This window comes from Stenotrophomonas rhizophila (assembly GCF_007667275.1).
Lineage (GTDB): Bacteria > Pseudomonadota > Gammaproteobacteria > Xanthomonadales > Xanthomonadaceae > Stenotrophomonas > Stenotrophomonas maltophilia_AE.
Genome location: NZ_VDQT01000004.1, coordinates 1 through 114,432, shown reverse-complemented (window position 1 = coordinate 114,432; position 114,432 = coordinate 1). Strand labels below are relative to the sequence as shown.

95 protein-coding genes and 1 pseudogene (1 of these 96 only partly in view) are annotated in these 114,432 nt (G+C 67.4%); 45 read left to right on the top strand and 51 right to left on the bottom strand.

Annotated elements, in window-relative coordinates; all coding sequences use genetic code 11:
- The 4 genes in view from FSZ13_RS13515 to FSZ13_RS13500 are tightly spaced (at most 37 nt apart) and all read right to left on the bottom strand, a layout consistent with a single transcriptional unit that may run on beyond the window.
- Positions 1 to 608, bottom strand: the 5' portion of a protein-coding gene (locus FSZ13_RS13515) for a TRAP transporter large permease (RefSeq protein WP_145480557.1). It extends 676 nt beyond the left edge of the window; only the first 608 of its 1,284 coding nucleotides appear in the window; the start codon lies at positions 606 to 608; its stop codon lies off the left edge, out of view.
- Positions 609 to 611: 3 nt separating this feature from the next.
- Positions 612 to 1,145 carry a TRAP transporter small permease gene (locus FSZ13_RS13510; protein WP_145480554.1) on the bottom strand — a complete coding sequence of 178 codons (534 nt, stop codon included), beginning with the start codon at positions 1,143 to 1,145 and terminating at the stop codon, positions 612 to 614.
- A gap of 11 nt (positions 1,146 to 1,156) precedes the next feature.
- A complete protein-coding gene (locus FSZ13_RS13505) occupies positions 1,157 to 2,164 on the bottom strand; it encodes a TRAP transporter substrate-binding protein (protein ID WP_145480552.1) in 1,008 nt (335 codons plus the stop codon).
- 37 nt (positions 2,165 to 2,201) lie between these two features.
- Positions 2,202 to 3,023: a 2-keto-4-pentenoate hydratase gene (locus tag FSZ13_RS13500; RefSeq protein ID WP_145480550.1), complete on the bottom strand. Its 822-nt coding sequence runs from the start codon at positions 3,021 to 3,023 to the stop codon at positions 2,202 to 2,204.
- A gap of 148 nt (positions 3,024 to 3,171) precedes the next feature.
- Between FSZ13_RS13500 and FSZ13_RS13495 the strand changes: the two genes are divergently transcribed.
- The 4 genes from FSZ13_RS13495 (at position 3,172) to FSZ13_RS13480 (ending at position 7,125) form a co-directional block, all read left to right on the top strand.
- Positions 3,172 to 4,167 carry an alpha/beta hydrolase gene (locus FSZ13_RS13495; RefSeq protein WP_186308946.1) on the top strand — a complete coding sequence of 332 codons (996 nt, stop codon included), beginning with the start codon at positions 3,172 to 3,174 and terminating at the stop codon, positions 4,165 to 4,167.
- Entirely contained in the window at positions 4,164 to 5,774 is a 1,611-nt protein-coding gene (locus tag FSZ13_RS13490) for a carboxylesterase/lipase family protein (RefSeq protein WP_145480548.1), read from the top strand. Before FSZ13_RS13495 ends, FSZ13_RS13490 begins: the two co-directional genes overlap by 4 nt.
- Positions 5,775 to 5,922: 148 nt before the next feature.
- Positions 5,923 to 6,513, top strand: a complete 591-nt coding sequence (locus tag FSZ13_RS13485; RefSeq protein WP_145480546.1) for a cysteine dioxygenase family protein — start codon at positions 5,923 to 5,925, stop codon at positions 6,511 to 6,513.
- A 189-nt stretch (positions 6,514 to 6,702) separates the two neighbouring features.
- Entirely contained in the window at positions 6,703 to 7,125 is a 423-nt protein-coding gene (locus tag FSZ13_RS13480; RefSeq protein WP_145480544.1) for a hypothetical protein, read from the top strand.
- 8 nt (positions 7,126 to 7,133) lie between these two features.
- Here the strand turns inward: FSZ13_RS13480 and FSZ13_RS13475 are convergent, their stop codons facing one another.
- Entirely contained in the window at positions 7,134 to 8,507 is a 1,374-nt protein-coding gene (locus FSZ13_RS13475; protein ID WP_145480542.1) for a hypothetical protein, read from the bottom strand.
- Positions 8,508 to 9,038: 531 nt separating this feature from the next.
- Here FSZ13_RS13475 and FSZ13_RS13470 point away from each other — a divergent pair.
- Entirely contained in the window at positions 9,039 to 9,878 is an 840-nt protein-coding gene (locus FSZ13_RS13470) for a PhzF family phenazine biosynthesis protein (RefSeq protein ID WP_145480540.1), read from the top strand.
- Between the two features lie 22 nt (positions 9,879 to 9,900).
- Here FSZ13_RS13470 and FSZ13_RS13465 read toward each other — a convergent pair whose 3' ends face one another.
- Positions 9,901 to 13,707 (bottom strand): LamG-like jellyroll fold domain-containing protein, encoded by a 3,807-nt coding sequence (locus tag FSZ13_RS13465; protein ID WP_145480538.1) that lies wholly within the window; start codon positions 13,705 to 13,707, stop codon positions 9,901 to 9,903.
- A 184-nt stretch (positions 13,708 to 13,891) separates the two neighbouring features.
- Positions 13,892 to 16,651 (bottom strand): TonB-dependent receptor, encoded by a 2,760-nt coding sequence (locus tag FSZ13_RS13460; RefSeq protein WP_145480536.1) that lies wholly within the window; start codon positions 16,649 to 16,651, stop codon positions 13,892 to 13,894.
- Positions 16,652 to 16,923: 272 nt separating this feature from the next.
- Between FSZ13_RS13460 and FSZ13_RS13455 the strand changes: the two genes are divergently transcribed.
- Genes FSZ13_RS13455 through FSZ13_RS13445 form a run of 3 tightly spaced genes read left to right on the top strand, consistent with a single transcriptional unit; the run spans position 16,924 to position 18,961 of the window.
- Entirely contained in the window at positions 16,924 to 17,940 is a 1,017-nt protein-coding gene (locus FSZ13_RS13455) for a sugar kinase (protein WP_145480534.1), read from the top strand.
- The gene (gene eda, locus FSZ13_RS13450; protein WP_145480532.1) at positions 17,927 to 18,565 is read left to right on the top strand and encodes a bifunctional 4-hydroxy-2-oxoglutarate aldolase/2-dehydro-3-deoxy-phosphogluconate aldolase; all 639 of its coding nucleotides are present in this window, start codon (positions 17,927 to 17,929) and stop codon (positions 18,563 to 18,565) included. The genes FSZ13_RS13455 and eda overlap by 14 nt, the downstream gene beginning before the upstream one ends.
- Positions 18,566 to 18,571: 6 nt before the next feature.
- The gene (locus FSZ13_RS13445; RefSeq protein WP_145480529.1) at positions 18,572 to 18,961 is read left to right on the top strand and encodes a hypothetical protein; all 390 of its coding nucleotides are present in this window, start codon (positions 18,572 to 18,574) and stop codon (positions 18,959 to 18,961) included.
- A 76-nt stretch (positions 18,962 to 19,037) separates the two neighbouring features.
- Here the strand turns inward: FSZ13_RS13445 and ligD are convergent, their stop codons facing one another.
- The 3 genes from ligD to FSZ13_RS13430 form a co-directional block, all read right to left on the bottom strand.
- Positions 19,038 to 21,665 carry a DNA ligase D gene (gene ligD / locus FSZ13_RS13440; protein WP_145480527.1) on the bottom strand — a complete coding sequence of 876 codons (2,628 nt, stop codon included), beginning with the start codon at positions 21,663 to 21,665 and terminating at the stop codon, positions 19,038 to 19,040.
- 6 nt (positions 21,666 to 21,671) lie between these two features.
- Entirely contained in the window at positions 21,672 to 22,643 is a 972-nt protein-coding gene (locus tag FSZ13_RS13435) for a Ku protein (RefSeq protein WP_145480525.1), read from the bottom strand.
- A 98-nt stretch (positions 22,644 to 22,741) separates the two neighbouring features.
- Positions 22,742 to 23,140, bottom strand: a complete 399-nt coding sequence (locus FSZ13_RS13430; RefSeq protein ID WP_145480523.1) for a hypothetical protein — start codon at positions 23,138 to 23,140, stop codon at positions 22,742 to 22,744.
- A gap of 182 nt (positions 23,141 to 23,322) precedes the next feature.
- Here FSZ13_RS13430 and FSZ13_RS13425 point away from each other — a divergent pair, with 182 nt between their 5' ends.
- On the top strand, positions 23,323 to 23,649 hold the full coding sequence (locus FSZ13_RS13425; protein WP_145480521.1) for a hypothetical protein: 327 nt from the start codon (positions 23,323 to 23,325) through the stop codon (positions 23,647 to 23,649).
- 28 nt (positions 23,650 to 23,677) lie between these two features.
- Here FSZ13_RS13425 and FSZ13_RS13420 read toward each other — a convergent pair whose 3' ends face one another.
- Positions 23,678 to 25,813 (bottom strand): TonB-dependent receptor, encoded by a 2,136-nt coding sequence (locus FSZ13_RS13420; RefSeq protein ID WP_145481172.1) that lies wholly within the window; start codon positions 25,811 to 25,813, stop codon positions 23,678 to 23,680.
- A gap of 133 nt (positions 25,814 to 25,946) precedes the next feature.
- Between FSZ13_RS13420 and FSZ13_RS13415 the strand changes: the two genes are divergently transcribed.
- The 3 genes from FSZ13_RS13415 to FSZ13_RS13405 all read left to right on the top strand — a co-directional run bounded on the left by FSZ13_RS13415 (position 25,947) and on the right by FSZ13_RS13405 (position 29,269).
- Complete coding sequence (locus FSZ13_RS13415; protein ID WP_145480519.1) at positions 25,947 to 27,149, top strand: aromatic amino acid transaminase; 1,203 nt, start codon at positions 25,947 to 25,949, stop codon at positions 27,147 to 27,149.
- A 303-nt stretch (positions 27,150 to 27,452) separates the two neighbouring features.
- On the top strand, positions 27,453 to 28,463 hold the full coding sequence (locus tag FSZ13_RS13410; protein ID WP_145480517.1) for a class 1 fructose-bisphosphatase: 1,011 nt from the start codon (positions 27,453 to 27,455) through the stop codon (positions 28,461 to 28,463).
- A gap of 95 nt (positions 28,464 to 28,558) precedes the next feature.
- Positions 28,559 to 29,269, top strand: a complete 711-nt coding sequence (locus FSZ13_RS13405) for a 2OG-Fe(II) oxygenase (RefSeq protein WP_145480514.1) — start codon at positions 28,559 to 28,561, stop codon at positions 29,267 to 29,269.
- Between the two features lie 10 nt (positions 29,270 to 29,279).
- On the opposite strand, the gene FSZ13_RS13400 is transcribed toward FSZ13_RS13405, so the two are convergent.
- Complete coding sequence (locus FSZ13_RS13400; RefSeq protein ID WP_186308945.1) at positions 29,280 to 29,660, bottom strand: YfeK family protein; 381 nt, start codon at positions 29,658 to 29,660, stop codon at positions 29,280 to 29,282.
- Positions 29,661 to 29,836: 176 nt separating this feature from the next.
- Here FSZ13_RS13400 and FSZ13_RS13395 point away from each other — a divergent pair, with 176 nt between their 5' ends.
- Positions 29,837 to 30,820, top strand: coding sequence for an aldo/keto reductase (locus FSZ13_RS13395; RefSeq protein ID WP_145480512.1), 984 nt, complete (start codon positions 29,837 to 29,839; stop codon positions 30,818 to 30,820).
- Between the two features lie 43 nt (positions 30,821 to 30,863).
- On the opposite strand, the gene FSZ13_RS13390 is transcribed toward FSZ13_RS13395, so the two are convergent.
- Positions 30,864 to 31,598 (bottom strand): hypothetical protein, encoded by a 735-nt coding sequence (locus tag FSZ13_RS13390; RefSeq protein WP_145480510.1) that lies wholly within the window; start codon positions 31,596 to 31,598, stop codon positions 30,864 to 30,866.
- A 53-nt stretch (positions 31,599 to 31,651) separates the two neighbouring features.
- Between FSZ13_RS13390 and FSZ13_RS13385 the strand changes: the two genes are divergently transcribed.
- The 6 genes from FSZ13_RS13385 to FSZ13_RS13360 all read left to right on the top strand — a co-directional run bounded on the left by FSZ13_RS13385 (position 31,652) and on the right by FSZ13_RS13360 (position 35,606).
- Entirely contained in the window at positions 31,652 to 32,392 is a 741-nt protein-coding gene (locus tag FSZ13_RS13385; RefSeq protein WP_260844184.1) for a DUF6622 family protein, read from the top strand.
- A gap of 71 nt (positions 32,393 to 32,463) precedes the next feature.
- A complete protein-coding gene (locus FSZ13_RS13380; RefSeq protein WP_145480508.1) occupies positions 32,464 to 32,871 on the top strand; it encodes a GFA family protein in 408 nt (135 codons plus the stop codon).
- 245 nt (positions 32,872 to 33,116) lie between these two features.
- Positions 33,117 to 33,416, top strand: coding sequence for a hypothetical protein (locus tag FSZ13_RS13375; RefSeq protein WP_145480506.1), 300 nt, complete (start codon positions 33,117 to 33,119; stop codon positions 33,414 to 33,416).
- A 102-nt stretch (positions 33,417 to 33,518) separates the two neighbouring features.
- Entirely contained in the window at positions 33,519 to 34,982 is a 1,464-nt protein-coding gene (locus FSZ13_RS13370; protein ID WP_186308944.1) for a T6SS phospholipase effector Tle1-like catalytic domain-containing protein, read from the top strand.
- Between the two features lie 56 nt (positions 34,983 to 35,038).
- Positions 35,039 to 35,311 (top strand): hypothetical protein, encoded by a 273-nt coding sequence (locus tag FSZ13_RS13365; RefSeq protein WP_145480502.1) that lies wholly within the window; start codon positions 35,039 to 35,041, stop codon positions 35,309 to 35,311.
- 64 nt (positions 35,312 to 35,375) lie between these two features.
- Positions 35,376 to 35,606 (top strand): hypothetical protein, encoded by a 231-nt coding sequence (locus tag FSZ13_RS13360; protein WP_145480500.1) that lies wholly within the window; start codon positions 35,376 to 35,378, stop codon positions 35,604 to 35,606.
- Between the two features lie 41 nt (positions 35,607 to 35,647).
- Here the strand turns inward: FSZ13_RS13360 and FSZ13_RS13355 are convergent, their stop codons facing one another.
- Together FSZ13_RS13355 and FSZ13_RS13350 are read right to left on the bottom strand one after the other, a co-directional pair.
- Complete coding sequence (locus tag FSZ13_RS13355) at positions 35,648 to 39,082, bottom strand: response regulator (protein WP_222116618.1); 3,435 nt, start codon at positions 39,080 to 39,082, stop codon at positions 35,648 to 35,650.
- A gap of 64 nt (positions 39,083 to 39,146) precedes the next feature.
- On the bottom strand, positions 39,147 to 40,352 hold the full coding sequence (locus FSZ13_RS13350; RefSeq protein WP_145480499.1) for an acyltransferase family protein: 1,206 nt from the start codon (positions 40,350 to 40,352) through the stop codon (positions 39,147 to 39,149).
- A gap of 155 nt (positions 40,353 to 40,507) precedes the next feature.
- Here FSZ13_RS13350 and FSZ13_RS13345 point away from each other — a divergent pair, with 155 nt between their 5' ends.
- Complete coding sequence (locus tag FSZ13_RS13345) at positions 40,508 to 41,380, top strand: LytTR family DNA-binding domain-containing protein (RefSeq protein ID WP_145480497.1); 873 nt, start codon at positions 40,508 to 40,510, stop codon at positions 41,378 to 41,380.
- A gap of 6 nt (positions 41,381 to 41,386) precedes the next feature.
- Here FSZ13_RS13345 and FSZ13_RS13340 read toward each other — a convergent pair whose 3' ends face one another.
- On the bottom strand, positions 41,387 to 41,737 hold the full coding sequence (locus FSZ13_RS13340) for a hypothetical protein (RefSeq protein WP_145480495.1): 351 nt from the start codon (positions 41,735 to 41,737) through the stop codon (positions 41,387 to 41,389).
- Positions 41,738 to 41,774: 37 nt separating this feature from the next.
- Positions 41,775 to 43,229 (bottom strand): PLP-dependent aminotransferase family protein, encoded by a 1,455-nt coding sequence (locus FSZ13_RS13335; RefSeq protein WP_145480493.1) that lies wholly within the window; start codon positions 43,227 to 43,229, stop codon positions 41,775 to 41,777.
- Positions 43,230 to 43,289: 60 nt separating this feature from the next.
- On the opposite strand from FSZ13_RS13335, the gene FSZ13_RS18490 reads away from it, so the two are divergent.
- Entirely contained in the window at positions 43,290 to 43,961 is a 672-nt protein-coding gene (locus FSZ13_RS18490) for a YczE/YyaS/YitT family protein (RefSeq protein WP_186308943.1), read from the top strand.
- A 93-nt stretch (positions 43,962 to 44,054) separates the two neighbouring features.
- Positions 44,055 to 44,876, top strand: coding sequence for an urease accessory protein UreD (locus FSZ13_RS13320; RefSeq protein WP_145480489.1), 822 nt, complete (start codon positions 44,055 to 44,057; stop codon positions 44,874 to 44,876).
- Here FSZ13_RS13320 and FSZ13_RS13315 read toward each other — a convergent pair.
- From FSZ13_RS13315 to dnaA, 15 genes are all read right to left on the bottom strand, one after another.
- The gene (locus tag FSZ13_RS13315; protein ID WP_145480487.1) at positions 44,873 to 45,964 is read right to left on the bottom strand and encodes a PA0069 family radical SAM protein; all 1,092 of its coding nucleotides are present in this window, start codon (positions 45,962 to 45,964) and stop codon (positions 44,873 to 44,875) included. The genes FSZ13_RS13320 and FSZ13_RS13315 overlap by 4 nt on opposite strands.
- A 324-nt stretch (positions 45,965 to 46,288) precedes the next feature.
- Positions 46,289 to 47,032 (bottom strand): pyridoxine 5'-phosphate synthase, encoded by a 744-nt coding sequence (locus FSZ13_RS13310; RefSeq protein ID WP_145480485.1) that lies wholly within the window; start codon positions 47,030 to 47,032, stop codon positions 46,289 to 46,291.
- On the bottom strand, positions 47,029 to 47,313 hold the full coding sequence (locus FSZ13_RS13305; RefSeq protein ID WP_145480483.1) for a hypothetical protein: 285 nt from the start codon (positions 47,311 to 47,313) through the stop codon (positions 47,029 to 47,031). The genes FSZ13_RS13310 and FSZ13_RS13305 overlap by 4 nt, the downstream gene beginning before the upstream one ends.
- A gap of 66 nt (positions 47,314 to 47,379) precedes the next feature.
- On the bottom strand, positions 47,380 to 48,849 hold the full coding sequence (gene cls, locus FSZ13_RS13300) for a cardiolipin synthase (protein ID WP_145480482.1): 1,470 nt from the start codon (positions 48,847 to 48,849) through the stop codon (positions 47,380 to 47,382).
- Positions 48,850 to 48,952: 103 nt separating this feature from the next.
- Positions 48,953 to 49,369, bottom strand: coding sequence for an ExbD/TolR family protein (locus FSZ13_RS13295; protein ID WP_145480480.1), 417 nt, complete (start codon positions 49,367 to 49,369; stop codon positions 48,953 to 48,955).
- Positions 49,370 to 49,372: 3 nt separating this feature from the next.
- Positions 49,373 to 49,798, bottom strand: coding sequence for an ExbD/TolR family protein (locus tag FSZ13_RS13290; RefSeq protein WP_145480478.1), 426 nt, complete (start codon positions 49,796 to 49,798; stop codon positions 49,373 to 49,375).
- A gap of 57 nt (positions 49,799 to 49,855) precedes the next feature.
- Positions 49,856 to 50,617: a TonB-system energizer ExbB gene (gene exbB / locus FSZ13_RS13285; protein ID WP_068848033.1), complete on the bottom strand. Its 762-nt coding sequence runs from the start codon at positions 50,615 to 50,617 to the stop codon at positions 49,856 to 49,858.
- An 83-nt stretch (positions 50,618 to 50,700) separates the two neighbouring features.
- Positions 50,701 to 51,369, bottom strand: a complete 669-nt coding sequence (locus FSZ13_RS13280) for an energy transducer TonB (protein ID WP_145480476.1) — start codon at positions 51,367 to 51,369, stop codon at positions 50,701 to 50,703.
- 144 nt (positions 51,370 to 51,513) lie between these two features.
- Positions 51,514 to 52,722 (bottom strand): tetratricopeptide repeat protein, encoded by a 1,209-nt coding sequence (locus FSZ13_RS13275; protein ID WP_145480474.1) that lies wholly within the window; start codon positions 52,720 to 52,722, stop codon positions 51,514 to 51,516.
- A gap of 132 nt (positions 52,723 to 52,854) precedes the next feature.
- The gene (locus FSZ13_RS13270) at positions 52,855 to 53,661 is read right to left on the bottom strand and encodes a M48 family metallopeptidase (RefSeq protein ID WP_429000001.1); all 807 of its coding nucleotides are present in this window, start codon (positions 53,659 to 53,661) and stop codon (positions 52,855 to 52,857) included.
- Positions 53,662 to 53,732: 71 nt separating this feature from the next.
- On the bottom strand, positions 53,733 to 54,572 hold the full coding sequence (locus tag FSZ13_RS13265) for a CPBP family intramembrane glutamic endopeptidase (protein ID WP_145480472.1): 840 nt from the start codon (positions 54,570 to 54,572) through the stop codon (positions 53,733 to 53,735).
- Between the two features lie 73 nt (positions 54,573 to 54,645).
- Positions 54,646 to 57,105 carry a DNA topoisomerase (ATP-hydrolyzing) subunit B gene (gene gyrB / locus FSZ13_RS13260; RefSeq protein ID WP_145480470.1) on the bottom strand — a complete coding sequence of 820 codons (2,460 nt, stop codon included), beginning with the start codon at positions 57,103 to 57,105 and terminating at the stop codon, positions 54,646 to 54,648.
- A 111-nt stretch (positions 57,106 to 57,216) separates the two neighbouring features.
- Positions 57,217 to 58,314, bottom strand: a complete 1,098-nt coding sequence (gene recF / locus FSZ13_RS13255; RefSeq protein WP_145480468.1) for a DNA replication/repair protein RecF — start codon at positions 58,312 to 58,314, stop codon at positions 57,217 to 57,219.
- A gap of 821 nt (positions 58,315 to 59,135) precedes the next feature.
- Entirely contained in the window at positions 59,136 to 60,236 is a 1,101-nt protein-coding gene (gene dnaN / locus FSZ13_RS13250) for a DNA polymerase III subunit beta (protein WP_070208036.1), read from the bottom strand.
- Positions 60,237 to 60,512: 276 nt separating this feature from the next.
- On the bottom strand, positions 60,513 to 61,847 hold the full coding sequence (dnaA, locus tag FSZ13_RS13245) for a chromosomal replication initiator protein DnaA (RefSeq protein WP_145480466.1): 1,335 nt from the start codon (positions 61,845 to 61,847) through the stop codon (positions 60,513 to 60,515).
- Positions 61,848 to 62,099: 252 nt separating this feature from the next.
- Here dnaA and rpmH point away from each other — a divergent pair, with 252 nt between their 5' ends.
- From rpmH to FSZ13_RS13215, 6 genes are all read left to right on the top strand, one after another.
- On the top strand, positions 62,100 to 62,240 hold the full coding sequence (gene rpmH / locus FSZ13_RS13240) for a 50S ribosomal protein L34 (RefSeq protein WP_006404565.1): 141 nt from the start codon (positions 62,100 to 62,102) through the stop codon (positions 62,238 to 62,240).
- Between the two features lie 5 nt (positions 62,241 to 62,245).
- Positions 62,246 to 62,725: a ribonuclease P protein component gene (gene rnpA, locus FSZ13_RS13235; RefSeq protein ID WP_145480464.1), complete on the top strand. Its 480-nt coding sequence runs from the start codon at positions 62,246 to 62,248 to the stop codon at positions 62,723 to 62,725.
- Positions 62,725 to 64,416, top strand: coding sequence for a membrane protein insertase YidC (yidC, locus tag FSZ13_RS13230; RefSeq protein WP_145480462.1), 1,692 nt, complete (start codon positions 62,725 to 62,727; stop codon positions 64,414 to 64,416). The genes rnpA and yidC overlap by 1 nt, the downstream gene beginning before the upstream one ends.
- A 143-nt stretch (positions 64,417 to 64,559) precedes the next feature.
- Positions 64,560 to 67,241, top strand: a complete 2,682-nt coding sequence (locus tag FSZ13_RS13225) for a polysaccharide deacetylase family protein (protein WP_145480461.1) — start codon at positions 64,560 to 64,562, stop codon at positions 67,239 to 67,241.
- A gap of 3 nt (positions 67,242 to 67,244) precedes the next feature.
- Positions 67,245 to 68,588: a tRNA uridine-5-carboxymethylaminomethyl(34) synthesis GTPase MnmE gene (gene mnmE, locus FSZ13_RS13220; protein WP_145480459.1), complete on the top strand. Its 1,344-nt coding sequence runs from the start codon at positions 67,245 to 67,247 to the stop codon at positions 68,586 to 68,588.
- A gap of 175 nt (positions 68,589 to 68,763) precedes the next feature.
- On the top strand, positions 68,764 to 69,798 hold the full coding sequence (locus tag FSZ13_RS13215) for a glycerophosphodiester phosphodiesterase (RefSeq protein ID WP_145480457.1): 1,035 nt from the start codon (positions 68,764 to 68,766) through the stop codon (positions 69,796 to 69,798).
- Between the two features lie 150 nt (positions 69,799 to 69,948).
- Here FSZ13_RS13215 and FSZ13_RS13210 read toward each other — a convergent pair whose 3' ends face one another.
- On the bottom strand, positions 69,949 to 70,728 hold the full coding sequence (locus FSZ13_RS13210) for a rhomboid family intramembrane serine protease (protein ID WP_145480455.1): 780 nt from the start codon (positions 70,726 to 70,728) through the stop codon (positions 69,949 to 69,951).
- Between the two features lie 97 nt (positions 70,729 to 70,825).
- On the bottom strand, positions 70,826 to 71,782 hold the full coding sequence (locus FSZ13_RS13205; RefSeq protein WP_145480453.1) for a TerC family protein: 957 nt from the start codon (positions 71,780 to 71,782) through the stop codon (positions 70,826 to 70,828).
- 277 nt (positions 71,783 to 72,059) lie between these two features.
- Between FSZ13_RS13205 and FSZ13_RS13200 the strand changes: the two genes are divergently transcribed.
- Both FSZ13_RS13200 and FSZ13_RS13195 read left to right on the top strand, forming a co-directional pair.
- Positions 72,060 to 73,232 carry a class I SAM-dependent rRNA methyltransferase gene (locus FSZ13_RS13200; protein WP_145480451.1) on the top strand — a complete coding sequence of 391 codons (1,173 nt, stop codon included), beginning with the start codon at positions 72,060 to 72,062 and terminating at the stop codon, positions 73,230 to 73,232.
- Positions 73,233 to 73,367: 135 nt separating this feature from the next.
- Positions 73,368 to 74,633, top strand: a complete 1,266-nt coding sequence (locus FSZ13_RS13195; protein ID WP_145480449.1) for a dipeptidase — start codon at positions 73,368 to 73,370, stop codon at positions 74,631 to 74,633.
- A 32-nt stretch (positions 74,634 to 74,665) separates the two neighbouring features.
- Here the strand turns inward: FSZ13_RS13195 and FSZ13_RS13190 are convergent, their stop codons facing one another.
- The 3 genes and pseudogenes from FSZ13_RS13190 to FSZ13_RS13180 all read right to left on the bottom strand — a co-directional run.
- On the bottom strand, positions 74,666 to 76,096 hold the full coding sequence (locus tag FSZ13_RS13190; protein WP_145480447.1) for an amino acid permease: 1,431 nt from the start codon (positions 76,094 to 76,096) through the stop codon (positions 74,666 to 74,668).
- Between the two features lie 199 nt (positions 76,097 to 76,295).
- Positions 76,296 to 76,931 carry a leucine efflux protein LeuE gene (gene leuE, locus FSZ13_RS13185; RefSeq protein ID WP_145480445.1) on the bottom strand — a complete coding sequence of 212 codons (636 nt, stop codon included), beginning with the start codon at positions 76,929 to 76,931 and terminating at the stop codon, positions 76,296 to 76,298.
- 21 nt (positions 76,932 to 76,952) lie between these two features.
- Positions 76,953 to 77,917: pseudogene (locus FSZ13_RS13180) on the bottom strand (LysR family transcriptional regulator); the annotation flags it as partial.
- A gap of 88 nt (positions 77,918 to 78,005) precedes the next feature.
- On the opposite strand from FSZ13_RS13180, the gene FSZ13_RS13175 reads away from it, so the two are divergent.
- From FSZ13_RS13175 to FSZ13_RS13160, 4 genes are all read left to right on the top strand, one after another.
- Positions 78,006 to 79,013: a zinc-binding alcohol dehydrogenase family protein gene (locus FSZ13_RS13175; RefSeq protein ID WP_145480441.1), complete on the top strand. Its 1,008-nt coding sequence runs from the start codon at positions 78,006 to 78,008 to the stop codon at positions 79,011 to 79,013.
- Positions 79,014 to 79,079: 66 nt separating this feature from the next.
- A complete protein-coding gene (gene rmuC, locus FSZ13_RS13170) occupies positions 79,080 to 80,543 on the top strand; it encodes a DNA recombination protein RmuC (protein WP_145480439.1) in 1,464 nt (487 codons plus the stop codon).
- Between the two features lie 92 nt (positions 80,544 to 80,635).
- Positions 80,636 to 81,010, top strand: coding sequence for a hypothetical protein (locus FSZ13_RS13165; RefSeq protein ID WP_145480437.1), 375 nt, complete (start codon positions 80,636 to 80,638; stop codon positions 81,008 to 81,010).
- A gap of 57 nt (positions 81,011 to 81,067) precedes the next feature.
- The gene (locus FSZ13_RS13160; protein WP_145480435.1) at positions 81,068 to 81,628 is read left to right on the top strand and encodes a glutathione peroxidase; all 561 of its coding nucleotides are present in this window, start codon (positions 81,068 to 81,070) and stop codon (positions 81,626 to 81,628) included.
- Between the two features lie 104 nt (positions 81,629 to 81,732).
- On the opposite strand, the gene FSZ13_RS13155 is transcribed toward FSZ13_RS13160, so the two are convergent.
- Genes FSZ13_RS13155 through FSZ13_RS13130 form a run of 6 tightly spaced genes read right to left on the bottom strand, consistent with a single transcriptional unit; the run spans position 81,733 to position 85,810 of the window.
- Positions 81,733 to 82,752 (bottom strand): MlaA family lipoprotein, encoded by a 1,020-nt coding sequence (locus tag FSZ13_RS13155; RefSeq protein WP_145480433.1) that lies wholly within the window; start codon positions 82,750 to 82,752, stop codon positions 81,733 to 81,735.
- Between the two features lies 1 nt (position 82,753).
- Positions 82,754 to 83,065, bottom strand: a complete 312-nt coding sequence (locus FSZ13_RS13150; RefSeq protein ID WP_145480431.1) for an STAS domain-containing protein — start codon at positions 83,063 to 83,065, stop codon at positions 82,754 to 82,756.
- Positions 83,055 to 83,717: an MlaC/ttg2D family ABC transporter substrate-binding protein gene (locus tag FSZ13_RS13145; RefSeq protein ID WP_145480429.1), complete on the bottom strand. Its 663-nt coding sequence runs from the start codon at positions 83,715 to 83,717 to the stop codon at positions 83,055 to 83,057. The genes FSZ13_RS13150 and FSZ13_RS13145 overlap by 11 nt, the downstream gene beginning before the upstream one ends.
- The gene (gene mlaD, locus FSZ13_RS13140) at positions 83,714 to 84,238 is read right to left on the bottom strand and encodes an outer membrane lipid asymmetry maintenance protein MlaD (RefSeq protein ID WP_145480426.1); all 525 of its coding nucleotides are present in this window, start codon (positions 84,236 to 84,238) and stop codon (positions 83,714 to 83,716) included. The genes FSZ13_RS13145 and mlaD overlap by 4 nt, the downstream gene beginning before the upstream one ends.
- A 34-nt stretch (positions 84,239 to 84,272) precedes the next feature.
- Positions 84,273 to 85,022 carry an MlaE family lipid ABC transporter permease subunit gene (locus FSZ13_RS13135; RefSeq protein ID WP_145480424.1) on the bottom strand — a complete coding sequence of 250 codons (750 nt, stop codon included), beginning with the start codon at positions 85,020 to 85,022 and terminating at the stop codon, positions 84,273 to 84,275.
- Complete coding sequence (locus FSZ13_RS13130) at positions 85,022 to 85,810, bottom strand: ABC transporter ATP-binding protein (protein WP_145480422.1); 789 nt, start codon at positions 85,808 to 85,810, stop codon at positions 85,022 to 85,024. Before FSZ13_RS13130 ends, FSZ13_RS13135 begins: the two co-directional genes overlap by 1 nt.
- 232 nt (positions 85,811 to 86,042) lie before the next feature.
- Here FSZ13_RS13130 and recC point away from each other — a divergent pair, with 232 nt between their 5' ends.
- The 3 genes from recC to recD are packed head-to-tail and all read left to right on the top strand — an operon-like array spanning position 86,043 to position 94,917.
- Positions 86,043 to 89,387 (top strand): exodeoxyribonuclease V subunit gamma, encoded by a 3,345-nt coding sequence (gene recC, locus FSZ13_RS13125; RefSeq protein WP_145480420.1) that lies wholly within the window; start codon positions 86,043 to 86,045, stop codon positions 89,385 to 89,387.
- Positions 89,384 to 93,031 carry an exodeoxyribonuclease V subunit beta gene (recB, locus tag FSZ13_RS13120; RefSeq protein ID WP_145480418.1) on the top strand — a complete coding sequence of 1,216 codons (3,648 nt, stop codon included), beginning with the start codon at positions 89,384 to 89,386 and terminating at the stop codon, positions 93,029 to 93,031. The genes recC and recB overlap by 4 nt, the downstream gene beginning before the upstream one ends.
- Complete coding sequence (recD, locus tag FSZ13_RS13115; RefSeq protein ID WP_145480415.1) at positions 93,028 to 94,917, top strand: exodeoxyribonuclease V subunit alpha; 1,890 nt, start codon at positions 93,028 to 93,030, stop codon at positions 94,915 to 94,917. The genes recB and recD overlap by 4 nt, the downstream gene beginning before the upstream one ends.
- Before the next feature lie 27 nt (positions 94,918 to 94,944).
- Here recD and FSZ13_RS13110 read toward each other — a convergent pair whose 3' ends face one another.
- The 6 genes from FSZ13_RS13110 to FSZ13_RS13085 all read right to left on the bottom strand — a co-directional run bounded on the left by FSZ13_RS13110 (position 94,945) and on the right by FSZ13_RS13085 (position 100,573).
- The gene (locus FSZ13_RS13110; protein ID WP_145480413.1) at positions 94,945 to 95,361 is read right to left on the bottom strand and encodes a hypothetical protein; all 417 of its coding nucleotides are present in this window, start codon (positions 95,359 to 95,361) and stop codon (positions 94,945 to 94,947) included.
- A gap of 36 nt (positions 95,362 to 95,397) precedes the next feature.
- Complete coding sequence (locus FSZ13_RS13105; RefSeq protein ID WP_145481162.1) at positions 95,398 to 97,422, bottom strand: FUSC family protein; 2,025 nt, start codon at positions 97,420 to 97,422, stop codon at positions 95,398 to 95,400.
- A gap of 16 nt (positions 97,423 to 97,438) precedes the next feature.
- Positions 97,439 to 98,923, bottom strand: coding sequence for an efflux transporter outer membrane subunit (locus FSZ13_RS13100; RefSeq protein WP_145480411.1), 1,485 nt, complete (start codon positions 98,921 to 98,923; stop codon positions 97,439 to 97,441).
- Positions 98,920 to 99,828 (bottom strand): efflux RND transporter periplasmic adaptor subunit, encoded by a 909-nt coding sequence (locus tag FSZ13_RS13095; RefSeq protein ID WP_186308942.1) that lies wholly within the window; start codon positions 99,826 to 99,828, stop codon positions 98,920 to 98,922. Before FSZ13_RS13095 ends, FSZ13_RS13100 begins: the two co-directional genes overlap by 4 nt.
- Positions 99,825 to 100,034 carry a DUF1656 domain-containing protein gene (locus FSZ13_RS13090; protein WP_019183984.1) on the bottom strand — a complete coding sequence of 70 codons (210 nt, stop codon included), beginning with the start codon at positions 100,032 to 100,034 and terminating at the stop codon, positions 99,825 to 99,827. The genes FSZ13_RS13095 and FSZ13_RS13090 overlap by 4 nt, the downstream gene beginning before the upstream one ends.
- 83 nt (positions 100,035 to 100,117) lie before the next feature.
- Entirely contained in the window at positions 100,118 to 100,573 is a 456-nt protein-coding gene (locus tag FSZ13_RS13085; RefSeq protein ID WP_145480407.1) for a MarR family winged helix-turn-helix transcriptional regulator, read from the bottom strand.
- 156 nt (positions 100,574 to 100,729) lie between these two features.
- Here FSZ13_RS13085 and folE point away from each other — a divergent pair, with 156 nt between their 5' ends.
- The 4 genes from folE to FSZ13_RS13065 all read left to right on the top strand — a co-directional run bounded on the left by folE (position 100,730) and on the right by FSZ13_RS13065 (position 106,975).
- Positions 100,730 to 101,332 carry a GTP cyclohydrolase I FolE gene (gene folE / locus FSZ13_RS13080; protein WP_145480405.1) on the top strand — a complete coding sequence of 201 codons (603 nt, stop codon included), beginning with the start codon at positions 100,730 to 100,732 and terminating at the stop codon, positions 101,330 to 101,332.
- A 94-nt stretch (positions 101,333 to 101,426) separates the two neighbouring features.
- The gene (locus FSZ13_RS13075; RefSeq protein ID WP_145480402.1) at positions 101,427 to 102,896 is read left to right on the top strand and encodes a DUF3375 domain-containing protein; all 1,470 of its coding nucleotides are present in this window, start codon (positions 101,427 to 101,429) and stop codon (positions 102,894 to 102,896) included.
- Positions 102,883 to 103,584 carry a DUF4194 domain-containing protein gene (locus tag FSZ13_RS13070; protein ID WP_145480400.1) on the top strand — a complete coding sequence of 234 codons (702 nt, stop codon included), beginning with the start codon at positions 102,883 to 102,885 and terminating at the stop codon, positions 103,582 to 103,584. Before FSZ13_RS13075 ends, FSZ13_RS13070 begins: the two co-directional genes overlap by 14 nt.
- Positions 103,585 to 103,603: 19 nt before the next feature.
- Positions 103,604 to 106,975: an ATP-binding protein gene (locus FSZ13_RS13065; RefSeq protein WP_145480398.1), complete on the top strand. Its 3,372-nt coding sequence runs from the start codon at positions 103,604 to 103,606 to the stop codon at positions 106,973 to 106,975.
- A gap of 5 nt (positions 106,976 to 106,980) precedes the next feature.
- On the opposite strand, the gene FSZ13_RS13060 is transcribed toward FSZ13_RS13065, so the two are convergent.
- On the bottom strand, positions 106,981 to 107,757 hold the full coding sequence (locus tag FSZ13_RS13060; protein WP_145480396.1) for a sulfite exporter TauE/SafE family protein: 777 nt from the start codon (positions 107,755 to 107,757) through the stop codon (positions 106,981 to 106,983).
- A gap of 136 nt (positions 107,758 to 107,893) precedes the next feature.
- On the opposite strand from FSZ13_RS13060, the gene FSZ13_RS13055 reads away from it, so the two are divergent.
- The 4 genes from FSZ13_RS13055 to FSZ13_RS13040 all read left to right on the top strand — a co-directional run bounded on the left by FSZ13_RS13055 (position 107,894) and on the right by FSZ13_RS13040 (position 112,882).
- Complete coding sequence (locus FSZ13_RS13055; protein WP_145480394.1) at positions 107,894 to 108,283, top strand: YchJ family metal-binding protein; 390 nt, start codon at positions 107,894 to 107,896, stop codon at positions 108,281 to 108,283.
- A gap of 105 nt (positions 108,284 to 108,388) precedes the next feature.
- Entirely contained in the window at positions 108,389 to 109,678 is a 1,290-nt protein-coding gene (gene egtB, locus FSZ13_RS13050) for an ergothioneine biosynthesis protein EgtB (RefSeq protein ID WP_145480392.1), read from the top strand.
- Positions 109,675 to 110,649 carry an L-histidine N(alpha)-methyltransferase gene (egtD, locus tag FSZ13_RS13045; RefSeq protein WP_145480390.1) on the top strand — a complete coding sequence of 325 codons (975 nt, stop codon included), beginning with the start codon at positions 109,675 to 109,677 and terminating at the stop codon, positions 110,647 to 110,649. Before egtB ends, egtD begins: the two co-directional genes overlap by 4 nt.
- Positions 110,650 to 110,704: 55 nt before the next feature.
- Positions 110,705 to 112,882 (top strand): lytic murein transglycosylase, encoded by a 2,178-nt coding sequence (locus tag FSZ13_RS13040; protein ID WP_145480388.1) that lies wholly within the window; start codon positions 110,705 to 110,707, stop codon positions 112,880 to 112,882.
- 54 nt (positions 112,883 to 112,936) lie between these two features.
- Here FSZ13_RS13040 and FSZ13_RS13035 read toward each other — a convergent pair whose 3' ends face one another.
- Complete coding sequence (locus FSZ13_RS13035) at positions 112,937 to 114,124, bottom strand: benzoate/H(+) symporter BenE family transporter (RefSeq protein WP_145480386.1); 1,188 nt, start codon at positions 114,122 to 114,124, stop codon at positions 112,937 to 112,939.
- Positions 114,125 to 114,432: the final 308 nt, after the last annotated feature.

Genomic DNA, 114,432 nt, shown 5'->3' with positions numbered 1-114,432 from the left:
ACTTCCACCCCGTACCCGCGGCGGCGCGCCACCACATAGCCGGTGACCATCAGCGCCAGCGTCATCAACAACGCCGGCACGATGCCCGCCGCGAACAGATCGGCGATGGACAGGCCACCGCCGGCCGCGGCCGAGAACAGGATCAGGTTGTGCGATGGCGGCACCAGCAGCGCCACCAGCGCCGCGGTGATGCTCACGTTCACCGCGAAGTCGCGGTCGTAACCGCGCTTGACCATCTGCGGGATCATCGTGCCGCCCACCGCCGACACGTCGGCGATCGCCGAACCGGACACACCGCCGAAGAACAGCGAGGACAGGATGGACACCTGGCCGAGGCCGCCGCGCATGCGCCCGACCAGCGACGACGCCAACGCGATGAGGCGTTCGGAGATGCCGCCGCGCATCATGATTTCACCGGCGAAGATGAACAATGGAATGGCGATCAGCGACGCCGAACCGGTACCGGCGGAGATCTGCTGCACCAGCACCAGCGTCGGCAGGTCCAGGTACCACAAGGTGGCCAGCGCCGCCGCGGCCAGCGCGTAGGCCACCGGCACGCCAAGGAGCAGCAGCACCGCGAATACAGTGAAAAGAATCGTAATACCCATGACTCAGCGGTCTCCCTCTGCTTCAGCGACGGCCGGTTGCACGGCCTGCACCATCTGGTTCACGGCGAACACCGCCATCAGCGCACCACCAATGCTCAACGGCAGGTAGTTGATGCTCTGCGGCAGGTTGGCGCCGGCGGTCTTGATGTCCAGCCCGTCCAGCAGCAGCACCGCTGCCCACCAGGCGATCACCACGCCAAGCAGTGCCACCACGAACGAGGCGAACACGTCCACGGCACGACGCAGGCCGGGGCCCATGTGCGCGGCCAGCAGGAAGAAGCCAAAGTGGCGTCGGGTGTGCACGCCGGTGGCCGCGCCCAGGCTCATGGCGGTAGCCAGCAGCAGCAGGGTCACCGGCTCGGTCCAGCTGGGCGAGTCGTTGATGACATAGCGGGCGAACACCTGCCAGCCCTGCACCACCACCAGTCCGAGCAGGGCAAGTACCGCAATGTAAATGGTGACGTCGGCGATGCGGTCGAGTGCGCGTTGCGGCAACGTGCGCAGGTCGACGGAGGTTTCGGAGGTCGGGTCGGACATCGCGGCAGGCCTCAGGCGAAGTCGCGGATGCGACGGGTGAGGGCAGCCAGCTCCGGCTGCTGCAGGTACTGCTGCAGCAACGGGTCGGCGGCCTTGCGGAAGGCCGGCATGTCGACCTCGTTAAACTGGATGCCGAAGTCGGCCACCGCCTGGCGGGCGGTGCTTTCCGAGGCGTCCCACTGCTGGCGCATCACCCCTACCGATTCGCGCGCGGTCTGCAGCAGCAGCTGGCGGTCTTCCGGGCTGAGCGATTCAAAGCTGCGGCGCGACATCAGCAGCACGTCCGGCGCATACGAATGGTCGCTCTGCGACCAGTAGCGCGCGGCCTCGAAGTGGCGGCTGGAGTGGAAGCTGCGCATGTTGTTTTCCGCACCGTCGATCATGTGCGTTTCCATGCCCGAGAAGGTGTCGCCCAGCGACATCGGGGTCGGGTTGGCGCCCAGCAGGCGCATCAGCTGGATGAAGATGTCCGAGGACGCCACGCGCAGCTTCAGGCCGTGCAGGTCCTTCGGTTCCACGATCGGGTGCTTGGTGTTGTAGAAGCAGCGCGCGCCGGAATCGTAGATCGCCAGCCCTACCAGATCGCGGGTTTCAAAGCCGCGCAGCACGGTATCGGCCACGCCGCCGTCGAGCGCGCGGCGCATGTGCGCCACCGAATCGAACACGTAGGGCAGGCACAGCGCCTGGGTGAGCGGGAAGGCGTTGTTGAGCGCGCCGGAATACACGCGGGTGATGTCGATGACCCCGAAGCGGGCCATGTCGATCGCTTCCGATTCGCGGCCGAGCTGGCCCGAATGGTACTGGCGCAGCCGCAGGCGGCCGCCGGTCTTCGCTTCCAGCTGCTGGCCGATCCACTTCACCGCGGTCACGGTGGGGTAGTCGGCCACATGCACATCGGTTGCGGTCAGCAGGCGCGCGCCATCGGGCGCGTCACCGGTGGAACGTGAACACCCGGCCGACAACAGGGGCACGCTGAGCGCGCCCACGCTGGTGGCAAGGAAACTTCTGCGAGTAATCATCTGCGCCCTCCCAAGCGTACTCGCCATGGCCGCCCGGTTATCCGGCGGCGATGGCCCTGCAGGTAATGTCGCCGTAACCGGCGAAACGGATCAGTGCCTGTTGGCCTACGGCAATGTCATGGATACCGGTGGCATTGCCACTGGCGATCAGGTCGCCGGCCTTGAGCGGGCGCCCACGCTGGGCAGAACGCCCCAAGGCGAAGGCATACGCGGTGCGCAGGCCGCCCGGCAGCAGGGTGGCGCCGCCGGTGCCCACCACCTCGCCCTCGATGCGGGTTTCGGCGCGCAGGTCGGCATCGTCCAGCGCGGTCCAACCCGGGATTTCCGGGCCCAGCACCAGGCCGTTGTTGTTGCCGAAGTCGGACACCACCACGCGCGGGCCCAGCTTGTTGATCGTGGCCAGCGGGCTGCTGGCTACTTCCACGCCGATGAACAGCTTGGCAGGCAGCGCTTCGGCTTCTTCCGGGGTCCAGTGCAGCTTGTCGGCGGGTGCGTCCTCCAGCAGCTGGATCACGTACTCGGCTTCGACCGCGCCGAAGCCGCCGACGAAGACCGGGATGTCCACTGTTCCACCGGTAGCATTCCAGAGCCGCTGCGAAAAGATCGGGCCCAGCAGGCGGTCATCGCCGGAGCTGTCGCGACGTTCGGCGGCAATGAAGCCCACCTTCCAGCCCACCACCTGGTCGTCCCACAGCGCGATGGCCTGGTCCTGCACCTGGTAGGCGGTGACCAGATCGTCCGGGATGTTTCCCGGGAAATCCGGCAGTGATCGGCCCTGCTGGCGGGCCGAAACGAACGCATGGGCGATGTCGCCCAATCCCTGTTCTGGCAGATCCTGTTTGCCCTGATCGTTGCTCAAGCGGGTCTCCCGTTGATTTGTTGCACTGCCCATCGACAGCGCTTGGATGAGCTGTATATGGTAAACCGGTGTCATTGGCAATGTGCAGCGCGTCAGAACCTGCCCGGCCCCGGCACGCCGTCGTTTCCCTACCGAAGGACCTGTCCGGATGCGTTCTGCCGTACTGATGCCCCTGCTGGCCGCCTGCCTGCTCGCCGCCACCCCCATGTCTGCCGTCCACGCCGCCGAGCGGCCGGTGCCGGAGACCGAACCCGCAGCGGGCTCTCCCACGCGGATCGACCTGTGGCCGGCGGGCAAGGTGCCCGGTGAGGCGGCCCGGCCCAGCGTGCCCCGCGTCATCGAACGCAGCGCGGATGTCGCGCTGCCGGACCGCTACATCGACACCGTGAGCGCACCCTATCTGGTGGCGTATCGACCGGCCCGGCCCAATGGCAGCGCGCTGCTGGTGATTCCCGGCGGCGGCTACCAGCGCATCGTGCTGGACAAGGAGGGCACCGCGCTGGTGCCGGCCTTCGTGGAGCAGGGCGGGGTCACCCTGTTCGTGCTGCGCTACCGCCTGCCCGAAGGCCGCGCCGACCGCCAGGCCGCGCTGGCAGACGCACAGCGGGCCCTGCGCGTGATCCGCGCCGGCGCGGCGCAGTGGCAGCTGGACCCGCAGCGGATCGGGGTGATGGGTTTTTCTGCCGGTGGCCACGTTGCAGCGCGCCTGAGCACCGGTTTCGCCACCGTGCTGCCTGGCAACGGCGACGCCACCGACAGGCTCAGCGCGCGCCCTGATTTTGCGCTGCTGCTGTATCCGGTGATCGACATGGGCGCGCATGCCCACGGCGGTTCGCGCAGCCGCCTGCTCGGCGCCCAGCCGAGCGCCGCACTGGAGGCGCAGTTCTCCCTGCAGACCCAGGTCAACGCGAAGACACCGCCCACCTTCCTGGTCCATGCGCAGGACGACAGCGTAGTGCCGGTGCAGAACAGCCTGCTGTACTACCAGGCGCTGCTCGCCGCGGGCGTGCCCAGCGAAATGCATCTGTTCGCCCACGGCGGGCATGGCTTCGGCGTGCGCATTCCCGAGGCATTGACCACCACCCAATGGACCGGCCTGGCATTGCGCTGGATGCAGGCGCAGGCCGGGGAGGCCGCACCATGAGCCCGGCCGACCTGCAGCGCCGCCGCTTCCTGCGCGACAGCGCGCGTTACGCCCTGCTGCTGGCCGCCGGCCCGCTGCCGGCGCTGGGCACCGCAGCACCCACTGGCGCGCAGACCGATTCGCTGGCCAAGGTGCGCGGGGGTCGCCTGCGCGGCCGTTATGCGGCGGGCGTGCACAGCTTCCGCGGCGTGCCCTACGGCGCGGACACCGCGACCCGGCGCTTCCAACCGGCACTGCCGGAACTGCCGTGGCGCGGGGTGCGTGACGCGCTGGCCTTCGGATCGGCCGCCCCGCAGGGCAGCAGGGAGGACGGCCCGGGCAGCGAAGACTGCCTGTACCTCAATGTGTGGACACCTGCGCTGCGCGACGGTAAGCCCCGGCCGATCCTGTTCTACATCCACGGCGGCGCCTACAACAACGGCTCCGGCAGCGACCCGCAGTACGACGGCAGCGCGTTGTGCCGGCGTGGGGATGTGGTGGTGGTGACCGTCAACCATCGGCTCAACGTGTTCGGGTACCTGTACCTGGCGCAGCTTGCCGATGCGCGGTTCGCGGACTCCGGCAACGTCGGCCAGCTCGACCTGGTCCAGGCATTGCAGTGGGTACGCGAACATGCCGGCGAATTCGGCGGCGATGCCAATAACATCACCGTGTTCGGCCAGTCTGGCGGCGGCGCCAAGATCGCCACGCTGATGGCCATGCCGGCCGCGCGCGGCCTGTTCCAGCGCGCGTGGACCATGAGCGGCCAGCAGGTCACCGCGGCCGGACCGCGCGCGGCTACCCAGCGCGCGCGCATTGCGATGGAAGCGGTAGGCGCAAAGGACGTCGACGCGCTGCTGGCGCTGCCGGTCCAGGCGTTGTTGGCCGCCACCCGGGCCCGCGATCCCTCGCGGGTGGAAAGCACCAGCCTGTACTTCGGCCCGGTGGTGGACGGCCACAGCCTGCCGGTGCATCCGTTCTGGCCGCAGGCGCCGGCGCAGTCGGCAGGCATTCCGATGGTAATCGGCAACACCCACGACGAAACCCGCGCCTTCCTCGGCAATGACCCGGAAAACTTCGCGCTGAGCTGGGAAACGCTGCCGGCCAAGCTGGAGAAGGAACAGTTCGTGGACCTGCTTCCTTCGGTGGTGATCGCCGAATATCGGCGTCTGTATCCGCACTACACCCCGTCGGATGTATTTTTCGCCGCCACCACCGCCGGTCGCTCCTGGCGCGGCGCGGTGGAGGAACTGGAAGCCCGGGCAAGGCAGGGCGCGCCCACCTGGGCCTACCAGCTTGACTGGGGTTCACCGCTGGACGGCGGCAAGTTGGGCGCATTCCACACCTTGGACATCCCGCTGGTATTCGACAACGTGCGGGCCGCAGGTTCGCGCACCGGCGAGGGTGCCGACGCCCAGCAGATGGCAGACGTGATGAGCGAAGCGCTGCTGGCCTTCGCACGCACCGGCAACCCGAACCACGCCGGCCTGCCGGAGTGGGACCAGTACACCCTGGAACGTCGGCAGACCCTCGTATTCGACGTACCGTCGCGCCAGGTGGACGATCCGCGCGGTGGAGAGCGCCGTCTCTACCAACAGGCCCCGTTCGTCCAGCGCGGCACCGCGTAGCGACACGCCATGCGTGTCCCACGCACCCCAAGCCGATAGCCACCATCAACCACTGAACGGAATTCGATAGCTTTTTCGGCCAAAACGTCGCGATCCGCCGTGATCTGGATCAAACATCTTTTTTACCCGTATCGCCTAGACTGCGGGCATGCACGATCAATGCACTCCCTTTCCGCCCTTCCACGGCCGCGATCGCCTGATCGCTGCGGTGGATCACGCGGTGCAGCATGACGACCCGAAGCAGATCGCCGAAACCCTGCGCGCGGCCCTGCGCGAGGCCATTGCCGACAGCCGCATCCAGCTGCCCGCCTGTTGCCATCGCCCCATCAGCGACCACTACGCCCGTCGCGAGCTGTACCGCAGCCCGGCGCATGGCTACAGCATCATCGCCATGAGCTGGGCACCGGGGCAGGGCACCCCGCTGCACGACCACAGCGGCCTGTGGTGCGTGGAAGGCGTGTGGCTGGGTCAACTGGAAGTCACCCGGTACCGGCTGCTGGAACGCGAAGGCGACCGCTTCCGCTTCCAGCAGGAAGCCACCCTCATCGGCGACTGCGGCAGTGCCGGCAGCCTGATTCCGCCGCACGAGTACCACACCCTGCGCAACGCCAGCGACACGCAGATGGCCATCTCGGTACACGTCTATCAGGGCGAAATGACCCACAGCGCGATCTTCGAGCCCGAAGCCAACGGCTGGTACGAACGCCGCCTGAAAGAAATGGCAACCGACGCCGCCTGAGCGGCGCAAGCACCCAACCCGTAGAGCCACGCCCTGCGTGGCTGCACCGCGTCAACGTTCGACGCAGCCACGCAGGGCGTGGCTCTACGCCATGTCCGGGCACCGCTATCGGAGTTTGTGCAGTGCCGGTGAGGCTGCTGCGATCTAGCATCGGGCGGGATTCTTCCGTCACCTATGCTGGAGCACAGCATGCAAAACCGAGTATTCGCTATGGCCGCAACCGCATTGCTGCTTACCGCCGCGCCCACACTAGCCAAGGCCCAACAGGACTGGCACGGCAATGAACAGCAGGCGCTTGGCTACCCGACACCAACGACCCGCAACATGAGCCTGGACGAGAACTGGAAGGTGTATCAGTTCGATCGCGACGGGATCACCTACCTGCAGGTAAATGACCGCAACGACAATGTGCACGCGGTCATTGGCAGGCTCGACGACGTGTTCTGGGCCTTGCCGGCCGGCAAGCCTTCCGCCAGGACATCGCTGCCGTCGTGGCGGCTGAAGATTTCCGAAGATGCGATTCCCACCGTGGTTTACGTCGACGGGGATTTTTCTTTGGTGCATTACGTCGACGACGTCTCGTCGGTCTGGTCGGTCGAGCGCATCCCATAACCCCCCTGTCACGCCACCCATGCCCGGGCGGCATTGTTCGAATCCAACAGGAGCATGCGTATCCGGTTGCGGCGGCACTGCACAGTGCCGCCGTAGGCGAGCGTGCGTCCGGTCAACTGCTCGATGACCATTTCCATCGTGGCTTCGGATATCCTTTGATCTACATCGATCAACGCGACAACCAGCACGATCCCGGTGGATTCTCCAACGCGGCCACATCGCGCCTGCACCCGGACCTGCCCCTTCTCCCGCTGCAGCAGAAGCGAGACTGCGTCTGCCAACAGCCGGTACGCGGCGAGCTGCAGCCCATTGCTCAGCGCACAGGGATCGCCCGCCATGCGTGGGGAGAGCACGCGCCTTGAACGGGTCCAGACCTCGCCCAGTCCACTGAGCTGTACGCTCAGATACAAGCCGACGTGCTCCAGGCAGGTGGGATAGACGAGGCTGGTCTGTTCGCGGAACTTTCTCGAGTTGGCCACGGAAACCTGCAACAGGGAGCGGGAGAGAACGGCATGACCGTTCTCCCTGAGGTAGTAGGCGATCTCGCTGAGTGAATGGTCGATACCTTCACCCATGGTGCGCATGTCCAGTACCCGCTGGCGCAGGCTCATTTCGCTACCGATATGGGATGCCCTGGCGTGCGCCATGGACAGAAGCTCTCTCTGCCGTCCACTGATGCACTGCACGTAGTAGTGGCTGATGCTGTAACCAAGCGCAAGAAGGGCGACCCCGGACACCAGCAGCGTCTGCTGCGCCACGAACGTCGAGGAGTCGAAAGCCCAAGGCTCGCCGCCTTTGCTGCTCATGCCGATGGCCAGGTTCAGCAGTGGTACGCCGATCGCAGCGCCACGCCAGCCGTGCATGCAGGTAAGTGCGATCGCGGGTATGGCGGTGGAGACCTGCAATGATGTCTTGAAAAAGGATGCATCTGCAGGTGCCTGGAGCGCGAACAGTCCGATGCCTCCTATCGCGAGCACACAGCACACGGTCGCAATGCGGTAACGCCGGGTCCACTGCCACCCTGATGATCGCCGGATCCAGAGCAGCGCTACAGGCACTACGGTCAGGATTCCCGCGAACTGGCCCATGGCTCCTCTCGCAGCATCCGTCAGGAAATCATTGTGGTGTGGGACCGGCCAGAACAGATGTGAGAAGCAAAGGTTCAGGAGCGTGGCCGTCGCTGCACATGTGATCGCAGCAGAGATGAACCACGCATCGGTGCGGGCCGCCATCATCCTCCGATGCCAGCGCATGATCAGGGCGACCGCAGGCATGAGGAAGGCCGACGACAGGATGACCCACGCCACGCCGTATCGCTCGATCATGGGCACGCGCATGTGCGCAAAGTAGGCGTATTCCCCCAGAAACAGATACGGCCACATGCGTGGCGGAAACAGAAGCAGGCGGCGACCCGGATGCCCGCGGGCAGATAGAACTGATCCATGGATACCTGCCTCGCGGCCCAGCACAGCAGTGCGTAGGCTGCAGCAAGCGCGAAGCCGGCTGGCTCAATCCGAAAGCTCAGTTGAATCCCTCTCCTGTACCACTCCATATGGTTTCCTCCCGCCACGGTTTGCATCTGCCTCCAGGTGGAGGCGCGCCATCGTCAAGGCGCGGACGGTATCCATGCGTTGGGATGATCGCAACGTCGTCTCGTCGCTTTCGGTGTCCGTGCGGACTCCAGGACGCCGCTGGGGTTTCCGGATCCACAGCGGGCAGCACGTTCTGATTGGCGTTCGAGCACGCAGTCAGGTGGAAGCTCACAGTTCAGTTGCACGGCAATCTGCATGCATTCCTAAAGCGCTACGCGGGCAGGTTGTGTCGCTAACCGCCTCGACTCGCCGCTGGCCCAATGAACGTTGGTACATTTGCCTGACGCTATCCGCGTGTCCGTCCATGTCCGAGGAGCCTTCGTGCCCACCCACCCCTTCCTCCAGGTCAACGTCTTCAGCACCGACCCGTTGCTGGGCAATCCGCTGGCCGTCGTGCTCGATGCCGAAGACCTGGACGAGGCGCGCATGGCCGCGTTTGCGCGCTGGACCAACCTGAGCGAGACCACGTTCATTTCCGCGCCGCGTGATCCGCGTGCGGATTATCGGGTGCGCATCTTCACCACGCTGGGCGAGCTGCCGTTCGCCGGGCATCCCACGCTGGGCAGTTGCCATGCGTGGTTGGCCCGGGGTGGCGTGGCGAAGGGCGCGGAGATCGTGCAGGAGTGCGGGATCGGGCTGGTGCGGATCCGTCGCAGCGATACCGGGCTGGCGTTCGATGCCCCGCCGCTGCGGCGTGCCGGGGCGCTGGCGCCGGACCTGCGCGCGCGCGTGCTGGCCGGCCTTGGCGTGGCGATGGACGACGTGCTGGACGCGCAATGGGTGGACAATGGGCCGCCGTGGCTGGCGGTGCGCCTGCGCAGCCGCGCGGCGGTGCTGGCGGTACGTCCCGACTATGCGGCGCTGGAGGGCTTGATGCTCGGTGTGTTCGCCGCATGCCGCGAGGGCGATGCGGTGGATGCACAGTTCGAGACGCGTGCGTTCATTGCCGGCGAGGCGGCACCGGAGGACCCGGTGACCGGGAGCCTCAATGCGGGTATTGCGCGCTGGCTGCTGCGCGACGGGGAAGCGCCGGCGAGGTATGTGATCAGCCAGGGCACGGTGCTGGGGCGTGCCGGGCGGGTGGTGGTGGAGCGGGATGGGGATGCGCTGTGGATTGGCGGGGCGTGCGTGACGTGTATCGAGGGGTCGGTACGGATCTAGTGCAGCCGGGCAGAGCCCGGCTCTACGGTTGGGGTAGTGCGATGCTGTTGTTGCGCTGGGTGACTTCGGCGCTGCCATCGGCCAGTGCCACGCGAACGCGCAGGCCGCTGCGGTTGCCGGCGGGCAGGGGCAGCCCGACCGTGGTGGTCTTCGGCAGCAGGTCGGTGGGGGCTGCCATCGCCGGAACCTCGATCCTGGCCAGCTCGCGGCCCTTGGCATCTTCCAGTACCGCCGTACCCACCGGCGTTCCCACGTGGCCCAGGCTGTGCACGGTCACCTGCACCTGGCGGCCGTCCACGCGGATATCGCCGCGCCCGATGCCCAGGTCGGGGCGCTGTTCCACCGGCGTGCCGGCGGTGACCAGCTCGAACTCGAGCACCTGCGCGACACCGGGTGCAAACCGCAGCGGGATCGACGCACTGCGCTCCAGCGCGACCTCGCGTGTGTCGCCCTTGCCGTCGATGCGGTCATCGCCGTCGCGGTCGATGCCGCTGGTCATGCGCCAGGTGCCGGCGGTGACGTTCCAGGTGCTCATTTCCGCGTCCACCGCTCGGGGGCCGGTGTTGTAGGCGATCACCTTGAAGCGCTCGGTGGACGGCGCATGCACCAGTAGCGCCACCTGTTCGGCGGCGTCGGGCTGGGCGAAACGCCAGCTCACCGTGTGCCCCGGCCAGCTCTGATTGCGCTTGAGCGCGATGCCGCCCAGGCGCGCACGCTGCAGGAACTCGCTGGGCGCTTCGACGCGGTCGGACCACCAGTGGCCTTCTGTGTTCATGTACTCGCGCTGTGCCTTGGCCTGGATGCCGTCGGCGTGCAGCGCTTCCAGGTACTTCTTGTCGCCGGTGGCCTGCCACGCCATCAGGCTGGAGAAGCCAGTGTTGCCTGCATCGGCATCGGCCACCAGTTTCGGATTCCAGGCCGCGCCCTTGCCCAGCACCTCCACGTAGTTCTCGCCCAGGTTGGCCAGCGCGCCTGGACCGCCGCGCTCCACGCGGTAATCCAGCGCCTTCAGGTACTTGTCGTCGCCACTCCAGCGCCACGCGGCCCAGAAGGTGTGCATTACATCGCCGCCGCCCGAACCGTTGTTGAGCTCGCCGCCGCGCACCTTGCCGGTGGCCCAGTTGATCTCGTTGGGCAGCGCCCAGCGGCCCTTGTCGTCGGTGTAGGCGTGGGCCAGGTAACTGTCGGCCAGGCCGGTAACCAGTTTGCGACCGGTCGGGTCGGCGTTGTACTGGCCCATCAGGAAGGCCGGGTGCAGCGCCGGGAACGAGTACGGCTTCTGCCACTGCCAGTTCGGCTCGCGGTAGACCTTGTTGCCGCCGAACCAGTTGCTGGAGAACAGCAGGTGACCCTGCGGGTTGGGCAGGATGATGCGCTCGTCGAACGCCTTCACCGTTTCCATCAGGCGCTCGACGGTGAGCGGATCGCCCCAGTTGAGGTACAGCATGGCGCTGTTGGCGTTGATGCCTTCCTCGTAGGCATGCAGCTCATCGGTCTCGATGGTGCTGAGCCCGTTGGAGAACATGCCGTTGCGGTACACCGCGTCGGACAGGGCGGTGAGCGATCGGTTGAGGCGGTCCGGCTCGACGCCCATCAGCGCCAGGCCCGGCCACTGCTGGGTGAGGTCGGTGTCGTCGGAGATCCCGCCGCCGAAGTCGCCGTACGCGATCTGGCGGTTGTCGATCCACCAGTCCACGAAGCGGCGCACGTACTTCAGGTCTTCGGTCTGCCGGAACGCCCACAGCGGGACGCCCTTCGGGGCCGCAGGCTGGGTGAACGGCGGTTTGCCCTGGCTGTTGTAGCTGATGTAGTTCCAGTACAGCCGGCCGAGTTCATGGTCCGGGTCGACCCGCAGCAGGTCGCTCAGGTCCGCATACACACGCGCGTACAGGCGCTGGCGCTTGGAGGTGGTGTGCTCTTCCACCAGGAACCCCCAGTTGTCGCGTACCTGGTTGAAGCGGTCGGCCAGGTGCTCCTGTTTCGCTTCGGTGCGGTCTTTGTAGACCATGCGGATCTCCGCCCCGTCCAGCGACGCGGCATTGAAGCCAGGCGCGCCGGACGCGATGCTGATCCACAGGCTGTCGGCGGTGAGGATGCGGTCGCGCAGGTCCAGCCACAGCGTGCGTTTCTGGTTCGGCTTGACCGACACCGAGACATCGATCATGTCGCGCGCCGGCCAGATCGGATCCTTGATGCGGATGTTGAGCGGGATGAGCCCGTCCTTCGCCGCTGGCAGGTCAAGTGCCGGCAGGTCGATGGCCACGCCATCCAGGCCGTCATGCATGTTTTCCCAGCTGTGCGCCCAGCTGCGGATCAGCGGCTGCGCGGCCGGGGCGTCGCCCACGCCGGAGGGGATCAGCACGTGCACGATCGGCAGCGGCTGGGCCGGCAGCGTGTCCGCGCCGCGCCGGCGCGAACCGGCGCCCTTGGGCAGTGCCATCACCGTGCTGCGTTCGGCGGCCGGGTAGCGACCATCGATGTAGGCGCGCAGTGCGGTGATGTTGAGGTAGTCGGGCAGGGCCTGGCTGTCGACCAGGTAACGTTGCTTGACCGTGCCTTCCGGCTCGGCTCCGTCGCTGACCTGGTAGGCCCAGATTTCCTGGATCGGTGTTTCCTGTGCGGCATTGCGGAAATGCAGTACGCCGCCGGTCTGCGCGGGAATGTCGTCCACGCTGCGCACCACGCCCTGCGGGCGCTGCAGCAGCGGCGTGGCGGCAGCGCCACCGGTGCCGTGGCTGAGCGAACCGTATGCGGCACCCCGCACTTCAATGCGGTTGACGGTCTCGCCGTCCGGCACGCTCAGGTCGAGCTGCTGCCCACCTTCCACGTAGGTGTTCCAGTCCGGCAGCTGGAAATAGTCATTGCGGCCCGGCAGGCGCGAGCGGTTGTACACGCCTGGCCAGGTGGTCTCGGCGATGCCATCGGTCGCCTTCCACATCCACTGCTTGTGGTCTTTGGTGTCGGCGAACTCGATCTTGCGGATGCGGGTGACGGGTGCGGACAACGCAGGCGGCGCTGCGCTGTCCCAGCCGAAGCGGTGGTTCCAGGAACGCATGGCGTTGCTGTCGGCGACCGCGGTGGTGGGTGCCTTGTTCGCCGCCAGCGCGGCCATCCCGGCCGGATCCAGCAGGCGGTCGTATACGCGGATTTCGTCGACGTCGCTGCCGCGCAGGAAGTTGTAGCGGCTCTGCACCTGGTAGGGCGCCATCACCCGTCCGGCCAGGCCGAGCTGGTCCAGCGCCGCATCGTAATCGGCGGTGGTCTCCTGTCGCGCGACCTCCCTGCCGTCCACGTACAGGCGCACGCCGTGATTCTCATCCCAGCCGAAGGCGATGTGCTGCCATTGCCGGGGTGAAGGATTCTGGTCCAGCTTGAACGAGACGCGGGTGCGGGCCAGGTTGGCGTCGGTCACGAAGGCATCGAAGCCGTGCCCGTTCCAGTCGATGCGCAGCCAGGCCATGTCCCAGCTGCTATGGTCGGCATAGCCCACCCGGAAGATCACGAACGGCGCTTCGCCAACCGCGTAGCGCGAACGCCAGTAGAAGCCGAGGGTGCCGCGCTGGGCCTGGATGTTGCCCGGCGCGTTCCAGGAGAGCACGCCATCGTCTTCCCACTGGATGGCCGAACCGCGCGCGCCATCGGGCACGCGTTTGACCTTGTCCTGGAAGTTGGGAACCGCGTCGCCCTGGGCGGTGTCCGCCTCGAAGCCCTTGTCGGCCGACACGTGGAACAGCAGCTGCGGTGCATTCTGCGCCGAGGCGCCACCAACGGTGGCCAGGAGCAGGGCGAGGGCGATCGCCGTGGGCCGAACATCAACGCGAAGCAGCATGTGACTTTCCTTTCCACAACGAGAACGTGCAGCTCGACACGCCATCCTCGTCAGCGGAACATGGCGCAACGCCACGGCCGCGGCGTCAGCGCAGGGCCGTCAGAAACTAGCAAAGGGAACGCAGTGCGGCATCTTGCGCCGCAACAGCGGCGTGGTTGCCCACGCCGCTGCCGGTGTTGCGCGATCAGAACTTGTAGCGAACGCCCAACTGGTACTGCCGGCCGGTTTCGGTGTACTGCAGCGGCAGGCGACCGGTTGCCGGCGAGTACACCCACTCGTCGCTGGCTTCGTTGGTCAGGTTCATGCCTTCCAGGCTCAGCTCCAGCTGGTCGCTGATCGTGTAGCGGATCGAGGCGTCGATGAAGGTGGTGCCGGTCATGCCGTGGGTGCCGTCCACGTTGAAGCCTGCTTCGGTGCCGGGCACCTGGGTCAGGTAATCGTCGCGGTTGGTCGCCGACACACGGCCGGACCACACCTTGCCTTCATAGAACAGCGTTGCGTTCCAGGACGACTTGGACAGACCGGTCAGGTCCGCCTTCATCACCGGCTGGCCGCTGGAGTTGATGTACTGGATCTGCGATTCCACCCAGGTGTAGTTCAACTGCATGCCCAGGTTGGACCAGTTGCCGGGCAGGAAGGTGAACGGCTGGGTGTAGTTCACTTCGACGCCGTGCAGCTCGCCACCCGGGGTGTTGACCGGCTTGGTGTAGGTGAAGTCATCCGACGGCGAGGCACCGGTGCCGATCAGCAGCGAATCGGGCAGGCCGCTGGCGCTGTACGGCGCCACTTCGCGGGTGGTCTGCACGAAGCTTTCGATGTCCTTGTAGAACAGGCCGACGCCGGCCATCGCGCCTTCGGCGAAGTACCACTCGAAGCCCAGGTCCACGTTCTTGGCGCGGATCGGGTCCAGGAACGGGTTGCCGCTGGAGATGGTGCGCGCACCGCCGGCCACGGCCACGGTGGCGCCCGGGGTCAGGCTGCCCAGGCCCGGGCGGCTCATCACCTTGGCCGCACCGAGGCGGATCAGGAAGTCCGGGGTGATCTCGGCCACCAGGTTGAACGAGGGCAGGGTGTCGTCGTACTCACGATCGACCGTGGTCGCCACGGTGCCGGTGGCCAGGGTGGAAAGACCGGTGGAGCTCTGCTTGGTCTTCACGTAGCGCACGCCGAAGTTACCCGAGAACGGAATGCTGCCCAGCTCGGTCGAGAACTCGCCCATCAGGTAGCCGCCGCGGTCTTCTTCTTCCACGCTGCGCGAGTTGTTGGCCCGCGGGGCGACGGCGAAGATGCCGCTGTTGCTGTAGATGTCGAACTGGTTGGCGATGGCGTTCAGGTCCGGCACCACCCACTGGTCCGGGGTACCGGTGATGCCCTTCAGGCCGGCCTGCTGGGTCATGTCCACCGGCACGATCTTGGTGCCGTTCGGGAAGTTCGGCACGGCCAGTTCGCTGGCGCGCCGCAGTTCCACGGTGTCGAAGGTGTAGTTCTTGGCGAGGATGCCGCCCTTCAGGCGGAAGCCCGGGCTGACATTCCAGTTGAAGTCGACCTGGCCGGTGTCGAAGTCGTTGTCCACGTACTGCGGACGCAGGCGGATTTCAGCCAGTTCCCAGCCCGCCGGGTTGGTCGGGTCGATGCCGTAGTTCAGCTTCGGGAACCGGCTGTTGCCGCGGTAATCGTAGCTGTAACCATCGACATCGTACTTGTCCATGATGATGGTGGTCTGGATGGGATTCTCGTGCTTGGAGCGCGAGATGCCCACCTTGCCGGACAAGGTGAAGTCGTCGCCGAAGCGGTGCTGGCCGTTCAGCGCGATCTGCTTGAACTCGGTGCTCCACTCGTCGTGGCGGTTCTCGGTGCGGATGTCGACGTTGTCGAACTCACCGTAGACCAGCGCGTTGTTCTCGATCACGCCATCCTTGACGATCATCGCCGGCTTGCCGACCAGGCGCGGCGTGGTGCTGGTGCCGCGGCTGAAGGAAATCGCTTCGATGTAGTGTTCGTCGCGCTTGGCGTCGATCTTCGAGTACAGCGTGTCCAGCGAGATTTCGGTGGCGTCGGTCGGCTTCCACTGCAGCGTGCCGGTCACGCCCAGGCGCTTCTGCTCGTGTTCCATCTGCACGTAACGCGGGAAGCGCGGGTGGTAGACGCTGGCCGAACGCGCGGCGGCGAACGGCGACGCCGCATTGAAGTTGCCGTTGCTCGGACCGTTGGCCCAGCGACCGGTGTTGGACCCTTCTTCCAGCGCCTGGCGCTCGGAATAGGCCACCGACAGCAGCGCGCCGAAGGTGCCATCGGCCCAGGTGTTGGAGATCAGCGCAGCCACGCGCGGGTCGGCTTTTTCGGCCATCGCGTTGTAGCTGGCCTGGCCGCTGGCGGCGAAGGTGAAGCCGTCGTAGTCGAACGGGCGCGCGGTGCGCAGGTCGACGGTGGCGCCCAGCGAGCCTTCTTCCACGTCGGCCGAGGCGGTCTTGCGCACCAGCAGCTGCGAGAACAGGTCCGAGGCGAACACGTTGAAGTCGAAGCCGCGGCCGCGGTTGGTGCCGCCGCTCTGGTCGCCGGCGCCGACCGTGGTCAGCGCTTCCATGCCGTTGATGCGCACGCGGGTGAAGTCCGGACCCAGGCCACGCACCGAGATGTTGCGGCCTTCGCCGGCTTCACGGGTGATGACCACGCCGGGCACGCGCTGCAGCGACTCGGCCAGGTTCAGGTCGGGGAACTTGCCGATGTCTTCGGCGACGATGGCGTCGACCACGCCGGCTTCGCCGCGCTTGATGTCCAGCGCCTTCTCGACGCTGGCGCGGTAGCCGGTGACGGTGACGGTGTCCAGGTCGGTGGCCGAGGCCGGGGCCGGATCCTGCGCCAGGGTGGTTCCGCTCAGCGCCAGGCCGATCGACAGGGCGAGCAAGGTAACCGGTGTCTTTTTCTGGATGTTTCGATATTGCATGTTTTCCCTCTCCCAAGGTGCTACATGAAACAGCTATCCGGCGACATGTCAGTGCAATGACACCGCTGGTCAGGGCGGACGTTAACAGTCCGTTGGGGATCGAGCATCTTGCACCGCAACAGACTTTCCATGTCCCGTAGACGCTTGCGGGACATAGGCTTCGACAAACCGGGCGGGTGGACGGACGGGCCCGCGCCGCTAGAATGACACCGCTAGCCATTACGGCTCGGGGCCTGTCCCCGGGTCATGACCCTCACGAAGGATCCATCGCCATGAGTCGTGTTGTCTGTTTCGGGGAGTTGTTGTTGCGCATGAGCGCGCCGGGCCGTGAGTTGTTGCTGCAGACGCCGCAGGTGGCGGTGCATGCCGGCGGCGCGGAGGCCAACGTGGGGGTGTCGCTGGCGCACTTCGGGCATACCGTGCACATGGTCAGCACGCTGCCGGCCAATCCCCTGGGCCAGTACGTCGCCGGCGAACTGCGCCGGCACGGAGTGGACACCACCCACGTGCAGACCCGGCCGGGCCGCATGGGCCTGTATTTCCTCACCACCGGGGCGGTACAGCGCGCCAGCGAAGTGGTCTATGACCGGGTGGACTCCGCCTTCTCACTGGGCACCGCCAGCGACTACGACTGGGACGTGCTGCTGGACGGCGTGGAATGGCTGCACCTGTCCGGGGTGAGCCCTGCGCTGAACCCGTCGATGGCCGAGGCCACCCTGGTGGCCGCGCAGGCGGCCTGCGCGCGCGGGGTGAAGGTGTCGTTCGACGGCAACTTCCGGCCGTCGCTGTGGGCACGTTGGGAAGGCGACGCGCCGGGCATCCTGCGTGAGCTGTTCGCCTGCGCCACGGTGGCGTTCGCCGACTACCGCGACATCGCCGTGGTGCTGGGCGGGCAGTTCGAACAAGCCGTGCTGGCCGAGCGCGTGGACGCCGCCGCGGTGCAGGCATTCGCCGCTTTCCCGCGGCTGCAGTGGATGGCCTGCACGCAGCGCACCGCGCACAGCGTGGACCACCACGCGCTGGGGGCCATGCTGCTGGGCCGCGATGGCACCCGCGCCGTGGCGCCGACCCGTGAAATGATCGGCATCGTGGACCGCATTGGCGGTGGCGATGCATTCGCCGCCGGCATCCTGCATGGCATGATGCAGGGCTTCGAACCGGATGCGATCGTGCGCTTCGGCCTGGCCGCTGCCAGCCTGAAACATTCGATTCCCGGTGATTTCAACCTCGTCAGTGAAGCTGACGTACTGGCCCTGACGGGCGAGGAGCGATTCGATGTCCGGCGCTGATCCGCGCGTACGCGCAGTCCTGAAACTGGCCCCGGTCATTCCGGTGTACACCCCTGAAAGCGTGGACGAGGCGGTGCATGTCGCCCAGGCGCTGTTCAACGGCGGGCTGCCGGTGATCGAGGTGACCCTGCGCACCGCGGTGGCGATTGACGCCATCCAGGCGATGGTGGAAGCGGTGCCGGACGCGGTGGTGGGCGCGGGCACCGTGCTCAGCGCCGCGCAGATGGAGAAGGTGAAGGCGATCGGCGGGCGGTTCGCGGTGGCGCCGGGTGCGACCGAACGGCTGTACGCCGCCGCGCGCGACAGCGACCTGCCGTTCCTGCCCGGCGTGGCGACCTCGTCCGAGCTGATGCAGGGCCTGGAACACGGGCTGGATACCTTCAAGTTCTTCCCGGCCGTGCAGGCCGGTGGCATCGGCATGCTGCAGGCCTGGAACGGCCCGTTCGGCGACGTGCGGTTCTGCCCCACCGGCGGGATCAGCGCGCAGACCGCACGCGATTTCCTGCACCTGCCCAATGTGCTGTGCGTGGGCGGCTCGTGGCTGACCACGCGCGCGCTGCTGCAGGCGCGGGACTGGGCCGGCATCGAGCAGCTGGCGAAGGCGTCGGCGGCGCTGGTGGGCTGACGACCCATGTCTGCGCTCACCACTGCAAAAACGGTTGCGCTCTCGGTGCTCTGCATCGTGGTGGCGCTGTTCGTGCTGGGGATGGTGAGTGGCGCCGGTGGATGGATCGCACCGTGGGTCGGATTGGGCGAGGGCGAAGGCCGGCTGGCCTGGGACCTCGGCTGGACCATTGTTGGCGGCGTCGCCGCTACCGCGTTTGCAGCGCGGTATGCGCCGGTGCGGCCGTATGTGCACGGTGGCGTGGTGTGGGCGCTGATCGCTGCGGCGTCGGTGTATGCCGCCTGGGACCTGGGCAGTGATTACCCATACTGGTTCGTGGTGACGTTGCTGGTGTCGGTGCCGGTGCAGGCGGTGGGGATCTGGTTGGGTGCGCGGTATCGGGTGCGGTTGGGATGAGAGCAGCCGGGCAGAGCCCGGCGCTACGGTGGGGCGATGCGTGCGGTGCGGTCGAAGGGCGCGTTGGCACCTCCCGTTACAGCGTTGGCAGCACCTGGTTTACCTGATCGATGCCTTCCCAGGGGTCCTGCTTCAGCTTCTGGGCGCGCTGCAGTGCTTTGTGCAGCGGGAAGGCGTCTGCGGCGGTGATGCGGCCCAGTTCCTCCCAGCGCAGCGGCACGGCGACGCCGGCCGAGGGCCTTGCCCGCAGCGACCACGAACAGACGCTGGTGGCGCCTCGCGCGTTGCGCAGCCAATCGATGAAGATCACGCCGTTGCGCTTGGCCTTGCTCATCGTGGCCACGTAGCGATCCGGCGCGTGTTCGGCCAGGGCGTGCGCGAACGACTCGCAGAAATCCTTCGCCTGCGCCCAATCCGCCTTCGGCTTCAACGGCACCACCACATGCACGCCCTTGCCGCCGGACAGGCGCACGAAGCTTTCCAGTCCAATCTCCTGCAGGCGGTCGCGCACATCCCGCGCCGCCGCCTTGATCGCCGCCCAGGTCACGCCGTCGCCCGGGTCCAGGTCGAAGACCAGCCGGTCGGGGTGTTCGGGGTCGTCTACCGAGGCGCCCCACGGATGCAGCTCCAAGGTGTTCATCTGCACGAGCTGCAGCAGGCCGGCCACGTCTTCGATGTACAGGTAATCCTCGCGGCCGCTTTTCTGCTGCAGCGGAATGGCCTCCACCGCGTCGCCCAGCCCGGTGCCGTGGTGCTTCTGGAAGAAGCAGGGCTTGTCCACGCCATCGGGGCAGCGCAGCAGCGACAGCGGCCGCCGCGCCACTTCGGGCAGGATCCAGCGCGCCATCTGCCGGTAATACTCGGCCACGTCGCCCTTGGTCAGCTTGGCCGTGGCGAACACCACGCGCTCGGGGTGGGTGATGGTGACCCCATCGTCGGCTGCGCCGGCCCGCGGCGTCGCGGTCTTCGCGGTCGCCGTTTTCATACCGCCCCGCGGCTTCCCGGGTGCATCGTCCGCCTTCGCTTTGCTGCCAGTAGACGTGGCGCGCTCCGCCTTGCCCGCCACGCCAAGATCCCTGGCGGTCTTGTCCTCCCGCAGGCGCTTGAAGCTGGCCTGGCGCAGCAGGCCTTCCTTCGCCCAGCCACGGAACGCGACTTCGGCCACCAGCGTCGGTTCGACCCAATGCACGCTGCTGGCTTTGAACGGCACGTGCGACGGCAGCTCGACCGCGGCGGTATCGGTGGCGAGCGCCTTGAGCTGGCGGTGCATGGACGCCAGCTTTGCATCATCGAAGCCCGTGCCTACACGGCCCACATAACGCAGCCCGCCCTGGTCCGGCGTGGCCATCAGCAGCGAGCCGAAACCGCTGCGCGCGCCTTTCGGTTCGGTGTAACCGACTACCAGGAATTCATCGGTGTTCTCGTGCTTCACCTTGACCCAGCTGGGGGCGCGTGCATTGACGTACGGCGCGTCCACCCGCTTGCTGATGATGCCTTCGAAGCCTGCCTTGCCGCTGGCCTCGAATACCGCCGGGCCGTGGTCGAGCACATGGTCGCTGTAGGCCAGCGTGCCCGGTGTGTCGCCCAGCAGGTCTTTCAGCAGCGTCTTGCGCTCCAGCAGCGGCGAGCGGCTGACGTCCACCCCGGCCACGCCGGGCATGTCGAACACCACGTAGCGCAGCGGTTGTTTGGCGGTGCCGTCGATGACCTTCTGCAGGCCGGTGAAGTCGCTGCGGCCCTGCGCATCGAGCACCACCAGTTCGCCGTCCAGGCGCAGGTCGCTGACCGGCAGGGCTTCGATCGCCTGCACGACCTCGGGGAAGTCGTCGGTCCAGTTCAGTCCGTTGCGCGAGCGCAGCGCCACCACGCCATCGCTCACGTCGGCGATGAGCCGGTAGCCGTCCCATTTGATCTCGTGCAGCCATGCTTCGCCGTCCGGCGCGCTGGCACGGTGGTCGGTGAGCTGGGGCTTGAAGTCGTGCGGGTAGGGCATGTCTTTCGCGTGCTCCAGCGTCAGCGCGCGCTTGTTCCAGCGCGCGTCGGCGTTGCGGCGCGCGGCGGGTCGGGGCGGCGCAGCCGACGCGGCAGGGCGTGTCCTGGAAGACGTCGTTGTTTTCGACGTGGTGGTCTTCGTCGACCGAGTCGTTTTTACGGTCCTCGCTTTCGTCGCCGTGCGCTTCATGGGCACGACCTCCTCCAGCAACGCGTCCGCATCGGCGTCACGCGCGTCTTCATCGTCGCGCTTGATCAGCAGCCACTGGTGCTGCTTGCCCTTCATGTTGGTGCGCACCAGCTTCCAGCCGCCCTTGAGGCGGCTGCCGTGCAGCACGAAGTCGACCTTGCCGGCCGCAATGGCCTCCAGGGGGTCGCCATCGCAGGCCCAGGTGCCGTGGTCGTACACGTCCACGTGGCCAGCGCCGTAGTGGCCGTGGGGAATATCGCCTTCGAAGCTGGCGTAGGACAGCGGGTGATCCTCCACCTCCACCGCCAGCCGCTTTTCGCCGACCCGCAACGATGGCCCCTTCGGCACCGCCCAGCTCTTCAGCACGCCATCGGCTTCGAGTCGGAAATCGTAGTGGCGCGAGCTGGCATGGTGCAGCTGCACCACGAAGATCGGTCGCCGCGCGGCCGCGCCCCGGCGCTCATCATCGGGTTCGGGGGTTTCGCCGAAGCGGCGCTTGCGCCGGTATTCCTGGAGCGACATGGCCGCTTACCCGGCCTTGCGCGTGGGCGCCGCCTTGGCGGCCTTCTTGGTCGCCTTGGCAGGCTTGGAAGTCGATTTCGTGGCTTTGCCCGCGGCCTTGGTCGCCTTCGCCGCCTTCTTGGCGGGCGCCGCCTTCTTCACCACCTTCGACACCGCCGCGCTCTTCTTCGCAGGCGTGCGCTTCTTCGCATCCAGGCTCTTCTGCAGCAGCGACATGAAGTCCACCACGTTGGTGGCGGCATCCTCGCGCGGCGCGGGCTCGTCTTCCACCGTGGTGGTACCGCCCTTTTCCTTGATGCGCCTGGTCAACACCGCCTGCAGGCGCTCGCGGAACTCGTCGTGGTACTCATCCGGCTTCCATTCACCCGACATCGATTCGATCAGCTGCTCGGCCATCTCGGTTTCCTTGCTGCTGATCCGGTAGTCGGACAGCGAGCCGGTGGGCAGCTTGTGCTCTTCCGGATCCACCAGCTCCTGCGGGTAACGCAGGATGAGCAGCACCAGCGCATGTTCGTGTGGCATCACTGCGCACAGGTATTCGCGGGTGCGCACCACCACGCGGGCGATGCCCACCTTGCCGGTGCTGCGCAGCGTCTCGCGCAGCAGCACGTAGCCTTTCTCGGCTTTCTTGCCCGGCACCAGCAGGTAGGGCTTCTCGAAGTAGCGCGGGTCGATCTGGCTGGCATCGACGAAGGTTTCCACCTCTACCGTTTCATGGCTCTCGGGTGCGGCGGATTTGATATCGCTCTCGTCCAGCACGACATAGCTGCCCTTGTCGTACTCGTAGGCCTTGACGATGTCCTTCCAGGGCACTTCTTCGCCGGTATCGGCGTTGACCCGCTCGAAGCGGATCGGTTTGCGGTCGCGCGAGTCGAGCATGCGGAACGAAAGGTCCACCTTGCGTTCGCCGGACATCAGCGACACCGGCACGTTCAACAGCCCGAATGACAGGGTTCCGGTCCAGATCGGTCGGGCCATGGCGGCGCCACTCCTGAAGAAGAGAGGCGCCAGCTGTACCGCGCAGCGCGTGAAACGCCCGTGTCCGGCCCGTGCAGGGCGGCTACACGGCCAGGACCTTACTGCAGCGGGCCGTGCACCGCCGCTGCAGGCATCTGGTCCAGGGCCATCCAGGCGTCTTCGACGATGGCGCGTGCCTGCGGCCAGCCCAGCCGCGACTGCCCGCGCATCTGCTCCCAATGCTCGGCCAGCTCGCCGTCGGTATCGTCGTCGGCGCCCCGCGGCCAGTCGGCGTAGTGCGTGGTCAGCGCGAAGGTGTACGCCGGGTACAGGTCCTTCCAGGTCCGCCTTCCCTGACTGCGGCGGCGTTCATAGTCGCTGCGCATGTACTGCAGGTAGTCCTGCGCAACCGCTTCAGGCTCTTCGGCGCGGCGACGGCGGTCGCGCCGCGCGCTCCGTTCCGGCTGCAGGTAGGCATTGAACAGCACGGGTGCGGCACGGCGATCCAGGCGGGGCATGACACGTCTCCGGCACGGGGTGGGGGCTGGCAGGAATAGCCCCGGCGCCGTTATCCAGCCGTGACAGATGCGTTGTGGTGGTCGTCGCAAGGCTTCACGTCGGCCATCCCCCTCGGGTGCGTATGCTTTTTTTGCACGGCATCGGGCCGTGTTTCAACCTTCAGTTCTGTGGAGCCACCACCATGCCACGCGATCCCCTGCGCGAAGCCACTTCCCCGGTTCCCGGCGAACAGCGCGCCAAACATGACCTGCAGGAGGCCGAAGACCGCGGCGCCGGCATGTCGCCATCGCATACCCCCGAACACCTGCGTACCGGCGAAGACGACGTTCACGCCTCGCGCGACCGCAAGGACCCCTCCGGCCGGCCGGACGCCGACTGTGACGAACACCCGCACCACCGGGCCGCGCGCAAGGCGCACGAAAGCGACAACCAGGACGAGGCGCTGGAAGAGACCTTCCCCGCCAGCGACCCCACCTCGCCGTTCGTGCCGGCCAAGATTCCCAAATGAACAGGCGCGGTCGAAGGACCGCGCTCCCTCATTGCCACGCCCACTGGACCCCGACGCTGTAGCGCCGGTCCGGCCCCGGCTCGAAGAACCGCTGGTTGCCGTCGTTGACGATCACCGAGCCGACATAGCGCTGGTCCAGCACATTGTCGACGCGCGCAAACAGCCGCAGCGCGCCCTGATCGGTGGTCCAGCTGCGCGCCGCTTCCAGGTTCAGCAGGGCATACCCCGGCGCCTTGTCGGTGGCCAGGTCGTTCACCACCGTGTCGCTGGAGGCCACGACCTCACCGGCCCATTGCCACGCACCCGGCCGGTACTGCAGCCGGCCGAACCACTGCTGCGCCGGCACGCCCGGCAGCCTTGAGCCGGCCGCCACCACCGTGTTCGGCGTAGCGCAGCCGCTGCCGGCGCAGACCAGATAGGGCTCACGCACGGTGGCCTCGACGTAGGTGTAGGCCAGGCTGGCTTCCAGCTGCGCGCTGATCGGCACCTGCAGGCTGGCCTCCACCCCTTGGCGACGGGTCCTGCCGATGTTGCGGTAGGTGCTGCGGCCGTTGGTATTGCTGGCCACCGCCAGCTCGTCGTCGGTGCTGGCCCGGAACACCGCCGCGTCGAATGCCGCGCCGCCGGCGTTGCGCCACTTGGTGCCCAGCTCCAGGTTCTGGCTGCGCGCCGCCGACAGGTCCAGCGCCAGCCCGGCGGCGCCGTCGGCGCGGTAGCCCAGCTCGTTGAAGGTGGGGGTTTCAAACCCGCGCCCGGCCGAGGCATGGATCCGCCACGCGTCGCTGGCGTGGAACACCACGCCCGCCACCGGGGTGGTGGCCGAGTAATCGCGCGCGCCGCTGTCGTCCGGGTTGCGCGCGGTGACGTAGTGGTCGTTGGAGCGGAAGCGCACCTCGCTGTGGCGCACGCCCAGCAGCAGCGACCAGCGCGGCGCCCACTGCCAGAACGCCTGCGCGAACTGGTCTACGTTGCGCACCCGGTCGCTCTGGTCGCGCCGCAGCGCGCCGCGCACGCCCAGGCTGCTGCCGACGAAGTTCTCGTAACCGCGCCGGTCCTGCTGCTGTTGGTCGGCATTGGCACCGATCACCAGTTCCAGCGGCCGTCCTGCCCAGTCGCCGTTCCAGGCCCAGCGCAGGTCCAGCCCGCCGTAGCCGCCGTCCAGGTCGATCACCCCGCCGGCATGCAGCGGGTTGGCCTGCGGCCCGGGCGGAATGGCCAGGTACTGCTCCACGCTGCGCTGGCCGGCATAGCCCATCGCACGCCAGGTCTGCGCGTCGCGGGTGCGGGTGAATACCAGCCCGGCCTGCGCCTGGCGCACCGATTTGCGGGTGTTGTACTGGGTGGCGACCGCCGTGGCCTGGCGCGGATCCTGCCGGACCTGTTCGCGGGTAAGGCCCAGCGGGTCCTGCGCGTCCGGCGAATCGAAGTAGTTCAACACCAGGTCGAGCGTGCCGCCGCCGGCATCCATGCCCAGCCGGGCATTGACTGATTCGCGCCGGGCCGCGCTGTGGTCGCGCCAGCCGTCGGTGCGGAAATGATTGGCTGCCACGTTGTAGCGGATCGGCCCTTCCTGCCCGCGCAGCTGGGCCCCGGTGCTGAGCGTGCCGTCGCTGCCACCGGCCGCGCGCAGCCGCCAGGGATCGCCCTGTTGGCCATCGGCGCTCCAGACCTGGACCACGCCGCCGGAGGAATTGCCGTACAGCGCCGAGAACGGCCCGCGCAGCACCTCTACCCGCTCGGCGGACAGCAGGCTGGCATGGGACAGCTGGCCCTGCCCGTCAGGCATGGTGGCCGGCACGCCATCGACGAGTACCCGCACGCCGCGCACCCCGAAGGTGGAGCGGGCGCCGAAGCCACGGATGGAAAGCTGGGTGTCCTGCGCCAGGTTCTGGCGGTCGCGGGCGACCACCCCGGGCACGCCCGAGAGTGCCTCGGACAGCTGGGCCAGGTTGCCATTGACGTCATCGTCCAGCCACACCGTGCTCAGCGAGGCGGGCAGGTCCACGTCGGCCACCTGCTGGCCCCGGGCGGCCTGCACCTGAACCGCAGGCAGGCGTTCAATCGGGGCCGGAGCAGGCGGTACGGTCTGGGCCTGTGCCAGGTTCGGCAGGGCCGAGGCCGAAAGCAGCGCACAGCATCGGGCCAACGGGGTCAAACGAAAGATGTTCAGAGGGGGCTCTCCGTAAAACAGGTACCGCACGACAGGGTACGGTGTTCCAGGTGACGGCCGGCGCCGCGCCCCCGCTGCGGCTTTGTTACGATGCGATCCCCCCCTCCGTCATCGAAAGAGTACCGCCGTGTCCTTCTTTGCAAATGTGGAACTGGTCCCGGGTGACCCGATCCTGGGTCTGACCGAAGCGTACAACGCCGACAGCCGCCCCACCAAGGTCAACCTGGGCGTAGGCATCTACTACGACGAAAGCGGCCGTATTCCGCTGCTTCGTGCCGTGAAGCAGATCGAGCAGCAGCTCGCCAACGAAGCCAAACCGCGCGGTTACCTGCCCATCGACGGCCTGCCGGCCTACACCCAGGCCACCCGCGAACTGGTCTTCGGCAAGGACTCGCCGCTGCTGGCCGCCGGCCGCGTGGCCACCTCGCAGACCATTGGCGGCAGCGGCGCCCTGCGCGTGGGCGCGGACCTGCTGCACAAGCTGCTTCCGCATTCCACGATCGCCATCAGCAACCCCAGCTGGGAAAACCACCGCGCGGTGTTCGGCGCGGCCGGCTTCGAGGTCGTGGAATACAGCTACTTCGACCCGACCACCCACGGCGTTGATTTCGATGCCATGGTGGCCGACCTCAACACGCTGCAGCCGGGCACCGTGGTGCTGCTGCACGCGTGCTGCCACAACCCCACCGGCGCCGACCTCACCGTCGCGCAGTGGAAGCAGGTGGCCGCCCTGTTGAAGGAGCGCCAGCTGTTCCCGTTCATCGACATGGCCTACCAGGGCTTCGACAAGGGCATCGAGGAAGATGGCGCGGCCGTGCGCATCATTGCCGAAGCCGGCATCGACAGCTTCGTGGTGGCCAACTCGTACTCCAAGTCGTTCTCGCTGTATGGCGAACGCGTCGGCGCGCTGTCGGTGGTGGCCCCGGATGCGAACGCGGCCAAGGCCGTGCAGTCGCAGGTCAAGCGCATCATCCGCACCATCTACTCCAGCCCGTCGACCCACGGCGCTGCGCTGGTGGCCGGCGTGCTGAACAGCCCCGAGCTGCGCCAGCTGTGGGAGCAGGAACTGACCGAGATGCGCGAGCGCATCCACGCCCTGCGCCATGGCCTGGTGGACAAGCTGGTGGCCGCCGGTGCGCCGGAGTTCGCCTTCATCAACGACCAGGCGGGCATGTTCTCGTATTCCGGCCTGAGCCGCCCGCAGGTGGACCGCCTGCGCGACGAGTACGGCATCTACGCGGTGGGTACTGGCCGCATCTGCGTAGCCGCACTGAACCAGGGCAACCTGGAATACGTGGCCAAGGCCGTGGCGACCGTCGCCAGGGGCTGAGCTGCTGCTGCGGTGAGATGAAGAACGGCCGCTTGCTGCGGCCGTTTTTTTTTGGTCGGCGTATCGACCAACGATCGATACCTACCGGGTCGTTCCGGCCGGGTGCATCTACGCGAGCCGCGCATGCCGGCAAGAACCATGCGCACCCGCTGAAACCCTGGTGGCACACGACCGTTGGCCGTGTGACGACACAACGCGCCGCGCCGTTCGCACGCTGTAACCGCTTACGTGACCCGGCTGCCTCGTAATGCCCTGCCGGACGGGCCACAATACGGCCCCCGAAATGTCTTTGGCAGCCATTCCATGTCCCGTACGTCGCTTACCCGGTACCTCATCGAAGAGCAGCACGCCGGCCGCATCAACGCCGACCTGCGCCAGCTCATTGCAGTGGTGGGCCGCGCCTGCACCAACATTTCCATCGCGGTCAGCAAGGGCGCGCTGGGTGGCGTGCTCGGCGACGCCGGCACCGGCAACGTACAGGGCGAAGCCCAGAAGAAGCTCGACGTGATCAGCAATGAGATCCTGCTCGAAGCCAACGCCTGGGGTGGCCACCTGGCCGCCTGCGCCTCCGAGGAAATGGACCACTGCCAGCCGGTGCCGGACACCTACCCGCGTGGCGACTTCCTGCTGCTGTTCGATCCCCTGGACGGCAGCTCCAACATCGACGTGAACGTATCGGTCGGCACCATCTTCTCGGTGCTGCGCAGCCCCGCCGGCACCGAAGCGCCCACCGACGCCAGCTTCCTGCAGCCCGGCACCGCGCAGATCGCGGCCGGTTACTGCATCTATGGCCCCAGCACGCAGATGGTGCTCACCACCGGCCACGGTACCCACGCCTTCACCCTGGACCGCGAAACCGGCGAGTTCGTGCTCACCCAGCGCGGCATGCAGATTCCCGAAGACACCCAGGAATTCGCCATCAACATGTCCAACCAGCGCCACTGGGAAGCCCCCATGCAGGGCTACGTGCAGGACCTGCTGGCCGGCAAGGAAGGCGCGCGCGGCAAGAACTTCAACATGCGCTGGATCGCCAGCATGGTGGCCGACGTGCACCGCATCCTGACCCGCGGCGGCATCTTCATCTACCCGTGGGACAAGAAAGACCCCGGCAAGGCGGGCAAGCTGCGCCTGATGTACGAGGCCAACCCCATGGGCCTGCTGGTGGAACAGGCGGGCGGCGCCGCCACCACCGGCCGCGAGCGCATCCTCGACATCCAGCCCGACCACCTGCACCAGCGCGTGCCGGTGTTCCTCGGCTCCCGCAACGAAGTGGCCGAAGCCACCCGTTACCACCGCGAGCACGACGCACGTTGATCCACCGGATGTGACCCCGTTCGCATTAATGGCAACGGGGTGACACCCGCACCAACACCGGTCACCATCGGGCTGAAATGCCCACGGATGACCCCATGCCAGCCGACACCGCGCTCGACTTCATCGAAGTAATCCACAACGCCATCCCTGTTGAGACCTGCGCCGCCATACAGGCCCAGATGCGCGCCAGCGCACAGTTGAAGCCCGGCGAAGTAGGCAGCGGCGTGTTCCCGGAACTCAAGCACAGCAAGGATCTGCGCATAAGTGGGCGCCCCGAGTGGCGCCAGGTCGAAATCCAGCTGCAACAGGCAGTATTCAGCGGGGTTTTGACTTATCTACGCCGTTATCCACAGGCGCTGATCTCGCCGCTGATGTTGCAGGTTCAAGACAACGATGGACACGCCCGGCGCCTCGCGGCCGGGGACTTCCCCGGCATGGACGACGCCGCGCTCTCCGAACTGGCGCGTACCTGCCTGCGACCCGGCGCCATCAACCTGCAGTGGTATGCGGCGGGCGAGGGCGGTTACCCGTACTGGCACTGCGAGCTGTATCCGCGCGACCCGGCGGCGGAAACCCTGCACCGGCACCTGCTGTGGACGCTGTACCTGAATGACGACTTCGAAGCCGGGGAAACCGAGTTCCTGTTCCAGGAGCGGAAGATCGCGCCGCGTACCGGCAGCCTGTTGATTGCGCCCACCGCCTTCACCCACACGCACCGGGGCAACCGGCCGGAGGGCGGGGACAAGTTCATCGCGACGAGTTGGATCCTGTTCCAGAACGCGCAGTCGCTGTTCGGGGCCGGGTGACACGCGTCGGTCAGTTGGCGCTGCCACGCGTGCGCAGCGCCTGCAGTCGCGCGCCGAACCAGGATGCAGCAGTCAGTTCGGGCTGGCCCGGGCAGGCGATCCGGTAGGGCTGGCCGCTCATGCTGCTGCGGCTGGCGGCCCGCTCGATGAACTGCTCGGCGGTATCCACCTTGTCCTTCTTCAGCAGGTAATCGTACTTGCGCTGCAGGTGCGCACGCGCCTCGGCAGCGTCGTGCCAACTGCCGTTGCGCTGGAAGCGGCAGGACGAACCGTCGAGTGCGCCGATCAATGAGGCGATCTCGCGTCGGCCGGTCTCAGTGGGCGCGGCCATCACGTTGCCGGTAGCTGCAGCGAGCGCCAGCGTTGCGGCCAGGGTCAATCCAGTGTTCATCGAGGTGCGTCTGCCAGGGGTTGCCGGAATCGTAGCAAGTCGGTGCGACGTGGCCGCGGGTGCCTATCCACGTGGATTGATGCGCTCTACATATAAGCGATATTCCGTCATGCCTCTGCAAGCATGTCCGACCGAGGCGTAGATTGGCCATACTCCCCCCGCTTGCGAAGAACACCATGAACTACAGAACGTTGGGTACCCACGGCCCGACCGTGTCAGCACTTGGCCTGGGCTGCATGGGTCTGAGTTTCGGCTACGGCCCCGCCGTCACGCGCGAGCATGGCCTCGAGGTGATCCGCCGTGCCTACGACCTGGGCGTTACCTTCTTCGACACGGCCGAGGCGTATGCACAGGGCGCCAATGAAGTGCTGGTGGGCGAAGCGTTGGCTGCGGTGCGCGACAAGGTAGTCATTGCCACCAAGTTCGGCTTCACCGATGGCGACTCCACCAAGGGCGTGGACAGTCGCCCCGAGCGCATCCGGCAGGTCGCCGAAGCGTCGCTGCGCAACCTGGGCACCGACTACATCGATCTGTTCTACCAGCACCGCGTCGACCCGGCCGTACCGATGGAGGACGTTGCCGGCACCGTGCGTGACCTGATCGTCGAGGGCAAGGTGCGGCACTTCGGAATGTCCGAGGCAGGCGCCGCATCGCTGCGTCGCGCCCATGCCGTGCAGCCGGTAGCTGCATTGCAGAGCGAATACTCGCTGTGGTGGCGCGAGCCGGAGCGCGAGATCCTGCCGCTGTGCGAGGAGCTGGGCATTGGCTTCGTCCCGTTCAGTCCGTTGGGCAAGGGCTTCCTGACCGGCAGCATCACCGCCGATACCACCTTCGCCGACGGCGACTTCCGCAAGGTGGTGCCCCGATTCGAAGCAGACGCACGGCGTGCCAACCAGGCACTGGTGGACCGCATCACCGCCATTGCCCACGCGCGCGGCGCCACGTCGGCACAGGTCGCGCTGGCCTGGCTGCTTTCGCGCAGGCCGTGGATCGCACCGATTCCGGGCACCACCAAGCTGCACCGGCTGGAGGAAAACCTGGCGGCAGCCGAGCTGGTGCTGGATGCCGGCGAGTTGGCGCAGATCGAAGCCGTGCTGGCCGCTATCCAGGTGCAGGGCGAGCGCTACCCGGCGTCGATTGCGGCGCGGCAGGGGCGCTGATGCGCGGGGGTGTCGCAACGACCCTGTGGGACGGGGTCCGGCATCAGAGTTCCGGCTTCGCTCCCAGTGCATGGCCCAGGAATTCGTCGAAGCCTGGCCGCGGCTCCTCACCTGCTGCTGGATGCGCGGCGTTGAGGTCGCGCCACAGCTGTTCCTGCATGAGATCGGACTGAAAGCGCTGCGTACTGTCGAGCTGATGGGACAGCAGGTAGCGTTGTTCGAAGCCCGAGTGGTCGCCCGCCCTGGCCAGCAGCCCGTAGTAGGCGCTCGCCAGGGCGGGATCGTGGTATCCCTGCACCATCATGTGAATGTCGCCGGCGGTTTTGAGCGCGTACACCGATCCCTCGTTTGCCGACCTGCTCAACAGTGCCAGCACCTCAGCGCGCGGCGCGCCCGCCGCGGCCAACCGGTAGGCGTATATCGCCGTGGCGGGCTGATTGCCCCGTGCCGCCAGGGCCTGCAGTTCCTGCAGGGAGAGGCGACGCAGGTGATCTTCGACATCCGGTCCCGGATACCCCCTGGACTCCAGCCAGGCAGCGTCCGCTTCGCTGGCTGCGATGCCCGGCTTGGACGCATCCCAGCGGTATCCCCACTCCGACCTGGTAAACGGCGCTGCTGCAGCGCGCGGAGCGCTGCGAGTGGTCGGTGAAGAACCGGGTGGGGCAATTGCCGTTACCGGCGGTTCCTGGGCCGATGTGCGGTGCATGCTCGAGTACACGGCGTACCCGGCGGTTACCGCCAGCGCCGCCAGGGCGATGGCCCTTACCCCTCGCCACATTCCTCCATCCCGGTTTTCGCCACCGCCTGGCATCTCACCGGGAGTAGTCATGCATGCGCCTCATCCTGAGCAGCCGGGACGGCCAGGGCCGTCAGTGGTTGGATTCAATCATGCCCGGGTATCGCCTGCAATGGATCGAGCTCGACGCCTGCCTGGCCGCTTCCTGTACTCCCCGATGGCTGACAGCTGTCACTTGTTCCGGGCGGCCCCAACGCGAGAATTCAACCACGGCGCCGCGTCGGCGCCCCAACCCCGCCAAGGACGTCCCGATCATGTTGCAGCAGTTCGTTTCGCATACTCCCCTCTGGGTCTGGGCGCTTCTCATCTTCCTGGTCACCCGGGGCATTGCCGCCATGAAGCCGGGCGAGACCTCGCTTGCCAGGCTGGCCATCGTGCCGGCGCTGTTCGCCGCGTGGGGCATCTGGTCGATCACCCAGCGCTACGGCGCCTCGTGGATTGCGTGGGCGGAGTGGCTGGTTGGCATCGCTGCGGGCATGGGCCTTGGCTGGATGCTGCTGCGTCGCGCGACGCTGGCCATGAACCGCTCGACGGGAATGTTGTGGCGCAGCGCCGACTACAGCCTGCTGCCCCTGCTGCTGGTCACGTTCGCGGTGAAGTATGGCTTCGAATCCGCGCTGTCGGTCTCGCCGTCGCTCAGCGCCGATGCCGGCTTCAGCGCGGCCTACCTGCTTCTGTCTGGCGGCTTCACCGGTATCTTCATTGGCAAGTATTGCCGGTACCTGAGCGCTGCGCGCCGCGTGGCCGCGCCAGGAACGATGGGCGCTGCAGGCTGACCTGCACAGGCGCGACTGGTGCCGCGCAGGGGAGTCGGGTAGATTCCAGCGGACCCGTGGAGGCCTGAAAGATGATCAAGGAAGTTGGCGGCGTTCCCATCCAGTCCCGCCACCGCGCGACCTGCCACTGCGGCGCCGTCGAGCTCGAGCTTGAGCTGCCGGAGGGCATCGTCGATCCGCGCCGCTGCGACTGTTCCATCTGTCGTCGGAAGGCTGCGGTGGTCGCGTCGGTACCGCTCTCCGGTCTGCACGTCGTGAAAGGTGCGGACCAGCTCAAGCTTTACCAGTTCAACACCCACGCCGCGAAGCACTTCTTCTGCGGCACGTGCGGCATCTACACGCACCACCAGCGTCGTTCGAATCCAGGGCAGTACGGCTTCAACGTGGGCTGCCTGGAGGGTATCAATCCGTTCGCCATTGCGAACGTTCCCGTGGAAGATGGAGTGAACCATCCGGCGGACAGAGCCGCCTCATGGTGAATGCCTGGTTCGCAGTGCACTCTGGCGGGGTAGCGCACGATGCATGATGAATGCATGAGCCGTGAAGAATGGGTTGCTTCGATGCGTGCTCGCGCAGTGGATATCTGCACACCGTGCCTGCGTGCAGATCTGTAATCCAACGTTTCGCGGCTACAACGGAAGACCAAGCAGGGACAGGGCGCACGGGAACTTCGCGGCCAGCTTAACCAGGTTTTGCACATCGACGAATTTGAAGGAGGATCTCCTTGGCTGCAACCGTCATCAGCATCAGCGCAATCGGCACGCGTGGAAGTGCCGCAGGCAAGCTCTTCATGGCTCGCCCCGATGCAAGTGGCCGATATGTACTGAATCGGAAGCGGCCATCTTCCTCCGGCGCGCCAACCAACAGGGCGGTGAACAAAGTCTACGCCGTGACCTTGGATCAAGCCGTGGATCTCCTGTCGACCAATGACTACTTGGTCAATCTGGTATCAGAGGACGGCACTCGTGCGTTACGGGAGTTCAAGCGGGTACAGATCAAGCGTGCGGCACCAACGTCGGTTTGACTGCCGCGCTGGCCTTGACCGCGCTGACTGGTGGATTGATCTTTGGCATGGTTCCGAGGTGATCGGGGTAACCAATCCAGTCCCATGGAGGGGACAACGATGATGAGCATTCGCGCACTCGGTGAAAGGCGCATGTGGGCGCTGCTGGTTCTGGCGCTGGTGGCAGGTTGCGCTGCTCAACCCAGACCACTCTCACTGCGAAGTACCCAGGCAATCGTGGACGCCAGACTGTATGCCAAGCCATGGGACTTGGCCGCCGAGGTGGATGATCGACCCGCAAGGGTTTTGGTCGTTCTTTTCGATGGGACGCGAAACGACCGCGAACACATCCGGGACAGAGAGCGCCCTACGATCATCGCGCATATCCGCGAGCGACTGGAGCAGGACGGGCGGAGTGGTCCCGTTTTCCGTTACACGGCAGGACCTGGGACAGCGGGAACCACTCCAGTGCGTTGGCTGGATTCCGCCACCGGTGCATCGAGTGGTCCTCGTGCCGTTGAGGCCTGCCGGCGGGCCGTGGAGGACATACGGGCCGTCCGGAACCTGGAACCGGAGGCCGATGTCCGCATCCTGGTGGCAGGTTTCTCCAGAGGCGCTGCGTCGGCGCGCCATTTCTTGAACCTGATCGAACGCGACTGTGACAGCAGGCATCCTGCGCGGGATCCTGGCGTGCGTTCCTACGCCTTGTTGTTTGACACCGTGGCAACGGGACAGCGCGGTGACCTTTTGCTCGGCATCCCCGCCTCTACGGATCATGTATTGCACTTCGTCTCGCTCGATGAGCGTCGCATCTTCTTCCGTCCTGACCTCGATGCAGAGACCGAAGATGGGCGCATACGGACGATCCATCTCCCTGGTGTCCACAGTGATGTCGGCGACAGCTACCTTGAGGGCGTGGGAGGCGAGGTCAGGTTCTACGTCGATGCCTTGCTGTATGGAATGGGCTTGACCGGCACTGACGCCCTCTCGGTGCCGGAGGATTTCAGCCTGCAGGGTAGCAACGACTCGCGCTGGCTGTTCGACAGGTTCATGGGCGTACCCGCTGCGCTTTCGCCAAAAGATCGTGGCCGACGACCGATCCACACAGATGCCACGGCAATGACGGCGGAACGGCTGGTCGAGTGGCATGGTCGCCATGCGGCCATGGGTCAAGCCAGGTATCTGAGCTTCTATGGGCGCAAGGATGTGCACCGCCCCGCTTTCCAGATCCGCCGAAGTGGGGCTGACTTCGAGCTTGAGGCAATCGGATTGAACGTCCTGCCCGGACCGGTGCGTTGGAGCCGCTCGGACATGTTCCTACACCCGAGCATTACAGCATGCGGCAGCAAGCTTGTTCTCCGCTACACAGTGGCTGGTGGATCGCCGCACATTTTCCTGCTCCCGGACAGCATTACCAAGCGACTTCGTTCCCAAACCGAAGCCCGACTCGAGATGGGTGTGGTCTCGCGAAGTACCGGCGATCAGCTGTGGTGGATGGTTGACGACAAGGATGCAGGAAAGGTGGGCATGAGTGGAGGCCAGCTCTCCTCACCCGCTGCCGCGCGCGTCAGGTGCCCGCCGGCATAGGCTGGCGGGCCGGTCCTCGGCTACGATACGGTTCAAGCAACCAGGAGGCGGGGCAGATGGACAAGACACAGGCCGAAGCGGTTTCCGAAGCCATCCTGGAACCTCATCTCCGCGATCAGGATGCAAGGATGGTGCGGATGCGCGAAAAGCGCGCTGCGGCTGAAGTGCTGATGAAGCGCAAGCGCATGGCCGCCGGGTTTGCGTTGGTGGGAATGGCCATTGGATTGGCGATCTCGCACTTCAGCGGCTTCCGCTTCACCGATGGTGCCATATGGGGCGGACTTGCCGGCGCCACGCTTTCGCTGCTGGTCAGACCGCGCACGGCGTGACCGGGTTGGAAGCGGCGCCGTCGATGGCAGGATGTCAACTTGTCGTACAACCCAAAGGAGAAGCATGAAAAAGGTATTTCAAGGTCTTGCGGCACTTTCGGCTCTGGTCCCCTGCGTCGCTGCAGCGGATGCCGATTCCTACAGTGCGGGCTACAAGCTCGGCTTTTTCGTCGGCCAGCTGGTGCGCACCTACGGGGTTTACATTGCTGCAGCTGCCCTGCTTGCCGTGGTTGCCTGGCTGTGGCTGCGCAGCCGCAAGCCCCACGCCATCGGCACCGCCGGAAAGGGTGACTGACCTGCCAGTCCACGCGCCGCCACACGGCGGCGCGTTGCGGGTCATGCCATCAGCCACACACGGATCAGCGACACCAGCTTGTCCACGTCGAGCGGCTTGGCGATGTAATCGTTGGCACCGGCCTGGATGCACTGCTGCTGGTCGTCGGGCATGGCCTTGGCGGTGAGCGCGATGATCGGCAGCTTGCCGAAGCGTCCGTCCTGGCGGATCTCGCGCGTGGCGGTCAAGCCATCCTTGACCGGCATCATGATGTCCATCAGCACCAGTTCGATCGGCGCCGGGCCATCCACCGCCGCGGTCAACGCATCAATGGCGTCCTGTCCGTTGCGCGCGATGGATACCTTGCACCCGTGCGGCTCCAGCACATTCATCAAGGCGTAGATGTTGCGCACATCGTCCTCGACGACCAGCACGCGACGTCCTTCCAGTGCGGTGTCGCGATGCTGAGCGGTACGGATCATGCCCTGCTGCGATTCCGGCAGGTCACTGACCACCTTGTGCAGGAACAGGGTGACCTCGTCGAGCAGGCGCTCGGGCGAACGGGCGCCCTTGATGATGATCGAGCTGGAATAGCGCCCCAGCCGCACTTCCTCGGCCGGCGACAGCACCCGGCCGGTGTAGACGATGACCGGCGGCAGCGCGTGCAGGCTCTTTTCGGTGAGCAGTTCCAGCAGCTCGAAACCGGAGGCGTCGGGGAGCGTCAGGTCCAGCACCATGCAGTCGAAGCTGTGCTGCTCCAGCACCTGCAGGCATTCCGATGCCGAGCGCGCGCCAATGGTCTCCACGTCGGCCACCGCGAGCAGTTCGCGCACGGCGTCCAGCTGCACGGCGTCGTCTTCCACCACCAGCACCCGGCGCGGGCGTTGCGAGAGGCGACGTTCCAGCGAATCGAGCACGCCGGCGAGTTCCTCGCGGGTGGCGGGCTTGCCGAGGTAGCCCACCGCGCCCAGCGACAGTGCCTTGTGCGAATGGTCCGTGGCCGAGACCACGTGGATGGGAATGTGGCGGGTGCGCATGTCGTGCTTGAGCACGTCCAGCACCGACAACCCCGACTGGTCCGGCAGGCCGATGTCCAGCACGATGGCGTGCGGGGGTTCCGCGCGCGCCGCGGCCAGCGCTTCGCCGGCGGTCTGCGCCACCTTGGCGCGGAAGCCCATCTCATGCGCGAGGTCGCTGACAATCTCGCCGAAGGCGACGTCATCCTCGATGATCAGGATCAGGCCTCGCCCGCTGCTGCCCGGCTTGTTGCCTGCGTCACCTGCAGCGCGCGTGTTCACCAGCGCTGGGCGGACGTCCGCACGCTTTGCGCGCGGGGGTGCCACCGGCGCTGCGGCGACCGGCGGCGCCGGCGGCTCCTGCGTCGCCAGCTTCGTCGCGACCACCAGGCGGAAACAGCTGCCCTTGCCAGGCTCGCTTTCCACGGTGATGTCGCCGCCGAGCAGGCGCGCCAACTCCTGCGAAATGGACAGCCCCAGGCCGGTACCGCCGTAGCGCCGGCTGATCGAACCATCGGCCTGCTGGAAGGCTTCGAAAATGCGCGCCTGCTGTTCCGGGGCGATGCCGATGCCGGTGTCGCGCACGGCGAACACCACCTTGCCATCGCGCGTAGCCGACGCCGAGACGGCCACGCTGCCGGCCTCGGTGAACTTCAGCGCGTTGGACAGCAGGTTCTTGAGGATCTGTTCGATGCGCTGGCGATCGGATTCAATCATCGCCGGGCAGTCGGCGCTCATGGAGACCTCCAGCGACAGGCCCTTTTCGCTGGCGACCGGACCGAGCAGTGCCGAGATGTCCGACAGCAGCTTTTCCACCCCGAAGCGCTCGGCATGCACTTCGATGTGGCCGGCCTCGATCTTGGAGAGGTCGAGGATTTCGTTGATGAGGTTGAGCAGGTCGGTGCCGGAGGCATGGATGGTCCGCGCGAACTTCACCTGTTCCGCGCTGAGGTTGCCGTCGCGGTTGTCGCCCAGCAGCTTGGAAAGGATCAACGCCGAGTTGAGCGGCGTGCGCAGTTCGTGCGACATGTTGGCCAGGAACTCGGATTTGTACTGGCTGGCGCGCTGCACCTTGTGCGATTCGGCCACGATGCCGGCATTGGCGCGGGCGAGTTTGTCGCGCTCCTCTTCCAGCTGCTGCGACTGCTCGAACAACTGGCTGTTGGTCTGCTCCAGCTCGGCCTGCTGCTCTTCGAGCTCATGCTGGGAGGCACGCAGCGCGCGGCTCTGTTCTTCCAGCTCTTCGTTGGAGACGCGCAGTTCCTCGCTCTGCACCTGCAGCGTTTCCGACTGGCGCTGGGTCTGGGCCAGCAGTTCGGACAGGCGCGACCGGTAGGCGGCCGAGCGCAGCGCGACGGCCATGTCGGCCGAGGCAAGTTCGAGCAGTTCGATCACCTCGGCGGGCACCGTGCCGAAGAAGCCCAGCTCGATGACGCCGGTCACTTCGCCTTCGTGCAGGCTGGGTGCGATGACCAGGTGACGTGGCTGCGCCTGTCCAAGGCCGGAGCCGACCGTGAAGTAGCCCGGCGGCACATCGTTGACGAGCAGCACGCGCTTCTCGTCCACGGCGCGCCCGAGCAGGCCGCCGACCAGCGGCTGGCCACTGCTGGCGGTGTCTTCCGGCGACGTGGCGGTGCCCACCGCACCGATCTGCTGGAAGCCCAGGGCGCCGGGCACGAACAGCTTGCCGGCCTGGGCGCCGGTGAAACCGGCGAGGAAGCCAAGGCTGGCGCGCGCAAGCGAGGCCCCGTCCAGATCGCCGCCGGTCGCGGTGGCCAGCTCCAGGCGTCCGCGCTGCAACCAGGCGTCGCGTTCGCGCGCGCGGGTGTGGCGGCGAAGCAGGAAGGCGATGAAGATGGTCAGCAGGGTCCCCAGCACCGCGCTGGCTGCCCCCGAGCTCAGCGCCGTGGCGTATGCCGACTCCATTTCCGCAAGACGCTGGGCGCGCTTGTCGAGCTCGATGGCACGCATGGCCGCCAGGCGCGCACGGATATCGTCCATTGCGGCCTTGCCGCTGTTGGAACTGACCACGGCCAGCGCGGCGTCGAAGCCCTGGGTGCGCCGCAGCTCGATGGTGGCATGCAGCTCATCCAGCTTGTCCTGGACCCGGCGCGCCAACAGCTTGAGCCTGTCGCCCTGCGCGGGGTCGTCGGCCAGGCTGCGCTGCATGGCGTCCAGCCGCGTGCTGGCGACCGCCAGCGCGGTCCGATACGGTTCCAGGTAGCTTTCGTCCCCGGTCAGCAGGTAGCCACGCTGCCCGGTCTCGGCGTCCTGCACGGCCGAGAGCACATCGCCCATGGCATTCATCGTCTCCTGCGAGCGGATGACCAGGGCACTGCCTTGCTGGATCGTGCGGATGTTCTTGCCGGCCAGGAAGCCGCTGCCCAGGAAGAACAGCATGACTGCCACCAGCGGCCACAACATGCGGAAGGTGGCGCCGGTATCCCGGGTGGCGGGGCGAGGTTGGGACCTGGAGGGCATGGGCGGACAAGTGGATGGACGTAACCGCGCAGGCTAGCATGCCGGCGCGGCCAGAGCGCCGCTCCTACGTAGTGCCGCGGGTGGCGGGCAGGACAGGGGTCGCGACCCCGCCCACCTTCAACCCGAACAACGGCCGCAGCCAAGCGACCCGGCGGATGCCTTCATACCCCAGGAAGGCCAGCGCGAAGGTGATCGCCACCAGCAACGGGCCCTCGGCCAACGGTGGAATGCCCAGCGGCTGCAGGTTGTGCGCCGCCACCACGATGATCGTCTGGTGCAGGATGTAGACCGGGAACACGGCGGGCACCAGATAGCGCAGCGCGCGGTTGTTGCCCGGGTTCCAGTGCCGAGCAAAACCCAGCACCGCCGCGATGGCGCACCACTGGTTCAGGCCCCACACCGCGCGCATGGCCATGCGCAGCGCCGAGGGCGGCTCCGCTTCGGCGTAGCTGACGAAGTACACGATGATCCCGGCCCAGCTGGCCAGCCACAGCACCAGCGCCGGCCAGCGCAGGTGGGCCAGGGCATCCCAGAACCTGTCGGCGCGCGCCAGCAGGAAGCCCAGCAGGAACACGGCGAAGTACTGGGCGTGGTTGTACCAGTCGTCCACCAGCGCATGGGTCGATTCGAAACGCGCGGACAGGGTCACCCGCAGCAGCGCCAGCAGCAGCGCAGGCCAGACCAGTGCGCCCAGGCCGGAAAGCGCATGCTCCACGCCGCGTCCAAGCGCCTGCAGAGGCCGCGGCCCCAGGCACCACAGCAGCCAGATCACCACCGTGTACACCCACAGGTAGGCCACGAACCACAGGTGGTTCCAGGTGGGCACGCGCAGGCAGCCGTCGGCATCGCAGAAGCCCTCGTAACCGGAAAGGTACTGGCCCCAGAAGGTCAGGTAGCCGTGGTGATACCCGCCGGGCAGCTGCTCCACGACTTCGTAGTAGGACTGGGGCGTGACCACCACCACCATGCCGAACACCAGCGGCACCAGCAGGGTCCAGGAACGGGTGCCGAGCAGCCGCAGCCGGCTGCCGCCCGCGTCGGGACGCGTTTGGATCCGGCTGAACATGAAGGCGGTGGCCGCGCCGGACACCAGGAACAGCAGGGACAGCCGCCAGGGCGCGGTCAGCACCATGAAGGGTTCCAGTGCGTGGCTGGCATGCGGGCTTTTTACATGCCAGTCCCAGGTCACGTAGTACATGCCCACGTGGTACAGCACGAGCACGCCAAAGGCGCACACGCGCACCCAGTCCAGGTCGTATCGGCGTTGCATGGTGCGCTCCAGTCATCAGGGAACACCACCCTGCGGCCCGGCACCGGGGGCTGCCAGCGCGAAGGGTCGGCCCGCCGGGAGCGAGGGACGAACCGCGGGCCCATGGGGACGAGCGGGAATGGTGCGGCACCCGCGCCGCCTCCTACACTTGCGCGATGACCGACCCCGACCCGATGCCCTACGAACGTTATCTCCCGTGGCGGCGCTGGGTGGAGTGGGGCTTCTGGGTGCTGCTGGTGGGCACCAACCTCCTCGGCAACAGCATCACCACGGTGATCGACCTGCGCCGGCTCAATGCCGGCTTCGAGACCTGGAAGCCGGTGGTGTGGGAGTCGAGCAGCGCGGTGGTGTGGCTGCTGCTGCTGATCCCCTTCCTGGCCTGGTACACGCGCCGGTTCCCGCTGCTCTGGGACAACTGGCGGCGGCGCCTGCTGCAGTACCTTCCGGTGAGCATGGCGGTCTGCGTGGTCCACGTGGCTGCCATGGTGGCGCTGCGGATGCTGGCGTACCGGGCGGTCGGACAGGAATATGACTTCGGGCCTTGGCCACGCGAGCTGTTCTACGAGTACCTCAAGGACGTCCGCAGCGTCATCTCCATCGTGTTGGTGATGGAGGGCTACCGGTTCGTGATGCGGCGCTGGCAGGGCGAAGTCAGCCTGCTGAGTGCTCCCGACCAGGGCCCGCCGGTGGAGCCGGTGGAGCGGCCGGAGCGCTTCCTGGTGCGCAAGCTGGGCCGGGAGTTCCTGATTGCCGCCAGCGACATCGAATGGGTGCAGGCGGCCGGAAACTACGTGAACCTGCGCGTGCGTGGCCACGACTATCCGCTGCGCAGCACCCTGGCCGGGGTGGAAACCCGGCTGGATCCGCAACGCTTCGTACGCATCCACCGCAGCTATATGGTGGCCTTGCCGCATATCGCCTCGATCGAGCCGCTGGACACCGGCGACGCGAAGGTCCACCTGCGCGACGGCACGGCGCTGCCCTGCAGCCGGAAGTACCGGCAGGAGCTGCGGGAAATTGCGGGCTGAGCGGGGCTACAGCTTGCCGGCCGCTTTGTAGCGCGCGGCGCCCTGTTCGACCAGGCGCTGCAATTCGACCAGGAGCGAGGGATCGACAGCCTCGAAGTTGAAGCACGACTTCCCCTGCATGCGCTTCCTGAGTTCTGGACTGATGTCGACCAGCAGCTCGGGGAAGTCGTAGATGGGCATGAAGTGGAAGACGAGTTTGCGCCCGGATAGTTTCACCGCACCGAAGAACTGTGCTTTGCCTTTGGCATCAGACCTCTGGCAGTTGGCATAGAAGTGATGTTCCTCGTCGTGCACGATCTGAAGGCTTCCGCTGTACACCCGCAGGATGTCGCGTAGCGAAGAAAACAGGGCTGGCAAGGTGACCTCCTGAGGCGAATCCGCTGGATTGGGCGGGCTAAAGAATAACCACCCTCGCGCCTTCCCTGCGGGCGGACGGCCGCGCCGGCGCCTTGGACCACACCTCGGCGATGCGTCGCACCGCTGCGCGCAGGTCTTCCTCCGGCCGCACGTAGGGAATGCGCAGCCATTGGTCGCCGCCGCCTTCGACGCTGAACATCGGGCCGGGCGGAACATGGACGCCGGCCGCTTCCAGCTGGGCCGCGAACCGGGTGGCGCTGGTGCCGGCCGGCAGCTGCAGCCACAACGTCATGCCGCCCTGCGGCAGCCGGAAACGCCAGTCCGGCAGGTGCTCGGCGATCGCGTCGGCCAACGCATCGCGGCGCTGGCGCAGCTGGGTGCGGCGTGCCGCCAGCAGTGCCGGATCCTGCAGCAGTTCGGTCACCACCAGCTGGTCGAACAGGGCGGTGCCAAGGTCCAGCTGCAGGCGGGCCTTGATCAGCGTGTCCATCATTCCCTGCGGTGCGCGGATCCAGCCCACGCGCAGGCCACTCCAGTACAGCTTGGACACGCTGCCCAGGGTGACGGCGTCCGGCGCATGCGCGGCGAACGGCAGCGGCATGGGGACGTCGGTCAGCGACAGCGCCTGCAGCGATTCGTCGACCACCGGCACCGTGCGCGTGGCCCGCAGCTCCGCCGCATAGCGTGCGCGCTGCTCGTCGCGCATCAGGAAGCCGGTGGGGTTCTGGTAGTCGGGGATGAGGTAGGCCAGGTGCGGTCGGGTCTGGGTGAGCGTGGCGGCAATGCCGTCCAGATCCCAACCTTCCTCGCCCAGCGCATCGCCCATGGGCGACGCCACCAGTCGCGCGCCGCCGATGCGCAGCGCTTCGATGACATTCGGGTACACCGGCGATTCGATCATCACCCTGTCGCCGGGCCGCGAGAGCGCGCGCGCCACCACGGCCGTGGCGGCCAATGCGCCCGAGGTCACCATGATCTGGTCGGGGTCGGTGGGCAGGCCGCGTTGCGCGAACTGCTCCGCGATCAGGGCGCGCAGGACCGGCAGGCCGGTGGGGCGGTAGCCATCGCTGCCGAGGTAGCCCGGCAGCCGCTCCATGGCACGCGCATACGCGGCATCGAGCCCGGCGATGGCGGTGGTGGAAGCGCAGGTAAGGTCGATGCTGCCGTCAGGGTCGTGCGGGCTGGCGAACGAGCGCAGTGCGTGGTCGTGCGCGCGGCGGCGGTCGGCCGGCACCGCCGCGAAGGTGCCGGCACCATGGCGGGTGCTGGCGAAACCGGCAGCGACCAGGTCGGCATAGGCGCGCGTGACCGTGTTGCGCGACACTCCGAGCTGCTGCGAGACGGCGCGCTCGCTGGGCAGGCGCGCATCGAGCGGAATACGACCGTCGCCGATGAGTTCCTGCAGGACCTGGCGCAGTCCGCGATAGGCGGGGCTGCGGGGAAACTGGCCAACCAGAGTGGCCAGGTGCTGGGGCGTAAGCGCGCGATTCATGGAGCCACTATGGCTGAAATGGCTCTACGTGGAAGTGCCAGTGGATCGGATACTGGCCCCATGAACCTGAATACTTCTCCGTCGGCACTGACCAATCTGGGACCACTTGCGCAGCTGCGCGCGGGCCGCCTGCCCGAGCGGCTGCTGCGCCTGCTGGTCGGGCTGTGGCTGTACGGCTTCTCGAATGCGCTGTTGATGTACAGCACGCTGGGCGGCTCGCCGTGGGTCGTGTTCCATGAGGGCGCGGCTCGGCACCTGCCGCTGTCGCTGGGCACCATCATGGTCCTGGTGGCGCTGGTGGTCCTGCTGCTGTGGATTCCGCTGCGGCAGATGCCGGGGCTTGGCACGCTGGCCAATACCCTTTTGCTGGGTCCGTTCACCGACCTCAACCTGCAGCTGTTGGCTGTCCCTGAAACGCTCGCGCTGCGCTGGGTCTACCTGGTCGGTGGCGTGGTGGTCTGTGCCATTGCCACGGCGCTGTATGTCGGCGCCCAGTTGGGACCCGGCCCACGCGATGGCCTGATGACGGGCATTGCCCGCCGCGCGGGAGGGTCGATCCAGCGCGTGCGTACCTGCATCGAACTGGTGGTGCTGGCGCTGGGCATTGCATTGGGCGGCGTCGCCGGCGTCGGCACGGTGGTATTCGCGCTGGGCGTTGGACCCATCACCCAGTTCTTCATGCGCTACCTGGTGCTGCGACTTGATGTGGCGCCGGCCGTGCGCAACACCTGAGGTCTTTCACCTGGGTTGAACACGCCGCTGCCCAATGTGGTTGCAGAGGCGCTTTCAATGCGTCGTTGCCCTGCAGTTCCCAGGGAGATGGTGATGGCTGCGAACGGTTGGCGTGGAAGCCTGGCGCTGTGGTTCGAGCACCAGGACGGCAGGACCCGGCTCATGCGACGTCGGCATGTTGGGCCGCCGGCTGCGCAGCGCACGTTCTATCCGGAAAACGACGGGTCGGCGCGTGTGCATCTGCTGCACCCTTCCCGTGGCTGCCAGCTGGAGATCGACTGCCACCTGGCAGCACGTGCGCAGGCCGTCCTCACTACGTCCGGCCCGATCAGGATACTCCGCAGTCGACAGCGACCCAGCGAGCAGCTGCTGCGGGTGCATGTGGCGGAAGGCGCGCTCTGCGAGTACGTTCCCGCGGAGACCATCGTTCATCCCGGTGCCGAAGGCTCGATGCGAACCCGCGCGGAACTTGCCGCCGACGCCGTCTACATCGGCTGGGACATGGTCACGTTCGCCCGGCCCGCTGCGAATGAGTACGCGGGCGCGGGAACGTTCCGGCAGAGCGTGGAGATCGTGCGCGAGGGCGAGCAGATCTGGTTCGAACGCTGCTGCATTTCAGGGCCGGAGTGGGCCCAGGGTGCACCGTTCGGCGTGGCCGGCGAGCCGATCATCGGCACCCTGGTGTACGCCGGACCGACCCTCGCCGCGGCGGCAGCGCGCATTCGAGAAAGGGTTGGCGAGGAGATGCGGCACGCATTCTCCGTCAGCGAGCTGGAGCGCGTGGTGGTGTGCCGTTACCTCGGCGACCAGATGTCGCAGGCGAAATCATTGTTCGGCAGTGCGTGGAATGCCCTGCGCGAAAGTGGGCTGCATCACGGCGCGGTGTTGCATCGTGGCGGGCGTGCCATCGACTAGAACAACGAACCCTGCGGCGAATCCTCGCGCGGAGGCAGGGGCCGCACGAACTTCGTGCAGTCCAGCTTCGGCCAGTGGCTGTTCTGCGCGTCGAAACCCAGCCGCCTGCGCGCCAGTTTGAAACGATTGGACAGCAGGTCCGCGTACACGCCTTCGCCACGCATGCGGGTACCGAACTCGCTGTTGTAGTCCTTGCCGCCGCGCAGCTGGTTGATGGTGCTCATCACATGCGCGGCGCGATCGGGATGGTGGGTGTCGAGCCAGTCGCGGAACAGTGGCGCCACTTCCAGCGGCAGCCGCAGCAGCACGTAGCCGGCCGTGCTTGCGCCGGCATCGCGCGCGGCTTCAAGCACGGCTTCCAGCTCGGCGTCGTTGATCCAGGGAATGACCGGGGCCACCATCACGCCCACCGGAATGCCGGCGTCGTGCAGCCGGCGCATGGCACGCAGGCGCGCGTGCGGTGCGGAGGCGCGCGGTTCCAGGCGGGCAGACAGGTGCGGGTCCAGCGAGGTCACCGAGAAGTGCACGCTGACCAGGTTCTTTTCCGCGAGCGGGGCGAGCAGGTCGATGTCGCGCTCCACCAGCGCGTTCTTGGTGATCAGCGAGAACGGGTGCTGGGTTTCCAGCATCACCTCGATCAACTGCCGGGTCAGTTTCAGCTTGCGCTCGATCGGCTGGTAGGCATCGGTATTGATGCCCAGTGCAATCGGCTGTGGGGCGTAGGACGGCCGCGACAGCTCCCTGCGCAGCAGCTGCGGCGCGTTGGTCTTGGCGAACAGTTTGGTTTCGAAGTCCAGTCCGGGAGAAAGATTCAGGAACGCGTGCGAGGGGCGGGCAAAGCAGTAAGAGCAGCCGTGTTCGCAGCCCCGGTATGGATTGACCGACTGGCTGAAGCCCACGTCGGGCGATTTGTTGCGGCTGATGATGCTGCGCGCCGTTTCCGCACGGACTTCGGTACGCAGGCGCGGTGCGGCGAATTCTTCGCTGTTCTCCGGCTCCCAGCCGTCGTCCATGGCTTCGCTGACGGTGACCTCGAAACGGCCTGCCAGGTGCGTGGTGGAGCCGCGGCCTTTGATTGCGATACCCATGTTGCTACAGGGTAGGCAGCAGGCGTCTCATCGGCTGAGACGGCGCGAAAGAGGCGGCGAGGGGGAACCGGGTGCTCATGGGTTAGTAGTATTACTAACCACAGGTGTATTTGGAAGGGGAACCGTTGCGGTCGCTGGGTTTGCGATGAATCGGTCGGGTTTTCTCCCCACGGTTATCCACAGGCTGTGAAAAGTTGGTCCTTTCAGTGCTGCGAGAGACACGCATGGCGTGTCGCTACGGTTGTGCGCGCGATTGCCAGGGACGCATGACGCGTCGCGACGGACAGGCGTGCGTAGTGACACGCCATGCGTGTCAACGCCATCTCAAAGCAACCCAAGATACCCCTTCACCGTTGCATCCAGCCCGGCATACAGCGCTTCGCTGATCAACGCGTGCCCGATCGACACCTCCAGCACGTCCGGCACCGCCTGCAGGAAATCGCGCAGATTCACCTGCGACAGGTCATGGCCGGCATTGACCCCCAGGCCGGCGGCCTGCGCGCGCCGCGCCGCGTCGGCGAACAGGGCGAGCATGACCGTGGCATCGCCGGCCGCATGCGCTTCGGCATAGGGACCGGTGTAGAGCTCGATCCGGTCGGCGCCGATGGCCGCCGCCGCCGCGATGTCCGGATTGCCGGCATCCACGAACAGGCTGACCCGGCAGCCGTAGGACTTCAGTTCGGCGATCAGCGGGCGCAGGCGCTCGCCGTCGCGGCCGAAGTCGAAGCCGTGGTCGGAGGTGAGCTGGCCATCGCTGTCGGGGACCAGCGTGGCCTGGGCCGGGCGCGTCTGCGCGCACAACGGCAACAGGCCGGGGTAGCCCGGGCGCAGCGGGGCGAAGGGGTTGCCTTCGATGTTGAACTCGACGCCGCGGGCGTGGGTGAGCGCCGACAAGGCCAGCACGTCCTCGGCGTGGATATGCCGGCGGTCCGGGCGCGGATGCACGGTGATGCCGTGGGCGCCGGCCTCCAGGCACGCGGTGGCCGCCTGCACCACATCGGGATCATGGCCGCCGCGCGAATTGCGCAGGACGGCGATCTTGTTCACGTTGACGCTGAGCTGGGTCATGGGCGCGGGGGCAGGTCGTTCTCTTCGCGGTCGGCGTCGCGACTGGCCTGGGCCAGTTCGCGCAGCCGGCGCAGTTCAGTGGGGTCGATGGCGGTGTAGAGGTCGCGTTCGCTGCCGGTGCCGCGCCCGCCGTCGCCGAAGGTCGCCAGGTAACGGCCGCGCACCCAGGCCAGCAGGAACAGCAGGGCGCCGAGCAGCGAAAGCATCATCAGGCCCGTGGAGGGCGTTTTGATGGCGAAGGCGAAGCAGCCGATCGCCAGCAGCAGGTACACCCAATACATAGCCGTTCTCCCCGGTTGACCGCGCCAGTGTAGCGCCGCGACCGGTGCCGGTTCCACGTGGCGCCGTTACAGCAGCGGCGAGGCGAGGCGGGCGAAGGCCTCGGGCACGCGGTGCAGCCACAGCGAGCGGCCCCGGTCGTTGCGGACCGGGCTGGATGCGGCGAACTCGGCGATGAGGATCTTCTCCAGCTCGGCCACGCAGCCTTCGTCGCTGATCATCATCGACAGTTCGAAGTTGAGCCGGAAGCTGCGATGGTCGAAATTGGCGCTGCCGGCGATGCAGACGTCGTGGTCGGCGATGAAGGCCTTGGTGTGCAGCATGCGCGGACCGTATTCGTAGATCTTCACCCCGGCCTGCAGCAGCTCGTCGAAGTAGGAGCGCGCGGCCTGGGTGACGAACCAGGAGTCGCTCATCTTGGGCACCAGCAGGCGCACGTCGAGCCCGCCGAGTGCGGCCGAGGTCAGTGCCATGCGTGCCGCTTCGCCGGGGACGAAGTAGGGCGTCACCAGCCACACGCGCTCGCGTGCTTCGTGGATGGCGGCCACCTGCAGGCGGTGGATGGTTTCCCAGCCCGAGTCGGGGCCGGAGACCAGCACCTGCACGTTGATGCTGCCTTCCTGCCGGCTGGGCGTGTCGTTGGGCCACAGCTGGGCGATGTTGAAGCGGTCCTTCGGTTCACCGGTGGCGTAGATCCAGTCTTCGACGAACACCAGCTGCAGGCTGCGCACCACGTGGCCGGTCAGGCGCATGTGCAGGTCGCGGTACGCATCGGGCCGACGGCTTTCATCTTCCTCATCGGTGATGTTGATGCCACCGGTGAACGCCACGCGGCCGTCGATCACCACCAGCTTGCGGTGGGTGCGCATGTTCATCCAGGGCCGCTTGAAAGGTTTGAGCAGCTGGCGGGGATGGAACCAGGCCACTTCCGCACCGGCGTCGCGCAGCGGCTTGAGGAAACGCCCGCGGATGCCCGAAGAGCCCACCGCATCGAGCAGCAGGCGAACGCGCACGCCGGCCTTCGCGCGTTCCAGCAGGGCATCGCGCAACGCAGTGCCGGCATGGTCCGGATTGAAGATGTAGTACTCCACGTGCACGTGGTCGCGCGCCTGCGCGATGGCCTCCAGCAGCGCGGCGTAGGTCTGCGCACCATCCACCAGCCACGTCACTTCGGTGGCCGAGCTCGGTGCCAGGCCGGTGGTGGCCTGGGCGATCTTGGCCAGTTCGGTGCAGTCCGCATCGGGCGGGCAGACGCTGCTGTAGTGCTCCATGCCGGAGCGCGCGCGGCCACGACGCAGGCGCTGCCGCTTCACTTTCTGCGGACCCAGCAGGTAATAGATGAAGAGCCCGAGGTAGGGCAGTGCGGCCAGCGACAGGATCCAGCTCAGCGTGGCGACCGGTTCGCGCTTCTGCAGCATGATCCAACCGATCAGCCACAGCAGGTACAGCACATAGGCAGCGATGAGCAGCGGGCGCAGGTGCGGAAACGCATCCAGCCAGTGGAGCCAGTCGGCAAGCGCGGGGTAGGTGGCAAGCATGCGCGGATCATAGCCGGACAAGCGCGTCCGGTGCGTGGATGAAAAAAAAGCGCCCCTGTTTCCAGGGGCGCTTTCCAGTCGCGTCATGACTTGGTGTTGCGTATTACTGCTGCTGCTGGAACCCGATCTTCTTCATCTGCGCGTTCTTCGCGGCGGCCAGGATCTTGGCCATCACGTCGTACTCGGAGTCCGGGCTGGCGTCGATGCGCAGCTCGGGCTGGTTGGTCGGGTCACGCTGCACTTCCTGCTCCATCCGCTGCTGGAGTTCGCCCACTGCAACCGGGCTGTTGTTCCAGAACACCTGGTTGCTGGCGTCCACCCGCAGCTCGACCGGCGGCGGCGGCTCGACCAGCTGCGGCGGTGGGTTGAGCACGCGCTGCGGCAGGTCCACGGCGATCGGGTAGGTCATGATCGGCGCGGTAACGATGAAGATGATCAACAGCACCAGCATCACGTCCACGAGGGGCGTAACGTTGATGTCTGCCATGGGGCCCTTGCCACCACCAGAACTGAATGCCATGGCTTACTGCCCCTTCTCTTTGGTGGCCACGAAGCCAACGTCGAGCATGCCCTGCTCCTGCGCGATCTTGGTCATCTCGTTGATGACACGCATCTTGGTGGTGCGGTCACCACGCAGGTTGAGCGGCGGCTGGGGGGTCTGCTGGGCGGCGGTCGCCAGGCGCGACTCGAGAGTCTGCTTGTCGATCTCTTCGTCGTTCCAGAAGATCGAGCCGTCTTCCTTCACCGCCAGGGTGATGGGACCCTTGCGATCGGCGGCTTCTTCCGGCTTCTGCACCAGGTTGGCCTCGGGCAGGTCGACCTTGACCTTGTGGGACATCAGGGGCGCCGTGATGATGAAGATGATCAGCAGCACCAGCATCACGTCCACGAGGGGCGTAACGTTGATGTCGGCCATGGGGCCGCCGCTGTTACCACTACTGAAAGCCATAACGGGCTCCGTCTAGATCGTGTTGACTACGTTCTCGCTGGGTACAGCGCGTCGCAATTAGCGGACGCGCGAACCGGTGGCGAAGAAGTCGTGCAGGTCGTGAGCGAACGTATCGAACTTGCTGATCGTGGCGCTGTTGATCTTGCTGAAGAAGTTGAAGGCGAACACGGCCGGGATAGCCACGAACAGACCGATCGCGGTCATGATCAGGGCTTCACCCACCGGGCCGGCAACGGCGTCGATGGAGGCCGAACCGGTTGCACCGATCTTGATCAGCGCGCCGTAGATGCCCCACACGGTGCCGAGCAGACCGACGAACGGAGCGGTTGCGCCGACGGTGGCCAGCAGGGTCATGCCCGACTGCAGGTTGTTGCTTTCGCGGGTCACGGCCTGGCGCAGGGCGCGGTCGACGAACTCCGAACGGCTCAGGTTTTCACCCAGGCCACCGGTGGCACCGCCTTCAGCGCGCTGGTGGTGGGCAGCTGCCTGGGCAGCGTCCAGGGCGATCTTCGAGAACGGCTCGGAAGCCGGCTGCTCTTCCATCGCACGGATGGCGTCCTGGGCGTTCGGGGTATCCCAGAACAGGCTCACGACCTTGTCGGCAGCGCTCTTCAGACGGGTAGCGCGGAAGATGTTGATGACGGTCCAGTACCAGGACATGGCCGACATGATCACCAGGGTCAGAAGCACGACCCAGGAGACGGCGAAATCGCCCGGCTTGGAGGTCATTTCGTGGATCAGATGCTCGAAGCCCATCTGCGAGAGGGCATTCGACGGGTTGCCCCCGGCAGCAGCGGCGATGAAGAGTTCCTGCAGCATGACGCTTACCTTTGTTGTGTGTGGTGATGAATGTTGTAGCTGGGTTCAAGTGACTGGTGGGTGGCCAACGGCCACCCGACCGGTCAATTCAGCGCAAAGTTGACCGGGACGCGGACGCGACCTGCAGCTTTCTTCCCGCCCGATTCGGCTGCATTGAAGCGCCACTTACGGGCGGCTTCCATCGCGGCGCGGTCCAGATCGCGGTTACGGCTGGACTTTTCGACCGTCACATTGGTGACGTTGCCATTGGCATCGACATCAATGATCAGGATGACTTCACCCTGGATACCTGCGCGGAATGCGGCCGGCGGGTAACGCGGGGGATTCATGGCTTTCGACGAGATATCGACGCTGGCCTCGATGGAGCTCGGCGGCTGCGGCGGACTCGGCGGGCTCGGAGGCGTGACGATGTCGTTCGGGCGCGGCTCCGGCACGTCGATCACCGGCGCCTGCGGCGGCGGCGGAACCGGCGACGGCTTCGGCGGCGACAGATTCTTCACCGGCGGCGGCGGCGTTTCGGTCGGCGGCGGCGGCGGCGGCGGCGGTGGGGGCGGCGGCGGAGCGTCGACCAGGGTCACCATCACGTTGCGTTCCTTTTCCGCAACGGCCTTCGGGGCCACGGCGGGAATCAGAAGCATCATGAAGGCGGCGAGATGCAATGCGATTACAAAGGCGATACCCACGATGCGCGGCCAGCTGAGGCCGGTGTCATCGCGTTGTTCGTACCTGTGAACGACTAGTTGTTCCGTCATGCGCCAAGAGCTCATTAGTGGGGCCGGGTACCCGGGGACCGGGACCCATGATCAGCGGTGCATGACACCGCAGGAACCTCCAAGCTTATACCAATCCTGAGCGCCTGCGCATCACTGGCGCAGGCATTCAGGCGTTATTCCTACTTACTTCAGGTTGATGATTTTCTTGGCATCTGCCTGGTTCTTCACACCCTTGGCCAACGCCTGCTGGGCAGCCGCCTTGGCTTCCGGAACACGGCCTTCAGAATGCAAGACGCGTGCCAGATTCAAGTAGGTTTCACCGTCCTTGGAAAGCGGGGCAGCCTTCTGCCACGCGTCGATCGCCTTCTCCACCTGCTGCGGCTCGGAGTAGTAGTACGCCTGCGCCAGGGCCAGGTAAACCTGGTAATCCGGCTTCAGGACGCCCTTCTGCAGGCCGTCGTTGATCACCGAGATGACTTTCTGTTCGTTGTTCTCGGCGTTGGCGTAGATCGAATAGGCCTGCTTGTACTCGCGCTCGTCGGTCAGCTGGCCGGCGGCAACCAGTTTGTCCATCACCGTCGCGGCCTTGTCCATCTGGTCGGCCTGCAGGTACATGCTGGCCAGGTTCATCTGGGCCTTCTTGTCGCTCGGGTTCTTGGCGGCCAGTGCTTCGGCTTCCTTGACCGCTTCACCGGTCTGGCCGGCTTCGGCCATGGCGCCCATCAGCAGCTGGTTCCAGCTGTCCTTCGGCGCGTCGCTGCCGGCGATGGCGGCCTTGATCACCGGAATGGCTTCCTGGTAACGCTCAAGCTGGTACAGGGCCTGGCCCTTGATGATCAGCTCTTCCGGCTTGGTCGACTTGGATTCGGCGAAATACTTGTCCAGCGTGGCCAGGCCAGCCGCGGTTTCGTCGTCCTGGATCTGCAGCTGGCCGAGCATCAGCATCGACTGGAAGTGGCCGTTGTTGTCCAGGCCGTTGAATTCCAGCACCTGCTGCAGGTACTTCTTGGCCGCAGCGGTGTCATCAGTCTGGTACGCGGCCTGCGAGGCGAGCTGCGCAGCCAGCGACTTGTCGTAGGCATTGGCAGCGCTGTTGGCCAGGATTTCATTGGCCGAAGCCAGCGTCTCCGGGAACTTCTGGTCGTTGTAGCTGTCAATCAGTTTCTGCAGCTGCTTGCCCAGCTTCGGCGAGGACTTGGCGCTCGGCTCTTGGCGGGTCGCCTGGGGGTACAGCGCTTCCGCCTTGGCTTCGTCCTTCTTGCCACCACGGCGTTCGCTGCCGCTGCGGTCGGAAGAACGGGACTGGGCGACGGCGTCAGTGACCACGGCGCCACCGAGGGCGGTCGCGATGAGGACGGTAAGCACGGCTTGCTTGTGGTTGCTGAAAATCATCTTTCACCTCGGTCAAACCGCCGTGGCGGCATCAAATCGGACTGTCAGAAAAATCTGAGCCGCCAAACGTATCAGAAACCGCTGACGTGAGAAATCGTTTCCGATGCTGCAGCACAGCATCCTTTAGTCGAATCAGCCGCACTTCGGGCGCCGCCCTGAGGCCTGGGCCTGCTGGAAAACACCGCTCAGCGACGGCGCGTCGCGCTGCAGCTCGCGGATGCGATTCGCTGGATCAGGGTGGGTGGACAACCATTGCGGCGAGCGCCCGGCACTGGCGGCCATCATGTTCTGCCACAGGTTGACCGCCTGGGCCGGGTCGAACCCTGCCTCGGCCATCAGGCGCTGGCCGACCACGTCGGCCTCGCTTTCCTGGGTGCGCGAGCCGGGCAGCAGGAAGGCGGCCTGGGCACCGGCGCCGCCGAGCTGGTTCACCGTACTGGCTGCACCGTCGCCGTAAGCCGCGCCGGCGAGCGCGCCAAGCACGGCCAGACCGGTCTGCGCGCCCATCTGGCGGGTGAGCCGTTCTTCGTGGTGGCGGGAGATGACATGGCCGATCTCATGGCCGATCACTGCGGCCAGCTGGTCCTGGTTTTTGGCGACGGTGAAGATGCCGGTGTTGACGCCGACCTTGCCGCCGGGCAGCGCGAAGGCATTCGGTTCGGGGTCGACGAATACCGCCGTTTCCCACCGTACGCCACGGTACTGAGAAGGCAACTGCGCGACCAACGCGTTGACCACGCAGTGCACGTACCCGTTCTGGCGCCCGTCGGTGCTGATTTTTTCTTTCTGCCTGGTTTCGGCGAACGCCTTCGCGCCCAGCTGGTCCAGTTCGGCCTGCGACACGCCGCCCACCATCTGGCGCCGCCCGGTGGGCGAGGTGGTGGTGGCGCAGGCACTGACCATCAGGGTGATGACAAGTCCGAGCAGCAAGGGTTTCAAGGCGGGGACTCCCGTGTTCATGTCAGCAGTTTGGCCGAACGGACGTAAGGTTTCGTCAAGCCGGCAAACACTCAGTGCAGCCCCAGGAAAACCAGGGCCGCCAGCGCGATGGCGTTGTTCAGTGCGTGCGCGACGATCGGCGCCCACAGGGTGCCGGTGCGCTGGTACAACCAGGCGAACGCCGCGCCCATGCCGCCGTAGACCAGCCACAGCTGGGCGATCTCCCACGGACCGTTCTCGCTGGTGCCCGGCACTTCGTGGACCAGCGCGAACGCCAGACTGCTGAGCAGCATGCCCAGCCAGGGTCGACCGGCCTGCCACAGGCGCCCGAACAGCACGCGGCGGAACAGCAGTTCTTCATAGGCCGGGGCCAGCACGATGGCGAACAGGGCCAGGAACCAGGGGAAGCGTGCCAAGGCCTGTTCCATCAGCGCCAGGTTGGTGGGCACCGGTTCGATCCCGGCCTGCCGGGCCAGCCAGGCGATGCCGTTGCTGCCGATCACCACCGCGGCCGCCACCAGCAGGGTCCAGCCCCAGGTGGACGGTCGCCGTGCAGCCTGCCACGAGGCGCTGCGTTCGCTGGCGTCGGCGCGCCGGCGCAGGAAACACAGGAACACCGCCGCGCCGCCGGTGGCGAACAGGGCCATCAGGATCTGCGCGAGTGCGCCGGGTTGGCCGACCTGCTGCGCCAATGCTTCGGCCGGTTGTACGCCGGTTTCGCGCACCACGATCACCGCGCGGTACATGCCCCAGAGCAGGCCGCTGGCCATGCTGAGCCCGAGCAGGGTGAGGGTGGCGATACCGAGATCGATCAGGAACCCCGCGATCGGGGATCCAGGCTTCCGTTGGGGCGCCTTCGGCAGGGCGGGAGGCAGCGGAGGCGTCGTGGACGCCGGGGCGGTAGCGGACATCGGGTTCCTGGCAGCAAGAGGCGGCGGCCGGGCCGGTTGCAGGTCGCAACCGGCCGGCCCTGAGCCGATTGTGTCAGATATCCAGGTTGGCGACCCGCAGCGCGTTGTCTTCGATGAAGTCGCGGCGCGGTTCGACCACATCGCCCATCAGGGTGCTGAAGATCTGGTCGGCGGCCACCGCGTCTTCGATGCGCACCTGCAGCAGGCGGCGCGTATCGGGGTTCACCGTGGTGTCCCAGAGCTGCTCCGGGTTCATTTCACCCAGGCCCTTGAAGCGCTGGATCTGGCGGCCCTTCTTGGCTTCGTCCAGCAGCCAGTTGCGGGCCTCGGCAAACCCGGAGATTTCCGAAGACTTGGCACCGCGCACGATCTTCGCGCCATCGCGGATCAAACCGTGCAACAGCAGCGAGGACTGGTGCAGGGCACGCAGCTCGCCGGTTTCGAACGCGGCCAGCGGCAACACCTGGATCAGCGATTCGCCCATGTGGCGACGGGTCACCAGCACGGCGGCGGGGCGCTGCTCGGTGGGTTCCTGCAGTTCCAGGCTGAAGCGCGGCGAGCCCAGGCTGCCCTGGTTGAGGCGTTTGGCGAGCGCAGCCAGGCCTTCGTTTTCGCCGGCCTTGCGCAGGTGCTCCAGGTCCATCGGGGTGAAGTCGACCAGGGCTTCAAGCAGTTGGCGGTCGTAGCGATGGGCATTGCGGCCGATCGCTTCCTGCGCCGACGCGTAGGCCAGCAGCAGCTTTTCCAGCGCCACGCCTTCGATCGCCGGCTCGTTTTCGGCCGGGATCAGTGAAGCATTTTCCACCGCATTGCTGGCCAGGTAGGCGTCCAGTGCGGGATCGTCCTTCAGGTACAGCTCCTGCTTGCCCTGCTTGATCTTGTACAGCGGCGGCAGGCCGATGTAGACGTGGCCGCGCTCGATCAGCTCCGGCATCTGCCGGTAGAAGAAGGTCAGCAGCAGGGTGCGGATGTGCGCGCCGTCGACGTCGGCGTCGGTCATGATGATGATGCGATGGTAACGCAGCTTGTCCGGGTTGTACTCGTCGCGGCCGATGCCGGTACCCAGCGCGGTGATCAGCGTACCGACCTGGTCGGAGGCGAGCATGCGGTCGAAGCGCGCGCGTTCCACGTTGAGGATCTTGCCGCGCAGCGGCAGTACCGCCTGGTTCTTGCGGTTGCGGCCCTGCTTGGCCGAGCCACCTGCCGAGTCACCCTCGACGATGAACAGTTCGGACAGCGCCGGGTCCTTCTCCTGGCAATCGGCCAGCTTGCCGGGCAGCCCGGCGATATCCAGCGCACCCTTGCGGCGGGTCAGGTCGCGCGCCTTGCGCGCGGCTTCGCGGGCACGGGCGGCATCGACGATCTTGCCGGCGATGGCCTTGGCTTCGTTCGGGTTTTCCTGCAGGAACTCTTCCAGGCGCTGGCCGAACGCGCTTTCCACGGCCGGGCGCACATCCGAGCTGACCAGCTTTTCCTTGGTCTGGCTGGAGAAGCTGGGGTCGGGCACCTTCACCGAGAGCACGGCGATCATGCCTTCGCGCATGTCATCGCCGGTCAGGTTGATCTTGGCCTGCTTGGCGATGCCGTTCTGCTCGATGTAGTTGTTGAGCACACGGGTCAGCGCGCCGCGGAAGCCGGCAAGGTGGGTACCGCCGTCCTTCTGCGGGATGTTGTTGGTGAAGCAGTACATCGTTTCCTGGTAGGAATCGGTCCACTGCAGCGCCACGTCCACGGTGATGCCGTTGGATTCACCGGTGACCGAGATGACGTTCGGGTGCAGCGGGGTCTTCAGCTGCGCCAGATGCTCCACGAAGCTGCGGATGCCGCCTTCGTAGTGGAAATCGTCGCGGCGGCCATCGCCACGCTCATCCACCAGGACGATCTTGACCCCGGAGTTCAGGAACGAGAGTTCGCGCAGGCGGCGCGCCAGGATCTCGTAGTGGAACTCGACGTTGTCGTGGAACGCGACCACCGACGGCCAGAAGCGCAGGGTGGTACCGCGCTTGGTGCTGGCTTCCACCTGGGCCAGCGGGCTGACGGCCGCGCCATCGGCGTATTCCTGGTGGAAGTGGAAGCCGCTCTGGAAGATGTCCAGGGTGAGCTTCTGCGACAGCGCGTTGACCACGCTGACGCCGACGCCATGCAGGCCGCCGGACACCTTGTAGCTGTTGTCGTCGAACTTGCCGCCGGCGTGCAGCACGGTCATGACCACTTCGGCAGCCGAGACTTCGCGGCCGAGCTTCTGGCTCATCTGCGCATGCTTGCCGGTCGGAATGCCGCGACCGTTGTCGGACACCGAGACCGAGCCGTCGGCGTGGATCGTCACCGCAACGTGGTCGGCATGGCCGGCCAGCGCTTCGTCGATCGAGTTGTCGACGACTTCGAACACCATGTGGTGCAGACCGGTACCGTCATGGACGTCGCCGATGTACATGCCGGGCCGCTTGCGGACCGCCTCCAGGCCTTCCAGGGCGGTGATGCTGTTGGCGTCGTAATTGCCGGTGGGTGCCGGAGTGTTCTGTTCTTCAGTCATCGCGCTTGCCATAGGCTCCGCAGTTCGGGCCGCCGCCGCAGGGCGGGGCGCCGATGGATTAGGGGTTGCAACGGCAATTATACCAGCCGGGGGCTACTGCCCCTGGCCCCACTATGGCATAGCCTGAACCTGCCCATGTTCCACGTGGAACCGGGTGATGTCGGTGCGGCCTTCGAGTGCCGCCGGGGTCTCGGTAGCGGTGATGAATATCTGTGCCGGGCCTGTTCGCAGGCGGTCCAGCACCCGTGCCTGGTGGGTCCGGTCGAGCTCCGAGGCGATGTCGTCCAGCGCGATCACCGGCCATTCGCCCCGCTGTTCCGCGTAGTCCTCCGCCTGCGCGAGCAGACAGGTGAGGGCAGTAAGCTTGGCCTGGCCGCGCGAGAGCGCATCACGACCCGGAATGGTGGCGAAGCCCACGCTCCAGTCGGCCCGGTGCGGGCCTACCGAGGTATACCCCGCCAACCGGTCACGCTCGCGGGCCAGCAGCAACGCATCGGACAGTGAAACATCCTGCTTCCGCCAGCCCGGGCTGAGCGAGAGCGACTGGATCTCAAGGTTCGGGGCCAGTTCCTGCGCAAGCTGTATCGCCCTGTCCTGCAACCGGTCCAGGTAGTGTTGGCGGCGGCTGGTGAGCGGCTCGCCTGCCTCGGCGAGCTCCCGATCCCACGCGTCCAAGGCGTGGGAATGGCCGCCTTGCTTGAGCAGGGCGTTGCGCTGCTTCAATGCCCTCGAATAGCGACGCCAAAGCGCGAGGAAGTCTGGTTCCACGTGGAACAAGCCCCAGTCGAGGAAGCGTCGGCGGGGCTCCCCCCCTCCGCTGACCAGGGCGTGGCTACCGGGTTCGAAGCTCACCACCGCCAGCGCCGCGCAGAGGTTGCCGAGCTGCGCCACGTCTTCGCCATCCAACCGGCCCTTCCAGTCCTGGCCGCTGTGTCGCAACCCCGCCTTGCGTCGAGTAGTAGCTTCAGACAATGCGCGCTGCTCGTCCCATTCGACGAACACCTCGAGTGCCTCAAACCCTTGCCGCACAAGGCCGTCGCGGACCCGCCCGCGGAAACTGCGTCCGTAGGCCATCACATGCAGCGCTTCCAGCAGGCTGGTCTTACCGGCACCGTTGTCGCCCGTGATCAGATTGATGCCCGGCTGCGGAGCAAGTTCCACGTTGTCAAAACGACGGACGTTGTGGAGGGAAAGGCGGCGAATATGCATCCCGCCATTGTAGAGCCACGCCCTGCGTGGCTGGGGTTCTGCCTTCACCTGCTGCAGGTCGGTGCGGTATCGCGTTCCTGCACTCTCCGCCTACCCCCTGAATTCTTTGAAATCCATCAGACGAGCAGGGCCTGTGCCTTGCAGATTTCAAGGAATTTGAGGGTTTTCAGACCAGGCTGCGGGGGTCTTCTCGGCGAAGGGGGCGCGGATTCATGAAATCTGCGCGGCATGTGTGTGCCAGGTTCCACAGATCGTGAAACATGCGCGGCTGTGCAGGCAGAGTTACCCACAGCCGCTCTGTATGACTTATGCACAAGTGCTGGGCAGGCTGTGGATAAAAAAGCCCCCAGAAGACCCTGAAAACATATCCACAGGCTAACCCCCACCCCCAGGGGCCTTTTTACAGGGGGTTTCGGACCTAATAAAGCTTTTGAAATCAAATGGATAAGGTACTTTTCAACCAAATCTGGCTCTACCACCACCACCTAGCTTTAGATTTATATACAGTTTTTAGAAGCATAGAGCTGTAGACCAGGGTGCTGAAGCTGAGGTCATGAGTGAATCCAGACGAGGCTGGATTGCCCAGCGTAGAGCCACGCCCTGCGTGGCTGAATCAACGCAGATCTGGATCGTCGTCGACCACATCGGTAGTCGCTTGGCTGGCACGCTGCAGGCATCGACGGTTGCTGCGGAATCCTGTGCGAGAGCAGCCACGCAGGGCGTGGCTCTACGGGGTCCGTTGCTCCACGTGGAACGTCCTGGAAATAAAAAAACCCGGCGCCAGGCCGGGTTCTTTTTGACGCTGTTCCACGTGGAACAGGTCAGAGGCGCAGCGGCATGACCACGTGGCGCGACTTCTCGCTGCTGGCTTCGCGAACCAGCGCCGAGGAGTTGGAATCACGCAGCTGGATGACGACGTGTTCGTCGCGCAGCGCCGAGAGGGCATCCAGCAGGTAGTTCACGTTGAAGCCGATGGCCAGATCGCTCACGGTGGTATCCGCTTCGATCTCTTCCTGGGCTTCTTCCTGCTCAGGGTTGTGCGCGCTGATCTTCAGGTTGCCCGGTGAGACTTCCACGCGGATACCGCGGTACTTCTCGTTGGACAGGATCGCGGCGCGCTGCAGCGATGCACGCAGCGCTTCGCGATCCACCTTCACTTCGCGGTCGGCGCCGATCGGGATGACCGCTTCGTAGTCCGGGAAGCGACCGTCGATCAGCTTGGAGGTGAAGGTCACATCGTCGCGCTTGACGCGCACGTGGCTGCGGCCGACTTCCAGCTCGATCTCGCGATCACCGCTTTCCAGCAGACGCTGCAGCTCGGTCACGCCCTTGCGCGGCACGATGATCTGACGCTTCGCGCCACTGGCCTTTTCCAGGTCGGTTTCGCACAGCGCCAGTCGGTGGCCGTCGGTCGCCACGGTGCGAAGCGCATCGCCGCGCAGGTCGAACAACAGGCCGTTGAGGTAGTAGCGCACGTCCTGCTGGGCCATCGCGAACGCGGTGCGTTCGATCAGCTCCTTCAAGGTCGCTTCGCCGATCGCTACGCGCTCGGTGGCTTCAACCTCGTCCACCGACGGGAAGTCGTTGGCGGGCAGGGTAGCCAGGGTGAAGCGGCTGCGGCCTGCCTGGACAGTGATCTTGTCGCCGCTCTGCGAGACGGTGATCCGGCTGCCATCGGGCAGGGCGCGGATGATCTCGAACAGCTTGCGTGCCGGGATGGTGGTCTCGCCGTCCTGGGCATCTTCCACCGCGATCCGCGACACCATCTCCACTTCCAGGTCGGTACCGGTCAGCGACAGCTGGCCGTTCTGGACCTGGACCAGGAAATTAGCCAGAACCGGCAAGGTCTGGCGGCGTTCGACCACGTTGACGACTTGTGCCAACGGCTTGAGAAAGGCTTCGCGCTGCAGTGTGAAACGCATGTGGTTCCGTGCCCCTATGCTTTAAAAAAATGTGGAATAAATCAAAAGCTTGGTGGTGATGGTAGTGCCAGAATCGCTGAAAAACTCAGCTAAGTCTTTGTAAATAAAGGCCTTTATGGCCTCGAAACCCTCTGTACTACTACCCCCCAAGGGGTGGGGAAGCCTGTGGATAAAAATCCCGCCAACTCAAACGGGTTTTTTATCCACAGCATGTCCCTCGCTTACACCCGGATTTTGCACCGTTTTATGCGATGACGCGCGGGTGGCGTGCATGCATCATTCGCTCAACTTCCGGATCAGCTTGTCCCAGTCTTCCCGCAGCTTGCCGTCGGTCTCCATCAGCGTCCGGATCTGCCGACACGCATGCAGCACCGTGGTGTGGTCGCGACCGGCAAAGGCATCGCCGATTTCCGGCAGGCTGTGCTCGGTCAGTTCCTTGGTCAGGGCCATGGCGACCTGTCGCGGACGAGCCAGCGAGCGGGTCCGGCGCTTGGACAGCAGATCCTTGATCTGCAGCCCGTAGTAGTCGGCCACGGTCTTCTGGATGTTGGGAATGCTGATCGCCTGTTGCTGGGCGCGCAGCAGGTCGCGCAGGGTTTCCTGGGCGAAGTCGGTGGTGATCGCGCGGCCGGTGAAATTGGCGCGGGCGGTCAGGGTATTGAGCGCACCTTCGAGGTCGCGGACATTGGAGCGCATCTTCTTGGCAATCAGAAACGCCACATCGTCGGGAATCTCGGTGCCACGTTCGCGGGCCTTGGCCAGAACGATCGCCGCGCGGGTCTCGAAGTCAGGCGGCTCGATCGCTACCGATAGGCCCCAGGCCAGTCGCGACTTCAGGCGCGCTTCCAGGCCTTCGACTTCGCGCGGGTACCGGTCGCAGGTCAGGATGATCTGCTGCTTGCCGTCGAACAGGGCGTTGAACGTGTGGAAGAACTCTTCCTGGGTCCGATCCTTGCCGGCGAAGAACTGGATATCGTCGATCAGCAGCGCGTCGACCTGCTGGAACTGGCGCTTGAACTGATCCATGGTCTTTTCCTGCAACGCACGGATCATGGCGCTGAAGAACTGTTCCGAGCGCAGGTACAGCACCTTGGCGGCCGGGTTGGCCTGGCGCATGGCGTTGCCGGCGGCGAACATCAGGTGGGTCTTGCCCAGGCCGGTCCCGCCGTACAACAGCAGCGGGTTGTGCGCACGGTCGCCCGGTTTCTGCGCCGCCTGGAACGCCGCGGCCAGGCCCAGCTGGTTGCTGCGGCCTTCGACGAAGTTGGTGAAGGTGTAGTGCGAATCCAGGTTGCCGGCGAACGGCACCAGCGGTTCGACCACGGCGGCAGGCGCCGAGCTGGCCGAAACCGGCGCGATCTGCGCCTCCACGGCCCGCGGACGCGAGCCGATTTCAAGAAAAACGTCGCCAAACCCGGCGAAATGCGCCAGCAGTTCCTTGATCCGGGCCAGGTACAGGGCACGGACCTGGTCGACGATGAAGGCATTTGGCGCATACAGCACCAGGCTGTCCGCGCGCAGATCGGCCTGCAGCGGCTTCAACCAGGTGTGAACATCTTCGGGCGGGAACTCCGCCTCAAGGCGTTCGAGACAACGGGACCAGGCATCCATCGGCAATAATCGTCTGGGGCCGGCGCAAAGGCGTGAAAAACCGCCACGGCGCAGGCCGGAAGGGGAAAGAATGGATGGCGCAGACTACCACCGTCGCCGGGGTCCGGGAATGCTTGTCCCGAAGTTATTCACAAAATGATCCACAGCTATTGCACAGGCCGATGAAATCCCGTAGTGACACAGGCTTGACGCGCCCCGGGGTAGGTCTATAGAATTTCCGGTTCTTTCCGTCCCCTTCATATAGAGGCCCGCATGGCCACCAAGCGCACTTTCCAACCCAGCAACCTCAAGCGTAAGCGCGACCATGGCTTCCGTGCCCGTATGAAGACCGCTGACGGCCGCAAGATCCTGTCGCGTCGCCGCGCCAAGGGCCGTAAAGTCCTGAGCGCTTGATTGCAATGCCGCTTCCCGCGGCAGACGCAATCCTGACTGTGAGCAGTTCCGACCCGCGCAAGCGATTTCCTCGCTCTGCGCGGGTTCGTACGCGTGCCGAATATACAACGGTCTTCAACGGCGCCCGCCGTGTGTCCGAACCGCTGATGACCCTGCACTGGCTGAAGAGCGACACGCCGGCCAGGCTGGGTCTTGCCGTTTCGCGAAAAGTCGACCCCCGAGCCGTGGGTCGCAACCGTATCAAGCGTGTGCTGCGCGACGCCACACGCCACCTACGGCCGTGGATGACTGCCGGCGACTATGTCGTGGTAGCCCGCAGCGCCGCCCGTACCGCAAGCAATACCGAGATCCGCCAGGCCTTTGAACGCCTGTTGCGCCGGCTGGGCGCATTGCCCATGCCGGGCGCGGACGGCACAATGCCGCCGCTATCCCTTTCCCAGTCCGAGCCGGCACCTGCTGCCAGCCCCGTCGAGCCTGCACGCTGATGAACCAGACCCGCGTTTTCCTGATTGTTGCCTGGCTGATGGTAGCCATCCTGCTGTGGATGGAGTGGGGGCGCGACAAGACCGCGCCGGCCCCGACCGCGCCGGTGGCGGCCCAGACCCAGGGCACCGTCCCGGGGGCTGCGGGCACCGTGCCCAGCGCCAACGTGCCGCACGCTCCGGGCAGCGCCCCGGCCGTTCAGGCTGCGGCCCAGGCCAGCGCCGGTGCGCCGCGGGTAACCGTCACCACCGACGTGCTGCGCCTGGTGCTCGACGGTGGCAACGTGCTCGACGCCGAGCTGCTGCAGTTCCCGCAGACCAAGGACGACGGCAGCGCGCCGGTGCGCCTGCTGACCGAAGACCCGGCCCACCCGTACCGCGCAGTGACCGGCTGGACCAGCCAGGACAAGAGCGTGCCGGTGCCGGAAGCCGATGGCTTCAAGCTGGTGGGTGACGCCAAGGACTTCGTGCTGGCCAAGGGCCAGGACGAGCTGCAGATCCCGTTCGTCTGGAACGGTCCGAACGGCGTGACCATCCGCCGCACCTTCACCGTCAACCGCAACGAGTACGCGGTCAAGGTCAAGGACGAGGTCATCAACGCGGGCACCAGCCCGTGGAGCGGTTACGTGTACCGCACCCTGGACCGCACGCCGACGATCCTCTCGCGCAGCATGACCAACCCGGACTCGTTCAGCTTCAACGGCGCGACCTGGTTCGATAACGACGGCAAGTATCAGCGCCGTGCGTTCAAGGACTACCTGGAAGATGGCCCGCTGAACCAGCAGGTCACCGGCGGCTGGATCGCCATGCTGCAGCACCACTTCTTCACCGCCTGGGTGCCGCAGAAGGACCAGGCCGCGAACTACTCGCTGTCCCAGCATGACGGTCGCGACCAGATCCAGGCCACCGGCCCGGCGTTCACCGTGGCCCCGGGCCAGCAGGTGAGCAGCGAAGCGCGTCTGTGGGTGGGCCCGAAGCTGGTCAACCAGATCGCCAAGGAAGACGTGCCCGGCCTGGACCGCGTGGTCGACTACAGCCGCTTCTCGATCATGGCCGTGATCGGCCAGGGCCTGTTCTGGGTCCTGAACCAGGTCCACAAGGTCGTCAACAACTGGGGCTGGGCCATCGTGGGCCTGGTGGTGCTGTTGAAGCTGGTGCTCTACCCGCTGTCGGCGGTGCAGTACAAGAGCGGTGCCAAGATGCGTCGCTTCCAGCCGCGTATCGCACAGCTCAAGGAACGCTATGGCGATGACCGCCAGAAGTTCCAGACCGCGATGATGGAGCTGTACAAGAAAGAGAAGATCAACCCGATGGGCGGCTGCCTGCCGATCCTCATCCAGATGCCGATCTTCTTCGCGCTGTACTGGGTGCTGGTGGAATCGGTGGAACTGCGCCAGGCGCCGTGGCTGGGCTGGATCCAGGACCTGACCGCACGCGACCCGTACTTCATCCTGCCGGTGATCAACGTGGCGGTGATGTGGGCCACGCAGAAGCTGACCCCGGCACCGGGCATGGACCCGATGCAGGCCAAGATGATGCAGATGATGCCGCTGATCTTCGGCGTCATGATGGCCTTCATGCCGTCCGGCTTGGTCCTGTACTGGGTGGTCAACGGCGGCCTCGGCCTGCTGCAGCAGTGGTGGATGACCAAGCGCCACGGCAGCGACCCGATCCCGGCCACCGCCAAGAAGTAACCGGTAGCAGACGACCGTTGGTCGTCTGGCTTTCAAAAGAGAAAACCCGCCCTCCGGCGGGTTTTTCTTTGCCGGCGATACAATCGCCTGCATTCACCCACCCGCACCACCCACACCCACCCGCACCACCCACCGAGCCCCCCATGCGCCGTGCGTCGTCGTTGTTCCGCCTGCCGTCCCTGCTGCTGCTGACCCTGGCCCTTGCCAGCTGCGGCAACGACGACCCCGCCGCACCCACCGCCACCGCCACGCCAACCCAGGCCAGCGCCGACGCCGCGGCCTCGGCCGACCCGGCTGCCGCGCCGCTGCTCACCGCCCTGCAGAAGCAGCTCGACGGCCATCGCCGCATCATCGTGCTGCTGGCCGATGAGGCACAGCAGTCGGCCCGCGACCGCGAGACCTCCAGCCGCATCGGCCAGCAGCTGTTCCACGATGGGCTGGACCAGCGCCAGGCCATTGCGACCGAGTTCGATACGCTGCTGCGCGGTAGCAGCCCGCAGCGCTTTGCCACCCTGGGCACGGTGCTGGACTACATCGAATCAGCGCCCGAGCTGTACGACGCCGACCGCCTGGCGTTCCGCGAAGTGCTGCGCGACCTGCACGAGCGCGTCGGCGCGGACTCCTCGCTGCCGGCGGTAAAGCTGCACCAGCGCATTGGCGAAGACCTGGACGCGCTCGATGAGATCGAACGCAACTACAACCAGGAAATCACCAGCATCTTCAGCCGTTTCGACCGCACCCGCGCGATCACCCTCAAGCGCGAGAAGTGGGAGGACTACCTGGCGCATCTGCACAAGCAGTACAGCCGCGAGGCGATCCTGCGCGACTACGGGGTGATCGAGCCGTACCCCATGTCGATGAAGGACAGCGAGCGCGAAATCTTCGGCCGCGACCTGCCGCCCAGGACGGTGGTGCTCACCTTCGATGACGGTCCGCACAAGGCCTATACCGACGAAGTGGCGGCGATCCTGAAGCGCTACGACGTGCCGGGGGTGTTCTTCGAAGTCGGTCGCAACCTGGGCGAGGTGCACGCCGATGGCAGCGTGAAGCTCGGGCCGATGGCCGGGATCAGCCGCAACCTGATGGAGCAGGGGTACGCGGTGGGCAACCACAGCCTGACCCACGCGCAGTTGTCGCGCACCACCGGCGACGCACTGCGCCAACAGGTGCTGGCCACCGACACGCTGCTGAAGGACGTGGACAAGCGCCGCGCGCCGCTGTTCCGCTTTCCGTACGGCGCGCGCAACGCCGAAGGCCTGCAGCTGCTCAACGAGGCGGGCCTGAAGTCGATCATGTGGAACATCGACTCGATGGACTGGGCCGACCCGGTACCGGAGTCGATCGTGCAGCGCGTGCTGGGCCAGGTGCAGAAGGAGCAGCGTGGCATCATCCTGTTCCACGACATCCACGACCGCGCGGTGAAGGCCCTGCCGCAGATCCTGGACCAGCTGATTGCCGATGGCTACCAGTTCGCCGGCTGGAATGGCCGCGACTTCACCGTCAGCCGTCCGCGCAGCGCCGCAGCCAGCGAAGCCACGGTGACCACCGGCTACGAGAAGTCGTGGGCGATCGTGATCGGCATCGACGAGTACGCCAAGTGGCCGCGGCTGGAATACGCCAGCCACGATGCGCAGGCCATCGCCGACACGTTGACCGGGCAGTTCAAGTTCCCGTCGTCGCAGGTGATCGTGCTGAAGGACAAACAGGCCACCCGCAACAACATCCTGGCCGCCTTCCACGACCGCCTGGCCGATGACCGCACCGGGCGCAACGACCGCGTGTTCGTGTTCTTCGCCGGCCATGGCGCCACGCGCCGGCTGGCGTCAGGGCGCGACCTGGGCTACATCATCCCGGTGGATTCGGACCCGAATGAGTTCGCCACCGACGCTATTGCGATGACCGACATCCAGAACATCGCCGAAAGCATGCAGGCCAAGCACGTGATGTTCATCATGGACGCCTGCTACAGCGGCCTCGGCCTGACCCGCGGCGGCCCCTCGTCGTCCGCGTTCCTGCGCGAGAACGCCAAGCGCAGCGCGCGGCAGATGCTCACCGCCGGCGGCAGCGACCAGCAGGTGGCCGACAGCGGCCCGAACGGCCACTCGGTATTTACCTGGGTGCTGCTGCAGGCGCTGGCCGGCAAGGGCGACCTCAATGGCGACGGCCTGATCACCGGCACCGAGCTGGCCGCCTACGTGGCACCGGCGGTGTCGGCGGTATCGCGGCAGACCCCGGCATTCGGCAGCCTGCCCGGCTCGCAGGGCGGTGAGTTCGTGTTCCAGGTGCCCGACAGCCAGGAATACCTCAACGCCGATACCAGCCAGCTCTCGGCCGACGCGATCGCGCTCAACAACCGGGTGGATGCCGCGCAGGACGCCAAACCGCCCGGCGAGGCGCCGGTGACCGTGGCCGATCTGCAGGGCGGCAAGAGCACGCTGGTGGTACCGGGAGCCGTGCCGACCTCCGACCGCCAACGCGCGCAGCAGGCAAACGACCGCGGCCTGCTGCTATACCGCGAGAAGCGCTATGACGAGGCGGTGGCCCAGTTCACCGAGGCGTTGAAGCTGCGCCCGGACTTCGCCCAGGCCGCCAACAACCTCGGCTTCGTCTACTACCGCCAGCAGCGTTACGCTGAAGCGGCGCGCTGGCTGGAAAACACGCTGAAGATCGACCCGTCCCGCGCGGTGGCCCACCTCAACCTGGGCGATGCCTACTTCCACGCCGGCGACAAGAACAAGGCCAGGCAGGCCTACACCACGTACCTGGCGCTGCAGCCGCAGGGCAGCGGCGCTGCCCAGGCCCGCGCGCAGCTGGAGAAGCTCTAAACCATGAACGCCGCCACCGACACCATCGTTGCCATCGCCACCGCGCCTGGTGCCGGCGGCGTGGGCATGCTGCGCGTGTCCGGCCCGCAGGCGCTGCGCATCGCGCGTGCGCTGGGCTGCCCGGCCCTGCAACCTCGGCACGCACATTACGCGCGCTTCCGCGATGCCGCCGGTGAGGTGCTGGACGACGGCATCGCGCTGTATTTCCCCGGTCCACGCAGCTTTACCGGCGAAGACGTGGTGGAACTGCAGGGCCACGGCAGCCCCGTCGTGCTGCAGCAGCTGGCCAGCCGCTGCATCGCGCTCGGTGCGCGGCAGGCGCGGCCCGGCGAGTTCAGCGAACGCGCCTTCCTCAACGGCAAGCTCGACCTGGCCCAGGCCGAAGCCATCGCCGACCTGATCGCCGCCAGCGATACCCGCGCCGCGCGCGCCGCCCGGCGTTCGCTGGACGGCGTCTTCTCACGCCGCGTGGAGGACACCGGCGAACAGCTGGTGCGGCTGCGCATCCATGTCGAGGCCGCCATCGACTTCGCCGACGAACCGCTCGACACCCTAGGCGGCGACCAGGTTCGCCAGGGACTGGGCGACGTGTTGCTGGCGCTGGCGACGCTGCACGACGACGCCGAACGCGGCCGCCGCCTGCGCGATGGCCTGCACGCCGTGCTGGTGGGTCCGCCGAACGCCGGCAAGAGCTCGCTGCTCAACGCGCTGGCCGGCAGCGAACGCGCCATCGTCACCGACATCGCCGGCACCACCCGCGACACCCTGCGCGAAACCATCCGTATCGACGGGCTGGAACTGACCCTGGTCGACACCGCCGGCCTGCGCGAGGGCGGCGACGCCATCGAACGCGAGGGCATGCGCCGCGCGCGCGCCGAGATGCAGCGCACCGACCTGGCCATCATCGTGCTGGATGCGCGGGAGCCGCAGGCCGGGCATGCGGCGGTGGCCGACGCCATTGCCGAGGTGCCGCTGCAGTTGTGGGTGCACAACAAGAGCGACCTACTGGAGACGCTGCCCGCGGATATCGATGACAACGTCGTGCATGTCTCGGCCGCTACCGGCCAGGGCCTGGAACGGCTGCACACGCGCCTGCGCGAGCTGGCCAGCGGCAGTGCCGGCGACAGCGTGGAAGGCGAGTTCTCCGCCCGCGCCCGCCACGTGGAAGCGATCACCCTGGCCATCGGCCATGCCGAGCGCGCCGAAGCCGAGCTGGTACATGAGCACCTGGAGCTGGCCGCCGAAGAGCTGCGCCTGGCACATGAGGCGCTGGGGGAGATCACCGGGCGGATGAGCGCGGATGACCTGCTGGGGCGGATCTTCTCGAGCTTCTGTATCGGGAAGTGACGCGCGGGCTGCATTTACAACCATTCTTTCCCCTGTAACACCGCACTGTCACAATGCCGCACGTCTTTTCCGGCCCAGCCGATTCGGCGGGCGGTACCAACAGGGGTGTGCAGTGTCGAAGTCGTCGTGGGGTTGTGCGTTGCTGTTGTCGCTGGCCGTGGCACCATCGGGAGCCATGAGCGCTGAATCCCCTCCTCCCGCGTCGAAGGCGGCGGTGTACGGTCACCGCGGCGCCAGTGCGCTGCTGCCCGAACACACCCTGGCCGCGTACGCCCAGGCCATTGCCGATGGCGCCGACTACATCGAACCGGACCTGGTGATGACCAAGGACGGCGCGCTGGTGTCGCGACACGAGAACGAGATCAGCGGCACCACCGACGTGGCCGCGCATCCTGAATTCGCCGACCGCAAAACCACGAAGACCATCGATGGCGAACGCGTCGAGGGCTGGTTCACCGAAGACTTCACCCTGGCCGAGCTGAAAACGCTGTACGCCCGGGAGCGGCTGCCGCAGCTGCGCAGCACCGCGTTCGACGGCCAGTTCCGCATTGCCACGCTGGACGAGATCATCACCTTCCTGGTCCAGCAGGCCGGCCGCGCCGGGCGCGGGATCGGGCTGGTGCCGGAGATCAAGCACGGCACCTACTTCAAGGGAATCGGCCTGCCGATGGAAGACCTGCTGGTGAAAACCCTGCAGGCCAACCCGTATACCCGCGTGGCCCCGGTGACGATCCAGTCGTTCGAAGTGGGCAACCTGCGCTACCTGCGCAGCACGCTGGGACGCGACAGCAACATCCGCCTGCTGCAGCTGCTGGGCGACCCGAAGCAGCAGCCGGGCGATGTGCTGGCGGCCAAGGGCAGCCAGCGCTATGCCGACATGATCACCCCGGCCGGGCTGGACCAGATCGCCGGCTATGCCGATGGCATCGGCCCCAACCTGCGCATGGTGATTCCGCTGGATGCCACCGGTCGCCTCGGCACGCCGACCACGCTGGTACGCGATGCGCATGCCGCCGGCCTGCTCGTGATGCCGTATACCTTCCGCCCGGAAAACCCGTTCATGGCCGCCGAGTTCCGCAAGGGCGAGGCCAATGCACGCAATCCGGACGGCTCGGTGGCGGAGATCCGGGCCTACCTGGCGACCGGCATCGATGCGTTCTTCACCGATGATCCGGCGTTGGGTCGCAAAGCAGTGGACGCCACCCCGTAAACCACGCCTGGCCGGTAGGTACCGACCGTTGGTCGGTACGGAAAACGATCGGCACGCAGCGCATCGACCAACGGTATGCCCGCCGTTGGCGGGCACCCTTCGGGCCGTCGCAAGCGACGTTAGGAACGGCATTACCGTTCCTTGCGATGCCTACCGGGAGGGATCCGAATCCCGCGGGCGGAACGGCAACACGACGAAATCCTGCCCTTCGCGCGGCTGCCACAACACCGGCACGCGGTGCGGGGAGGGCGGCTCGAGGTCGCTGTCGCGCTGCACGTCCAGCTCGTCCTCGTCTTCCTCTTCCCAGCTGTAGCGCTTGCGCGGGGCCATCGGGTCGGAGAGACGGAACAGCAGCGCGCTGACGATGCCGGCCAATGCGCCGCCCATGTGCGACTGCCAGGACACGCCCGGCTCGTGCGGCAGGATGGTGATCAGCATGCTGCCGTAGAACAGGAAGGCAATCAGGCCGGCGGCAATGGCCGGGCGGTCGCGGCGCAGCAGGCCGAGCACGAACACCAGGAACATCAGGCCGTGGGTGATGCCGCTGGCGCCGAGGTGGCGGCTGCCGATATCGCCGAGCAGCCAGGCGCCCAGGCCCGAGCCGATCCACAGCAGCGGGAAGGCCCGCAGCGTTGCCTTCGGATAGACGCTTCCTGCCAATGTGCCAAGAATCAATAGCGCAAAGCTATTGGCAGCGAGGTGCTGCACCGAGCCATGCAGCAGCGGCGCACCCAGAATGCCCAGCAGCCCCGCCGATTCCAGCGGAGCGACGGCCCATGGCCGCCAGTCGAAGTGGTCCTGCGCGGTGAACACCGCCACCAGCACCAGCACGAAGGCCAGGCTGAGGTTGAACGCCCGCATCACGCGACCGCGGTCGGTGCGGGGAGAAACCGGCGGCTCGCCGGCAGGCAGGGGCAGATTGGCGTTCATACGCTAGGGATTGCGACGCGCAAGCCTGAACACAAGGGCAACGCGACGGGAGAGAGAGGTGCCGCCGACGGGACAATCCCGCCGGCGGCGATCAGGGTTACGCCTCGCCGGTCTTCGGCGGGTTCTTCAGGCTCAGCACCACGGTGGTAGCGATGATCAGCGCCACCACGCCCAGCGAAATCGGGGTGGGGATCTTGAAGATGTCGATCAGCATCATCTTGATGCCGATGAACGCCAGCACGAGGGCCAGGCCATACGGCAGCAGGTGGAAGCGATCGGCCATGCCGGCCAGCAGGAAGAACATCGCGCGCAGGCCCAGCACCGCGAACACGTTGGAGGTGAGCACGATGAACGGGTCGGTGGTGATGGCGAAGATGGCCGGGATGCTGTCCACCGCGAAAATCACGTCGGTCACCGCGATCAGGATCAGCACCACGAACAGCGGGGTGTACCAGCGCTTGCCATCGCGCATCACGCTCATGGCATTGCCGACATACTCGGGCAGCAGGCGCAGGTGCCCGCGCATCCAGCGCAGCGCCGGGTTGGCTTCCAGATCCGGCTCCTTGCCGGCGGAGAACCACATCTTCCACCCGGTGAAGAGCAGGAACGCGCCGAACACGTAGAGCAGCCAATGGAACTTGGTCAGCAGCACACTGCCGGCGAAGATCATGATCGTTCGCAGCACGATGGCACCCAGGATGCCGATGATCAGCACCTTCTGCCGCTGTTCCTCAGGCACCGCGAAGTAGCCCATGATCATCAGGAACACGAAGATGTTGTCCACCGCCAGGGCCTTCTCGACCAGGTAGCCGGTCAGGAACTCCAGGCCCACCTTGTTGGCCACCACCTGGCCGGCGGTCTCGTTCAGGTAGTACCAGAGGCCGCCGTTGAAGGCCAGCGCCAGTGCGACCCAGCCGACCGACCACCACAGGGCCTCCTTGAAGGTCACCTTGTGTGGCCCGCCGTGGCGCATCAATACCAGATCGACCAGCAGCGCGATGATCACCACCGCGCCGAAGCCGCCCCACAACCACAAATTACCGATCGTCTGCATGGTCTTGTCCGTTGAATGAATGAAATGCCTCAAGCCGGACGGCGAGGATCTGCAACGGAGGATCGGAGGGGATCCGGGGACAGAGCTTCGCCATGCGGCGAAGGTCTCGCTCGCAGTCCCACCGGGTGGGACTGCCGTTGCACCGGAGCCTGCGGGCTCGAATTGACGGCGACAACGTCTGGGAGCTACTCCCCTTCTGGCGCCGATTCTGCGGGCTGAATGGGCTGCCGTCAAATCGGCGGCCTGCCGGGCGCTGGCGCCCGTCTACAATAGGCAGATGAATACTGTCCCCACTCCCGTAGTCCGCCTCAAGAACGCCTGGCGCTCCAGCCACCCGTGGATTTTCCAGAAGCTGGTTGAAAAGCCTGCCGTCCGCCCGAAACCCGGCGCCATCGTCGACGTGGTCGGCGTGGATGGGGAGTGGATCGGGCGTGGCTTCTACAACGGTCATTCGCGCATCGCCGTGCGTATCCTCGAGACCGACCAGCGCGTCCCCGTCGATGCCGGCTGGTTCTCGCGGAAGATCGCCCAGGCGGTGTCGCTGCGCCGTGATGTCCTGAAGCTGGACACGGTGTCCGACGCCTGGCGCGTGGTCCACAGCGAGGGCGATGGACTGTCCGGCCTGGTGGTGGACCGCTACGGCGACCTGGTGGTGGTGGAGTTCTTCGCCGCGGGCATGTTCCGCCACCGCGAGTGGGTCTACGAGGCGCTGCGCGAGCAGTTCCCGGGCTGTCGCTTCCACAGCTTCGCCGACGAACACGTGCAGAAGCAGGAAAGCTTCGACTTCCACGGCAACACCACCACCGAAGCGGCGGTAATTACCGAGTACGGGGTGAAGTTCCGCGCCGACCCGGCCGGTGCGCACAAGACCGGTTTCTTCGCCGACCAGCGTGAGAACCGGCAGTGGCTGAGCCAGGAAGTGGAAGGCAAGTCGGTGCTCGACCTGTGCTGCAACACGGGTGGCTTCGCGGTGTATGCCGCCGCGCGCGGTGCCTCGGACGTGCTGGGCATCGACATCGACGAAGACGTGATCGCCATTGCCAAGGGCAATGCACGCCTGAACAACGTGCGCCCGCGCTTCGTGCAGTCCGACATCTTCCCGTGGCTGCGCGACGCGGCCAACCGCGGCGAGCAGTTCGACGTGGTGATCCTGGATCCGGCCAAGATGACCCGCGATCGCGACCAGGTGATCACCGCGCTGAAAAAGTACCTGGACATGAACAAGCTGGCTTTGGGCGTGGTCAAGCCGGGCGGCCTGTTCGCCACGTTCTCGTGCACCGGGCTGGTGTCCGAAGAGCAGTTCCTGGACATGCTGCGCCGCGCGGCGTTCTACTCCGGCCGCACCATCCAGATCCTGAAGGTGTCCGGCGCCGGCCCGGACCATCCGTTCATGGCGCACGTGCAGGAATCGCGTTACCTGAAGGCCGTGTTCTGCCGCGTGCTGGATTGATTCCGGGGTGCCGACCCACGGTCGGCACGCAGGGTCCGTAGCGCCACGCCCTGCGTGGCTGCGCGGATATGATCGAAGCCCAGCCACGCAGGGCGTGGCTCTACGATCTTCGACAACCCAATGAAGAGAGGCGTCATGACGTTGCGCAGTCTGTCCCTGCTGGTGTCGCTGGCGCTCTGCGCCCCGCTGTCCGCCCATGCCATCGAGTTCTCCGCGCAGGAGCTGGCGCGCGCTGCCACCCTGCAGAAGAAGCTGCTCACCCTCGACAGCCACCTCGACACGCCGGCCAACTTCCACCGCGACGGCTTCAACATCGCGCAGCGGCACGACCACAACGCGCTGTCGCAGGTGGATCTGCCGCGCATGCGCGACGGCGCGCTGGACGGTGGGTTCTTCGCCATCTACACCGACCAGGGCGACCGCAGCCCGGCCGCACACCGCCAGGACCGTGACGCTGGCTTGCTGCGGCTGATGGAAATCCGCGAAATGCTGGCCGCGCATCCCGACACCTTCGCGTTGGCGCTGACCGCTGCCGACGCCGCGCGCATCAAACGCGAAGGAAAGCGCGTGGTCTACATCAGCATGGAGAACGCCAGCCCACTGGTCGACGACCCGTCGCTGCTCGGCTTCTACCACCGGGCCGGGCTGCGCCTGCTGAGCACCGTGCACTTCGCCAACAACGAATTCGCCGATTCGGCCACCGACCCCAAGGGTGCCGAATGGAAGGGCCTGAGCCCGGCCGGCAAGGCGCTGGTCGACGAGGCGGTACGCCTGGGCATCGTCATCGACCAGTCGCACGCATCCGATGCGGTGTTCGACGACCTGATCCAGCGCATGCCGGTGCCGTTCGTGCTGTCGCACAGCTCGGCCAAGGCAATCTACAACCACCCGCGCAATCTCGATGATGCGCGGCTGAAGCAGCTGGCGAAGGCCGGCGGCGTGATCCAGGTGAATGCCTACGGCGGCTACCTGATCGACACCGGCAAGAACGATGCCCGCAAGCAGGCCGAAGACACGCTGATCAAGCAGCTGGGCGGCGATTACGACGGCATGGCCATCGAGCAGGGCGTTGCCCTCAAGAAGGGCCTGGCGGAGATCGATGCGCGCCTGCCGCTGCGCAAGGCAACACTGGACGATTTCTTCGCCCACTTCGAGCACATCCTGGCCGTGGTCGGGCCCGAGCACGTGGGCATCGGCCTGGACTGGGATGGCGGCGGCGGACTGGCCGACCTGCAGGACGTGAGCGAGCTGCCGAAGATCACCGCGTGGCTGCTGCGCAAGGGATATACCGAGAAGCAGATCGCAGGGATCTGGGGTGGCAACCTGCTGCGTGTGCTGCAGCAGGCGCAGGATCATGCGGCGCAGAAGCGCACCACCAACGGTGGCGCGCTACCGAGGTAGGTACCGACCGTTGGTCGGTACCCCCCAATGCTTCAACGGCCGATCAATGCATTGCGTCGGCTGTACAGGAAATACACGGCCAGGCCGATCACGTTCCAGATCAGGAAGTACAGCTGGGTGCTGCTCGGCAGGCTGATGAACAGGTAGATGCAGCCCAGCGCCGCGGCCGGGCCGATGAACCAGGCGATCGGCGTGCGGAAGGTGCGCTTGGCGTCCGGCGCACGACGGCGCATCACCACCAGGCAGATGCCCACCGCGGTGAAGGCCGCCAGCGTGCCGGCGTTGGCCAGCGCGGCGATCTCGTCGAGGCGGGCGACGCCGGCCAGGGCGGAGACCACGGCGGCGCTGAACAGGGTGGTGGCCACCGGCGTGCCGGTGCGCTTGTTCACCGCCGACAGACCGCGCGGCAGCAGGCCGTCGCGGCCCATGACGAAGAACACGCGGCTCTGCCCGAACAGGAAAGCCAGCAGCACGGTCGGCAGGGCGATGATGGCCACCACGCCGATGACCGCCGCCGCCTTGGGCTGGCCCAGTTCGCGCATGATCAGCGCCAGCGGTTCGGCGCTGCTGCCGAAGATCGCGTAGCTCATCGCGCCGACTGCCGCCAAGGCCACCAGCATGTAGATGATCGTGCAGCCGACCATCGAGCCGATGATGCCGATCGACAGGTCACGCCCCGGGTTCTTGGTTTCTTCCGCGGCCGTGGAGATCGCATCGAAGCCGTAGAAGGCGAAGAAGATGATCGCGGCCGCCGCCATCACGCCGCGCTCCACGCCATCCGGACCCAGCGACTTGGCGAACCCATGCGGCATGAACGGGTGCAGGTTGGCCGAATCGAACGCGGGCAGCGCCACGGCGACGAACACCGCCAGCGCGATGATCTTCAGGACCACCAGGATGGCGTTCAGCGTGGCGCTTTCCTTGGTGCCCAGCATCAGGCCGCCGGCCACCACCCAGGTGATGACCACCGCGGGCAGGTTGAACACGCCGCCTTCCACATGCGGACCGGCGGACAGGGCCAACGGCAGCCGGATGTCGATGCCGAAGTTGCCGTGCATCCATTCCAGGAACCCGACGAAATAGCCGGACCAGCCCACGGCGACCGTGCTGACGACCAGCGAGTACTCCAGGATCAGGCTCCAGCCGACCACCCACGCGAAGATTTCGCCGAGCGCGGTGTAGCTGTAGGTGTAGGCGCTGCCGGCCGCCGGCATCATCGTCGACAGTTCGGCGTAGGACAGCGCCGCGCAGGCGCAGACCGCGCCGGCGATGGCGAAGGAGATCAGCACCGCCGGCCCGGCCAGGTTGGCGCCCACGCCGATCAGGGTGTAGATGCCGGTGCCGACGATCGCGCCGATGCCCATGGCGATCAGGTGCGGCCAGCTCAGCGTACGGACCAGGCTCCTGCCGGCTTCATGGACGGTGACGGAATCGAGCGACTTGCGCCGTAGCAGCGATGACATGGAACCTCACAGGATGACTGGTATCGACAATTTCCCGAGTGTGACCGAACGCGGCGCAGCATTACTACTGCCGGGCGTCGTGAATCGCTTGACGATCATTTCAAATGATCGTGGCTGACGAATCCGGCACACATTGCCGGGCCGCTTGCGATTCCCCGCCCCTATTGCGCCACGTCGCTGTCGCAGGGGGACCCGGTCCTCAGCCGCTCACGCCGAGGCGCACGCCGAACCCGACCAGGAACACCCCGGCCACCCGTTTCAGCCAGACCCCCACCCGCGGGTGCTGGATGATCCGGCGCCGCAACAGGTTGCCCACCCCGATCAGCACCGAACAGTACGCCAGGCTCAGCACGAAGATCAGCGCCGCCATGGTCGCGAAGGTCACCACGCCCTGGTGCCGGGCCGGGTCGATGAACAGCGGCAGGAACGCCATGTAGAAGATGATGGCCTTGGGGTTGAGCAGGCTGACCAGGATCGCCTGGCGGAAGTACTGGCCGGGGCGCAGGCGGACGCCACTGCCGTCGTCATCGCCGCCGGCCGGTGTCGCCGGGCGCAGCAGGCCGATGCCCACCCACACCAGATAGGCGGCACCGAGATACTGCACGGCATGGAACACCAGCGGGTTGGCGCGGAGCAGCGCGGCCACGCCGGCCACCGCCAGCCACATCAGGATCTGGTCGCCCAGCAGCAGCCCGAACAGCGCGGTGTAACCGCCGCGCACGCCGCCGCGCCCGGTGGCGGTGAGCAGAGTGAAGGTGCCCGGGCCCGGCAGCGCCAGGAACACCAGCACGGCAACGACAAAGGTCCACAGGTCCTGGATGCCCATCCACGGCATGGCGGTGACTCGACTACAACGGGGGCCGCCATTGTCGGCTACCCGACCCGCCGCCGACAGCGTTACCGCGCACGTCCGGGCAGATCGGCCAGCATCGGCTGCAGGCGCTCGGCGCACAACGCATGCAGCTGGCGGATCGCGGGGGAAAACTGTTTGCGGTGCGGGCACACCAGGTTCAACGGCAGGCTGTCGCCTGCGCCCCCCATCAGCACCTGCAGGCGCCCGGCGCGGACATCGTCGGCCACATCCAGCCACGACTTGAACACGATGCCTTCGCCGGCCACCGCCCAGCGCCGCACCACGTCGGCGTCGTCGCAGACCAGCTGGCCGCGCACCGGCACCACCACGCGCCGCCCGTCCTGCTCGAAGCTCCAGCGGTCATAGGGCCGCCCGGCCAGCTGGTAGACCAGGCAGTGATGGTCCTTGAGCGCCTCCAGCGAGGCCGGGGTGCCATGCCGTTGCAGATAGGCCGGGGAGGCCACCAGCACGCGGCGGTTGTCCGGTGCCAGCGGCAGCGCCACGTAGCTGGCGTTGTCGAAGCGCCCCAGCCGGAAGGCGATATCCACCGGATCGCGGAACACGTCGGCGACCTGGTCGGACAACAGCAGCCGCAGCTGCAGCCTGGGGTGGGCGGCGCGGAACTCGGTCAGCCACGGCAGCAGCACGTTGCGGCCGAGGTCCGACGGCGCCGCCACCTGCAGCACGCCGCGCAGCTCGGCATCCTCGCCGCGTACCCGTGCCTGCGCTTCCTGCAGCGTCGCCAGCAGGTCCTGCGCGTAGGGCAGGTACAGCACGCCTTCGGCAGTCAGGCGCAGGCTGCGCGTGGAGCGCACGAACAGGCGCAGGTCCAGCTCGCGCTCCAGCCGGGCCACCGCAGCGGCGACCTGGCCGGGCAGCAGGTCGGCCTCGCGCGCTGCGCTGGAGAAGCTTCCCAGCGCGGCGGTGCGGACGAACAGCTGCAGATCCTCGAAGCGGACCATTTTCATTCCAGGAGTGAAAGTGCTGCTGCATTCTGCGCCTTTCCGGCCCTGACGGGGCAGGCGAAGCTGGGCGCCTTCTCCAAGGATCTCTCCCATGAAAGCCATCGCCTATACCCAGCACGGCCTGCCGATCGCCGACCCGGCATCCCTGGTCGACATCACCCTGCCGGTGCCTACCCCGGGCCCGCGCGACCTGCGCGTGCAGGTGCGCGCGGTCTCGGTAAACCCGGTGGACACCAAGGTGCGCCGTGGCGTGGCGGTCGAGGCCCCGCGCGTGCTGGGCTGGGATGCGGTCGGGATCGTCGATGCGGTGGGCAGCGAGGTGACCCTGTTCCAGCCCGGCGACGCGGTCTTCTATGCCGGCGACATCAACCGCCCGGGCAGCAACGCCGAGTACCAGCTGGTGGACGAGCGCATCGTGGGCCGCAAGCCGGCCAGCCTGGACGACGCGGCCGCCGCTGCGCTGCCGCTGACCGCGATCACCGCCTGGGAGCTGCTGTTCGACCGCCTGCGCATCGCCGAAGGCGGCGGTGAAGGCCAGACCCTGCTGGTGATCGGTGCGGCGGGCGGCGTCGGCTCGATCCTGGTGCAGCTGGCGCGCCAGCTCACCCGCCTGACCGTGATCGGCACCGCCTCGCGCCCGGATACCCAGGACTGGGTGCATGCCCTGGGCGCCCACCACGTCATCGACCATAGCGAGCCGCTCACCCAGGGCCTGGCGCGGATCGGGATCGAGAGGGTCAGCCACGTGGCCAGCCTGACCCACACCGACCAGCACTACGCGCAGATCGTCGCCGCGCTGGCCCCGCAGGGACAGCTGGCGCTGATCGACGACCCGGGCCAGCTGGACGTGATGGCGCTCAAGCGCAAGAGCCTGTCGCTGCACTGGGAGTCGATGTTCACCCGCTCCAGCTTCAGCACGCCGGACCTGCAGCAGCAGCACGTGCTGCTCGACCGGGTGGCCGAGCTGGTGGACGGCGGGGTGCTGCGTACCACCCTGGGCGAACATTACGGCCGCATCGACGCCGCCAACCTGCGCCGCGCGCATGCGCACATCGAAAGCCACCGCGCGGTGGGCAAGGTGGTGCTGGAAGGCTTCTGAGCTTCAGGGCAGCGGGAAGGCTGATCCGGCGCAGCGAATGAGACCGGCTCAGCCTACACTTCTTCCATGCAACCTGAATTCCTCATTCTCGGCGGCCTGCTCTGTGCCGTCCTCATCCTGCAGCTGGTGCTCCTGCTGCGGCGTTCCGGCCATGGCGAGCTCGAGCAGAGCCTGCGCGAAGAAGCGCGGGTGGGCCGCAGCGAGCTGCGCGAGCAGCTGGAAGGCCTGGGCCGGCAGCAGGACGCGCGGCTGGAAACTTTCGCGCGCGCGCTGACCGACCTGTCCACCCGCACCGACCAGCGCCTCGACCTGCTTCGCGACGCGCTGGGCGAAGACGCGCGCAAGGCACGCGAGGATGCCGGGCTGGCCCAGCAACGCAGCGACGCCCACATGGCCGCGCTGCGCCAGGCCGTGGCCGATGATGCCCGGCTGGGCCGCGAGGAAGCCACGCAGTCGCAGCAGCGGTTCGGCGAATCCCTGGGCCTGCGCCTGCAGGAGATGACCCAGCGCAACGAACAGCGCATGGGCGAAATGCGCGCCACGCTGGAACAGCAGCTGCGGAGCCTGCAGGCCGACAACGCGCAGAAGCTGGACCAGATGCGGGTCACCGTCGACGAAAAACTGCAGACCACGCTGGAAGCGCGGCTGGGTGCGTCGTTCCAGCTGGTGTCCGACCGCCTGGAACAGGTGCAGCGTGGGCTGGGCGAAATGCAGCAGCTGGCCACCGGCGTCGGCGACCTCAAGCGCGTGCTGACCAACGTCAAGAACCGGGGCAGCTGGGGCGAAGTGCAGCTGGACAACATCCTCGAGCAGACCCTCACCCAGGAGCAGTATGCGCGCGGGGTCAAAGTGCGCCCGGACAGCGGCGAGATGGTGGACATCGCGGTGCGCCTGCCCGGGCGCGGCCACGAGGACACCCCGGTGTGGCTGCCAATCGATTCCAAGTTCCCGCGCGAAGACTACGAGCGCCTGCTCGATGCGCAGGAACAGGGGGATGTGGACGGTGTGCGTGTGCAGGGCGCGCAGCTGGAACGCGCGATCCGGATCCAGGCCAAGTCGATCTGCGACAAGTACATCGTGCCGCCGCACACCACCGACTTCGCGGTGATGTTCCTGCCGACCGAAGGCCTGTATGCCGAAGTGATCCGCCGCCCTGGCCTGGTCGACCTGCTGCAGCGCGAACATCGCGTGGTGGTGGCCGGGCCGACCACGGTCACAGCACTGCTCAACAGCCTGCAGATGGGCTTCCGCACCCTCGCCATCGAACAACGCTCCAGCGAGGTCTGGAGCCTGCTGGGTGCGGTGAAGAGCGAGTTTGGCAAGTTCGCCGGCATTCTGGAAAAGGCCGAAAAGCAGATCAGCACGGTCGGCCGCAGCCTGGGCGAGGCCAGCCGCAAGACCCGCACCATCGAACGCCGCCTGCGCGGGGTGGAATCACTGGGCAGCGAGCAGACCGATCTGCTGCTGGGCGATGCCAGCGGCGACGACGACGAGGCCAGCGCGGACGACGTGTCAGCCGCGCAGGACTGAAACGCATTGCCGACACCCTGCATGCACGCGATCGGCGATGCTGGGTCGCGGCCACGTGCCTGCCTTCCTTTTCCTCCTCCAGGATTGAACCGATGCGTCTTACCCTGATGTTGTCCCTGATGCTCGCGCTTGCCGGCTGCAGCAGTTCGCCGAATGCCGGCGACACCGCCACAAACGCTCCCGCCGCCGTCGACAACGCCGATGCCGCCCGCTGCGCGGCTGCCGGTGGTGAACTCAAGGCGCTGGGACGGCTGCAGCGCGTGCAGTGCGTGGCGCCCTATGCCGATGCCGGCAAGGCCTGCAGCGCCAAGAGTGAATGCACCGGCCAGTGCCTGGCCCAGGGCGAGACCGAACTGGTGGCTGGCAGCAAGGCGCGTGGTGTATGCCAGACCGACGTGAGCCAGAACTTCGGCTGCCGCCAGCGCATCGACAACGGCGTGGCCCAGGGCACGATCTGCGTCGATTGATTTCCGCTTCGCGGGGCACATCTCCGGTGTGCCTCTTCACTCCGTACAGGATCTTCCATGAGCCAGACCGTCTACGACATTCCCGTTTCCACCATCGAAGGCCAGGCCAGTTCGCTGGCCGACTACCGCGGCAAGGTGTTGCTGGTGGTCAATGTCGCCTCCAAGTGTGGGCTGACCCCGCAGTACGAAGGCCTGCAGGCCCTGTATGCCGACAAGCAGGCTGCCGGCCTGGAAGTGCTGGGCTTCCCGGCCAACAACTTCCTGGCCCAGGAGCCGGGCAGCGACGCTGACATCCAGCAGTTCTGCCAGCTGGAATACAACGTGAGCTTCCCGATGTTCGCCAAGATCAGCGTGGCCGGCGATGACATCCACCCGCTGTACCAGCAGCTCACCCAGGCCCAGCCGGCTGCCACCGGCGAAGGTCCGATGCGCGAGAAGCTGCAGGGTGCGGTCGCCAAGTACCCGGACCTGGTGGTCAACCCGGCCCCCGGCGTGCTGTGGAACTTCGAGAAGTTCCTGGTGGGCCGCGACGGCAAGGTCATCGCCCGCTTCGCGCCCGACGTGCCGGCCAATGACCCGCGCCTGGTCGCCGCCATCGACGCCGCACTCGCGACCTGATTCCCCGCGACGTTGCGGCGCCCGCCGGTCACCGCCGGCCACGGCAGGTACCCACGGTTGGTGGGTATGCATCAAAAAAAACCCCGCCGAAGCGGGGTTTTTTCTCAGTTGCCCCAGTCGGGCATCGGCATCGCGTCGACCGGGATCGGCGCGGTGTCGTCCGCGTCCTTGCCGCGGGCATGGCGACCACGCAGGTCGTTCTGGATCTGGTAGTTGCGGCGCTGCAGCCAGGCATCGCGGGTCAATGCGTATTCGTCCACCGCGTTGTCGCGGATGTCGTCCAGGGCGAGCAGCTGCGAGCGCATGTCCACCAGTTGCAGGCCCTGCAGGGGGATGCGCACCTTGTCTTCTTCGATGGTGCGGATCGGCGAGAGCGGAATGTCGCCGGCCAGCCCGAACACGTCGCGCACGGTACGCGGGCCGAAGAACGGCAGCTCTACGTAGCGCGAGCTGCGCCAGCCCCACGCGCCCAGGGTCTGGCCGAAATCCTCGCTGCGGCGCGGTACCAGCGCGCGGCTGGCCGGGTCGAACAGACCACCGATGCCCAGCGTGGAGTTCATCACGAACCGGCCCAGGCTGTCCCAGGCATCCCCGGGGCGGCCCTGCAGCAGCTGGTTGGTGATGGTCACCGGCGCGCGCAGGTTGCTGAAGAAGTTGGTCACGCCGGTGCGTGCGAAGCGCGGCACGACGTGGGTGTAGGCGGTGGCCAGGGGCCGCGCGACGGCGCGGTCGACCACGTTGTTGAAGGCGTGCACGCGGCGGTTGAAGCCTTCCCACGGGTCGTAGGCCGATGTCGACGGCTCGCTGCCGTCGGCGCTCGGCGCCGGACCGCCATACAGCGCGGCGAAATCGTCTTCGGCGCCGGTCGGCGCGGTGCCGTTGTCGGCCGCAGGCGGGGCGGCAGGGGCGTCGCTGCTGGCGACCTCGGCCACAGGGGCGCCCTCGACGGCGACGGCGGCCGGGGGTGCCGCGGTTGCGCCCGCATCGGAAACCGGCGCCGCGGCATCGGTTTCCGCCGGGGCCACGGCCACGCTGGCCGGTGCGCTGTCGCGCGCCGGCTTGGCCGCGCACGCGCTGAGCGCGAGGGCCAGCAGGAGAAGGGAGGCGGTGCGTACGACGTTCATGTCAGCTCGCGGCAGAAAGGGCATTGAAATCCAGGGATGGCGCCAGCCGGTAGGCGGCGCTGAGTTCGTTGAAACCGTCAGGGGTGCCATGGATGACCAGCGTACGCCCGTCGGCACGGGCGCGTGCGGTCAATTCGGCCAACAGCGCCAGCCCGGCGCTGTCGATCCGGTCGACCTCGGCCAGGTCCAGCTGCGACACGCTCCCGGGCAGGGCCTGCAGCCGGGGCCACAGCGCTACCACCGCGTCGCGGTCGAGCACGCCGGTCAGGCGTGCGCGCGGACCGTCGATGCGCACGGTGGTCTTACTTGCCATTGGCCGCCGGCCCGGCCGACAAGGAGCCGCTGCGCAGGTCCGCCGCCACCGCCTTGATGCCCTTCTGGCGCAGCGGAGCGTCGAACTGGGTGCGGAAGGTCTGCACGTAGGAGATGCCTTCGATGTTCACATCGAAGATCTTCCACTGGCCGTTCACGTTGCGCATCAGGTACTCGACCGGGGTCGATTCACTGCCCGAGCGCAGCAGTTCGGTGGCGACCTTGACGCCACGGTTGCCCGGCAGCGGCTGCTCGCCCTTGAGGCGGAACGTCGGCTTGCCCTGGATGGAGAGCAGGACGGCGCCGTAGCGCTGCATCAGGCTGTCGGCCATGGCATCGGCGAACAGCTTCACGTCCGCATCCGACGCGCCACGCGCGTGGGTGCCCAGCACCAGGCGCGCCGCGTAATCACGGTCGAAGGTGCGGTTGAGCTCGCTGTCGATGTAACCGCGCAGCGCGGTCGGGCTCTTCTCAAACTCGGCCTTGCGCTGCTGCAGCGTGGCCAGGATCCGCGAACTGGCATCCAGCACGACTTTGCCTGCCTGCCCCTGCGGGGCGGTGGCAGCGGCCGGAGCGGCCTGGGCGAACGACAGCGAGGGCAGGGTGGCAAGCAGGGCCGAGGCGAGCAGGGCCGGAATCAGGGTCTTTTTCATTTCTGCGGTTCCGTTGCCGGCGCGTCGGCGCCGGGAGCATCCTGGGAAGCGGCGCCAGTGTTGCCTGCGCCGCTGAACATGTACTTGCCGACCATCTGGATCAGGTCCACGGCCGGCTGGGTGAAGACGATCTCGTCGCCCGACTTGAGCACCTCCGGGTCGCCGCCCGGCTGCAGTCCGATATAGCTCTCACCGAGCAAACCGCTGGTGAATATGCCGGCGGAGGTGTCGCCCGGCAGGTCCTTGTAGCGGGGGTCCAGCTTGAGGGTGACGATGGAATCGAAGCGGGTCGGGTCCAGTTCGATGTCGCCGACCTGGCCCACCACCACGCCGCCGATCTTGACCGGGGCCTGCTTGCGCAGCTGGCCGATCTGGCTGAAACGCGCCTTGAGTTCGTAGCCTTCGCTGCCGAAGCCCCAGCGCTGGTTGGTGGACGCCATCGCCAGCACCAGCAGCGAGGCCAACGCCAGCAGCAGGAAAGCGCCGACGGAAAATTCGAGTCTGGGACCGCGGATGGCCATGTTCATATCACCGTATTTGAAGAGCGTTATGGCGTCAGCGGAACAGCATGGCCGACAGCACGAAGTTGAACATCAGCACCAGCAGCGAGGCGTTCACCACCGCGCGCGTGGTCGCCACCGAGGTGCCTTCGATGGTCGGCTCGGCGTGGAACCCCACGTACGAAGCGACCAGTGCGGCGGTACCGCCGAAAATGGCCGACTTCAGCATTGCCACGCCGAAATCGTCCCAGAAATCCACGCTGTTGCTCAGCGCCGACCAGAACACGCCGTTGTCCAGCCCGAGCACGTGCACCGCTTCGAAGTAACTGGCGCTGATCGCCAGCGAGCAGAAGATGCCGGTCAGCAGGGGCACGGTCAGCACCGCCGCCCAGAAGCGCGGGGCCACGACCTTGGCCACCGGGTCGATCGCCATCAGCTCCAGCGCCTTGATCTGGTCGGTGGCGCGCATCAGTCCCAGTTCGGCGGCGATCGAGCTGCCGGCGCGGCCGATGAACAGCAATGCGGTCAGCACCGGTGCCAGCTCGCGGTAAAGCGACAGGCCCAGCAGCGTGGACAGCGCATCGGCGGCGCCGAAGGTGGTCAGCGTGCGGTATCCCTGCAGGGTCAGCACCAGGCCCACGAACGCGCCGCCGACCGCGATGATCGGCAGCGAACGCGCGCCGACCTTGTAGATCTCGCGGGTCAGCTCGGCCAGGAAGTCGGCGGTGGGCAGCGAGCCGCGCAGCACGGTGAGCGAGAACAGACCGGCGCGGCCCAGCGAACGGGTGCTTTCAACGAACGGCATCAGGCCACCTTCGCGCGTGGCGCGGCATCGAACGGGATCGGGCCGTCCGGCTGCCCGTGCAGGAACTGGCGCAGCAGCGGGTCCTGGCTGGCCTCGAGCGCGGCCGGGCTGCCCTGGAACACCACCCCGCCGTTGGCGATGGCGATCACCTGGTCGCAGATCGGCAGGGTCTCGTGCACATGGTGGCTGACGATGATGCTGGTCAGGCCCAGGCTGTGGTTGAGGCGCTGGATCAGGCTCATGATCACGCCGCTGGCGATCGGGTCCAGGCCGGTCAGCGGTTCGTCGTAGATCATCAACGGCGGGTCCAGGGCCAGCGCGCGCGCCAGCGCCACCCGCCGCGCCATGCCGCCAGAGAGCTCGCGCGGCCACGCGTCGGCCGCTGCCAGCAGGCCGACCGCGTGCAGCTTCATGTCCACCAGCCGGCGCAGGACCGGTGCCGGCAGCCGGGTATGCGTGCGCAGCGGCAGCGCCACGTTCTCGGCCACGGTCAGGTCGGTCAGCAGGCCATTGCCCTGCAGCAGCACGCCCACGCTGCGGCGCATCGCGCGCAGGGCGCTGCTGCCGGTGGGAATCGGCTGCCCGAACAGGGTCACGTTGCCGGCCACCGGGCGCAGTTCGCCGGTCAGCGCGGCCAGCAGCGTCGACTTGCCGCTGCCGGACGGACCCAGCACGGCAGTGATGCTGCCGCGCTGTACCGACAGCGAAACATCGCGCAGGATCGCGCGACCGCCGCGGTCGATCCGCACGTTGTCCAACTGCACCAGAGGTTCTTCGGAAGCCGTCATGGTCGCCATTAACAAAATTCCAACGTTCTAAGATCGTGGTGAACGGCTGAACAAAACCGAACTGAAGCGTGCAGTATTGTCGCACGCGGGCGCTGGATGCCCCGCCCGAACGGGGGATATCGATGCAACAGAGCGTGCCGTGCCCTCGCCCGATTGGGTCGCAGGCGACATCCAGGCCCTGGCCATTATCAGAGAGGGTGAGAATGGCGCCGCGCTGCGGCACACTGCCGCGATGACCGATCCCGCTTCAGACTTCCGCCTGTACCACTCCAATTCGCTCGACGTACTGGCCGCGCTGCTGGCGCGGACGCTGCGCGAGCCGGTGGCCGGGCAGTCGATCCTGGAGCCGGACGTGGTGTTGATTCCCCAGGTGGCGATGCGTCGCTGGCTGCAGTCCACCCTGGCCGCCGAGTATGGCATCGCCGCCAACCTGGCATTCCTGACCCCGGGCGAGTTCGTCGCGCGCGCGCTCAACGCCAACGTGCCTGGCGAGCATGACGACCTCACCGCCGCCGCCCTCCACTGGAAGGTGTACGCCGCGCTGACCGATCCGGTGCTGATGGCGCAGCCGCCGCTGCGCGCGCTGCAGGCCTACCTGTCCCAGCCGGACCCGCTCAAGCCGTGGGCGCTGGCCGGGGAACTGGCGTCGGTGTTCGAGAAGTACCAGGCATGGCGCCGTGACTGGCTGCTGCGCTGGGAAGCCGGCGCCGACCCGCTGGATCCGCAGGCGATCCTGTGGCGCCGCATAGGCAGCGGCCACCAGTACCGCGCGCGCCGCATCCATGCTTATCTCGACGGCTTTGAAGGCGCCGAGCGTCCGTTGCCGGCGGGGCTGCCGCCGCGCCTGTTCGCCTTCGCCACCTTGAACGTCTCGCCGGATGTGCTGCGCGTGGTGGCCACCCAGGCGCGGGTCGGCACGCTGCACTTCTACCTGCCCACGCCGACGCGTTCCTACTGGGGCGACCTGCAGACCCTGGGCGGGCGGCTGCGCTCTGGCGCGGTTGATCCGTTCGGCAATGGCAGCGACGAGAACCGCCTGCTGCAGGCATGGGGCGCGGCAGGGCGCGACTTCATGGCGGTGCTGGGCAGCTATGAAGTGGTGCATCCGTCCGGTGAGATCGCAGCCTACGACGATCCCGAAGACGACGCGCGCCCGGACATGGCGCACGGCGGCCTGTCCGACAGCCTGCTGCACCGCCTGCAGCGCGACCTGTTCCACCGCCGCGCGCAACCGGCCGGTGCGCTGCGCCCGGGGCTGCTGCGCAACGACCCCAGCCTGCAGGTGCATGCCTGCCACACCCGCCTGCGCGAACTGCAGGTGCTGCACGACCAGCTGCGTGCGCTGCTGCAGGACCCGCGCTTCGATCCGCCGCTGCAGGCCCGCGACATCGCGGTGCTGGCACCGGACATCGACCCCTACGTGCCGTACCTGGAAGCGGTGTTCGGCGGTCGCAGCGGTGGCGACGACCACATTCCCTACGCCCTGGCCGATACCAGTCCGCTGACCGGCGAACCACTCGCCGATGTTTTCGTGCACCTGCTGGGATTGCCGGTCTCGCGCTTTGGCCTCAATGAAGTGCTGGACCTGCTGGCGAGCGCCCCGCTGGCCGAAGCGGCCGGGCTGGATGCGTCCGCGTTCGACCGCCTGCACGACTGGCTGCAGGCCGCCGGTGCGCGCTGGGGCTTGAGTGCGGCGCACCGCGCGCAGCACCAGGCACCGGACGACGATGCCTACACCTGGCAGTTCGCGCTGGACCGCCTGCTGCTGGGCCATGCCAGCGGCAGCGACGGCGACATCGCCGGGGTGGCGCCGTGGCCGGAGCTGGAAGGCAGCGCGCTGGATGCGCTGGACCGCCTGCTTCGGCTGATGCGGGTACTGGCCCGTTACCAGCGCGCACTGGGCGAGGCGCTGACACCGGCGCACTGGCGCCAGCGCCTGCTGGCCATGCTGGATGCGCTGTTGCCCGAGGCACCGGAAGCGGCCAGCAGCCAGCGCGCGCTGGAACGCCTGCGCAAGCTGGTCAACGAGTTTGCCCGCGACGCCGAACGCGCCGGGTTCAACGGGACGGTACCGCCAGAGGTAGTGCGCGCACATTTCGCCGGCGCCTTGAGCGAGGCCGACACGCGCGCGCCGCTGCTCACCGGTGGCATCAGCTTCGGGCGGATGGTGCCGATGCGGCTGCTGCCGTTCCGGGTGATCTGCGTGCTCGGCCTGAACGATGGCGATTTCCCGCGCCGCGACCCGGCCGCCGGGCTCAACCAGCTCACTGCCGAACTGGGTACCGACAAGCGCCGCCACGGCGACCGCTCGCTGCGCGAGGACGACCGTTTCCTGTTCCTGCAGCTGTTCGCCTCCGCGCAGGACGTGTTCTACCTGAGCTACCTGGGCGCCGACCCGCGCGATGGCAGCGTGCGCGAGCCCTCGGTGCTGGTGAGCGAGCTGATCGATGCCGCCGCCGAATACCATGAGGATCCTTCAGCGGCGGCAAAGCAGTTGACCGTGCGCCATTCGCTGCAGCCCTTCTCGCCGGCCGCGTTCGGTGGCGGCGATGAGCCGCGCCGTTTCAGCTACCGCCAGCAGTGGCACCCGGCCGCCGGGTCGCTGGGCAGCGTCCGCCGCGCGCCGCCGGCGTGGTTCGAGCAGGCGCTGGCGCCGCTGGAGCAGGAGGGCACGGCCGAACTCCCGCTGGACGCGCTGCGCCGCTTCCTGGTCGATCCCGCCGGGCAGTTCCTGTCGCAGCGGCTGGGCCTGCGCCTGCCCGATGACCTGACCACGGCCGACGACCTGGAGCCACTGGTGCTGGCCGGCCGGGGACTGGAACAGCGCCTGCTGCAGCACGCGGTGATCGAGGCGACCCTGCAGGGCGATGACACCCCTCTCTATGCACGCCTGCGCGCCCGCGCGCTGCTGCCGTCCGGCGCACTGGGCGAACGCCAGTTCCAGGCCCTGCAGGAGCAGACCCGCCCGTATGCGCTGGCACTGGCCCAATGGCGCGGCGACAGCGACGCCGACAGCCGCCGCTATGAGGTGGAGATCGATGGCGTGCGCCTGCATGGGCGGGTGGACGATATCCACCCGCAGGGCATCGTGCGCCTGCGCGCGGGCAGCTTGAACGGCCCGGCGGCGATCCGGCATGGGCTGGACTGGCTGCTGGCCAACGCCGCCGGCGATGCGCTGGCGCTGGTCGAGTTCCACGACGGTGGCGACGACGGGGTAGGCCCGCACGTGCTGCCGGCAGTGCCCGCGCCCACGGCGAGGGCGGCACTGCAGGCGCTTCTGCAGCTGCGCCGCGACGGCATGCGCTCGCCCCTGTTGTACGGTCCGTACACCGCCTGGACGCTGTACCGCGCGCCGGCCGCCAAGCGCGAAAGCGAAGGCTGGGCGCAATGGCATGGCGGCGAACGCCGCTGGGGCGAAGCCAGCGGCGATGCGGTGCAGCTGGCCCTGCGCGGCCGCGATCCCTTCGCCGACGCAGACAGCTATCAACAGCTGCTGCACACCAGCTTCGTGGTGTTCAGTGCGGTCCGCGAGGGCCGGGTGTTCCAGGGCTTCAGCGACGAAGGAGCCGTGGCATGAGCGGGCTGATGCTGCAGGACGACCCGTACCTGTCGCTGCCGCTGGACGGCGTGCGCCTGATCGAGGCCAGCGCCGGCACCGGCAAGACCTTCACCCTGGCCACGCTGTTCACCCGGCTGGTGGTGGAGCAGGGTTACCGCATCGGCCAGATCCTGGCGGTGACCTTCACCGACGCGGCCACCCAGGAACTGCGCAAGCGCATCCGCGAGCGCCTGGCGCTGGCCGCGCAACTGCTGGCGCGCGCACCGGCCGCCGACGACGCACCCGAGGTGCAGCTGACCCGCTACCTGCTGCAGCGCGAACTGGCGCAGGGCCGGGAAACACCCGCAGCGTTGGCCCAGCGCCTGCAGACCGCCGCCGATGAGATCGACCTGGCCTCGATCTTCACCATCCATGGCTTCTGCACCCGCGTGCTGCGCGAGCACGCGCTGGAAAGCGGGCATACCTTCGACCCGCCCACGCTGCTGCCCAGCGAACGCGAACTGCACGACCAGCTGGCGGCCGACCTGTGGCGCGTGCACGCCAACGACCCGGCCACGGTGGATGCGCTGACCCGGTTGTGGTCCTCCCCCGATGCGTTGGCGCGCGACCTGTCGGCGCTGATCAAGCCGTTACCCCTGCTGCCCGCGTTGCCGCAACAGCACCTGCAGGATCCCAGCCCGGCGCTGCAGGTGGCCGCCGAGGCGCTCGTCAGTGCGATCGACGCGCACGTCGACGCCGCCCAGGCCAGCATTGCCAATGCCTTCGAGCGCAAGCTCTTCGACGGTCGCCGCGCGCGCCGGCCCAGCTTCGACAAAGCCTTTGCCGAGCTGCTGGCCGGTCGTGCGGCGCGCACCTGGCCGCGCGGTGCCACCTCGCACCTGGGCAAGCTGCTGCCGGTGGCCCTGCTCGCGTTCTGCAAGGAGGACCAGCAGGGCCATTGCCCGGCCTCGCCGCTGTTCGATGCGCTGCAGACCTGGTGGCACGCCGCCGATGCCTACGACCAGTGGCTGCGCCAGCAGGCGCTGCTGCTGCTGCACCAGCTGCGCGGGCAGGCCCGTGCGCGGCTGGACGAACTCAAGCGGGTCGGCCGCGTGCAGACCTACGATGACCTGATCGACGGCGTGGCCGCCGCACTGGAGGGCCCGCACCGCGCGGCGCTGGTGCAGCAGCTGCGCGCACAGTACGCCATTGCGCTGGTGGATGAGTTCCAGGACACCGACGACCGCCAGTGGGGCATCTTCCAGCGCGTGTTCGGCGATTCGCCCGAAACCCGCGACGCCGGGCTGGCGCCGGCGCTGTTCCTGATCGGCGATCCCAAGCAGGCCATCTACGGGTTCCGTGGCGGCGATATCCACACCTACCTCAAGGCCAAGCGCGAAGCAGAGGCCGCACCGGCGTTGAACCGCAACTTCCGCTCGCGCCCCGGCGTGCTGCGCGCGCTGCAGGCGTTGTACCAAGCCGCCGGCGAGCGTGCGTTCCTGGAAGCGGACATCGCCTTTGAACCGGTGCTGCCGGGCAGTACCCGCAGCGATGCCGATTTCCTGCGCGATGGCCAGCCCGCACCCGGGCTGACCCTGCGCCTGCTGCGCAGTGACGATGGCGCTGACTTCAAGGCAGACCCCTCGCGCCAGCAGGCCACCGAAGCCTGCGTGGCCGCGATCCACCAGGTGCTGCTGGAGGGTCGCGAAGGCCGCGCGCTGCTGCGCGGGCAGCCGGTGCAGCCAGGCGACATCGCAGTGCTGGTGCGCCGCCACCATGAAGCCACCCGCATCCAGCGCGCGCTGAGCGCGGTGGGCATTCCGGCGGTGGCTGCCGGCAAGCAGAGCCTGTATGCGACCGCCGAAGCCCGCGAGCTGCGCGTGCTGCTGCTGGCCCTGCTGCAGCCGGCCGATGAAGGCCGCCTGCGCGCGGCGCTGGCGACCGTGCTGCTCGGCGAAAACGCCGCCTCCATCGACGCGATGGAGCGCGACGGCGACCCGCAGCGTGCGTTCCAGACCCGGCTGCTGCTGTGGCGGGAACGCTGGCTGCGCGGCGGGCCGTTCGCGGTCATCGCCGACCTGTGCGCCGAACACGCCGAGCGCCTGCTGGGCCTGCTGGATGGCGAACGCCGGCTCACCAACTACCTGCAGCTCGGCGAGCTGCTGCAGCAGGCCGCGGGCCAGGCGCTGGGCATGCACGGCCTGCTGGACTGGCTGCAGGTGCAGATGGCACACGCCGACCAGGACGACGAACAACAGCTGCTGCGGCTGGAATCGGATGCGCGCCGGGTGCAGATCATCACCCTGCACAAGAGCAAGGGCCTGGAATACCCGCTGGTGTTCCTGCCGTTCGTGGGCATCGACAGCGGTGGCGGCAACACCGACTCCAACTGCACCGTGTACGCCGACGGTCGCCGCGAGCTGCACTGGAAGCTGGACAAGGACGAGGCCTGGAGCGCGGCCAGCGAGCGCAGCGCACAGGAGCAACGCGCTGAAGACGCGCGCCTGCTGTATGTGGGCCTGACCCGCGCCGAGCACGCGTTGTGGATCGCGGCCGGCGACCTGGCCGGGCTGGCGAAGACGCGCCTGGCGCCGATGCTGTCCGATCTGGAAGCGCTGCGCGCGCACCCGGACATCGCGGTGATCGAAGGCCCGGTGGAGCCACGCCCGGCGCAGCTGCCAGTGCAGCGCGAAGGCGAGCTGCCGCCGGTGCGCGCCATCACCCGGCGCGTGCCGCATGACTGGTGGGTGTACAGCTTCACCCAGCTGGCCCACGCCGATGCCGGCCACGACACCGACGCGGTCGCCACCGAAGCGCCAGCCCCGGCTGCCGACGAACCGGCCGGCGTGGAACTGCCGCTGGAGGTGGAACCGCCCGCGCCCGGTGAGCCGCAGCCGGAGATCGACCCGCGCTTCATGGGCAGCCGCTTCGGCAACGTGCTGCACGATGCACTGGAGAACACCGATTTCGCGCGCTGGGCCGAGTGGCGCGCGGGCGACCCGGCACCGGGCGATGAGGCCGAGGTGCTGCGCGAATCGCTGCGCAGCGAAGGCTACGCCGATGCCGACCTGGATGACGGCGTGGCGGTGCTGGTGCCGCTGGTCGGCCAGACCCTGACCGTGCAGCTGCCCGAAGGCGGCGCGCTGCACAGCGTGCCGCTGCACGACAGGCGGGCCGAGATCGAGTTCCACTTCGCCATGCAGCCCACCGCGGTGCCGGCGCTGCTGCAGCTGCTGCACCACCACGGGCTGGTGCCGGACCGCCGCGGCTTTGGCACGCGACGCCAGCTCGAAGGGCTGATGACCGGCAAGATCGACCTCACTTACGTGCGCGATGGACGCTGGTATGTGCTCGACTACAAATCCAACCGTTTGCCCGGCTACGACGCCGCGCGCCTGGCGGCCGCCATGCAAAGCAGCGAGTACGACCTGCAGGCATTGATCTACACCGTGGCACTGCACCGCTGGCTGCGCTTCCGGCTGGGCAGCCACTACACACAGGAACGCGACCTGGGCGGCATCCGCTATCTGTTCTGCCGCGGCCTGGAAGCGGGACGCGCGGACGCACCCGGCGTGCATGCGCAGCGCTTTGCCCCGGCCCTGGTCGAGGCGATGGATGCACTGTTTGCAGGCGGCCCCGAGAAGCACACCGAACTGGTGGCACGCGCGCGGGGTGAGGCATGAGCCTGCTCGACGCACTGCTGAAGCAGGGCACCCTGCGCACGCTCGACCATGCGCTGGCGCAGAGCCTGCGCCGGCTGCAGCCGGAGACGCCGGATGCGGTGCTGGCCGCCGCCGCGCTGGCCTCGCTGGCGGTGGCGCAGGGCCACGCCGGCGTCGACCCGGCAGCGCCCCGGCGGTTGGTGGATGCCGAGCTGGACTGGCCTTCGCCGGACACATGGCTGGCGCAGCTGCGTGCATCGCCGTGGGTGGCATCGCCCGACAGCGACGACGTGCTGGCCGCCGATGCACCGCTGGTCCTCGAACACGGCCTGCTGTACCTGCGCCGTTACCGCGAATACGAACGCCGTTTGGCACTCGGCCTGCAGCGCATCGCCGCGCATTCTCTGCCGGCGCACGATCCGGGCGGACTCGCCGCGCTGTTCGCCCAGCTGTTCCCGCAGGCGCTGGAGGGCATCGACCACCAGGCGCGCGCGGCTGCAGTGGCGCTGCGCCATCCGCTGGTGCTGGTCACCGGTGGCCCCGGTACCGGAAAGACCACCACCATCGCGCGCCTGCTGGTGCTGCTGGCCGCGCAGGCGCAGCAGGCCGGTGCGGCCCTGCCACGGGTGGCACTGGCCGCCCCCACCGGCCGCGCCGCCGAGCGCATGGCCGACAGCCTGCGCCAGGCGCTGCAGCGGCTGCGCCTGGTCGGTGTCGCGTCCGAACTGGCCGAGGCCATGCCGACCACCGGGGCGACCCTGCACCGGCTGCTGGGCGTCATTCCCGATTCGCCACGCTTCCGCCACCACGCAGACAACCCACTGCCGTACGACATCGTGGTAGTGGACGAGGCCTCGATGATCGACCTGCCGCTGATGACCAAGCTGGTCGAAGCGGTGGCCAGCGGCACCCGGCTGGTGCTGCTGGGCGACCCGGACCAGCTGCCGTCGGTGGAAGCCGGCGACGTGCTCAGCGCGATCCTGCAGGCCAGTGGCGACGGCCTGGGCACCCAGGCCGATGACGCCGCCGCGCTGCGCCCGCTGCTGGCCGCCCCGGCGTTGCTGCCGCTGGCCCCGCCCCGCGCCTTCGCCGGTCGCCGCGTGCAGCTGCAGCGCGGCTATCGGCAGAGCGATGCGCTGGACCTGGCGCCGCTGGCGCGCGCGGTGCGCGAGGGCGACAGCGCCACCGCACTGCAGCTGCTGCGCGGCGGTACCCTGGCCGGCGTGGCGTTCCACGAAGACCAGGTCGACCCACTGCTGCAGCACCGGCACACCCTGCTGGCGCACTGGCGCGGGTTGGGCGAAGCCGATGATCCGGTGCAGGCGCTGGCGCAGGCCGGCCGGCTGCGCCTGCTCACCGCGCTGCGCGAAGGCCCCCAGGGTGCGCGCGGGCTGAACGAGCGGATCGAAGCCGCCCTGGCCGGCAGTGCGCGCCCAGGCAGCGGCCCCCGCTACTTCCACGGCCGGCTGCTGCTGATCACCGAAAACAGTTACCGGCACCGGTTGTTCAACGGCGATATCGGCTTGTGCCTGCGCAGCCGCGAAGGCGCGATGCTGGCCTGGTTCCCCGGCGACAGCCCGGAGCAGCCACGGGCCTTCCACCCGGCCGCGTTGCCCGCACACGAAAGTGCCTTCGCCATGACCGTGCACAAGGCACAGGGCTCGGAGTTCGATGAGGTCTGGTTGCAGCTGCCCCGGCGCGACAACCGGGTGCTGTCGCGCGAGCTGGTGTACACCGGCATGACCCGCGCGCGGCAGGCATTGCATGTACTGGGCAGTGCAGAGGTGCTGCAGGCCGCGTTGGCGCGGCACGCCAGCCGGTTGTCCGGGCTGGCGCAGCGACTGGAGGGTAGAGCCGGGCCTTGCCCGGCTGCGCCTGCAGAGCCCGCCCAAGGCGAACTCTGGTAGAGAAAAGCGCTACCGCGCCCTAAAGAATCAGGCGTCGCCTTCTTCTTCTTCCCCGGGAATCAGCACGGTGCCGTCCGGGTACACGATCGCACCGTCGCCGCTGACATCGAAGAAGCCGATCTGGTGCTTGTTGGCCAGGATCTGCACCTGGCCATGGGCGTCTTCGGCCACCTCGTCGTCGAACGAGGCATAGATGATATGGGTGCCGATGCTGTAGTCGGTCACCTGCGGGCGGTCATCCTCGTCATCGGACAGCGGGCCATCCATCGGCGGGAAATCTTCGGCCAGTTCGGTGAAGAAGGCCTGCAGCGCCGGCACCGAGACGGCGGCGTCGTCGTACTCGTGCTTCTCGTTCCATTCGGTCTGCGCGTTGTACCACTGCAGAAACGCCTCCACTTCGCGCGGCGCCACGGCCGGGTCGAACACCATCACGTCATAGCTCATTGGGGTTTACCTTGTTCCATGCAGGAATGCAGGGCGTCAGGATACTCCGCCCTGTGTGACCGCCAGCTGCTCCGGGAACAACGCATAGCGCAGCCCCAGCACGCCCATCAGCGCTTCATCACGCGCCTTGCCGGCCTCCACCGTCTGCACCCGCTTCAGCGAGGCCTCCAGTTTGGCCTGCAGCGCTGGCGGCGCCGGATGTGGCCGGCGCAGCGCCACCTGGGCGCGGTAATGCGCGGCCACGTCGTCCAGGATCGCCTCGATCGCCTGCATGCTCGCCGCCGGCAGCCCATGCCGTGCCCGGCGCAGCTGCAGGATGTTCAGGCCGATGCGGGCCTCGGTGAGCATGTCCACCGAGGCGATGTCGCTGCCCTCGGGGGTGGCCGCCAGGCGCGGGGCGAGCAGGCCCAGCAGGTCCAGCATGCGTGCGGCGAACTGCTGGCGGTCCTGCTGGCCACGGCCTTCGGCCGCTTCGGCCAGCGTGGTCCAGCCCTGGCGCACCAGGCGGCGGGCGGTCCATTCAGCGCCCACCGAGCGGAACAGGCGGGTCATCACCACGGCAAAGCCAATGCCGATGAACATCGCCACCGAGGAATTGATGAAGCTCTGGATGTTGGCGCTGTAGGTGTTCTGCACGTTCAGCAGCGCCACCAGGTTGACCGTCAGTGGCAGGCCGATCAGCGCGGTCTGCGGGCGGTGCAGGAGCAGGCCCAGCGGCAGGAAGATCACCGCCAGCACCAGCGCCAGGCTGCCGAAGTCGTGCACCGCCGGGAACACGCCGAACAGGTACACGCCGGCCACCAGGCTGGCCACGATCGCCCACAGCAGGAACTGCAGCATGCTGGGCGCCGGGTCGTCCTGCGCGGCGAAGAACGCGGCGGCCACCGCGGCCATCATCGCGCCGTTGCCGCCGCCTTCCCACCCCAGCCCGATCCACAGCGCGCAGTAGGTCATCAGCGCCACTCCGGCACTGGCCGCCGAGAACAGCGCCATGCCGTAGTCCACGTGGCGGCCACCGGCAACGCGTTTGGCGTTGATCCGGTAGTGCGCGCTGTCGAGCGGCGCATTGCCGTGTTCGATGGCCTGCTGCAGGGTGGTGCAGTCCTGCCACAGGTCGACCAGCTCCTCCAGACGCAGCAGCAGGGTGACCAAGAGCAGGTGGTCCAGTTCGCCGTCCACCGCCGGCTTCATCGCCAGGATCCGTGCGCGCAGGGCGGTGTATTCATCGTCGGTGGAACGGCTTGGCCGTTCCAGCCAGGCCGCGATGTCCTCCACCAGCGGCTCCAGACCGGGCGGCAGCGCGCGCCCGCCGGCGCGCAGCGCACCCAGCCGGTCGGCGATGGACGACAGCACCGGCAGCATCAGCAGCATGCGTTCGCGCAGCCGTTCCATCGACACCGCGGCACCGGCATGGCGGGGGTCATCGCGGCGCAGGAATTCGATCAGTGCCTCGAACTGCACCAGGTCGGCGGCCAAGCGGTTGCGTGGCGCGTGCGCCTGGCCGCGCAGCAGGATCTGCCGGCACCACTGCGCCGCGTCGCCCATCCAGTTGCCGATCCGCGCGCGCAGCATCGGCCGCACCGAGGTCGGGAAGAACAGCGAGGCGAACAGCACCGCCACCACCGTGCCGAGGATGATCTCCTCGCTGCGTGCCACCACCGTGTCGAAGATGGTGTCCGGCGAGGTCACCGCCGGGAAGCCGATGAACGCGGTGGTGTAGCCGGCCAGCAGGAACGCATAGCCGCGCGGGCCGCGGTTGAGCAGGGCGATGAACAGACACGCCGACAGCCACAGCGACATCGCCGCGCTCAGCAGCAGCGGGGTTTCCACCAGGTGCGGCAGCATCCACAGCGTGGCCGCGCCGGCAATGAGTGTGCCGACGATGCGGTACACGCCCTTGGCCCGGGTCGGGCCGAGCATGGGCTGGGTGACGATGTAGACCGTGGCCATCGCCCAGTACGGGCGCGAGAGGTTGCTGGCCAGGCCGATGTAGAGCGCGGCGAGGGCGGCCAGGAAGGTCTTTACCGAAAACAGCCAGGCGTGGCGGTCGAGCAGCAACATGGGGTTGGGATTGGGGTTATTCATGCCGACTGACGGTCGGCACTACCGTCGGTGCGGGCGCCTGTGCCACCGCGTCGGCGTTCCAGCCGCCGCCGAGGGCCAGGAACAGCTGGATCTGGTCGCGCGACACCTGCGCCTGCTGCTGCGCCAGGGTGGCATCGGCCGAGACCAGGGTGCGGTCAGCATCCAGGCTGGACAGGTACGGCGTGCGCCCACCCTGGTAGAGCCGGCGGTTCTGTTCGGCGGCCAGCGCAGCCTGGGCCTGCGCCTGTTGCAGCGCCTGCAGGCGCTGCAGGTCGTGCGCGTAGCGGCTGAGCGCGGTCTGGGTTTCGCGCAGCGCCTGCAGCACGCTGTGGTCGAACTCGGCCAGCGCCGCATCGGCGCCGGCCTCGGTCGCGTGGATGCGCGCGTGGGTGCCCGAGGAGGGGAGGGTCCAGGAAATCAGCGGGCCGATCGACCATTGCTGGGTCAACGGCTCGCCGAAGTCGGCCAGCAGGCCGGCCGCGCCGAGCGAGGCGCCCAGGCGGATGTCCGGATACAGTTCGGCGGTGGCCACGCCGATCCGTGCGGTGGCGGCGGCCAGCCTGCGCTCGGCCTGGCGGATGTCGGGGCGGCGCTGCAGCAGCGCGCGGCCGTCGCCCACCGGCAGCGGCTGGGACAGGGTCGGGGCCTGGTCGCAGGTGGCAACGCCACCGGGCAGCTGCCCGGGGGTACGACCGAGCAAGGCGGCCAGCTGGTAGCCGGACGCGTCGCGCTGTGCGCGCAGCGGCGGCAGCGCCGCCTCCAGCATCGCCACCTGCGCATTGGCGCGGGCCAGCTCGGGCGGCGTGCCGCGGCCGGCGTCGATCAGCCGCTGGGTCACCTCGCGGCTGCGCTGCTGCAGCTGCAGGGAATGTTCGGCCACGTGCAGCTCGTGGTTGGCATGGCAGATTTCCACGTAACTGCCGGCGACCTGGGCCACCAGCGAAACGCGCGCCAGGTCCATCGCCGCGGCCACGGCCTGCTCATCGGCACGCGCGGCCTCGGAGGCGCGCCTGAGCTTGCCGAACAGGTCGAACTGGTAGGAGACGGCGAACTTGCCGTCGGCCAGGTTGATCGGCGGCAGTTCGTGTTCGAGCAGGAACGACTCGGCCGACAGCTGCGCACGGCTCGCCCCGGCTTCGGCCTCGTACTCGAAGCCACCGGCGTCCAGCGCCTGCTCGTACACGGCGGCGGCGCGGCGCAGGTTGGCGTCGGCCACCTTCAGCTCAACGTTGTCGCGCAGCGCCTGCTCGACCAGCCCGTTGAGCGTGGCGTCCTGGTACAGCTCCCACCAGCGCGCCGGCAACTCGGCGCCGGGCGCCACCTGCGGGTTGGCGGTGTCGATGAAGGCGGCATTGGCGTCCGGGCGCTGGAAGGCCGCGTTGGCCGGCACCGCGTAGTCGGGACCGACCGTACGGCAGGCGGCCAGGCTGGTCAGCGCCAGCGCGAACGCGATGCGGTGCAGGGCCGGGTGCTTCACAGTGCCGCCCGGGCCGGTCGTGCCGGCGTCGCGGTGGCCGCATCCGGCTCGATGGTGACCGTGGCGGTGCGGCCGGCGATCAGGTTCACGCCGGTGGGCACGCGGTCGATGTGGATGCGCACCGGGATGCGCTGGGCCAGCCGCACCCAGTCGAAGGCCGGGGTCACGTTCGGCAGCAGGCTGGAGCCTTCGCTGCGGTACCGGTCCTCGATGCCGGCGGCGATGCTCTGCACATGGCCCTGCAGCGGCTGCGCCTCGCCCATCAGGCGGATGTCGACCTTCTGGCCGGCGTGCACGCCGCGCAGGCGGGTTTCCTCGAAGTAGCCATCCACCCGGAACGAGCCGGTATCCAGTACCGCCATCACCGGGCGGCCCGCAGTGACGTAGTCGCCGGTGCGCACGGTGCGGTCGTTGACGTGGCCGTCGCTGGGGCTGCGCACTTCGGTGCGGGCCAGGTTGAGCCGGGCCAGGTCCACCGCGGCCTGCGCGGTGGCGGCAGCGGCCTGCGCCGCCTGCAGTTTGGCGCGGCGCACTTCGGCGTCTTCGGCGGCGACCAGGTCGCGCAGGCTGCGATCGCGGGCGATCTCCCGGCGCAGCTGCTCCAGCGTCGCGCGGCGTTCGCCCAGCGTGGCCTGGGCCTGTTCCAGCGCGATCTGGTAGCGGGCGCGGTCCACCACGAACAGCACCTCGCCCTGCCTGACCGGCTGGTTGTCGGCCACCTTCACCGCTTCGACCAGTCCGGAGACGTCCGGCGCGACCTGGACGACGTCGGCGCTGACATGCGCGTCGCGGGTCCACGGCTCGTCCATGTAGTACGACCACAGGTGGCGCAGCACCAGCAGCGCGGCGATGACGGCGACCACGGTCAGGACGACCGGGAAGGTGTGCTTGAGGATCTTGTTCACGATTGCATCCAACGCATCAGGGAAAACAACCCGCCAAGCACGATCACGTACACGGCCAGGTTGAACAGGGCGGGGTGCCAGATGTGGCGGTAGGCGCCGGTGCGCTGCAGGACCACGCGCAGCCCGCTCTTGAGCAGGTACGCCAGCAGCATCAGCCCGAGCAGGGTCGGGACGAACACACCATAGAGACTGAATTCACCGTACATCGGGGCGGGGTTTCGCAGGGGAGGGCGGAAAGGGGTAATCCCGGCGCCGCAGGGCGGCACCGGGCCAGCAACGCGGCAGTGGCTTACGTCACCCGCTCGGACGCGTCGGCGAGCAGCTGCCACAGCTTCAGCACGGTGCGCAGCTCGTCGTTGCTCAACTGGCCGAACACGTCCTGGCGCAGGCCGATCAGCGCCGATTCGAGCTCGCTGACCAGGGCCTCACCCTTGTCGGTCAGCCACAGCAGGTTGGCGCGGCGGTCGCTGGCGTCGCATTCGCGGCGGACCAGGTCGCTGGCCGAGAGCTTGTCCAGCAGGCGCACCAGCGAAGGGCCTTCCATGCCCAGCAGCTGGGCCAGTGCGACCTGGCGGATACCGCCGCCCGCGCGGCCGATCAGCAGCAGCGGCATGGTGCAGGCGGCTGAAATGCCATAGCTGCCCAGCGCCTGGTCGGCCAGGCGTTGCCACTGCCGGCCCGAATGCAGCAGGCCGGAGCTGAGCTGCATCTGCAGCTGGGTACGTTCGTCGAGGGCGCGTTTCATGGAATAGATAGGATACTACTAATTTCCTTCCTATCAATACCCAGGCACAACCCCAGCCCAACGGATCCCGCCGGCACGGCGGGCATGCCGGGTGGCGCGGGACGCCCATGGGCTCTGTCGGGTACGATGCTCGCCCCCCTTCGGGTGCTGTATGTAATGAGCAGAAAAGACAACGACGCGACCCCGGTGACCCAGGCCGATGCCGAATCGGCAGTGCGCACGCTGCTGCGCTGGGCCGGTGAAGACCCCACCCGTGAAGGCCTGCTGGACACCCCGCGGCGCGTTGCCGAAGCCTATGGCGACTGGTTCAGCGGCTACCGCGACGACCCCCGCGCCTACATGGAACGCACCTTCGAGGAAGTGGCCGGCTATGACGAGCTGATCGTGCTGCGCGACATCGAGTACGAAAGCCATTGCGAACACCACATGGCGCCGATCATCGGCCGCGTCCACGTCGGCTACCTGCCGGCCGGCAAGGTGGTGGGCATCAGCAAGCTCGCCCGCGTGGTCGAGGCCTACGCCCGCCGCTTCCAGGTGCAGGAAAAAATGACCGCGCAGATCGCACAGTGCATCCAGGACGTGCTGCAGCCGATCGGCGTGGGCGTGGTGGTGGAAGGCGCGCACGAGTGCATGACCACCCGTGGCATCCACAAGCGTGGGGTCAGCATGGTCACCTCCAAGATGCTCGGCAGCTTCCGCGAAGACGCGCGTACGCGCGCCGAGTTCCTGCGCTTCATCGAAGTAGGCGGCAAGCGCTGAACCTGCCGCATGCCCGGTGCGTCGGCACCGGGCCGACCGCCTTCCTGCTGCGCGGCGCACGGCCGCGCGGTGTACTTCCGGATGTCCTGGCTGCATGAAGCACCGCGAACGCATCACCCGTTACCGCACCCTGCGCGACCAGCCCCAGTGGAAGCTGCTGGCCGCCGCCAATGCACCGGAAATCATCGGCCTGCTGCAGAGCCTGCTGATGGACGGCGAGCGCACCCTGGCCTCTGCGGTCCTGCACGACCGCCTGCAGCGCGCGCTGGACCAGCTCAACGGCGAGGAACTCTCGCGCGAGCTGCCGCGCACCGCCCAGGCCTACATCGCCCACTGGCTGGCCCAGGGCTGGCTGGAGCGACGCCTGCCCGAGGGCGCCCAGCAGGAGCAGTACGAACTCTCCACCCAGGCGCTGCAGGCGATCCGCTTCGCCGACAGCCTGGAGCAGACCCGCGTCGCCGCCACCGAGAGCCGCCTGGCGCTGGTGATCGAACAGCTGTCGCAGCTGGCCGCGCAGACCGAATCGGACCCGGACGCCCGGCTGTCGGCGCTGCGCGACGAGCGCGACCGCATCGACGCTGAGATCGCACGGGTCGGCACCGGCCGGGTCGTCGCCCTGGACGGCAAGCGCGCGCTGGAACGCGCGCGCCAGATCATCGGCCTGGCCGATGACCTCACCGAGGACTTCCGCCGGGTCCGTGACGACTTCGAGCGCCTCAACCGCGAATTCCGCGAACGCATCATCGACGACGAGAGCGAGCGCGGCGACGTGCTCTCGCGCCTGTTCGAAGGTGTCGACGTGATCGGCGACAGCGATGCCGGACGCAGCTTCCAGGCCTTCTGGCGGCTGCTCAACGACGCCGAACAGAGCGCCCAGCTCGACGCCGCGCTCGAAGCAGTGCTGGCGCGGGGTTTCGCGCGCAAGCTGGACCGCAACGAGCGTGCCTTCCTGCGCGGCTTCACCGGCACCATGCTCGAACGCGGCGGCCAGGTCCACGACGTGCTGCAGCACTTCGCGCGCAGCCTGCGCGGGTTCGTGCAGAGCCGGGGCTACCTGGAGCAGCGGCGGCTGACCCAGCTGCTCAAACAGGCGCAGTCCGAAGCACTGGCCCTGCGCGACGACTTCTCCGCCCAGCGCGCGATCGGCCGCGACCTGCAGTTGACCACCAGCCGCCTGCGTTCGTGGAGCCAGTGGAAGCTGCACGACCCGCGCAGCGCCCAGGTCGATGGCAGCGTGCAGCGCAACGACGCGGCCAGCATCAGCCTGGAAAGCGTCGGCGACCTGGTGGCGTCGTCGGAAATCGACTTCCGCAGCCTGCGCCGCGACCTGCACGAGCTGCTGGCGCTGCAGCCGAAACTGAGCATCGCCGAGGCCTTGTCGCAGCGCGAAGCGCCGCAGGGCCTGGGCAGCGTGATCGGCTACCTGTCGCTGGGCACCCGCCACGGCCAGGTGGTCGAGGGCGAACAGGAAACCGCGCATTGGCGTGGTGGCGATGGGCAATGGCGGCGCGCCCGCATTCCGCTGGTTTGGTTCACCCAGGAGAAACGCCATGAGCTGGCATGAAGATACCCACGACGCCGCACCGGTGGATGGCGCCGTCGACGAGCTGGACGCCGAGCCGGTGGTGGTGACCCCGATGCCGCGCCGCAACAGCGACGTGTTCTACATGGGCGACACCGGCCGCCTGCCGCTGGATGCGCGCCGCGCGCTGTGCCAGCTGCTGATCGGGCCCAGCATCGACCAGCTGCGCCATGCCAAGCTGTGGCCGGCGCTGATCCGCAGCGAAACCGCGATCCGTTCGGCGCTGGCCGACCTGTTCCTGGAGCTGGTCCTGGACCGCGACAGCGGCGTGGCCTTCACCCGCCAGGCCGACACCGAAGACATCGAGGCACCGGTGCTGCTGCGCAGCTCGCCGTTGACCTTCATCGACTCGGTGCTGCTGCTGTACCTGCGCCAGCAGCTTGCCGAGGCCGATGCGCGCGGCAACCGCGCCGTGGTCGCCGACAACGAGATGGCCGAAGCCCTGGCGATCTATGAGAAGAACCTCTCCACCGACCGCGCCGGCTTCAACCGCCGCGTCGCCGCCGCGGTGCAGAAGATGAAGGAAAACCACATCCTGACCCGCCTGGCGGGCCAGGAGGACCGGCACGAAGTGTCGCCGGCCTTGAAGCTGCTGTTCTCCGCCGAGGATGTTTCGGCGCTGTCGGCGGTCTACCGCCAGCTGCGCGAAACCCCGGCTGCCAACGCCTGAACGGAACGACCGATACCGCATGGCCATTTCCAAGCAAACCCCCGCCCTGTTCACCGACGGGCTGCCGGACCCACGGTTGCAGCAGTTCCGCATGCGCCGCCTGCAGGTCCACAACTGGGGCACGTTCAACGGCCTGACCGAAGTGCCGATCGCCGAGCGCGGCTTCCTGTTCGTGGGCCGCTCGGGCTCGGGCAAGTCGACCCTGCTCGACGCCATGTCGGCCATGCTGGTGCCGCCGTCGATCGTCGACTTCAACGCCGCCGCGCGTGAAGCCGAACGCAGCGGGCGCGACCGCAACCTGGTGTCCTACGTGCGCGGCGCCTGGGCCGACCAGCAGGACCGGGGCACCGGCGAAATCGCCACCCAGTACCTGCGCAAGGGCGCCACCTGGACCGCCGTGGTGCTGGAGTACCGCGCCGGCGATGGCCGCGTGGTCAGCCTGGTGCGGTTGTTCTGGATCGCCGGCAATGGCGCCGCTGCAGCCGACGTGCGCAAGCATTACCTGATCGCCGAGCGCCCGTTCGACATCGCCAGGGACCTAGGCGGCTTCGACCTGGACCTGCGCAGGCTCAAGCAGCGGCTCGCCGACGTCCACCACTTCGACAGCTTCACCGGCTATGCCGAACGCTTCCGCCACCTGCTCGGCATCGACAACGAGATGGCGCTGCGCCTGCTGCACAAGACGCAGTCGGCCAAGAACCTGGGCGACCTCAACGTCTTCCTGCGCGACTTCATGCTGGACACGCCGAAGACCTTCGACGCCGCCGAGCGCCTGGTCAGCGACTTCGCCGAACTCGACGGTGCGCATACCTCGGTGGTCACCGCCCGGCGCCAGGTAGAAACCCTGCTGCCGGCGCGTGCGCTGCACGCCGAACTGAAGGCGATGAACCTGCAGCGCGCCGACGAGGAAACGCTCAAGCTCGGACTGGACAGCTTCCGTGAGTCGCGCCTGCAACGGCTGCTGGAAAAGCGCCTGCAGGACATCGACATCCAGCACCGTGGCCTGCAGGGTGAAGAGACCCAGCGTCGCCAGGCGCTGGCCAACCACGAAGAGCACCTGGCCGAACTGGAACTGCAGCGTCGGCAGCAGGGTGGCGAACGCATCGAAGAGCTGGAGCGCGAGCAGGGCCGCGCGCAGGCCGAACGCGACCGCCGCCAGGCCAAGCGCGACCAGGCTGGCCAGGCCGCAGCGAAGCTGCAGGAAACCGTGCCTGACGACGCCCACGGCTTTGCCCAGCTGATCAGCCGCGCCCAGCATGAACTGGATAACCGCCAGCAGGCCGCCGCCGCGCTGGATGACGCCATCACCGAGCGCCAGGCGGGCAAGCAGGACGATGCGCGCCGCTTCACCGAGGTCCGCGCCGAACTCGAGGCGATGGAGCGCACGCCTTCCAGCATCCCCGCGCCGCTGCAGAAGCTGCGCAGCCGGCTGGCCGAGGAGACCGGCGTGCCCGAAGCGGCGCTGCCGTTCGTCGGCGAGCTGGTCCAGGTCCGCCCGGAGGAGGGCGCCTGGCAGGGCGCGATCGAGCGCGTGCTGTTCGGCTTCGCGCAGTCGCTGCTGGTGGAAGACAGGCACTACGACGAGGTCAATGCATGGGTGAACCGCACCCAGCTCGGCATGCGCCTGACCTACTACCGCGTCCGTCGCAACGACGATGCCATGGCCCGCTCGCCGTCGGCGCGCTCGCTGCTGCACAAGCTGGAACTGCGCGACAGCGTGTTCGAACCGTGGCTGCGCCGCGAGCTGGGCAAGCGTTACGACTATGAGTGCGTGGACGCCCGGCAGCTGCGCGACGTCGATCGCGGCATCTCGCGCGAAGGCCAGGTCAAGCACCCCGGCGACCGTTTCGAGAAGGACGACCGCAACGCCATCGGCGACAAGCGCCGCTGGCTGCTCGGCTTCAACAACCAGGACAAGCTGGCGCTGTTCCGCCGCGAGGCGCAGGAACTGGCGCAGCGCATCGCCGAGTGCGACCAGGACGTAGCCCGGCTGCGCGGCCAGCGCGACCTCGACAACGATCGTCGCCTGGCCTGCCACCAGCTGGTGAACTACGTCTGGGAAGAAGTGGATGTCGGCACCGCGAGCCAGCGCCTGCAGGACATCGCATCGGCGCTGCACCAGCTGAAGGAAGGCAACGCCGACCTGGCCCGCCTGGCCCAGCAGATCGACCACGCGCGTGGCGACATCGCGCAGTCGCGGCGCACCTATGAAGACACCCGGGTCGAACTGGCCCAGCTCTCGCGCGAGCGCGACAAGCTCGAGGCCCAGCGCCAGCGCAGCCGCGCGCTGGTACTGCCCGCGCTCGGCGCCACCCAGGAGGCAGGGCTGCAGAAGCGCCTGGACACCCTGGGCGGGCTCAGCCTGGAAACGCTGGAAGCGCACATGCGCGAGATCAGCAAGGGCATCAACGAAAGCCTGGCCGCCTCGCAGCAGGACGTGCACCGCGTCGAATCGCAGCTGGTGGCCTGCTTCCGTCGCTTCGCCCAGGCCTGGCCGGAGGAGTCGGGAGACTTCACCGCCTCGGTGGCCTCGGCCGATGATTACCTTGCGCGCCTGGAACGCCTCGAGCGCGATGGCCTGCCGCAGCACGAGGAGCGGTTCTTCGACCTGCTGCAGAACCAGAGCAAGAACAACCTGCTGGCGCTGCAGCGGCACAGCGCCGAGGCACGCAAGTCGATCGGCCAGCGCCTGGACGAGGTCAATGCTTCGCTGGAACAGGTGCCCTTCAACCGCGGCACCCTGCTGACCATCGAGCTCAGCGACCGGCGCCTGCCCGAAGTGCTGGAGTTCCACCTGCAGCTGCGCGACGTGCTCGCCCAGCACCAGACCGAAGAACGCCACGTCGCCGAAGCCCAGTTCGCGGTACTGCGCGAACTGGTCAAGCGCCTCGGTTCACAGGAAGGCGAGGACAAGCGCTGGCGCGAGAACGTGCTCGACGTGCGCCTGCATGTGGAGTTCATCGGCGTCGAACTGGACGCGGCCACCCGCCAGCAGGTCGAGATCTACCGCAGTGGCGCCGGCAAGTCCGGTGGCCAGCGGCAGAAGCTGGCCACCACCTGCCTGGCCGCCGCGCTGCGTTACCAGCTGGGCGGCGCCGACAGCCAGCTGCCCAGCTACGCCGCCGTCGTGCTGGACGAAGCCTTCGACAAGGCCGACAACGAGTTCACCGCGCTGGCGATGAACATCTTCGAGAACTTCGGCTTCCAGATGGTGGTCGCCACCCCGCTGAAGTCGGTGATGACGCTGGAGCCGTTCATCGGCGGCGCCTGCTTCGTCGAAATCAGCGGCCGCCACGACTCCGGCGTGCTGTTGATCGAGTACGACGAAGAAGGCAAGCGGCTCAAGCTTCCCGAGCGCACCCGCACTGCGGCCGGGCAGGTCGAGGACTGACCTGCCTAGCCGGCGAACGTGTCCCAGCCCATCCGGGCGATCAGCACCACCACCAGGCCCACGAACAGCTTGCGGATGAACGGCGTGCCGCCGCGCAGCGCCAGCCGGGTCCCGACCACCGAACCGATGATGTTGGCGGTGGCCATGGGGATGGCGAACAGCCACAGGATGTTGCCGGTCGGCACGAAGAACGAGATCGCGGCCACGTTGGTGGCCAGGTTGACCACCTTCGAGGCGGCCGAGGCGCGCAGGAAATCCAGCCCGAAGAAGCGCACGAACAGGAAGATCAGGAAGCTGCCGGTGCCTGGCCCGAAGAAGCCGTCGTAGAAGCCGATAACCGCGCCGATCGCCAGCGCCGTTGCAAGCTCTTTACGGCCGATTTCGCGCGGCCGGTGCAGGGCGCCGAAATCCTTCTTCCACAGTGTGTAGCCCAGCATCGCCACCAGCAGCACCAGCACCAGTGGCCGTACCGCGTCCTTGGGCAGCAGGCTGACCGCCGTGGCCCCGGCGAACGAGAACACGAAGGCCGTGGCCGCCGCGAACAGCACCGGTCGCCACGGGAAGCGCACGTTGCGCGCGTAACGGAAGGCGGCCGCCGCGGTGCCGAACATCGAACTGAACTTGTTGGTGCCGAACAGCATCGCCGGGGTCTGCTGGGGCAACACGGTGAACAGTCCGGGCAACTGCACCAGCCCGCCGCCACCGACCGCAGCGTCGACCAGCCCGGCGATGAAGGCGATCGCCACCAACCACAGCAACTCAGGGGGAACCAGCTCGAACACGGCGGCGCATCACGGCGGAAAGCGCGCCAGCATACGCCTCGGGGCAACGCCGGGCCACGCCCTCCCGACCATCGCGCGAACCCCGGTAGCGCCGACCGTGGGTCGGCTGCCCTCCGTTCCGCGGTCATAATGCCCCATGGCCATCCCCGACCCCTGCCCCTGCGGACGCCCGCAGCCCTATGCCGCGTGTTGCCGCCGCTACCATGCCGGCGCCGCCGCGCCCGACGCCGAAGCCCTGATGCGCTCGCGTTACAGCGCCTACGTGCACCTGCTGCCCGACTACCTGCTGGCCACGTGGCACCCGGATACCCGCCCCGAGGCCCTGTCGCTGGACGAGCCCGCCGGCCAACGCACGCGTTGGCTGGGGCTGACCGTGCATGAGCACACGCAGTCGGACGCCGGACATGCCCAGGTCCGCTTCACCGCGCGCTACCGGATCGGCGGCGGCAGTGCAGTGAAGATGCAGGAACACAGCCGCTTCGTGCGCCACGACGGGCGCTGGTTCTATCTGGACGCGCTGCCCTGACAGCACGCAGCCACGCGGCCTCTGCCTATTCAACTTCGGTCGCGTAACACGATGTGCGCCGGGCCGTGACGTCGCGCTCACCCGCGCTCCGTGATCCTTCCTGCGATGAACGCCGTCGCTGCCCCGTCCCGAACCGCTGCCGCCGCTACCGCGCTGGCAGCCCGCTACGCCAAGGTGCGTGCCCGCAGCGTGGCGCTGGCCGCGCCGCTCAGTGCCGAAGATGCCATGGTGCAGAGCATGCCCGATGCCAGCCCCACCAAGTGGCACCTGGCGCACACCACCTGGTTCTTCGAGCGCTTCGTGCTGGCATCGCTGCCGGCATACGCGCCGTTCGACGCAGACTGGCATTACCTGTTCAACAGCTATTACCAGAGCATCGGCCCGGCGCATGCGCGGCCGCAACGGGGACTGCTGTCGCGCCCTTCGCTGGACGAGGTGCTGCAGTTCCGCAGCGTGGTCGACCAGCGCGTGATCGCCGCGCTGCAGGCCGACACCCTGGATGAGCAGGCGCGACGCCAGTTGCTGCTGGGGCTGCACCACGAACAGCAGCACCAGGAGCTGCTGCTCACCGACATTAAGCACGCGCTGTGGAGCAATCCGCTGCAACCGGCCTACCGCGACGATCTGGCCCACCCGGGCGGCAGCGCATCGCCGCTGACCTGGATCGCCCGTGCCGAGCAGATCATCGAGATCGGCGCGCCCGCCTGGCCCGCCCATCCCGATTTCGCCTATGACAACGAATCGCCGGTGCATCGCGTGCTGGTCCCGGCGCACGCGCTGGCCAGCCGCCCGGTCAGCAACGCCGAGTTCCGCCAGTTCGTCGAGGCCGGCGGCTACCGTGAACCGGGCCACTGGATGAGCGAGGGCTGGACCCTGTGCCAGCAGGAGCACTGGCAGCACCCGCTGTACTGGAACGAGGCGCTCGACCGCGAGTTCGCGCTGGCCGGCTGGCGCCCGCTCGACCCGGATGCCCCGGTCTGCCACCTCAGCTACTTCGAGGCCGACGCCTATGCGCGCTGGGCTGGTGCTCGGCTACCGACCGAATTCGAGTGGGAAGCGGCAGCGCGTGGTACGCCACTGGCGGGCAACTTTGCCGACAACGACGCCCTGCACCCGGCCGCGCCGCGCGAGGATGCCGCCCCCGGACACCCGTCGCAGCTGTTCGGCGATGTCTGGGAATGGACCAGCAGCGCCTACGGCGCCTATCCCGGCTTCCGCACGTTCGAGGGCAACCTCGGCGAATACAACGGCAAGTTCATGTGCGGCCAGTGGGTGCTGCGCGGTGGCAGCTGCGCCACCCCGGCTGACCACATCCGTCCCAGCTACCGTAATTTCTTCGCACCGTCGGCGCGCTGGCAGTTCGCCGGCCTGCGCCTGGCCAAGGATGCCGCATGAGTACCGTGAGTGATGCCCTGGATGCGTTGACCGACCTGCAGCCCGATCGCGCGCGGATCACCGCCGACATCCTGCATGGCCTGTCGCAGCATCCGCGCCAGTTGCCGTCCAAGTATTTCTACGATGCGCGTGGCTCGCAGCTGTTCGAACAGATCACCCGCCAGCCCGAGTACTACCCCACGCGCACCGAACTGCGCCTGCTGCAGCAGGTCTCGAGCGAGATCGCGCGCGCCGTCGGTGCGCGCCTGCACGTGGTCGAACTGGGCAGTGGCAGTGGCCGCAAGACCGAACTGCTGCTGCACGCGCTGCCCGATCCGGTCGCCTACACCCCGATCGAGATCTCGCGCGCGGCCCTGCTCGACAGCGTGGCCCGGCTCGCCGAAGCGTTGCCGGAGATCGAGATGCTGCCGGTCTGCGCCGACTTCACCCGCCCCGTCGAGCTGCCCGAGCCGCAGCGCGAGCCGGCGCGGCGGTTGCTGTTCTTCCCCGGCTCCACGCTGGGCAACTTCGCCCACGACGACGCGGTGGCGCTGCTGGATGCCATGCGCCAGACCATGGGCGGCAATGGCATGGCGTTGATCGGCATCGACCTGCACAAGGACCCGGCACTGATCGAGGCAGCCTACAACGATGCTGCCGGGGTCACCGCCGCGTTCACCCTCAACCTGCTGCAACGCCTCAACCGCGAAATCGGCAGTGATTTCGATCTCGATGGCTTCGAGCACCGGGCCCGTTACAGCGTGCCGCGCCTGCGCATCGAAACCGAACTGGTCAGCCGTCGCGCCCAGCAGGTCCACGTCGATGGACGCCGCTTTGATTTCGCCGAAGGTGAAGCCATGACTGTCGAGTACAGCCACAAGTACACCGAGGCGAGCTTCGCCGCGCTCATCGCCGAAGCCGGCCTGAAGGTGCGCATGCAATGGGATGCGACCGATCCCGCATTCGGCCTGCGCCTGCTGCAACGGGCCTGAACCGCGCGGCTTGCCGCTATGATGCAGGTCCACTTGGCTGCAAGGATCACCGCCAATGAGGCCATTCACAGGCAGTCTGCTGGGCGCGCTCTGGCTGGCCAGCGGCCCGGTCGTCGCCGCGCCGCAGGATGACTTCGATCGCTGCCTGGCCACCCTGCAGCCGCAGGCGCTGAAACAGGGCGTCAGTGCGGCCGGGTTCACCCGGCTCACCGCTGGCCTCACCCCGGACCTGAGCGTGCTGCCGCTGCTGGATGCGCAGCCGGAGTTCACCACCCCGCTGTGGGATTACCTGGCCGCACTGGTCGACACCCAGCGGGTCGACGATGGTCGGGCACGCCTGCTGCAGCACCGTGACCTGCTGGCGACCGTCTCGGCCCAGTACGGCGTCGATCCGGCCACCATCGTGGCGGTATGGGGCGTGGAGAGCGATTACGGCCGCGTGTTCGGCAAGCGCCCGCTGCTGCAGTCGCTGGCCACCCTGTCCTGCAATGGCCGCCGCCAGCCGTTCTTCCGCGGCGAGCTGCTGGCACTGCTCAAGCTGCTGGATGCCGGCGATCTGAGCGCCGACGGCCTGACCGGTTCCTGGGCCGGCGCCTTCGGGCATACCCAGTTCATGCCCTCCACCTACGCGCGCATCGCCGTGGACGGCGACGGCGATGGCCGCCGCGACCTGGTCGCCAGCATCCCCGACGCGCTGGCGTCCACCGCCAACTACCTCAAGCAGGCCGGCTGGCGCACCGGCCAGCCGTGGGGCATCGAGGTAAAGATTCCCGCAGGCTTCAATGCTAGCCAGGCCGGCCGCACCAACCGCAAGCCGTTGTCGGCCTGGCGCGCGCAGGGCATCGTCCCGATCGCCGGCGGCGCGCTCGCCCCTGCCGGGCTGCCCGACGACGCCAATGCGGCGCTGTTGCTGCCTACCGGGGCCAACGGCCCGGCCTGGCTGGTGTTCCGCAACTACGACGCGATCTACGCCTACAACGCCGCCGAGAGCTATGCGCTGGCCATCGCCACCCTGGCCGACCGCCTGCGCGGTGGCCCCGGCATCGTGGCGGCCTGGCCCACCGACGACCCCGGCATCGGCCGCACCGAGCGGCGCGAGCTGCAGACCCTGCTGCTCGGACGCGGGCACGACATCGGCGCCGCCGACGGCATGGTCGGCACGGCCACCCGGCGCGCCATCCAGGTCGAACAGCAGGCGCTGGGCTGGCCCGACCCCGATGGCCTTGCCGGCCAACGCATCCTGACCGCGCTGCGCAGCGCGCCCCCTCTCCCCAAGACAACCACTGCCATGCCCGACAGCACCGTGTTCTCCCTGCCGCCCAACCATGCCCGCCTGGTGCAGTCACCGGCCGCGCCCAGCGCCGCGCTGCCGAAGCTGGAAGGGCTGAGCATCGTCGACATCCAGGGCTTCCCGGCCTGGAAGGTGGAAACCCCGCTGGCCACCGCCGCGATCTCGGTATTCGGCGGCCAGCTGTTGTCCTTCACTCCCAAGGGCGGGCAGGACGTGCTGTGGCTGTCGCCCACCGCGCAGGCGCTGCCCACCCCGATCCGCGGCGGCAGCCCGGTGTGCTGGCCGTACTTCGGCAAGCAGGGGCAGGGCAGTGACGTGCCGTCGCATGGCTTCGTACGCAACGTGCCGTGGACCCTGCAGAGCGCCCAGCGCGACGCCGACGGCAGCGTCGTGCTGACCCTGACCCCGCCGGTGCTGGAGAACCTCGACCTGCGCCTGAGCATGCAGCTGCGCATCGGCCGCACGCTCGATCAGCGCCTGGTCACCGAAAACGTGGGCACGCAACCAGTGACCTTCACCCAGGCCCTGCACAACTATTTCCGGGTCAGTGACGCGATGCAGGTCAGCGTGTCCGGCCTGGACGGCCTGACCTACCTGGACAAGTTCGAGAACTACGCCACCCCGCGTACCCAGCAGGGCGACTGGTCGCTCAACGACCCGCGCGACCCCGGCCGCAGCGACCGCATCTACACGCAGGCGGGTGGCCGTTACCTGCTGAAGGATCCGGGGCTGAAGCGCAGCATCGAGATCACCACCCAGGGCAGCCGCTCGCTGGTCGCCTGGAATCCGGGTGAAGCCGGCGCCGCGAAGATGGCCGACGTCGGGGCAGGCTGGCGCAACTACGTCTGCCTGGAAGCGGCCAACGCCGGCCCGGACGTCATCACCCTGGCCCCCGGTGCACGCCACGTCCTCCAGCAGACCCTGGCAACCAGGCCCCTGTAACCACCGCGCCCGTAACGTAGCGCCGGGCTCTGCCCGGCTCCCAGTAGCCCGACATCACCCATCACCCCGTGGCCGCAATGCCACCAGACAGATCCCGCCAGCCACCAGCCCCCAGAACGCCGACCCGATCCCGCCCAGCGACAGCCCCGAGGCCGTCACCAGGAAGGTGACCAGCGCCGCCTCGCGGTCGGTTTCCTCACGCAGCGCCATCGCCAGGCTGTTGGCAATGGTGCCGAACAGCGCGATGCCGGCCACGCAGGCCACCAGTTCCTTCGGAAAGGCAGCGAACACCGCTGCCACCGTGGCACCGAACAGACCCACCACGATGTAGAAGGCACCAGCAGCCACGGCTGCGGTGTAGCGCCGGGCCGGATCCTCATGCGCCTCGCGCCCCATGCAGATGGCCGCGGTGATCGCGGCCAGGTTGAGCCCATAGGCACCGAAGGGCGCCAATACCGTATTGACCACGCCGATCCAGCCGATCACCGGGGAGATGGGGGTGTCGTATCCCGAGGCACGGATCACCGCTACGCCGGGAATGTTCTGCGAGGCCATGGTGACCACGAAAAGGGGCAGGGCGATGCCGAACACCGCCGGCCATGACAGGGTGGGCCAGGTGAACACCGGCACGGCCAGTTCCAACCGCAGCTGTTCGGCATGCAGCAGGCCCTGCGCGGCGGCAACGCCCACGCCCACCAGCAGGGTGGCGATCACCGCGTAGCGGGGGAACAGCCGGCGCCCCACCAGCCAGGTGGCGAACATCGCCAGCGCCATGCCCAGCTGCGTACCCATCGAGACGAACACATCCAGCCCGAAGCGCAGCAGGACGCCGGCCAGCATGCCGGCGGCCAGCGCCATCGGCACACGGCGCATCACCTTGGCGAACAACCCGGAGAAGCCGGCCAGCACGCCCAGCACCGCGGCCAGTACGAATGCGCCGATGGCATCGCTGTAGGCCACCGCGCCGGTCCCCACCACCAGCATCGCCGCGCCCGGGGTCGACCATGCCGTCACCACCGGCACGCGGTAGCGCAGCGACAGCCCGATACAGGTCACGCCCATGCCCAGGCCCAACGCCCACATCCAGGATGCGATCTGCGCCTGTGTCGCCCCGACCGCCCGTGCCGCCTGGAACACGATCACCGCGGAACTGGCGAAGCCGACCAGCACGGTAATGAAGCCGGCGACCACGGAGGGCAATGAGAGATCGCGCAACAACGAACGCTTGGCAACCGCAGGCATGACGCATGCTTCCCTGACCACAAGAAGCTGCATTGTTGGCAGCCCTGCGCAGCGCGCGCAACGCGCGGGCTGCGCATCGCCGTTGGCGCAGTGCCCACCCACGGCCGGTACCGACCGTTGCTCGGTACGATTTGAAAAAAAGCGCTTGACGAATTTCGAGAAGTCTTTAGTATTCGCTCCCTCGCTGCGACGCGGTCTTCACCCCGGTGAACACCAAGCCAAAGCGGCGGCAACATCCTTCAAACGAAGGTGTTGACGGAAACGAAAAGCCTGACATAATAGGCGGCTCGCTTCGACGAAAAGACCTC

Bases quoted from the DNA above. Each gene is read 5' to 3' on its own strand.
- FSZ13_RS13510 (WP_145480554.1), bottom strand. From the start codon at position 1,145: ATGTCCGACCCGACCTCCGAAACCTCCGTCGACCTGCGCACGTTGCCG.
- FSZ13_RS13505 (WP_145480552.1), bottom strand. From the start codon at position 2,164: ATGATTACTCGCAGAAGTTTCCTTGCCACCAGCGTGGGCGCGCTCAGC.
- FSZ13_RS13495 (WP_186308946.1), top strand. From the start codon at position 3,172: ATGCGTTCTGCCGTACTGATGCCCCTGCTGGCCGCCTGCCTGCTCGCC.
- FSZ13_RS13490 (WP_145480548.1), top strand. From the start codon at position 4,164: ATGAGCCCGGCCGACCTGCAGCGCCGCCGCTTCCTGCGCGACAGCGCG.
- FSZ13_RS13485 (WP_145480546.1), top strand. From the start codon at position 5,923: ATGCACGATCAATGCACTCCCTTTCCGCCCTTCCACGGCCGCGATCGC.
- FSZ13_RS13480 (WP_145480544.1), top strand. From the start codon at position 6,703: ATGCAAAACCGAGTATTCGCTATGGCCGCAACCGCATTGCTGCTTACC.
- FSZ13_RS13475 (WP_145480542.1), bottom strand. From the start codon at position 8,507: ATGTGGCCGTATCTGTTTCTGGGGGAATACGCCTACTTTGCGCACATG.
- FSZ13_RS13465 (WP_145480538.1), bottom strand. From the start codon at position 13,707: ATGCTGCTTCGCGTTGATGTTCGGCCCACGGCGATCGCCCTCGCCCTG.
- FSZ13_RS13460 (WP_145480536.1), bottom strand. From the start codon at position 16,651: ATGCAATATCGAAACATCCAGAAAAAGACACCGGTTACCTTGCTCGCC.
- FSZ13_RS13455 (WP_145480534.1), top strand. From the start codon at position 16,924: ATGAGTCGTGTTGTCTGTTTCGGGGAGTTGTTGTTGCGCATGAGCGCG.
- eda (WP_145480532.1), top strand. From the start codon at position 17,927: ATGTCCGGCGCTGATCCGCGCGTACGCGCAGTCCTGAAACTGGCCCCG.
- FSZ13_RS13445 (WP_145480529.1), top strand. From the start codon at position 18,572: ATGTCTGCGCTCACCACTGCAAAAACGGTTGCGCTCTCGGTGCTCTGC.
- ligD (WP_145480527.1), bottom strand. From the start codon at position 21,665: ATGTCGCTCCAGGAATACCGGCGCAAGCGCCGCTTCGGCGAAACCCCC.
- FSZ13_RS13435 (WP_145480525.1), bottom strand. From the start codon at position 22,643: ATGGCCCGACCGATCTGGACCGGAACCCTGTCATTCGGGCTGTTGAAC.
- FSZ13_RS13430 (WP_145480523.1), bottom strand. From the start codon at position 23,140: ATGCCCCGCCTGGATCGCCGTGCCGCACCCGTGCTGTTCAATGCCTAC.
- FSZ13_RS13425 (WP_145480521.1), top strand. From the start codon at position 23,323: ATGCCACGCGATCCCCTGCGCGAAGCCACTTCCCCGGTTCCCGGCGAA.
- FSZ13_RS13410 (WP_145480517.1), top strand. From the start codon at position 27,453: ATGTCCCGTACGTCGCTTACCCGGTACCTCATCGAAGAGCAGCACGCC.
- FSZ13_RS13405 (WP_145480514.1), top strand. From the start codon at position 28,559: ATGCCAGCCGACACCGCGCTCGACTTCATCGAAGTAATCCACAACGCC.
- FSZ13_RS13400 (WP_186308945.1), bottom strand. From the start codon at position 29,660: ATGAACACTGGATTGACCCTGGCCGCAACGCTGGCGCTCGCTGCAGCT.
- FSZ13_RS13395 (WP_145480512.1), top strand. From the start codon at position 29,837: ATGAACTACAGAACGTTGGGTACCCACGGCCCGACCGTGTCAGCACTT.
- FSZ13_RS13390 (WP_145480510.1), bottom strand. From the start codon at position 31,598: ATGTGGCGAGGGGTAAGGGCCATCGCCCTGGCGGCGCTGGCGGTAACC.
- FSZ13_RS13385 (WP_260844184.1), top strand. From the start codon at position 31,652: ATGCGCCTCATCCTGAGCAGCCGGGACGGCCAGGGCCGTCAGTGGTTG.
- FSZ13_RS13380 (WP_145480508.1), top strand. From the start codon at position 32,464: ATGATCAAGGAAGTTGGCGGCGTTCCCATCCAGTCCCGCCACCGCGCG.
- FSZ13_RS13370 (WP_186308944.1), top strand. From the start codon at position 33,519: ATGAGCATTCGCGCACTCGGTGAAAGGCGCATGTGGGCGCTGCTGGTT.
- FSZ13_RS13365 (WP_145480502.1), top strand. From the start codon at position 35,039: ATGGACAAGACACAGGCCGAAGCGGTTTCCGAAGCCATCCTGGAACCT.
- FSZ13_RS13360 (WP_145480500.1), top strand. From the start codon at position 35,376: ATGAAAAAGGTATTTCAAGGTCTTGCGGCACTTTCGGCTCTGGTCCCC.
- FSZ13_RS13355 (WP_222116618.1), bottom strand. From the start codon at position 39,082: ATGCCCTCCAGGTCCCAACCTCGCCCCGCCACCCGGGATACCGGCGCC.
- FSZ13_RS13350 (WP_145480499.1), bottom strand. From the start codon at position 40,352: ATGCAACGCCGATACGACCTGGACTGGGTGCGCGTGTGCGCCTTTGGC.
- FSZ13_RS13345 (WP_145480497.1), top strand. From the start codon at position 40,508: ATGACCGACCCCGACCCGATGCCCTACGAACGTTATCTCCCGTGGCGG.
- FSZ13_RS13335 (WP_145480493.1), bottom strand. From the start codon at position 43,229: ATGAATCGCGCGCTTACGCCCCAGCACCTGGCCACTCTGGTTGGCCAG.
- FSZ13_RS18490 (WP_186308943.1), top strand. From the start codon at position 43,290: ATGAACCTGAATACTTCTCCGTCGGCACTGACCAATCTGGGACCACTT.
- FSZ13_RS13320 (WP_145480489.1), top strand. From the start codon at position 44,055: ATGGCTGCGAACGGTTGGCGTGGAAGCCTGGCGCTGTGGTTCGAGCAC.
- FSZ13_RS13315 (WP_145480487.1), bottom strand. From the start codon at position 45,964: ATGGGTATCGCAATCAAAGGCCGCGGCTCCACCACGCACCTGGCAGGC.
- FSZ13_RS13310 (WP_145480485.1), bottom strand. From the start codon at position 47,032: ATGACCCAGCTCAGCGTCAACGTGAACAAGATCGCCGTCCTGCGCAAT.
- FSZ13_RS13305 (WP_145480483.1), bottom strand. From the start codon at position 47,313: ATGTATTGGGTGTACCTGCTGCTGGCGATCGGCTGCTTCGCCTTCGCC.
- cls (WP_145480482.1), bottom strand. From the start codon at position 48,849: ATGCTTGCCACCTACCCCGCGCTTGCCGACTGGCTCCACTGGCTGGAT.
- FSZ13_RS13295 (WP_145480480.1), bottom strand. From the start codon at position 49,369: ATGGCATTCAGTTCTGGTGGTGGCAAGGGCCCCATGGCAGACATCAAC.
- FSZ13_RS13290 (WP_145480478.1), bottom strand. From the start codon at position 49,798: ATGGCTTTCAGTAGTGGTAACAGCGGCGGCCCCATGGCCGACATCAAC.
- exbB (WP_068848033.1), bottom strand. From the start codon at position 50,617: ATGCTGCAGGAACTCTTCATCGCCGCTGCTGCCGGGGGCAACCCGTCG.
- FSZ13_RS13280 (WP_145480476.1), bottom strand. From the start codon at position 51,369: ATGACGGAACAACTAGTCGTTCACAGGTACGAACAACGCGATGACACC.
- FSZ13_RS13275 (WP_145480474.1), bottom strand. From the start codon at position 52,722: ATGATTTTCAGCAACCACAAGCAAGCCGTGCTTACCGTCCTCATCGCG.
- FSZ13_RS13265 (WP_145480472.1), bottom strand. From the start codon at position 54,572: ATGTCCGCTACCGCCCCGGCGTCCACGACGCCTCCGCTGCCTCCCGCC.
- gyrB (WP_145480470.1), bottom strand. From the start codon at position 57,105: ATGACTGAAGAACAGAACACTCCGGCACCCACCGGCAATTACGACGCC.
- recF (WP_145480468.1), bottom strand. From the start codon at position 58,314: ATGCATATTCGCCGCCTTTCCCTCCACAACGTCCGTCGTTTTGACAAC.
- dnaN (WP_070208036.1), bottom strand. From the start codon at position 60,236: ATGCGTTTCACACTGCAGCGCGAAGCCTTTCTCAAGCCGTTGGCACAA.
- dnaA (WP_145480466.1), bottom strand. From the start codon at position 61,847: ATGGATGCCTGGTCCCGTTGTCTCGAACGCCTTGAGGCGGAGTTCCCG.
- rpmH (WP_006404565.1), top strand. From the start codon at position 62,100: ATGGCCACCAAGCGCACTTTCCAACCCAGCAACCTCAAGCGTAAGCGC.
- rnpA (WP_145480464.1), top strand. From the start codon at position 62,246: ATGCCGCTTCCCGCGGCAGACGCAATCCTGACTGTGAGCAGTTCCGAC.
- yidC (WP_145480462.1), top strand. From the start codon at position 62,725: ATGAACCAGACCCGCGTTTTCCTGATTGTTGCCTGGCTGATGGTAGCC.
- FSZ13_RS13225 (WP_145480461.1), top strand. From the start codon at position 64,560: ATGCGCCGTGCGTCGTCGTTGTTCCGCCTGCCGTCCCTGCTGCTGCTG.
- mnmE (WP_145480459.1), top strand. From the start codon at position 67,245: ATGAACGCCGCCACCGACACCATCGTTGCCATCGCCACCGCGCCTGGT.
- FSZ13_RS13215 (WP_145480457.1), top strand. From the start codon at position 68,764: ATGAGCGCTGAATCCCCTCCTCCCGCGTCGAAGGCGGCGGTGTACGGT.
- FSZ13_RS13210 (WP_145480455.1), bottom strand. From the start codon at position 70,728: ATGAACGCCAATCTGCCCCTGCCTGCCGGCGAGCCGCCGGTTTCTCCC.
- FSZ13_RS13205 (WP_145480453.1), bottom strand. From the start codon at position 71,782: ATGCAGACGATCGGTAATTTGTGGTTGTGGGGCGGCTTCGGCGCGGTG.
- FSZ13_RS13200 (WP_145480451.1), top strand. From the start codon at position 72,060: ATGAATACTGTCCCCACTCCCGTAGTCCGCCTCAAGAACGCCTGGCGC.
- FSZ13_RS13195 (WP_145480449.1), top strand. From the start codon at position 73,368: ATGACGTTGCGCAGTCTGTCCCTGCTGGTGTCGCTGGCGCTCTGCGCC.
- FSZ13_RS13190 (WP_145480447.1), bottom strand. From the start codon at position 76,096: ATGTCATCGCTGCTACGGCGCAAGTCGCTCGATTCCGTCACCGTCCAT.
- leuE (WP_145480445.1), bottom strand. From the start codon at position 76,931: ATGCCGTGGATGGGCATCCAGGACCTGTGGACCTTTGTCGTTGCCGTG.
- FSZ13_RS13175 (WP_145480441.1), top strand. From the start codon at position 78,006: ATGAAAGCCATCGCCTATACCCAGCACGGCCTGCCGATCGCCGACCCG.
- rmuC (WP_145480439.1), top strand. From the start codon at position 79,080: ATGCAACCTGAATTCCTCATTCTCGGCGGCCTGCTCTGTGCCGTCCTC.
- FSZ13_RS13165 (WP_145480437.1), top strand. From the start codon at position 80,636: ATGCGTCTTACCCTGATGTTGTCCCTGATGCTCGCGCTTGCCGGCTGC.
- FSZ13_RS13160 (WP_145480435.1), top strand. From the start codon at position 81,068: ATGAGCCAGACCGTCTACGACATTCCCGTTTCCACCATCGAAGGCCAG.
- FSZ13_RS13155 (WP_145480433.1), bottom strand. From the start codon at position 82,752: ATGAACGTCGTACGCACCGCCTCCCTTCTCCTGCTGGCCCTCGCGCTC.
- FSZ13_RS13150 (WP_145480431.1), bottom strand. From the start codon at position 83,065: ATGGCAAGTAAGACCACCGTGCGCATCGACGGTCCGCGCGCACGCCTG.
- FSZ13_RS13145 (WP_145480429.1), bottom strand. From the start codon at position 83,717: ATGAAAAAGACCCTGATTCCGGCCCTGCTCGCCTCGGCCCTGCTTGCC.
- mlaD (WP_145480426.1), bottom strand. From the start codon at position 84,238: ATGGCCATCCGCGGTCCCAGACTCGAATTTTCCGTCGGCGCTTTCCTG.
- FSZ13_RS13135 (WP_145480424.1), bottom strand. From the start codon at position 85,022: ATGCCGTTCGTTGAAAGCACCCGTTCGCTGGGCCGCGCCGGTCTGTTC.
- FSZ13_RS13130 (WP_145480422.1), bottom strand. From the start codon at position 85,810: ATGACGGCTTCCGAAGAACCTCTGGTGCAGTTGGACAACGTGCGGATC.
- recC (WP_145480420.1), top strand. From the start codon at position 86,043: ATGACCGATCCCGCTTCAGACTTCCGCCTGTACCACTCCAATTCGCTC.
- recB (WP_145480418.1), top strand. From the start codon at position 89,384: ATGAGCGGGCTGATGCTGCAGGACGACCCGTACCTGTCGCTGCCGCTG.
- recD (WP_145480415.1), top strand. From the start codon at position 93,028: ATGAGCCTGCTCGACGCACTGCTGAAGCAGGGCACCCTGCGCACGCTC.
- FSZ13_RS13110 (WP_145480413.1), bottom strand. From the start codon at position 95,361: ATGAGCTATGACGTGATGGTGTTCGACCCGGCCGTGGCGCCGCGCGAA.
- FSZ13_RS13105 (WP_145481162.1), bottom strand. From the start codon at position 97,422: ATGTTGCTGCTCGACCGCCACGCCTGGCTGTTTTCGGTAAAGACCTTC.
- FSZ13_RS13090 (WP_019183984.1), bottom strand. From the start codon at position 100,034: ATGTACGGTGAATTCAGTCTCTATGGTGTGTTCGTCCCGACCCTGCTC.
- FSZ13_RS13085 (WP_145480407.1), bottom strand. From the start codon at position 100,573: ATGAAACGCGCCCTCGACGAACGTACCCAGCTGCAGATGCAGCTCAGC.
- folE (WP_145480405.1), top strand. From the start codon at position 100,730: ATGAGCAGAAAAGACAACGACGCGACCCCGGTGACCCAGGCCGATGCC.
- FSZ13_RS13075 (WP_145480402.1), top strand. From the start codon at position 101,427: ATGAAGCACCGCGAACGCATCACCCGTTACCGCACCCTGCGCGACCAG.
- FSZ13_RS13070 (WP_145480400.1), top strand. From the start codon at position 102,883: ATGAGCTGGCATGAAGATACCCACGACGCCGCACCGGTGGATGGCGCC.
- FSZ13_RS13065 (WP_145480398.1), top strand. From the start codon at position 103,604: ATGGCCATTTCCAAGCAAACCCCCGCCCTGTTCACCGACGGGCTGCCG.
- FSZ13_RS13055 (WP_145480394.1), top strand. From the start codon at position 107,894: ATGGCCATCCCCGACCCCTGCCCCTGCGGACGCCCGCAGCCCTATGCC.
- egtB (WP_145480392.1), top strand. From the start codon at position 108,389: ATGAACGCCGTCGCTGCCCCGTCCCGAACCGCTGCCGCCGCTACCGCG.
- egtD (WP_145480390.1), top strand. From the start codon at position 109,675: ATGAGTACCGTGAGTGATGCCCTGGATGCGTTGACCGACCTGCAGCCC.
- FSZ13_RS13040 (WP_145480388.1), top strand. From the start codon at position 110,705: ATGAGGCCATTCACAGGCAGTCTGCTGGGCGCGCTCTGGCTGGCCAGC.
- FSZ13_RS13035 (WP_145480386.1), bottom strand. From the start codon at position 114,124: ATGCCTGCGGTTGCCAAGCGTTCGTTGTTGCGCGATCTCTCATTGCCC.